Source organism: Lysinibacillus sp. DFXJR4, from assembly GCF_057196045.1.
In genome coordinates this window covers 57,672-173,014 of the sequence record NZ_JBXUNW010000002.1, presented here as the reverse complement: position 1 = coordinate 173,014, position 115,343 = coordinate 57,672, and the positions used below count along the sequence as shown (strand labels likewise).

Below are 115,343 nucleotides of genomic sequence, written 5' to 3'. Positions count from 1 at the left end.
AGCAATTTTTAATTTCTCTAAGCTACCTGCTGGGGCAAGTAGCTCAGGTTTTTTTGTAATGACACGTTTACCGTCGACAATTTCACGGATTTTGTCATTTTGTGCTAACGCTAATGCCATGTTCTTGCCCCCTCTTAGTAAACTGTTTCCTTGAAGATAAAGCCTGTGTCTAATGGTCTGATAGCTGGCTGAATTTCTTCAATTTTTGCAAATAAATCATCTTTTATCTCTTCATATGCTTCTTCTGATTCATCAAAATAAGCATCTATGGCTTTGCGGTATGCTTCTGTCACTGTCACCACATATTCTGGTGTTTGCAGAACACCCTCAATTTTCAGAGCATCAATGCCACCCTCAAATAATTCGCCAAGCTCATCAATAACACACATATCATTTGGACTGAAAATATGCGTGCCGTTTACATCTTCATAAATAGGATACTTATTATTACGCTCATCATCATGTAGGAACATATTACGATTTTCTTTACGATTTTCAATTTCCATTACTTTATCTTGATATAAGAAATAATGGCCGAGTAGTGGGCGCTTCGATTGGAACATACATGTCATGCCATGAACTTGTACTTCAATCTCTAATTCAGCATTCTCTTTTATTTCCAACACTTCATCTAACGAAAGTTCACGAGCAAGCACTGCACGAGTTGCACCGCGTTTCCCCCAATAGTTTGCTGTAAACCAGTTTGTAGCAGTTGTCTCAGGGTTCCAATGTAATGGAATCGTTACTCCTTGCTCACGACGAATAATTAATACGGCTGGGTCGCCAAAAATTAAACGATCCACACCAATTCGTTGCATTTCTTTTAAATAGTCAGCAAGTGCATCTATCTTTTCATTATGGAAAAGTGCATTGACTGCCACATAGACCTTTTTACCTGCTGCGTGAATAAGCTTTGTTGCTTCTTCCACTTCATCAACAGAGAATTCTCCTGCTAGACGTAGACCAAATTGTTGTTCACCAATTACAAAAGCATCTGCTCCAGCTTCTAAAAGTGCTTTTATATGCTCTAATGATTGTGGTGTCACAAGCAATTCCGGTTTTTTCATAGTAGTCACCTCTTCAAACATAGTAATAAACCATCACCGACTGGTAAAAAAGCACTTGTATAATCAGGATGCTGCATTATCCATTCCGTGAAGTTTTTTAAATTGCGAATCATCGTACGTTTACGACGTGGGACATCCTTCAAATCTAAATCAGATAAACCATGCATGTACATATTATCGATATACAAGACTCCACCTGATTTCACTAGTGGGGCATATTTTTCAAAAAAGCGCTGATATTGTCCCTTTGCAGCATCGATAAAAACTGCATCAAATATTGTTTGAATAGCCTCATCGTCTACCTCTAAAGCGTCTCCTTCAATGACTGTAATTCGATCAGATACGGTTGAACGTTTAATATAAGCTTTAGCTCTTGTCACACGCTCTGGATCACGCTCTATTGTCACGATATTCACATTTGGCAAAGCCTCTGCCATTCTTAGTGCAGAATAACCGATAGCAGTACCAATTTCTAAAATTTTTGACGGATTTTGAATACGTAGCAGTTGATTCAGTGCATCGATACCTGCAAGCTGCATAATCGGTACATGATTCTCCTCCGCAAATGCTTCCATTTCTAAAAGCAGTTCATTACGTGGTTGAATAAATGATTGTATATATGCATCTGATAATTCCATTGTTAAATCCACCCTCATTTAAAAGGCAACAAGCCCTCACTTGTTGTCTGTACTTCATCATTCATTTACAGCAAAAAGAAAAAGACCAAACGTGATGTCTTGGTACTTCGCCATACAAAAATGAGCAATTGTTTCTTTATGCTCAAAACAATTGCCACCACGTATATTATCCAGCATGAAAGTTCTGACCGTATGTGGATTTATCAAAAATCACAATTTATAATAGCACGAAAATAGAAGGAAAGCTATTTTTCTTTCCTTCTATCCATTGGAATACTATATCCTTTTTCTATTTTGAGTCATCACTCTGGCTTACGTAAATATTTTTCCACCTTTTGCAAATGTTCATCATAGGTTTTAGAGAAGTGATTTACACCCTCTTTATCAGCTAGGAAGTAGAGATAATCTGTGCTGCTTGGATTCAGTGCTGCTTCAATAGAAGACTTCCCTGCTCCTGCAATTGGACCAGGTGGTAGACCTTTATTTTTATAAGTATTGTAAGCATTTTCTACCTCTAAATCTTCATATAGCACTCGATTCTTATGAGAGCCAAGTGCATATAAAACAGTTGGATCTGTTTGAAGTGGCATTCCCTGATCTAGACGATTATAAAACACACTTGCAATAGTTTCTCGATCTGTTTGAGCAGTAGCTTCTTCCTCTAGCAATGAAGCAAATGTTACTAATTGATGTACAGACATCTGTTTTTCTGCAAGTAAATCACTGTAATTCTTCACAACCTTATCCATTGCCCCAATCATTTCTTCTACAATTGATTCCAATGATGGCTTTTCTTCAAAATAAGAATAAGTTGCAGGGAAAAGATAACCCTCTAAATCATAGCGAATATTATCAGCTAACACTGCATCTGTCACAAGCTCAGGATAGTTAGCCATCATCTTTTGAACAAATGCATCACTTGTTACTAAATCCATAAATTCCTTTTGTGTATATGGCGTTTTCTTCTCCACAATATTACCAATTTGTTCAAGCGTTAGGCCTTCAGGAATTGTCATCGTAAAGACTGGCTTCCGATATACCTTTCCTGTTTTTAAGCTTTCGATTAGCTCATCTAACGTCATGGCCTTTGTTAAATCATAATTTCCTGCCTGGAACTGAGATTCATTTTTAAACTTTGCGTAGTATTTAAATACACGAGCATCTTTAATAACGCCTTTTTTCTCTAATAAGGTAGAAATTGAGCTTAAACTTGAGCCAATTGGTACTTCAACAGCAATTGTTTTCGTTGAATCTGGATCTACTGGTTTGAGGGCACTCTTTACATAATTGTAGCCAAGGAAACCAACAATCACTAATAGTAGAACAAAAACAATAGCTATAATAGCAACGATTTTTCTCACGATTTTTACCTCAGATTTTCTTTCTTGCATTTTTGAAAACATTTCTTGTTTTTTTGAACCGTTATCCACGGGTTTCCCCCCTATCACTATCCAATATCATACTAGAAATCAACTTTCACGACAAACAGAAATCGATAATTCAGTAGAAATGGCACACACAAAAAAATCTGCCAACTATTTTTGCTGGCAGATAATTTCTATCTAAGTCTTTTACTGTTCATACTATAATTGAAAAGTTTCTCGCTTCTTATCGATCAATAACCCCATCGCAAGTTGAGTAATAACCACATCATCTGCTGGAGGATTAAAACGGCTACATTGAACATCTCTAAATAGGCGTTGGATTTTGTTTTCCTTCGATAAACTTCGTCCTCCTACAACCTGCATGGCTTTTGTTACAATATCGATAGCGTTATTACAAATAACATACTTGGCAATACTAACAGACTCCGATAGTTGCTCCTTAAGAGCTGGATTTTGTTCAACCTGCGCTGCAATACTATACAAAGTTCTTCGTGCAGTTTGATAAAGTACTTCTATTTCACCGATTTTTTGTTGCACATGACTAGCATGAGCGATTGTATTTTCTAAGCTATGTGAATACGTATTTTTCGCAAATTCAATCGCATAATCTCTTGCTGCACCTGCCACCCCTAAGTAAACGGCTGGAATTTCTAATGAATAAACACGACCATCAGCTAAGAAGCGATTAACTTCATTTGGGCGATGTCTGTATAGCAATGCTTCTTCTGGTACAAACGTATTATGAAAAATAATATCATGACTGCCGGTCGCCCTCATGCCCATCGCATCCCATGTTTCAACAATCTCTACTTGTTCATTTTTAGTAATGAGAAACTCTGCTGTTAAATTTTCTTCTTCTACATAGGCAATAATGGTGAATTGTTTTAAAATCGGTGCTAAGGAAGCAAATGCCTTTTCACCAGTAATGCGATATCCTCCTGGTACTTTTTTAGCAATCGTCCCAGGTAAACTTCCTCGAGAAATATTTCCCTTTCCACGTTCACTGTTAATAATATTTAATAGAGAGCCTTCTTCTACAGCTTTTCGGCTTAATTCTGCAAATACAGGCTCTGGCCATGTTTTCGCCTCACGAACATTCAAAAACGTTAATAAATGCCAGCCAACTGACAATGCAGTAGAAGCATCCCCTCTAGCTAATTGTTCCTGTACTAATAACATTTCGTAGAGAGAAATTTCTTCTCCACCATATTTTTTTGGCACTGTTAATCGAAAATAACCTGCCTCCTCTAAAATTTGAAAGTGCTCAAACGGAAATTCACCACTTTCATCATATCGAATTGCTGTCTTCTCAATTTGCTTGGCTAAATTTTGAGCATACTGAACGAGTTTTTGCTCTCGTTCATTTCGAATAAATATATCAATCATCCTTCTGTCACCTTACTTTTAGCAAAACGATTCAGCGGCTTTTTCAAACCTAAATGCTCTCTTAACGTTGTGCCTGTATAATCTTTACGATAAATGCCTCGTTCTTGTAGAATCGGTACTACCTTGTCAACAAAATCCTCTAAATCTCGTGGTAATAATGGAAACTGTAGCATAAAGCCATCTGCTGCTCGCTCTATAACCCAACGCTCCATCTCATCTGCAATTTGTGTCGGTGTTCCGACAAAAGCATCACGCTTTGCAGGTCCAAATAAGCGTGCATATAAATCGCCAACCTTTAAATTCTCTTTCTTAATTATCTCTAAGTGCTCATAAAAGTGACTTTGAATACTATTGACTTCTGGAAATTCCACTTCGATAGCAGGTGTATCGAGTGAGTACTTTGAAAAGTCAACATTCCCCATATACCCAGAAACAAATTTTAAGCTTTCGTAAGGGTCAATCAATGACTGTAACTCATTAAATTTACGAATTGCCTCCTCTTCTGTATCACCCACAATGGGGGAAATACCCTGTAAAACGAGAAGTTCCTCTTCTGTACGGCCAAATGGAGCAAGCTGTGCCTTTAATTGACGATAGTGTTCTTTCGATTTTTCAATATTATCCCAATGGACAAATACAACTTCTGCTGTACGTGCAGCTAATTGTTGGCCTGGTTTAGATGCACCAGCCTCCACAATTACAGGCTGCCCCTGAACAGAACGTGCAATATTTAACGGACCTTTGACAGATAAATAGTTGCCCTTAAATGATGTTTCATGCACTTTATGTCGATCATAAAAAATATTATTGTCTCGATCATAAAGAAAAGCATCGTCCTCCCATGAATCCCATAATGACTGAACAACATCGATAAATTCTTCTGCACGTTCATAGCGGTGATCGTGCTCCCAATGTTTATCACGGCTGAAATTTAAAGCCGTTTCCCCAGTAGCATCTGCTGTTGTCACTAAATTCCAAGCTACTCTTCCATTACTTATATGATCAATGGACATCAATTGTCTTGCTAGTACATATGGCTCACTGTATGTAGTTGAAGCTGTTGCACCAAGTCCAATTTTAGTGGTTGCTGCAGCTAAAGCCGTAATTTGAATGAGTGGATCGAAGCGATTTAAAATATGCGGATGGGATTCATGATTAATAGCTAAACTGTCTGCCACGAAAGCAATATCAAACTTTCCTTTTTCCGCAATCTGAGCTGTTTTTTGTAACGCTTTAATGTCGATGCTTGCATTTGCCTGTGCAGATGGGTGCTTCCATGCAGCAACATGCATACCCGCTCCAATTAAATATAGGGCGAGCTTTATTTTTCTTTTCTTAGTCATTATTAAACACCCTTTCTAATATGAATAGAAATCCTTCCATGTTGCTAATCCATTCAGTGGCATTTTCACAGGAATATAGTTTCCGTTTGATATTTCTTTAATAAACTTAGCTGTTTCATCACGCTGATAAATTTCCACTATTTTTTTCAATGTTTCATTATTTTTGTCTTCTGCCTTTGCCACGATAACATTAATAAATGGCTTAGCCGTTTCACTCTCATGAATGATGGCATCTTTCAATAAAAGACCAGCTTCTACAGCCACACCATTGTTAATAACGGCAAAATCAGCATCCTCCATTACCCTTGGCGTTGTCGCACCATCAACAGGTAAAATTGTTACTTTTTTTGGATTATCTTTAATTCGATCCTCCCCACCATTACCATCAAAATTGTCCGTTACTGTTAGTAGTCCATGCTCCTGAAGTAGTAGTAACGCTCTTCCCCAGTTGGAAGGATCATTTGGTACAGCGATTTTTGCACCTTCTTTTAGTTCATCTAGCGATTTAAATTTATTGGAATATAAGCCAATTGGAGCCATTATTGTTGTGCCAATGGCCTGTAAATCCGAGTTATTATTTGTATTAAATAAATTTAAATAGGCAACATGTTGAAAAGCATTGATATCTACTTCGCCTTCTGCCAGCGCTTGGTTTGGGTCATATTGCGCAGAAAATGTTACTAAATCGAGGTTAATATCTTCCTTGCTTGCCTGTTCCTTGATATATTCCCATGTTTTCAATTCTGAGCTACGAATACCAACCTTCACAGTATCCTTTTCATCTGCTGCAGAACATGCCACGAGTAAAAATAACAATATAAAAAGTCCTACTAAATAGTTAAGTTTTTTCATCTTCACAATCTCCCTTAAGACACCCTACGTATTTTTCGTTCAAGACTATTGCCCATACTTTGAATAATCTGTACAAGGACAACTAAAATTATCACTGTTACCAAAATCGTCGCATTATCAAAGCGTTGATAGCCGTAAGTAATGGCAACATCACCTAAACCACCGCCCCCCACAGCTCCTGCCATGGCTGTCGCACCAATAAGCCCTATCGTTGCAGTCGTGACACTTAGAATTAAAGATGGAAAAGCTTCCGGCAATAGAAACTTTCGTATAATTTGAAATGGGGAGGCTCCCATTGCTTTTGCTGCTTCAATAATGCCCTCATCCACCTCCAATAATGAATTTTCTATTAATCTTGATATATAAGGCCCTATATGCAAAACTAGCGGCACGATGGCAGCTGTCGTTCCAATTGCCGTTCCAACAAGAAACCGTGTAAACGGAATAATGGCAACAAGTAAAATAATGAACGGAATGGAGCGTAGTGTATTGACAATTGGATTAACAATCGAGAAAATTAATTTATTTTCAAGAATATGCCCTTTTCTCGTTACAACTAAGACTACTCCTAAAAGAAAGCCCAAAATGGCCCCAAAGAACAACGAAATGCTAACCATGTACAGCGTATCTAGAACCGCTTCGATAATAATTTGTGTGCTCACTTTCACGTGCAACTACCTCCTCTATTTGAATATTTTTAGCCTGAATAAATAGAAATGCTTTTTGTATTTCCTTATCAGAACCAACAAGCTCTACTATTAAATGACCGAATGGAATTCCTTGTAATTCTGTGATATTGCCAAATAATACATTGACATCTACAGCAAATTTTTTCGCTACCTGTGAGACAATTGGCTGTCCAACATCTACTCCAATGAATTTTAAATTGTAAATTTTTTTAGAGGTTTCTATGCTTTTTAATTGCTCATAAACAGAAGATGGTATTTCATCCCGAACAACCGACTGGACAAAATTTTTGGTTGTCTCCTCTCTTGGTGTAGAAAAAATTTCAAGCACATTACCTGTCTCAATAATTCTTCCGCTTTCCATGACAGCCACACGATGGCAAATATCCCGAATAACTTCCATTTCATGTGTAATCATCAAAATCGTAATACCATACTCAATATTGACCTTCTTTAGTAACGCTAAAATCGATTTGGTCGTTTGTGGATCAAGAGCAGATGTTGCTTCATCACATAAGAGAATCGTCGGTTTGGTAACAAGTGCTCTAGCGATGCCGACTCTTTGTTTTTGCCCGCCTGATAGCTCGTCAATATAGCGATCAGCTTTGTCAGTTAAACCAACAAATGCTAATACCTCCTTCACTTGATCCTCCAAGTTCGATTTTTTTACTCCACTTATAATTAAAGGCATTGCCACATTTTCGAATACAGTTTTAGAATGAAGAAGATTAAAATGTTGAAAAATCATGCCGATATTTTTCTTCTCCTCTCGAAGCTGCCTTCTAGTAAGCGTAGTTAACTCTTTCCCATTTACAAGCACTCGTCCAGATGTTGGCTCCTCCAGTAAATTTACTGTTCGAATTAAGGTACTTTTACCAGCACCACTAAAGCCAATAACACCAAAAATTTCGCCCTTCTGAATCGTTAAATTGATGTGATTTAGGGCCGTCACTGTTGATGCTCCTACCTGAAATTCCTTTGTTGTTTCAATAAATTCAATCATGCACGTCTACCTCCTTAACATGTATGTTGTTTACTAAGCTTTAAAATGCGGGAACAACAGCACCTTTGTACTGATCTTCAAAGAAAGAACGTGCCTTTTCACTTGTTAACCACTTAACGACAGTTTGGATAGCTGGATCATCCTTTTTTTCCTTTGTGGAGGCAATAATATTGACATAAGGCGAATCAGAACCTTCTATAATCAATGCATCCTCCATAGGATTATAGCCCCCTTCTAAAGCGTAATTCGTATTAATAGCAGATGCGTCTACATCATCTAATGACCGAACAAGTAATGGAGAATCTACACCGATAAATTGAATATTTTTCTGATTTTTCGTAATATCCTCAACTGTATAATCACCCGTCTTCGCTTTATCTAATTCAATCAGACCATTATTTTGAAATAGCAGTAATGCTCGAGAGAAATTAACAACATCATTTGGTACAGCCACCTTTGCATTTTGTGGCAAATCATTTATTTTCTTTAGTTTTTTCGAATACACACCAAATGGCTCAATATGAATCCCTTTTACACTGACTAAAGCTAAATGACTTTCTTTATTCGTTTGCTCTAAAAACGGCACATGTTGAAAAAAATTAAAATCCAACTCACCATCTGCTGTTTGTTGGTTCGTTTGCACAGCATCTTTTATAATGGAAATGTCTAGTTTCACTCCATCCTTTTCAATATCTTTTGCTAAATACTCCAATACTTCCGCATGAGGAACATTGGCTGCACCTACTTTTAATGTGACAATCTCCTCTTTACCTTCCTCTCCTTTGCTCGTGCAGCCAGCAAGCAAGCCTATAACCAATGCTCCAATTAGCAATTTCCAACCTTTTCTCACACTATTACCCCCTTAACTAATCAATTTACTTGGTTTAATGTAAAACAAATCTTATCCATTTACTAAGAATTGGTCAATACCTCATTCACTGTATTTTTTCAAAAATTCAGAAAATCAGTCTTTGAAAAAGCACTTTTTTCTCGTAAAATCACTAAATTCAATCGAAAGTACAAAATTTTCATTTGCAGATAGAAACCTTTTTAACTATAGATAGAAAATTTCTATTATTTAAATATCAATTTCGCCTTGGCGTAATTGTAGCTGCCGCTTTGCTTTCGCTACAGAAAACATTTGTTGCTGTCGCTTCGCTTTCGCACAGATAAAACCGTGTTGCTGTCGCTTCGCTTTCGCACAGATGAACAATGCGTCCGGATTTTGAATTGTGCAGTCATCTCACCACCTGTAGAGGTAGGAGTCTTCTGCTGAATGAAGATAAAAACCTCTGAGTGGCTCATAACCACTCAGAGGTTTTACAATTCATTCAATATATCTTCAACAAATGTCCATTCCTCATCAGTTTCAATTGGTAATAATTCCTCTATTGAACCATCATTACCAGATAAATATTGCGCCGCAAAAATATCTCGTTCCTCAATAGGTTCGTCGGTTACAGGTACATATAAAACATAGGACTTTCCAAATTGGTCGGATGAAAATGTATGAATAACCTCGCAGACTTGATCTATTCCATCCTCATCCGTAACGGTAATTAACTGTGGCTCCTCCTGGAATTCGTCCAGAAGTGTTAGCACGACCTCATTAATCATTTCCCATTCAGCCTCAGTTTCAACAGGCATTAAATTGGTCATTTCTCCATTGTTATCATCGTACTCAAATGTCATAGCAGAAATATCCCCTGGAATTTCATTACCCGCTTCGTCCATTAACGAAAATAGTACATATGATTTTTCCTCTGCATCAAAGGTAAAAACGACCCTGCATTTTTGTTCCTTACCATCCTTACCGATAATCATAAATTCTTGTGTTTCTTCATTCATTCAACTTCCTCCTTTATGTTTTTTTGAGAAATAGGGGTCATTCAGTTCTATGGTAAAGTTTCGCTTGTTGGTAATATTCCTTTCGATCACGTTCAAATCACTATTGAGTGACTCCTTACTCCTACATCCGATTTCACTTCTAACTCTCTTACTTTCACAGCTATATTGAACGTCCATATTTTTTGACCACTTTCACCAACTGTATTAGGCCGAATTCCCGCAATTTTTGATCACTGTCACTCCATATTGAGCATTCGCCTACATATCCCAATAAAAAAGGAACAAGGACTGCAAGTTGCGATCCTTGTTCCAAGCTTTAAGAAAGAAGATTAGTCTTCGTATTCATCCTCTAAAGCATTTAATACATCTTCTACCATATCCCACTCTGCTTCTGTTTCGATTGGTGTTAACTCGCCGTCTTCACCATTTTCAGAAGGAACGAATGAAGAAACGAAAATCTCTACAGAACCATCCTCATCTTCTTCTGCTCCTACCATTGAGTAAAATACGTAGGATTTGCCAAATTCAGGCGATTCATGAACATGAATCACTTCACAAAGCTGTTCATTCCCGTTCTCGTCAATCACTGTAATGTGTTGTACGTGTAATTCTTCTTCATGGTTGTGCTCGTGTGCCATGTGCTTGTCACCTCATCAATTAATTTTTGCTATCCAAATAGCCTTGCAAGATCATCACAGCAGCCATTTTATCAATGACTTGCTTCCGTTTTTTGCGACTTACATCTGCATCAATTAGCATACGCTCAGCAGCCATCGTCGTTAAACGTTCATCCCAAAGCTTTACTGGCAGTGAAAAGGTCTCCTCTAAAAGCTTTTTATAGTTTTCAGATGCCTCCCCACGTGGTCCCACCGTATTATTCATGTTTTTCGGATAACCTACAACAAATTCTGTTATAGCATACTCCTTTACTAGCTCGGCTATTCGTTCAACACCAAATTCACCGTTTGCTTCATCAATTTTTACGGTTTCAATACCTTGGGCCGTCCACCCTAATGCATCGCTTATTGCCACGCCCACAGTTTTTGACCCAACGTCTAATCCCATAATTCTCATTTCTAGTCCTCGTTATTCTTTTTAATATAAAATTTAACAAGCTCTTCTAGAATTTCGTCACGCTCAAGCTTGCGAATTAAATTACGAGCATCCTGATGGCGAGGAATATACGCCGGATCACCAGAAAGTAAATAACCGACAATCTGATTGATAGGATTATATCCCTTTTCCTCTAATGAAGAATGAACTTTCAACATTACCTGCTTGACTTCCTGTTCCATTGATTCTTCTGGAAAATTAAATTTCATCGTTTGATCAAATGAACTCATGACCAGCACCTCGCTTTCAGAATTAAGGAGATGTGCAAAAAAGCTCATCTCCAATTTCTCTTTATTATAACCGATTTGGCGTATTAATTAAATGGATTTAATATAATCATACACAGAAAGTAGCGCTTCATCAAGTTTTGATGCATCTTTTGCACCTGCCATCGCCATATCTGGACGACCGCCGCCTTTACCACCACATGCCTCTGCTACCATTTTTACGATATTTCCGGCATGATAACTGCCGCCCACTAAATCTTTTGTGACGCCAGCACATAGCATTACTTTTTCGCCATCAACAGCTCCTAAAACGACAATAGCTTTATTCATTTTCACTTTTAAATCATCCATCATTTGACGCAATTGATTATTATCTTTTGCTTCTACTCTAGTAGAAAGGACTGTTACATCACCAATTGTTTGAGCTGCATCTACAATTGCTCCTGCTTGTGCATTCGCAATTTTTTGTGATAGTGCTTCATTATCACGTTGTAATTCTTTGTAGTCTGCTTGAAGTGCCTGTACTTTTGTCACAATATCTTTCGGATTTGCTTTTAATAAGGCTGCAGCATCGTTTAATAAAGCTTCCTCTTCTTTAACTGTTTCATATGCCACTTTTCCTGTTACAGCCTCTATACGACGCGTACCTGCACCGATCCCACCTTCTGAGACAATTTTGAAGAAACCTATTTCAGAAGAGCGTTTTACATGTAGACCACCACAAAGCTCAATAGAGTAATCACCAATAGAAACTACACGGACAATATCGCCATACTTCTCACCGAATAATGCCATAGCCCCCATTGCCTTCGCTTCATCGATGCCTTTTTCTTCAATCACAACCTCTATATCATCCCACACTTTTTCATTTACAATACGTTCAATTTGCTGTAACTCCTCTTTTGTCACTTGACCAAAGTGTGAGAAGTCAAAGCGTAAGCGATCAGGACCTACATATGAACCAGCTTGGTTAACATGATCACCTAGCACATCTTTTAATGCACGCTGCATAATATGTGTAGCTGTATGATTTTTAATAATTAAATTTCGATCATCCCGATTAACAACTGCTTGCACAGTATCTTCTACATGCATTTCACCAGATTCAACTACCACTGTATGGAGCGGCTGACCATTTGGTGCTTTTTGAACATCTTTAACAACAGCAGTAAAGCTATCATTTGAAATGATACCACTATCCGCAATTTGTCCACCCATCTCAGCATAGAATGGTGTTTTTGCTAAAATTACTAGCGCTTCTTGACCTTCAGAGGCAACCTTCGCTACTTGTCCATTGACAATCATCGCTGCAATTTCTGTGTCTGCAGTTAATGTATCATAGCCTACAAATTCGCTGGCAACCGTTAAATTTGCGAGAACTTCATTTTGCACTTGCATGGAGTCTACATCTTGACGAGCTGCACGGGCACGCTCACGTTGCTCTTCCATTGCTATCTCGAAGCCTTCATGATCTACCTTCATGCCTACTTCTTCAGCATATTCTTCTGTTAATTCAATTGGGAAACCGTAAGTATCATATAATCGGAAGGCATCTGCACCTGGAATATAGTCATGTCCTGCTGCTTTTTGTGATTCAACGACCTCGTTAAAGATAGCTAAACCACCGTCTAATGTTTCATGGAAGCGAATTTCTTCATTTTTAATGACACGTTGGATAAATTCACTTTTTTCCGTTACCTCTGGATAGAAGTCCTCCATTATTTTACCTACAGTTGGTACCAATTCAAACATAAATGGTTTTTCAATACCGATTTGTTTTGCATAACGAACAGCACGACGTAATAAACGACGTAATACATAACCACGACCTTCATTTGAAGGAAGTGCGCCATCACCAATCGCAAAAGCTACTGTACGAATGTGGTCTGCAATTACTTTGAATGGTGTATTAATATCCTCTTCTGAGCCGAAGATTTCATTTAAATCTACTTCACTAGGACGCTTATACTTACGGTTAGCAAACTCCTCAATTTTTTCAATAATTGGCATGAATAAATCAGTATCAAAGTTAGTTGGAACATTCTGTACAACTGACACAATACGCTCAAGACCCATACCTGTATCAATATTTTGCTTTGGCAGCGGCGTATACGTACCATCTGGATTATGGTTGAATTGTGAGAACACTAAGTTCCAAATTTCAAGGTAGCGTTCGTTTTCTCCACCTGGATACATTTCTGGATCACTATCATTAGAGCCATATTCTTCTCCACGGTCATAAAAAATCTCTGAGTTTGGACCAGAAGGACCTTCTCCAATATCCCAGAAGTTCCCCTCTAATCGGATTAATCGTTCTTCAGGAATACCTATTTCTTTATGCCAAACATCATAGGCTTCTTGGTCTTCAGGATGAATAGTAATAGATAAAAGCTCTGGATCAAAGCCCATCCATTTTTTATCTGTTAAGAACTCCCAAGCATAATGAATCGCTTCTTTTTTGAAGTAATCTCCAATAGAGAAGTTACCAAGCATTTCGAAAAACGTATGGTGACGTGCTGTTTTACCTACGTTTTCAATGTCATTTGTACGAATCGACTTTTGCGCATTTGTGATACGTGGATTATCTGGAATAACACGACCATCAAAATATGGTTTAAGTGTAGCAACACCAGAGTTAATCCAAAGTAAGGATGGATCATTAATGGGTACTAGTGGTGCTGATGGCTCATGATGATGACCTTTCTCTTTAAAGAATTCCAAATACATACGGCGAATATCTGCTGCTTTCATAGGATAAATTCCTCCTCATAATTTTGTTAAGTTTACGACATGAATCCGCAAATAAGCATAAAAAAGCCCTCATCCCAATAAGGGACGAGGACTTGTTAGTTGTCTCGCGGTACCACCCTAGTTGTAAGTAAAAAATACTTACCTCTTTAGCACTTGTAACGTAAGTGAACGGCAGAGATTAACTGCACTCTGGAGTAGCTTTCGGTATCTGCAATGTGAGGATTTTTTCAGCCAAGAAATCCCTTTCTGAACACCCACAAATACGTACTTGTTCCATCATCGTTTTTACTATTTTCTATCGAGCATTATAAAAAAAATATTTTGTTCTGTCAATTGGCACTAGTAAGGCTAACCATCACTAGGCAATCATTTTTTTGAAGTATGCCCACATTCCCCAAGTAAATACAACTAAAAATACACTAATTGTAATCGTTGTAATTGGTGAATCTGGATATGGCAATGGAACATTCATGCCAAAAAAGCTTGTAATGACTGATAATGGCAGCATAATGGTTGATATTACAGTAAGCAAATTAAGCTTTTCAATTGATTTACCACTAATAATTGAAAAATAAGTATCTAAGGTACTGTTTACTAAATCTCTATAGGTTTCTGTCGATTCAACAATTCGTTCAAGATGGTCATTTAAATCTTTATAGAATGGAATATTTTCCTCACGAATTTCAAATTTCCACTGACCATTACTATTTGAAAAAATTCTTTTTTGTGGCAAAATTGCCTGTCGAATGAATATAATAGTTCGCTTAAGCGCAAGAAACTCCTCTGTAACTATTTTCGGCTGATAATCATATATTTCCTCTTCAAGTTCATCTATACGGGCTCTAATCCGTTCTAAAACTGGGAAATATTCATCAGTAATGCCATCAATAATTGTATGCAAAAGAAAATCAGTGCCTTTATCTAAATACTTCGTACTGTTTAAGCAAATATTTTCGATGTGACCTAGCCATTTAAGCTTTTGCTTATGAACCGTTACAACATAATTAGGACCCATAAAAATATTTAATTCTACTGTAGTTATTTCATTGCTACTTTTTTCATTATAGATCGGAGCATGAAAAACAAAAAATTTATAATCGCCATAATTGTCCATTTTAGGGCGAGAACCTTCGTTTAAGCAATCCTCTACCGCTAATGGATGGAAGCCAAAAATTTCCGCGATATCATTTAATTCATTGTAGCTATATGCATATAAGTCAACCCATAATAAATCCTCAGCATGGAGGCCATGTTTAAATTCTTTTAAATTAAAATCATGTTCTACTACGTTGCTTCTTTTTTCAAAATAATGGATTTTAATCATTGTTTTTCACCTCATGTTTTATTATTTAAGGAGAACAACAGGCATGACCTTATTGTTGTTTCGGCGATAAGAAATCGACGATCCTTAATTGTTTATTTCTTCCTAACATTTGCTTACCCGGCTCAGGACTACTATCCATTTCTCATCACCTTCCTTAAATAACAAAAACACGCCTTCGACGAATGAAGGCGTGTTGAATACACATATCAAAAAACAGTACAGTAAAGGACAGTACTTTGCTTTCTTACCTTCAAACGTTGAGTTTTAGCACTATGCGGCATAGGAAATTTACTCCAGCTACGTTAAAAAACACCTTATTTCGATGATTTCTGTTGACCCATTGGCGTCTCTCGACATTTTTGGGTAGTAGCGTATCTCCAGCATAGGAGCCTCACCTAACGAAGGGATTGTTATTTTTTTATTCTTGTAAATCATAATGCATAATGAAACAACTGTCAAACTGAAAAATTTTTGTAGTAGATTTAGGAACAATCATCTTTTAAAAATTTTTCCACCCTTCCAATATATTGTTCTCGATTATAGGTTTGATAAAGTACTGATGCTAAGCGAACTGGATCACCGAAGAAGAAACGCTCATAAAGTGTTTGCCTTGTGCCAAAGCTACTCATTGTTAAATCCCAAGCCAAACGGAATTTTTTAACCCGGTCTTTACCGCCATCTTTAAATGACTGTAAATAGTGTTCTAGGTCCCCATCATCCGCTACAAAGGCTTTTTCACTTGGAATGGACATTAATCCACTTGCACCAAGTAATTGGATGATTTCAGTAAAAGTCGGATACACTTTTGGGAAAACATGAATGGCAACTTGCAATGTAGGATGATCTGGCCTTATAAACCCAAAAGTATCCCTTGTCGCCTCAATTTCTGACTTTAACAATAAAGCCTTCATTGTTTCTAATGCTACAATAATATCTACAACCTTTTGCTGCACATGCTGATAGTCTCCTATATTTATCGTATCTACAATTGATTGCACAACGCCCAAAATAAATTCTGTTTTAGCTATTTGGCGTGACAGCACCTGATGTAAGCCATAGGCCTGAAAGCCACTGATATTCATAAAGGTATTGGCAACTTCTAAATTTTCATAATAAAAAACGCGCTCCCATGGCACAATCACATCATCAAATACAACAATTGCATCCATTTCCTCAAAGCGGCTGCTTAATGGATAATCAAACGTTGATTCACCGCCTACAAAGGACTGCCTACATAAAAACTTTAAGCCTTTAGTATTGCTAGGAATCGAAAATGCAAAGCCTTTTCCTTCGTCATAACCGTTTGTTGAAATCACAAGAAGTTCATCAGTAATTCCTCCCTGTGTAGCGAGTAATCTTGCCCCTTTAATGACTAACCCTTCACTTGTTTTAGCAACAATTTTAGCAGCAATAATGACTTCCTCATCCTCAAAATAAAATTTTTTGCGATTAACTTGGGGCTCTATAAAGGTATGAGTCATCGTTAAATCATTTTCGCGGGCATGCTCATAAAATTTCACTAAATGCTCAGGGAAACAATTTGGTTTATCTTTTAAATAATCAGCAGCTGACGCAAGTGCCATTAATGTCGTATTCATGTAATCTGGACTTCTTCCCATAAGACCATGAGTGGATAGTGCCCATTCTCTTGCGGCAATACGTCTTTTTACAAGATCTTCGCCTGTCAATACTTGTAGAAAAGACATCCCAACACGATGATTACTAGTCGGTGATACATAGGTCATCTTATCAAGCAATGCCTGCCCATTTTGTAAATCAAAGAGTCTTGCCTGACTCTGCATAACTCCCTTAAATGCTGGATGCTCCGACACCTTCCCTGCTACAACTTCACCATCAATAGAAATATACGTTTGCAACGCATCAATACGCTCAATATATTGCTGTCCTGTAATTGCTGGCATGCAGTCACCCCTAAACATTCCAATTATTTTATACTCATTTAGTATATGGAATTTCCCAGTTTTAGGTTCCAAGGTTCCCAACTGTATTATATCAATCCATCAATCCAGGGAAACTGTACCACTTTTTTTGAGACAAAAAGAAATTTGCTTATATTGCTGATTTTTCAGTTATTTTAGATAAAATCGATTACAATAAGCGATTATTAAACAAGTTCAATTTTATGTCACATTCATAAAAAAGTCTGTTTTAACTAGTACAGAGTTTCTAGATTTTTACTTCATGTAGGTGTAAGATAGCCTCGTAAACAAAACAAAAAACATCTTTTTCAAAGGAGAATATAGATGAACCATAAAATCATTGCATATGTCGAAGAATTAGAAGCTGCCTTAATGAATCAAATGGAGGATCATAACGAAGAAAATCTTTTATTTTCTATTGCTTCTAACTTAATTGCTCAAGACAGAGCTAATTATAAAAATGTTTGCCAGGCTTATGAAGTGGTAAAACATCATATCGTAGGTATTCATTAATCACTTTTAAAGCATAATGAAAAGCGCGAGCAATAATTGCTCGCGCTTTTTAGTGTTTTATGATGGGACAAGTTCTTTTATTTAGCATATGGTAGGACCATTTTTTGGAACTGTTCAAATGTAGTTTTCTGATCACTATATAGTCGTTTAATTTGATACACATCATCATACGGCTTATTATAGCCAGGCTGTGTTGAAAACGCCATGACAAATCCTGCTTCTTTTACTGCATAAATTGTATTCGACGTATATTGTCCAAATGGATATGCAAATGCTTTTGCTTCAGGGATAAGCGTTAAGCTTTGTTTTAAATCCTGCACTACTTCATGGTATGGAATTAGTAGCATTTTCCCTTTATTTCCTATTAAATCATGTAGGTTGTAAGTATGGGAGCCATAGGAAAAGACATCTTGCATATTTTCAATATCCTGACGGGAAAGTGCCTGCAGGTCGTCATAATTAAACATTTGCTCAGCTGATGAACTTTCATTGCGTGATGTAATTAAAAACTGGGTAGCTTTGAAGCCATTCTTTTGAAGAACTGAATAAGCATATTCACGTGTTGAAAGCAAGCCATCATCAAAGGTTAAGACAATGGAATAAGCCGGTAATGTAATTTCATTGCGCATAAAACGCAATAGTTCATCTGTAGTAATCGTTTCATAGTTTTTAGTTTTTAAATACTGCATTTCTCTTGTAAATTGTACATCCGTCATCGTGGTGCTGACATTTTTAAAGCGGCCCAGCTCATGTTCCTTTAAAAAATGATGATACATCATAACAGGAACACCACGATCAAGCGCTACTTTTGAGCTATGGATATACCCCTCACGTCCCCCAATAACTGTTACATACCAGCTGCCCTCTTTTCGTAAAATCGGGTAACGACGGTTTGTATCTAGCTTAGCAAAAGGGGTTAATGTTTTATTGGTACAGTCATAAATCTCACTGTTTGCAGAAATCGGGATGAAATACTCATTTTTTACAGCATGGTCCTTCCCAATATTTTTATAAGAAGGTGTATTCATTAATTTTAATTTATTTTTTTCTGCATAAAGATAGGTTTGCCCCCATCGAACCTTTACATATGTTTCGTCTGATGCATCGACAACCTCAAGCTGTTGCCCCTTCAGTAATAGGGCAATAGTCATTGGCTTGTCTCGACGTAGGTCATAGAGAGTGACATTTTCTAAAGCCTGCATATAACCATTTTGCTTACTAGGAGGTGGTGGAGTCGGGGTAGGCTTTTCAACAGGTTTTGTGTTATTTGGATTCGTAGTCTCCTGTCCTTGTTCTTCTTCAACAAAATTACTATGTACAAATCCTAACCGTCCATTCACTGCTATGCCATACCAATCCCCCATTTTATTATAAATAGGAAAACGAACTCCCTCTGAAAGGGTTGCAAATTGTACAAGCTTATTACCGCTATTATCAAAAATTGGAGCAACGCGGGTTGGAACAATATAATCCTTTATTGTTGCTACCATTGGGACTTTGTTTTTATAGGTTGTTGCTGGTACAACTGTTGTATAACGCTTATCAACATACCCATAGTAACCTGCCCAACGTATTTGCCACCAGTTAGCCCCATAATCTTTAGTTACTTCAAAGGTTTGTCCAGCTGATAATGTGCCCACCTGTACGAGTGAGCCTGAACGATTATCAAAGACAGTTGCTTCTTCATTCACTTGGATAATCATATTATTTGCATATACTTTTCCAGCAAAAGGTAGGATCATCATGAATAGAAGCAATAATACGATGCGTTTCACTTTCTTCACCTCAAATATTTTAATCCTCTTTAGTCATCTAAAAAATCGTACGGTGAAACCCCGTCCATTCCAATCATTGGATGGATCAACGGTTCTGTTTCAACCGTTAACTTTACATCTTTTTTCGGCTCTTCATCTATTTCCACTGCTACTGCTTCTTTTTCAGTTATTTCCTCTGCAATATCCATTGGATTAAGTCTTGCACGTAAAGAAGTAAAGCGCTGTAGATCATCTGTACGCTGTAAGCCATCTGCGAGCACTTCTGGCTCACCACATAAAATCAGAAAGTTTTTCGCACGGGTTATACCAGTATATAGCAGATTACGACGTAGCATTTTAGAATAGCCTCGAACTACTGGCATAATTACTGTCTGAAATTCCGAGCCTTGTGATTTATGAATGGAACAACAATAGGCGAGTGTCAATTGATTGAGGTCACTGCGCTGATAAGTTACTTCAATGCCGTCAAAAGAAACAACAAGTAAATCCTGTTTCTCGATAGTTTCCTTCGCCTTGATAATACTGATGACTTCACCCATATCTCCATTAAAAACATTGCTTTCTGGCTGATTGACAAGCTGTAATACTTTATCCTTGATACGATAGGTTACATCACCAAAGACAAGCTCTTTTCTAGAACCAGTATCGTTTGGATTTATGAGCTCTTGAATCATTTTATTCAGGTTATCAATGCCTGCTGGTCCCTTGTACATTGGTGCTAACACTTGAATATTGCGAATTTCTTGTCCTTTCGCAACTGCACTCTTTACAACCTGTGTAACAACACTTGCTACTTGATCTGAGGAGGCTTTAATAAAGGAGCGGTCAGACGTTTTTACCGATAAATCATTTGGGATTGTACCGCGTTTAATTTGATGGGCAAGTTCAATAATAGTTGAGCCCTCTGCCTGTCTATACACTTCAGTTAATTCAACAGTTGGAATTTGATGCGAGGCCAATAAATCCTTTAACACCTGTCCAGGTCCTACTGGAGGGAGCTGATCCTGATCACCCACAAATATAACTTGAACTTCCTCATGTAGAGCTTTCAATAATTGATGAGCAAGCCAAGTATCCACCATTGACATTTCATCAACAATGATGAGCTTTCCTGTAACCTCACGCTCTGTTTCCTCTTCCTTTTCTTGTCCAGTAAATCCTAATAATCGATGAATGGTCATTGCAGGAAGTTCTGTTGATTCTGATAAACGCTTAGCAGCACGACCTGTAGGAGCGCATAAAATAATGGGAAAGGGTTCTTCTTTTTGCGCATATTCCTTTGGATTTAATGATAAACCATGAAGCTTTGCATATACTTCCACTACTCCTCGTACAACCGTTGTTTTACCAGTACCTGGACCACCTGTTAAAATCATAACAGCCGAGTTTAAGGCCTGTTCAATAGCATTGGCCTGTGTTTCGGCATAGGTCACATGGAGTAAGTCCTCTGTTTCTCCAATCGCTTTCCGAATTTCGTCCCTACTAAAATGCTCAGCTTTCTTATTCCGTTCAATTAATGACACTATTTTAGAGGCGATTCCTACTTCTGAAAAATAGAGAGACGGTAAATACAGCCTTGTTTCTTCCCCACAAATTTTACTTTCCTCACGCAATTCAATACAGGCCTTGGATATTGCCTCAAATGGTATTTTCTCTCGTTGGCTTTGCTCTAGCATATCTTTGACTAAGGGCAAAACTTGCTCAGCATCTAAAAACACATGCCCCTCTGATAAAGCTGCTGTATTTAGAATATGTAAAATAGCGGCCTTAATACGGTCTGGATGATTACCAGTAATCCCTAATTTTGCACCTAGCTCATCTGCACGAACGAATCCCACACCTTCGACATCTTCAATTAGACGATATGGATTTTCTGTTAAAAGCTCAATGGCATCAGTGCGATATGTTTGGTAAATTTTCATACCGAGCTGAGGTCCAAATCCCCATTCATTTAACTGGATCATTACTCGCTCAAGACCTAAATTTTGTTCGATTGTACGGTGGATAACCTCTTTTTTTTCGGCTGATAGACGAGGGACACTATCAAGCACATTTGGGTCCTCCAAAATTAGACGTAGAGCATTGGCTCCAAGTTTCTCTACAATTGTTTCAGCCGTTTTTTTTCCAATACCAACAAATAAATCACTTGATAGGTAATGAATGATTCCTTGCTCTGTTGCTGGTACCTCTTTGGTAAACGTCTCAATTTGAAATTGTACACCGTATTTTGGATGCTGTCTCAATAAACCTGTAAAACGATATTGTTCATCCATTTGTAATGGCGGAAAATAGCCGACAACAATGATTTCTTTATCTTCATATTGTAAATTGGTCTCTTGAATTTTCACACGAACAATCGAATACATATTTTGAGCATTATGAAAGATAGAGACGATTGGACGTCCGAGTATAAAAAATTTATTTAGTTCAAATAAATCAAGATTCTCAGCCATTGTCAATTCGTCCTTTCATGTGCGATTCAATCTTTTTATTTTACCACAATATAGTGCTAATAATCGTTTAAAAAGAGAATTCACTCAATTCTTTTAACATTATTTTGACAATTGATATTTCGCATCTTTTATCAATCTTTCCATGCTATGATAAAGGTGAAATTTTGTTGCACGGAAGGATTGTGAAGCTATTGGAATTTAGACCTTGCATCGATTTACACGATGGCAAAGTAAAGCAAATTGTGGGGAGCACATTGGGACATGCAGATCAAAAAGTCATTGAAAATTTTATTTCCAATCATGACTCTAGTTATTATGCAAAAATGTTTGCTCAGGATCAATTAACAGGTGGTCACGTTATAATGCTCGGTGAAGGAAATGACGAGGCTGCATTTACAGCGCTTGCAGCTTATCCTCATGGTCTGCAAGTAGGTGGTGGAATCACTACAAAAAATGCCAAAAAGTATATTGATGCTGGCGCTTCGCATGTAATTGTGACTTCTTTTATTTTTCATGATGGCAAGCTTGATATGGATCGACTGATGGAACTCGTACAAAAAATTGGCAAACAGCATTTAGTCATTGATTTAAGCTGTCGAATGCGCAATGATAAATGGTATGTTGTTACTGATAAATGGACAAAATTTAGTGATTTCGAGGTCAATGCTGCGTCCATCGCTTATATTGAAAATTTCTGTGATGAGCTGCTCATTCATGCGGTTGATGTGGAAGGAAAAAAAGGTGGTATGCAGGAAAGCTTAGTACGTGATCTAACAGCATGGACTACTATCCCAACAACATATGCTGGAGGGATCCGTTCCATTGAGGACTTAGAGAAATTCAAGAAGTTAGCGAATGGTAAACTTCACGTGACAATTGGAAGTGCCCTTTCAATTTTTGGCGGAGAATTACCATATGTAGATGTAGTAAACTATTGTAAAAAGGACGGGATATTGTGAAATTAATTTATAAAGATATTATTTTTCCTTTTCAAGAAACAAATTTAGAGCGTATTATAGACGGCAAGTACTTTAAGGTAAATACTATGGATAATTCACGCTCCTTGCATGTACAGCTAGATAATGAGCAGATGCTACTAGAGTTTTCCAAATCCTTAAAGGCAACATGCGGCTTCCTACGCGATCAGGAAACAGAGCCTTATATAGGCACTTATATAGACTTACAAATTTTTGTTGATGAATTTAATAAACGCTACAATTTAAATGCAGAAATAGTGATTTAAACCTTTGACCAGGTTGTAAGTATATTTTAAACTTATCAAGTTTCACTTCAGTAAAGCGCTAGAAATTAAAGTTTGATTTCTAGCGCTTTTAAGGTTTAGACCAGATTATGTCTTTTCTCTCTAACATAAACTTTTCTTAAAACTCATAATCGGTCATATTTTTCCAAACACTTACAAATGTTAGTGTATTTTTATTTATCAGCGTACATATTTCTATTTTTTAGCTTTTTTTGATAAGCTTTAGATAATTGAGGTAATTAACAGTTTGGAAGAAAGGATTTAAGATAGCATGAAAAACGAACTTGAGGCAATAACTTTTAAAAACTTACAAATAGAGCTAACACGTTTCTTTTTAGCATATAAATTCGCTTTACAGGAAATCGAAACCAAAATTAATATTTTACAAGAAGAATTTAAGCTAATTCATGAATACAATCCAATAGAACATGTTTCAACCCGAATAAAATCACCAAAAAGTATATTAATGAAAATAAAGAAAAAGAGCATTGAACCATCCATTGAAGATATTCGCGAAAATATAAGGGATATTGCTGGGGTCAGAATTACATGCTCCTTTGTAGAGGATATTTATAAAGTAAGCGCTATGCTACAGGCACAACATGATATTGAAATTGTAGATGTAAAGGATTATATTGCCTATCCAAAGGACAATGGCTATCAAAGCTTACATCTCATTATCAAAATTCCTATCTTTATGTCTGATCATATGGAGAAGGTATATACAGAGATTCAAATCCGTACAATAGCAATGGATTTTTGGGCAAGCTTAGAGCATAAAATTTATTATAAGTATAACAAGGAAGTACCAGAGCATATTCGAATTGAATTAAAAGAAGCCGCTCTACAAGCAGCAGAGTTAGATCGAAAAATGGAGCGACTGAATAAAGAGATCAATATTTTAAAAGAAAATGAAACTGAGCCTTCATTGCTAGACAGTACGCCTATTTCACATTTAGCTAAATACCTGACAGAATTACCTAACAAATGACACTGGAATGTCATTGCATCCAATACTTAATCAATTGAAAAATCCACCTAATGTTTTGCGAGAAAAGCAAAAGACCTTATGCGTCCAATGTCCCTTCTCACAAAATGTGAAGTGGATTTTTATTATTTCAAGATTGCAAAAAAGCAAATTTACTATGCATGCTCTTTAGATTTTGTTGCTATAAAGAAGGAGAAAACAAGGGCTAAAATGGCAAAAACAAAGGCAGCTATATATACATAGCTTACTCCATTTGCAATCGTTTCCTTTAAAAAGCTTACCTCACCTACACTAAAGCCTCCTTTTGCAAATTCACCATTTAATTGTATTTCACCTTTTCCTAATGAAGCCATTTTTTCACTTGTTGTCAGGTTAAAAATCATTCCAAATAGTGCCGCACCAACCGCTTGACTAAATGTATTGGTAAAAGAGTTTAGACCAATGGATATACCGAGCTGTTTCGGGTTTGCCACCTTTTGAATGGAAATCATCAACATTGGCATGATAAAGCCCATCCCTAGTCCGATTAATGATGAAGCGAAATAAGCACTGAAATCGCTAGAACCTGAAGACAGTCTTGTTAGTAATAGTGTACCTATAACCAGTAAAATTGTACCCATTTGAATAATGCGTTTATTTGTTAAACGTCCGATTAAATAACCTGCCATAATAGAGTTCACTGTCCAGAAAATAGACATCGGTGTTAATAATAAACCTGCTTGCGTTGCATTTTTCCCTAGCACACTTTGTGCAAATATCGGAATATAAACTGTCACACCAATCACAATAGACATTCCGCTTAATGTTAATGCATTAATGACCATTAGGCGACCATTTTTAAACAACGTTAACGGAATGATTGGCTCTTCTGCGCGTAGCTCCACCCATATAAAAATACCTAAAAGTACAGCAGCAACTCCGTACATAAGAAGTGATTGGCTCGATAACCAAGCCTGTGTTTTGCTATTATCGATAATAACATATAATAGCGAAACCATTCCAATTGTAAATAGCGCAGCGCCTAAGTAGTCAATTTTACGCTTCACTGTCTCCAATTGTTCTTGATAATGTTTGACAATTAAATAAATAGAGGCTAAGCCAAATGGTACATTAATGAAAAAAATAAAATGCCAAGATACCTGATCAACAATAAATCCTCCAAATAATGGACCAACCACGCCAGATACTCCCCATACCATACTTAAATAGCTTTGTCCTTTAGCACGCGCCTTTTCGGTCTTAAATAACTCACCGACCATTGTTAATGTAATTGGTAAAATTGAACCTGCGCCAATACCTTGGATAGCACGAAAGACAATTAATTGCTCCATCGATTGCGCTAAACCACATAACATGGAACCTAGTAAAAAAATAATGATGCCTGTAATAATCATCCGTTTACGCCCAAATAAATCGGCTAACTTTCCAAAAATAATCGCAGCAATGGCCGAAGCTAATAAATAAGCGGAATAAATCCAGCTTATCAAGTCTACGCCTAATAAATCGGCTGTTATGCTTGGAATAGCAGTACTAACAATCGTACCCTCAATTGCAGCAAGTGCTGTTACAAGTAGTAGTGCAATAAATACTTTATTCATCTTGTCACCTTTTCCTTTCCTGCATGACATACATTACCAAGTTTGAGCTGAAAATAAAAGAAGAAAGGATAAATTTTATCAAAAATGCTTGTGAACTACTAGTAAAAATCTCCGCTTCAAGTATTTCCATTTATAACAAATAAAAAAGCAGCAAGTTTGGGAAGTGCCACTTGCTACTTCTTATTCTACTAGTTAAATCGTTGGGCAATCATATCATAAATATAACGTGCTTGGTCATAGTCAGGTTGTAGAGTAAATGCTTGTTTTAGATGATACATCGCCTCTTCTGTTTGTTCTGTAGACACTGCATAAAGTACACCTAAATTATAGTGTGCATCCGCATTATTCCAATCCAGCTCGATTAACTGATCCAGCTCCTTCTTCCCTTCTGCAAACATTTCTAGCGCACAAAGGACAATGGCATAGGCTAAACGAATTTGCGTATCATTTGGAGCAAGTTCTGCTGCACGTTGTAAATAAGGTAATGCCAATTTTTGGTTTTCCATACGCTCAAAGCATTTGCCCATCATATAATAGACATCTGCCCCTTCAATCTGATGTTTTAATGCTTGTTCGTACAACTTGACAGCTTCGGCATAGCGCTCTGCATTGAAATATAAATTGGCTAAACCGTAGTAAGCTGTAGCTGCAGTTTCATCCACAGTGATCGCCTTTTGGAAAAAACGTTCTGCACGTTCTGTATCCTCTAACACGGCTAGCAAATTACCGAAATTCACATAACCAATGGCATTTTCTGGTTCTTCTTCAATTGCTTTTGTAAATAGTTGGGCAGCATCCTCATAACGTTTTTCCTGAAAGGCCTGAATACCCTGTTCATTATAATTCATTTGTTCTTCACCTCTATGTAGCGAAAGACTGCTTCTAGAAGCCAAGAGGCAGTAAAAGCAGTCTTAACGCAAGTTATCCAACATATGTTAGTTTTTCATTACTTTTAAAGACTTCGTCAATTGTTCCGCCACCTAAACATTCTTCTCCACTGTATAGCACTACAGCTTGTCCTGGTGTGATAGCACGTACAGGCTCTGCAAATGTAATGTGTGCACAACCATTTGGTAAAATTTCAACGTCTACTGGTGTATCTGTTTGACGATAGCGGAATTTTGCTGTGCATGAAAATTTCCCAGGCAATTTTTTTGTCGAAGTATAGTTCATTTTTACAGCAGTTAATGATGTAGAGTATGAATACTCATTATCGAAGCCTTGTCCAACAAGTAATACATTGCGCTCTAAATCTTTTCCAAGCACAAACCAAGGCTCTCCGTCTCCACCAATCCCAAGACCATGTCGTTGGCCTAATGTATAGTACATTAATCCGTCATGTTGACCCATGACAACGCCATCCATTGTCTCCATCTTACCAGGTTGTGCCGGTAAATATTGACTTAAAAATTCTTTGAAATTGCGTTCTCCAATAAAACAGATTCCTGTTGAATCCTTTTTCTTAGCTGTCGCTAAACCAGCTTCTTCTGCAATTTTTCGAACCTCTTTTTTCTCAATATCACCAATCGGAAACATAACATGTGCTAATTGTTCCTGAGATAGTTGGTTTAGGAAATATGTTTGATCCTTATTATCATCTATTCCTCGAAGCATTTTTACTTCGCCATCATCGCTTCGATCGATTCTAGCATAATGTCCTGTTGCTAAATAATCAGCTCCTAAATCCATTGCATGCTCTAAAAAGGCTTTGAACTTTATTTCCTTATTACACATTACATCAGGATTTGGTGTGCGCCCTGCTTTATATTCTTCTAAAAAGTATGTGAAAACTTTATCCCAATATTGCTTTTCAAAGTTGACCGCATAGTACGGAATCCCAATTTGGTTACATACTTTAATAACATCATCATAATCCTCTGTAGCTGTACAAACCCCATTTTCGTCAGTGTCATCCCAGTTTTTCATAAATATTCCGATTACCTCATACCCCTGTTGTTTCAGCAAATATGCAGCAACCGAAGAATCTACCCCACCTGACATGCCGACAACAACACGAATTTGTGAGGGATCGCGTGTTTCTTTCATTGTGGTCACCTTTTCTTTTCTTCAATTTCCATCAATTTCGCCTTGGCGTAATTGTTGCTTTCGTACAGATAAACAATGCGTCCGAATTTTGAGTTGTCTGCACAATTCATTCCTTTGAAAATCCGTGACATCCGCCTGAGGCTTTATCTTCATTCAGTAGGTGTTTGGACACCCACTTAAAAGGAACCAATACCGCATTTCTCACCACCTGTAGAGGCTGGAGTTTTCTGCTGAATGAAGATAAAACAAGTTAAGCGCAATATACTTTATTTTTTTGCAAGTTTTTTCACGACTGCCGCTGTTTTTTCAGCGGCATATCGTATATCTTCTTCGGTTAAACCTTGTCCAAAGCTAAAACGAATTGAGTTACGTAATTCCTCTGCTCCTTGTCCAAACATTGCAACTAAAACATGAGATGGATCAATGGAACCTGCAGTGCAAGCAGAGCCACTCGATACACAAATACCTGCCATATCAAGATTTACAAGGAAGGACTCTACTTCCATTCCAGTAAAACTCACATTTAAAAGATGCGGAAGTGAATTATCTACATCTCCATTAACATGGTATGTTAGCTTTTCTTGCGTAAAAACATCAAGCATAATTTGCTTAAAGCGATTGTACAGTGCTCGCTTCTCTTCACGCAAGTCATTTGCAATTTGCACAGCAGTCGAAAAACCAATGATTGCAGGTACATTTTCAGTGCCTGCGCGACGTTTTTTCTCCTGTTGACCACCTAGAGCATAGCTAGCAAGCTGCGTCCCCGCTTTTTGGTAAAGGAAGCCAATCCCTTTAGGACCGTTAATTTTATGCGCAGAAACACTTAGTAAATCCACATGTAAATCAGCAACATTTATCGTCTCTAAACCGTATGCCTGAACTGCATCTGTATGGAAAGTGGCGTTATGTGCTAGTAATAGTTGCCCAATTTCAGCAATCGGTTGAATTGTTCCGACTTCATTATTCCCGTACATAACCGTCACTAAAATCGTATCTTCACGTAATGCATTCCGCACATCTTCTACAGAAACACGGCCCTTTTCATCAACTGGTAAATAGGTAACGTCAAAGCCATCTCGCTCAAGTTTTTCACATGTGTGTAGCACCGCATGATGTTCAATTTGTGTAGTAATAATGTGTTTCCCTTCACTAGCGCGAGCATAAACAGTTCCTAGTATTGCTGTATTATCCGCCTCAGTGCCACCGCTTGTTAGAATGATTTCACTAGGTTGAGCACCAATTGATTTGGCTAATACATCACGTGCATCATCTAAATATTTCCTTGCCTCTCGACCTGCTCCATGAATACTCGATGCATTCCCATAAACATCCTGCATTGCAACAGTCATAGCTTGGATAACCTTGTCATTCATAGGTGCTGTTGCCGCATGATCGAGATAAATATATGAATTCATGTTGAAAACTCCTTTGTACGAAAAGCGCTAAAGCATCCGTATCCCTACCAAAGAATAACGATGCTTTAGCCTAAACTTAATTAAATATAGAACATATAGCCTTCCACTACATTTTCCTCAGTATATTGTGCTAAATCTTCAATAGTAGTTGTATCCAACACATTTTTCACTGCATCGCGAATGCGAAGCCATAACTCACGCTGAGGTGCCTCCTCATTTTCAATTCCTTCAACTGGCTGAATAGGCCCCTCTAAGACACTAATGACATTTGCTGCAGAAATCTCACTCGGTGGATTCGCTAGCATATAACCGCCATAGGCACCACGTACACTCTTTACTAAGCCAGAATTACGTAATGGGGAAACTAATTGCTCTAAATATGCCTCAGATAAATCTTTTTCTGCCGCAATTTTACGTAATGGTATAGGACCTTCTCCATAATGCTTTGCTAATTCAATCATAATCGTTAGCCCATAACGGCCTTTAGTTGAAATTTTCATTTTATCACCCTCAATTAGTCTAGTCAAAAATACTACCAACAGTATATCATAATGTCCTCTTGAAGAACTCGGAAATACTCTTGAATGGTTATGATATACTAATAATTGTGCATTAGTTTGTATTAACAAAATACGTTGACGCTTCATTTCAGCTCATATACGTTACATTTAAAGGGGGTATTTTTTATGCATAACGAACCACTTGCTTACCGCATGCGACCGTTAAGTCTTGATGAAATTGTCGGGCATCAAGAGTTTATTGGTCCTACTACCGCTCTTTATAAAATGATTCAAAATGGGCATGTTCCATCTATGCTATTATACGGTGAGCCCGGTATTGGCAAAACGTCCATTGCAAATGCAATAGCCGGAAGCTCAAAGCTCCCCTTCTTTGCTCTGAATGCTACTCGTGCTGGTAAAAAGGACGTTGAGGATATTGTACAGGAAGCAAGAATCTCAGGGAAAGTATTACTTTTTTTAGATGAAATTCATCGCTTTAATAAATTACAGCAGGATACTTTGTTACCACATGTTGAAAATGGCTCAATTGTGCTTATTGGGGCAACTACTGAGAATCCGTATCACGATGTTAATCCAGCGATTCGCTCCCGCTGTGGGGAAATCTATCAACTACAACGGCTAACACAGGAAAATCTTATGGAGCTTGTAAAAAAGGCACTTGCTGATGAAAAACGAGGGTTAGGCAAACAGCATTTCATCTTAACAGATGAACAGATTGAACAAATTGCTGGCGCCGCTAACGGAGATGCACGCAAGGCACTAACTTTGCTTGAATCCATTTATTATGCAAGTGATGAGGTAGACGGTCATACCATTGCGGAAGATCATATTATCAAACATCTTATCGGAAGAATCGGTGTATATGGCGACAAAAAAGGGTCTCATTTTTACAATCTATTATCCGCACTACAAAAATCTGTACGCGGTAGTGATACCAATGCCGCACTTTATTATTTAGCACATTTACTAGAAACCGGTGATCTAGTCGCTGTCAGCAGACGTTTACTTGTTATGGCTTATGAAGATATAGGACTAGCACAGCCTGATGTCGGTGCACATGTGCTAGCTGCTGTTCAAGCAGCAGAGCGTTTAGGCTTACCAGAGGCCCGCATCCCCCTTGCTAGTGCTGTGATTGAAATGTGCCTAGCATCTAAATCTAATTCCGCTATTGTAGCTATTGATGCTGCCATTGCTAGCATCCACGAAGGTAAGACAGGGGATATTCCACATCATTTACGTGATGCTCATTATGAGGGAGCAAAAGATTTAGGACATGTAGGCTATCAATACCCGCACAACACCCCAATTGGTACATTTGGTGGCTGGGTGAATCAGCAGTATTTACCCAACGAACTAGTCGGAGTTGAATTTTATACGCCGGTTATCGCTGGTGAAGAAAAACGAATGGCAGGTATCTACGAAAAACTTAAATCTTTTCATAAGGAACAGAAATAAATTCATTGATTTCAAAACATATTTAAAAGGACAATATATGTTATATCACTAATATGTATTGTCCTTTTTACATCTCCAAATCAGTTCCTTTAAAAGTCCTCTTCCAAGGGTTCGATTCAAAAACATCTGTTAATTCGAGATAAAAAAACAGGACAGACTGCTTAAGCAATCATCCTGTAAAGCTGGGATTGTCTGTTGTGTAACGCTCACTGTAAAATAAGTTCAAACTATCTGCCACATTCCTCATTGATGGTAGCGAATTCGTCTCATTTCCCTCTTGTTCTTTTACTTTATCATGTAAATAGTTTAGAAAATTATAGGTTTGATAAAGTAAGCTAGCAAACTCTTGGGCGTTTTCCTTTACCTCATAACGAATTGCCTTCACTGCAATTGCTTGGGCAATTAAATGTTCCCTGGCTATAGGAACTTGCTCATCGTCTAAATCATCCTCAGTCACTCTGTATAATAATTTCATTGCCTCGTACACTTCCATGTTATTTTGAAATCGATCCTTGAGCCATTGCATGATAAATTGTAAGAGAACAACTGCATAGATAAGTGAGAGACATTCATCACCTAATGATTTTTTCGACAAACGTTTAAAATGTTCTGTCTTTGTCACTAGCTCATATAAAATTAGCCGAATTGGATATAACATTGCATGACCGCTGTTGATATATAATTGCTCTCGATCCTTGTACAAAGCCAACCAAAAGTCCCTTACTAGGGAAATCGATTTTCTTGTGGACAATGCTAATTGACATTGAATAAGCTCATATTGAAGTGTAGGCAACATCAATCGTTGAAATAAAATTTCTTCATCCTCATTTATTAATAACAATGGTTTTTCTAAATTTGCCAAATCTATTTCTGTACCATTGATTAACATTTATAGCCCCCCTTTCTATGAATTTTACATATAAATATTTCTTATTTCCAAACTATATTTCGACAAAAATTTATAAAAACCTTTTAAGAAAAAAGTCCTTTTTCACATAAAATTTTGATATTGTAACACTATTTTTTATAAAAAAATCCGCAAACCTTCATCGGAAAATACCACCTTACAACACAAGGGTTGTAAGAATTGTAGGCTTAACCACAGAAAGTAAGCAGATTCTAGTTACGTATTCTTTTTTCTGAAATGTAAAAGAAAAGATTATCTGTCAAACTATTCTCTTACTTCTTTATCAACAAATTGTTTAAAATGCTGCAGACATTGCTTCACTGAACCCTTTTGTTCAAGCACCTTATTTCTTAATGAATCCGCTTTCTCAGCATCATTGACAACTTCCTTATAAAGAGCAAACATGTCGGCTAATAATTGCGCATTCTCCTCTTGTTCGATACTAGGTAGTGAATAGGCAGCAATAGTTAATAATCGCTCGATTTTCTCTGGCGTTTTTTGTAGCGCGTTGGAAGAATAATAGGTTGATGCAGCTAAAAAATAGCATAATTTTGCACTACAATCTATAAACAAATGCCAGTATGTATTGGCATCTGGTATTTCACCTGCCCTTTTAGTAACATACTCTTTATAAAATGTAGTGACCTGTATATATAAAGGATTTAGTTCTCTCATAGCTTTTGGATAATTATTAGATGTATCCAAATAGTCAAATACAATAGCATCCATCTTTTGTTGTAGCTTTACAATATCTAAATGATCACGAATTACTTGAATTTCCATTTTACCACTCTCCCATGTTCTCATTTGTTTTCTAAACGTCATTCCTACTCCCCTAAGCAGTCCTGTACATTCCAAACAAATCGATCTATTATCAATTGGAATTATTCAAATTATAGCAATAAACCAATTCAAGAAGTGTGGTCATGAAGAAAATAAGACAATTTCGTGAATTAATAGCATTTTTGTGTACATAAGATAATCTATTTTGATAGAATTAAATCCTTTGTACATATTCCTCAAATAAAAATTGCTCCTTTGCACGATCAACAATTTCTATAATGCTTCCCTGGACATATTTTTTTATTCTTTGTTTTGGTACATAAAAATAAGCATTGTTTGTGATTAGCCATTTACTAAGCGTCCAATCGCTACCCTGCTGATAATTTGTCAATATACGTTTATGGCGAAGTATGTCTGCCATTTTGTAAAAACCCTCTGATAGTTCATAGGCAGAAACATCAAAATTAAAAATGGGACTCACAACCTGTCCAGTATCAAAAATATGTATTGTTTGCCCCTGTTCATCAATAGCAAGCTCTACTGTACTGATTTCATCGAACAAATTTAAGCCTCTGTATTCCATTTGGTAGATTTGTTCCACTATTAACCGCCTCCTTTTTTTACAACGTTCCTATTGTAACACAGAAAAAGTAGCTACCTCCAAAGTCAATTGAGACAGCTACTTCTATCAAATTGTTCAATTTTGCTCTTTATTGCTTACACCGCGTAAGAAGGGTTATTATAATTTACTAAAATATTATCCCTGCACACGAGTGATTTTTACATCTTTTAAGATTGTATTCACTACCCAGCTCGCTGCAATTAAACCTGCAACAGAAGGGACAAACGCATTTGAAGATGGTGGCATTTTCGCTTTGCGAATAGCTGCATCTGGCTTCCCAACATGCTCGACAACGTCTGGTCGAACTACAATAGGGCTTTCATCAGAGAATACCACTGTAACCCCTTTATGAATACCTTCCTTGCGTAATTTTGTACGGATAATTTTTGCTAATGGATCTGTGTGAGTTTTCGAAATATCTGCAATTTGGAAGCGAGTAGGATCCATTTTATTCGCTGCCCCCATACTTGAAATAATTGGAATATTACGCTTTAAGCATTCCTTCATAATATGAATTTTATACATCACAGTATCACTAGCATCAATCACATAATCAATGCCTTGTGCAAAAAATTCTTCATATGTTTCTTCTGTGTAAAACATATGCATATCAATCACTTCACATTGTGGATTAATATCTGCAATTCGCTCTTTCATAACACCTGACTTCGATTTACCTACTGTCGAAAGATAAGCGACTAATTGGCGATTTACATTCGTGATATCAACATTGTCCTTGTCCACTAAAATAATGCGCCCAATTCCACTTCGTGCACACGCCTCAGCTGCAAATGACCCAACACCACCTACTCCAAGTATGGCAACTGTTGTATTTTTTAATTTCTCGAGACCCTCTGTACCTATAGCGAGCTCGTTACGTGAAAATTGATGTAACATTCTTACACTCTCCGTCTATTATAATTTTTTTTTTATTTACATGTGCAGAAATATGCATTGTGAGAGATGCGGCCCTCACTTTATTAGTAAACCTAGTTAAATACTAAGATAAAATCAAACCTATCTTACATTTTATCATGTTATTCTTCAAGTGAAAATTATAACTAAAAAATATTCAACATTTAAACGGGCATTTGAAAGGTTCTCCCTTCAAATGCCCCTGTTTAAACTCGATTAACTGCTTAGTTGTTCATCTTTTTTTTGAAAGGATTCTATAAAACCTGGATAAGGCTGGATATTAAGTTCCTTCAAAGCTGCAATGACTGCACCTCCAATTGGTGGAAGCAACGGTGTCATAAATTGTAATGGAATGCCATTAGCATTTGCGAGTTGCTGTAACTTAGGTAGAAAATAACTTTCATTCTCAAATACTCCTCCTACTAAGACAACAGGGACATGCTCTGTTCCCCAAATCATTTGCTTGTAACAAGCTTTAATTGCTCTATATTGTTTTTGACAAGCATCCTCTAAAATTTTATTGGCAACCTCATCACCCTGAGCAGCCATCGCAGTAACATATTTGCTTAAAGGAGCAACAACTGTACGTGGATGCTCTTCTCCATAAATACATTCTATTAATTGTGGTACATTAGTTACAGCAAAATAATTTAGTATGGCATCTGTTAAAGCTGTTGCTCTTCCTCTGCCATCATAGCCTTGAAAAATTGCTTTCAACGCTTGTGCCCCCAAATCATATCCACTGCCCTCATCATCAAACAGATACCCCCAGCCTCCTACACGATGAAAAATTTGCTGTTGATCATAGCCCATTGTTATGGCACCAGTTCCTGCTATTTGTACAATACCTGCCAGACCAAGTGTTCCCGAATAAAGGGCAATTATTGCATCATTTTCGACGGAGATAATTGCTTTGCTTGGAACATATTGTCGTACTATTTCTTCTACAGTTCTCTCTGCATGAAGCTCCTTCACCCCAGCCATACCAGCATAACAACTATGTATAGCTGAAAATACTTGAGAGTTCTGTCGCTGTAAGTTTTGCATGATCGTATGAATTGTTGACTCAAAATAATGAAGATTCATTGCTGTCGGATTACTACGAGTTGTCACTACTTTAGCATAAATATTTCCATGTTCATCACAAAGGACCGCAGATGTTTTTGTGCCTCCACCATCTATCGCTAAAACATACATCATTTTCACCTCTTTCCTCATAAAGAAAAAAGGATTGATTTCTCAACCCCTTTCTCTATTTGCACTATCATCTCGTAAAGCCAAATGATTCCCATGGCTGAATAGATGCTAGTAAAAATTGTTCTTCCTCAACGACTCTAGCTACTATATTGGTTGAGCCAGCATTGGGCATTTCCTTCAACACAATTTGCAGTTCGCCCTTATAACGAATATCCAGATTATTATCAATGGTCACATCGCCCTGTTTTAATGGATTTGTATCATGTGCAGGGAAGTCACCATTTTTATATTTAACGCGTGACTGTGTACTTCGAATCATATATTCTGAAACGTCCCCACGGTTAAAATGAGGCTCCTTAAATAGAATCGCTTCTTCTAAAACAGATGTTTCAGCAGAGGGTACAATTTTAAGTTCAAGTTTTTGACGATTTAATTGACCTAAAGCATGGAGCTCTTCTTCAGAGGCATACATATTTCCAATAATACAATCATCGATTAATCCTGTATGCCATAAATCCTTAGCTTGCACAGTAATTGGTAGATAACGATGCTCTTCTAATGTTGGCAAGCCATGCTCGGTTTGCTCCCAAGGTCCATATTTGGCATGCTGCGATGAAATCATGGCAGCTGTGCGAATATGATTCGTTTTGAACAGCTTAGAGGTAGTTAAAAAGTGCTGACGAGAAAGACCAGTAAAACGCCTTGGATAAAAATTGTGACAGCCTATAATATTATCTTTATTAGGTTGGTAGGATAATATATTTTCTACATACTTAGTACCATTACTAATATTTAATTCTACTTTTATATTACTTGCATCAAGTGACATAAAAGCTTCTTCCTGACCAGAAAACCCCATATCTAAGCGCAAAGCCGCTAAATGATAATGTTCTTTAAAATAGCCGATATCTTTAAAGGGTAAGCCTAGGTCTTCGAAGACTGCTGGTGCAACATCAGCCGAGATATCAAACCCAAGTCGCTGCGCAAATTTATTGATTTGCTGTAATTTTTGCCGCTCCTCATTGTTATTTAACGACAGTAGACATGTAAATATTCGATCAAAGCCATTGTCATGAGCAAGCTGCACATAGTGTTTCATTTGGTCAAGTGTACTATGCTGAGGATATAGTGAAATTCCTAATCTTCTCAATTCAGATACCTCCGTTAATCAGCCATTACACTTCTACTTTTTGACTATTTGATTGTGTAACAGACTGTTTACTTTGAGCCTCCGCTTCAGCAGCTCGTTGCTCATTTTGCTTTGCCATACGGTTTGCCATCGATAAGAATGGTAAATAGATACAGATAGCAACAGCAATTAGAACAATACTAAGCACTGCACCGCGCCATGATTGTGTTACTAAAAAACCATTAATAATAGGAGGTGTCGTCCATGGTGCAGCTATTGTCGCTGCTGGTACTAAGCCCCATTTAGTTGCAAAGAAGGCAATTGTGACATTGATCATAGGCGTTAAAATAAACGGCACAAATAGAATTGGATTTAAAACAATTGGTAAACCGAATAGCAATGGCTCATTAATGTTAAACAATCCTGGTGCTGCCGAGAGCTTACCGACCGTGTTATACTGTTTGTTCTTCCGCGCAATGATGAAAATAGCAATGATTAAGGCAATTGTAGTACCTGAACCACCCATATTGATAAAAGCATCAAAGAATGGTTTGTTAATAATATACGGTGCTACTTTACCTGCTGAGATTGCTGCAACATTGGCATCAATTGCTTGTAGATTAATCGATTGCATAAATGGTTCAATAATATTTGCCCCATGAATACCAAATGACCATAAAAATGTTGGAATAAACGCTAAAATAAGACCTGCTACCCATGTATTTGTTAAGCCCATAAATGGCTCTTGAACGGTTGAATAAAATGTACCAATAATATCTGGAATATCAAAGCCAGCAGAAATAATTGTACGTACTAATGCTATTAAACCAATTATAATAATTGCTGGTAGTAATGCGGCAAACGACTTTGAAACTGCTGGCGGTACTCCCGCAGGCATTTTTATTAAAAGCTTTGGATTGCCCGATAAACGTGAGAATAATTCAGCAGAAATTAAGGCTGTAATGAGGGCTACAAATATGCCTCCAGTACCTGTCGTTAGCCCTGTTAAGCCGCCCTCCCCAAATGTCCCAAAGGTCATGTAACTAGCAAGCCCTATCACACCACCAGATAACGCATCTTTGTCATAACTTTTTGTTAGGTGGTATGCTACGACAAATGCTAATAATAGTGAGATTATTCCAAATGTCGCACCCCAGATGTTGCCGCCAAACTGAGTCCAGGTTTCGTGCTTCCAAATGGAATCGAGTGCATTTTGATATAGCTCAATAGGAAAAGTATTAATAAGCACAGCAAATGATCCAACAATTGTCAATGGCATGATTGTAATAAACCCATCACGAATGGCAACTAAATGACGTTGATTCCCTACTCTAGCAGCAACTGGCACAAATTTTTCTTCTAAAAAACGGAACATTTCACACACTCCCTTTATTTTTTATTTGGACATCAAAATTTGATGCTACTCCCCTTTGATTCGTTCATATAACTCAATCATTTCCACAGCTAAATCACGAAATGTTATAGCATTCATTAAATGATCCTGCGCATGGATTAGCAGCATGGAAACTTCTACTTTTTCGCCCCTCGCCTCTTGTGACAATAAAGCCGTTTGAGAATGATGTGCTTCAATTAAAGCATCATTAGCAAGCTTTATTTTGTCTTTTGCTTCAACAATATGCCCCTTTTTTGCTAGCTGAATGGCTTCCATGCACTCACTCTTTGTATTGCCACTATGCACAATCAAGCCCATTATGGATGCCATTAATGCAGTTTCTTCCATCGACTTTGCCGCCCCCTTAACCAATTAGCGTTAATGCCTGCTTCAAGACATTTTCACCATTCATCATGCCGTAATCAGCCATATTAATAACATCAATTGGAAAATTCATATCCTTAAATTTTTTTTCAAATGATCCCTTTAAGTACCGAACTTGGGGGCCTAGTAAAAGCACGTCAGGCATTTTCGTAGCTATTACTTTTTCAACCTCCCCCTCAGCAATTGCATAAATATCTGCCTCCATATTTTGATCCTGTGCCGCTTTTTGCATCTTTGACACTAGTAAACTAGTACTCATTCCTGCTACACATACAAGCATAATATTTTTCATTTTCAACACTCCTTTTAATTATTAATATGGTCTTTTTAACTAGCGAAAATTTGTTGTTTTCCAGCTTTGAAATCGCTTACTTAAGTTGAGAATAGCACCAATTGGTATATACCACAATATACTTTTTACACTATTTCCCTCGTTAGAAAATTGTTTCAAAAATTGGGCTATAACCTTCTTTCAGGCGAATAAAAGGTTTCACCAAACTGGTATAGTCCAGAAAAAAGTTTAAAAAAAATTTTATAATTCATCTGTATAACCCATTAAAAATACTCGTAAAAGGCGGGTTTCTCAGTAGGTATTGCAAGCTGCCATCGCTCAACAAGCTCTTTTGTTGGCTGTTTATGGGCATATTCAACTGCTTCACTTACAGAAAGGTAGCCTATCATCATAGCAGAAAAAAGATTGATTGGTAATGCTAACATATGCATCGCAGGGATTGAATTAGTCTCTACAATTGAAACATTTCCATCTTTATTTATTTTAAAGATATGCTCATTCCATGCACAAAAGGAATCTTCTATACGCACATACAAGGGCTCTTGCATTTCCTGCCATGAATATTGCTGCATAAAAGAGAGAACATCCACTATTCGAATCATGACATCTTGAACAACCTCTCTTTTAAACTGTGGTTCTTTAAAATGAAAGCCAAAGTGATGGTCGCTAGAGGTAATTCCCTTAATGTTAGTAACACTTGCAGCATGTGTTGAGACAAAGCGCCAAATTGCTTGTTCTGCTAGTAAATCCTCTGCTATAAAATCATGAATTTCAAATATTTCATTGTGTATCGTATAACGAATATAGCCTGCTACATTATCAGAATTAAAGTAGGCCGCCAAATGACTGTCTGGCATCCTTCTCTCTATCCTTTGCCACCACGCATTATTTCGTAGCATACCTCCATTACGAGTAAGTGCCTGTGCATTATGAAAATCCTTAATGTCACGATAAAGGCCATTATCTCGGCATTCAAAGCTCATGCGCTTAATAACATCTAATTGTTTTCCGAAATTAGGAAATAGCATTTGCGGAATGGAGTAATGTAGTTTTTCAAAAAATAGCTCCCAGCCAAAATAACGATAAAAGGAAACAGAAAAAGGGGCTAAGACAGATACGGATTGCCCGTTTTCCCTCATTTTCAATAGTGCTGCTGTCATTAGCTGTTTAATAATTCCCTGCTGCCGATATTCTGGATAGGTGGCTACAAAGCCAATTCCGCCCATAGCATAACTCTTACCATGTACAGTTATATTAAGAGGTAATATTAGTAGCTGACCAACTACCTTCTGTGCATCATATGCCCCGAGCGTTATGCTGTGCTCAATCCAGTATTGAAAATCCTCACGGCGTGCTCCTATATATTTATTAGGAAAACAATAATCTCTTAGTTGATGTACCTGACAATAATCTTCTGGTGGAATCATCTTTATATCCATAAAACAAATCACCCCTATTCAATACTGAATATTCTTGAAATTCACAAACTTATTAAGTGCGTTTTTACATACTCCTCCACTTCATCTGCTGTAGAGAGTAGTAAAATGCGCTCAATATGTAGCATTGATTGCTGCTTTGAAAGCTTAGCAATATGCGCTCTCGTTTTTAGAATAGAGGAGGCACTCATCGAGAATTCATTTAACCCCAATCCTAGTAAAATTGGTATGGCTATTTCATCTGCCGCCATTTCTCCACACATACCTACCCATTTACCTTGCTGATGGGCTGCAACAATAACATTTTTTATTAATCTTAAAACGGCTGGATGGTATGGCTGGTATAAATAAGATACATTTTCATTCATGCGGTCTGCCGCTAATGTGTATTGAATTAAATCATTTGTACCAATTGAAAAAAAATCTACTTCCTTAGCAAAAATGTCCGCAATAATAGCTGCTGATGGGATTTCAATCATTATTCCGATCTCTATGTTTTCAGCTACTAAATAGCCATTATTTTTTAAATATTGCTGTTCCTCAAGAAGAATGGCCTTTGCGCTTAGAAATTCATCCAAAGTTGCAATCATTGGGAACATTATCTTTAAATGACCATAGGCACCTGCCCTTAATAAGGCTCGAAGCTGTTCACGAAAAATATCGTGCTGTGTTAAGCTAATTCGAATTGCTCGATAGCCTAGAAAAGGGTTCATTTCTGCTGATAGTTTTAAATAAGGTAGATGCTTATCACCGCCGATATCTAAGGTCCGAACAATTGTTGGCTTTCCCTGCATTTTCTCAAGTACACTTTTATAGGCTTGAAACTGTTCCTCCTCAGAAGGTAGCTCCTGACGTCCCATATATAAAAATTCCGTTCGAAAAAGACCTACACCATCACCACCAGCATTTAGAACCATATCTACGTCCTCTGGTTTACCAATATTACCAGCTATTTCTATAGCACATCCATCAGCGCTAAAGCTTGCCATTGAACGGTACTGGAGAAGCTCTTCATACGCGGCTATGTGCTGTTTGTGTTGTTGCTTGTAAAAGTTTAATACTTCTGAGGTAGGATTCACAATAATTTTGCCATTTGTACCATCTAAAATAATCGGAGTCCCTTGTTGAATGACTTGTGTAGCGTTTTTAGTACCTACTACTGCCGGAATCTCTAATGTTCGTGCCAGTATAGCAGAATGAGACGTTTTACCACCAATATCCGTAATAAACCCCTTTACATACTTCGTATTTAGCATCGCTGTCATAGAGGGTGTTAAATCCGCTGCAACAATGACAACATCAGAGGTTAAACGATTCATATCTACCATTTCAATGCCTAGCAAATGCCCTAAAACTCGTTTAGAGACATCTCTGATATCTGCTACTCGCTCCTGCATATAAATATTGTCGATCCTCTCAAACATCTCGATATACATATTCGCTACTTCATCTAAGGCATACTCAGCATTTATCCCTGATACAATTTTCGACTCAGTTGCTGCAATCATTTCTGGGTCTTCTAACACTAATAAATGTGCGGCAAAAATCGCTGCCTTGTCTGCACCAAATTTGACCTGAGCAATTTCGTAAATCTCTTGAAGCTCCTTTTTTGCTTTGCCCCTAGCAGTCTTGAATCTTTCTAGTTCTTCTTGTACATCCAAAACAGTTACTTTTTCAAACGATAAATCTGGGTCCTTTAAACAATATGCCTTTGCAAAGCTGATGCCATCAGACACTGCTATTCCCTGTATTTCTAGCATTCCTCACCAATTCCTTTAGAAATGAGTACTTCTGTAACGGTTTGAAAAAGCTTCTCTGCATCAGGACCCTCTGCTGAAATTTCTACAATGCTTCCCGGAGTAACTCCCTGAGCCATAACACCCATAATTGATTTTAAATTTACTGACTTTTCCTTATATGTTAAGGCAACATCACATTCAAATGGTGTAACAGCAGTTACAAGTAATGCTGCAGGTCTAGCATGTAGTCCCTCTGGCGCTGTTATTTTATACATCTTTTTCATCGATATCCCCTCCGTTTTTTCAATTAAAATTAATCCGATGTTGATAATTAGCCATCAAAGCCTCATTATGAGACCGATTGGATTCAACATTATTGCTTTCAAAAACTGGTAATGCACAACCTTCTCTTGCCATATTCTTAATCACTTCACCAAATAATGCATTTAAAATAAATGACCCAATCACTGTGGAAGCGGGTGCAAACTGTATTTTATTGTAGCTTAGAACACCATCGCCTATTGGTGTATGCGTATTGATCATTATATCCACGATTTCCTCTAAACGTTTTCCACTTGGATGACGCGATGGCTGATTATGATAGTTAAGAGACTGTAGTGATATAACGACTACCCCTGATTGTTTCGCTAGAAGAGCTGCATCTATTGGGGCAGGATTTCGACCAGAAGTTGAGATAACGATACATACATCATTTTCATGAAAGTCAAATTGCTCCTTATATTGCTCAATAATCGTCGGGTCCTTTTCATTTTTAGATGATGTTAATGCACCTGCATGTAATGTTAAAGGTTCAATAATGATTGGGCGTACAGGCACAAGCCCCCCCGCACGATAAAATGCATCCTGCGCTAAAAGTTGAGAATGACCACAGCCAAATAATTGCACAATACCACCAAGTTGAAGCCGTTCCACAATTAACTGTGCAGCTTCAGCAATTTGAGCATGTTCTTGCTCTTGCACGGTTTGCATTAGCTTTTGTATTTCTAGAAAGTATGCATACATAGAATCACCTTTTAATTTCACTAATGAATTTGTAACGATCAGCTCGATAAGTACTACGCACAAGCTCAAACGGAACACCATCAGATAAATAACTTGTACGTTTAATAATTAAGACAGGTGCTGTATGATTAATTTGCAAAAATTTACTATCTTCTTTTGTAACAATAGCTGCCTCCATTTGTTGAATGGCATTGCCAATTTTTTGATGGAACTTTGCTTCAATCAAGGCATACAATGACCCCATAATTTTCTTTTCATCTAGCTCTGGATACACTTTTACTGGAATATATGTTCTTTCAATTGCCATTGGCTTAGAATCCGCATTACGAATTCGTACTACAAAAAATACCTCTTCGCCAGGCTCTAACATTAAATCACTTGCCACATCAACTGGGGGTACAATTTTTTCAAATCGAAGAACTCTACTGCTAGGTTCCATCCCTCTAGCTCTCATGTCCTCAGTGAAACTCGTTAATCCCTTTAATGGTTGCTCTAATTTTGGATTCGCTACATAGGTGCCTCTTCCTTTTTCTCGGTACAGTAAGCCACTATTCACTAAGTTTGTAATAGATTGACGAACAGTCATTCTACTGACATCAAATTGCGTTGAAAGCTCACGTTCAGAAGGAATGTTTTCTCCAATCTTGTATTCTTCTAAATAAATGCGTTGTTTAATAATCTCTTCTATTTGTATATAGATAGGTATATGAGAATTTTTATCTAACAAGTCTTGCACCATCCTTATCGCCTCTTTACTTTCATTTCTCAAATACAACTTTACCCTGACAAATAGTTTTTTGCACATTTAATTTTTCATCAAGTAATACAAAATCTGCATCAAAGCCTTCCATGATACGTCCCTTAGTTGTAAGCTTTAATTGCTCAGCAGCATTTGTAGAGGACATTGCAACAATTTCCTGCCATGAGCAATTTGTGATTGCTTTCATATTTTTTACTGCTTGTTCCATCGTTAACACGCTGCCAGCTAAAGCTCCATTAGACAAATGTGCCCCAGCCTTGGAAACATGAACAGTTTGACCCCCTAAATCAAAATCACCGTACTGTAAGCCTTTCGCCCGCATCGCATCGGTAATTAAAATTATTCCTTTAGCTCCCTTTGACCGATACGCTAGTTTGACAGCCTGAGGATGACTATGCACAAAATCTGCAATGATCTCGACCTTCACCGCATCCTCTACTAACACTCCTCCAACAACACCCGGATTACGGTGATGAAAAGGACGCATTTGATTATATAAATGTGTAGCCTGGCTTACACCCAGTTCAACTGCCCTCTCCACATCCTCAATGGTTGCATCAGAATGCCCTATAGAGGGAATTATCTGTGAGCCCCTTAATGATTCAAGAAAGGCAAAGCCTCCTTCTACCTCAGGGGCAATCGTAATTTGTTTGATACGTTGGTTACTTATTTTTTGCCATGCTGCAAATTGTTCGATGGAGGGTAATATAATGTATTCAACTGGCTGTGCACCTGCCCTTTTTTTTGAAACATATGGTCCCTCTACATGAACTCCTAGTAAGCATGCTTCATCTTCACTATTTTCAAAAAGTGCAATATTGGCTAAAGCGCTTTCAATTGCTTCTATTGATTGTGTCATTGTAGTAGCAAGAAAGCCTGTTACTCCCTCTTTTACTAAAGAACGGGCTATCTGATGTAAGGCAGATGGGGTGGCATCCATCGTATCGTGACCAGCAGAACCATGAATATGCATATCTATATAGCCAGGAAGCAAGAACCAATTTTTATCTTTGCCATCAATATAATGCTCAGCACGGTCAGATAATGCGTGACTTATTTTTCTAATTTTACCGTTGTTAATCAGCAAGTCGCCCTTATACGGTAGCTTATCGTGATGAACTATCGTAACATTTGAAATTAATAATGTCCCCTTCAATGAGTCACCCCCTTTATTCCCCTATGAAGGAGTATTGCTGAATCAAACAAGCTACCAATATTTATTTGGTATAGTTGTCTATACCAATTATATGATGCTTTCACAAAAATAAAAAGTAATTTTTTCATATTTTCTAAATTTTTCTTTAAATTTTAATTATTCACTAGCCTATCGATGAAATTATTTTTTTGGGCAATAAAAAAAGGAGCAATACATGCTCCTTTTGTTTCACTATGTATGGACGAATCCCGATTGTGCAGCAATGCCAAGAAACATTCGTTTTGAACCCGCAAGTCGCAGGGGGGTGCCCGCTTTGCAGTGTTAAACGTCCCGCTCCTTGTTAGGGCATGTTTGCGACTACAAAATGAAGGCTCCCAATTCTATAATGTTCGGTCAAAACTGTTAAGTAGAATCAGCAGATAAACAAACACATCAGGATTCGTATTACAGTTATCATAACACCATATTTCAGATAATTCAAACGATTTTTCGTTAAAAAATATAAATTCCTGCGAAAACACAAAAAATACCTAGATTCCCAACATTTTTTGCTAGAGAATCCAGGTATTTAGAAGTACTAATTATCTTTTAAATGCTTTAATTGCTAAATTTAACTCATCCAATTGCTCTGTAGAAACAGCACTTGGTGCACTAGTTAATAAGCAGCTAGCACTTGCTGTTTTCGGGAATGCAATTGTATCACGTAAATTGTTGCGGCCTGCTAGTAACATAACAAAGCGGTCAAGACCAAATGCTAGACCTGCATGTGGTGGTACACCGTATTCAAATGCTTCTAATAGATAGCCAAATTGTGCTTTTGCTTCCTCTTCTGAGAAACCAAGTAATGCAAACATTTTTTCCTGTAGCTCACGTTCATAAATACGTAGTGAGCCTCCACCAAGTTCATAGCCGTTTAGTACAATGTCGTATGCTTGTGCACGGACAGCAGAAGGATCCGTTTCCATTAAAGGAATATCTTCATCAAATGGACGTGTAAACGGATGATGTGCTGCTTTATAGCGACCGTCTTCCTCAGAGTATTCTAATAGCGGCCAATCTGTGATCCATAGGAAGGCAAATTGTGATTCATCAATTAAGTCTAAGTCATGGCCTAATTTCGTACGAAGTGCACCAAGAGAAGCTGCTACAACAGATGCTTGATCAGCAACAAATACTAGAATATCCCCAACCTCTGCTTTCATACGCTCCATTAATGCACTTGCTAATGCCTCGTCAAAGAATTTCGCAATCGGACCATTTAAGCCTTCCTCTGTTACCTTTAACCAAGCAAGACCTTTTGCTCCATAAATACCGACGAATTTTGTTAATTCATCCATATCTTTACGGGAGTATCTATCTGCAGCACCTTTAATATTAATACTTTTTACTTGTTTTCCTTGTGCTACTGTATCAGCGAATACTTTAAAACTACAGCCATCAAAAATATCATTTAAAGCAACAAGCTCTAAGCCAAAGCGCACGTCTGGCTTGTCTGAGCCGTAACGGTCCATTGCCTCTTGATATTTCATGCGTTGGAATGGAGCAGGTATATCAATCCCTTTAACTTCCTTCATAACAGCTTGGATTAAGCGTTCATTCATTTCTAAAACTTCTTCTTGTGTTAAAAAGCTTGTTTCAATATCGACCTGTGTAAATTCTGGCTGACGGTCTGCACGTAGGTCTTCATCACGGAAGCAGCGTGCGATTTGGAAGTATTTTTCAAAGCCTGCCACCATTAATAATTGCTTAAATAGCTGTGGTGATTGTGGTAATGCATAAAATTCACCTTCATGGACACGTGATGGTACTAAATAATCGCGAGCCCCCTCTGGAGAAGATTTCGTTAAAATTGGTGTCTCCACCTCTAGGAAGTCTTCGTTTTGTAAGAAATTGCGAATTGTACGTGTAACATCTGAACGTAGCTTGAATGTATCATACATAACTGGACGACGAAGGTCTAAATAACGGTATTTTAAACGTAAATCTTCTGAAACATCTGTGCGGTCCTCAATTTGGAATGGAGGTGTTTTTGCTGTATTAATAACAGTTAATTTTGATGCCTCTACCTCAATTTTTCCATTTGGCACATTTGGGTTAATTTGATCTTCTGCTCGAAGAATAACTGTCCCTTCCACTTCAATGACATATTCACTACGTACTTTATCTGCTAAAGCATGTGCCTCAGCAACATCAGGACTAAAAACAACCTGTGTGATGCCTGTACGATCACGTAAATCAATAAAAATTAAACCACCTAGGTCACGGCGGCGTTGTACCCAACCTTTTAATACAACTTTTTCGCCTTGTAACAGTTCTGATAATTCGTTACTAGCATGTGTTCTTGTAGCCATTTATTTAGTTCCTCCAAATAATTTTTATTTATGTAGCATTCATTCCTATAAACGATGAAATAATGCCTTTTGACTGTCCCAGTGATGGACGGTTTATTTTTAATAGCTGAATTATGATTGCTGTAATAGGTAATTCACTAATGCTGAAAATTCAACTTTTTGTTGTTCGCCTGACTGCATATGCTTAATAGTTGCAGCTTGCTCCTCCAGCTCTGTGTCACCTAAAACAATTGTATACTTAGCGCCTAAACGATCTGCGGATTTCATTTGTGCCTTCATTTTGCGATCCAAATAATCCATCTCCGTAGCAATGCCCTTCGCACGGAAGGTACTTGTTAATTCAACTGCCTTTAGCTTTGCTTCATCACCCATAGCAATCATATAGACATCAAGACCTGATGCTGTGTCTAATTCAACTCCCTCAGCTTCAAGAGCTAGTAAAAGACGCTCAATACTTAATGCAAAACCGATTCCCGGTACATCCGGTCCACCAATTTCTTCCACAAGCCCATTGTAGCGCCCTCCACCACAAAGAGTCGTAATGGCGCCAAAGCCAGAAGCTGTTGACATAATTTCAAATGTCGTATGGTTGTAATAATCAAGACCTCTTACAAGGTTTGGATCAACCTCATATGAAATACCTAGAATATCCAAATAAGTTTTAACTTGAGCGAAATAAGCTGCTGATTCCTCCGTTAGGAAATCCGTTAATGCTGGTGCTGATTTCATTAAAGGATGCTCGCGGTCTACCTTACAATCTAGGATGCGCAATGGGTTTTTTTGTAGTCGATTTTGACAATCTGTACAAAATTCATGAATATGTGGTTCAAAATGCTGGAGCAATGCCGTACGATGTGTATCACGTGTAACCTTATCTCCAAGTGAGTTGATGACTAATTTTAAATCCTTTAAGCCTGCTGATTCATAGACATCCATAGCTAGTGCAATCACTTCAGCATCAATTGCTGGATCAGCTGAACCAATTGCCTCCACGCCAAATTGTACAAATTGACGATAACGTCCAGCTTGTTGACGCTCATAACGGAACATTGGACCTAAATAGGATAACTTAACTGGCTGGTCTGGGGCACCGAACATTTTATGCTCAACATAAGCACGGACTACACCAGCTGTATTTTCAGGACGAAGCGTCAATGATCGCCCTCCACGATCCTCAAAGGTATACATTTCTTTTTGCACAACATCTGTTGTTTCACCAACACCACGTGCAAATAAATCTGTTTGCTCAAAAATAGGTGTACGGATTTCGTTGTACCGATAAACATGACAAATATCTCGAATAATCGCCTCGACTTTTTGCCATTTTTCTGATTGACCCGGCAATATATCCTGCGTCCCACGTGGTACTTTAAAACTCATGTAATTACCTCCTCTATTATTGCTTATGAAAATTTTGAGTGTCTGCTTGTTAACCTAACCGGTTTTTCATCTGGATTGTGCGAGCTCCACATCTTTTTAGAAACAAAAAAGCTCTCGCCACCTTGCATATTGCAAGGGACGAGAGCTATAGAAGCTTCCGCGGTTCCACCCTAGTTGACGCGCTTAATAACGAGCGTCCTCCTCATAATCGGATAACGGCCGATTCCGTTTTTTCCTACTAAGCATTACTTTTCAGAAAAAAGCCTCTCAAGTGTTGTTCACGTCATACATTTTTGTAGGAAAGATTGCAGCCTAGGTCTTTCCCTCTCTTTTCCAATAGAGGTACACGCTACTTGCTTGGTCATAAGCAGTAAATCAATTTTTGATTACCCTTTATGTTAGTCACAACGAATGACAATGTCAACTGTTTTTGTATTTTTCACGAAACAGTTATGAAAACAATAAATTCCATTACCATTTTCCCACGAATTCTATTACTAAAGCATGGTAAAATAGCACAAGGAATAGGAGGAATCTGATGAGAACAAAACTTTTACATATCATGATTATCTTCGTGCTAATATTAACGATTGCCATTCCAAGTAAAATTAATGGTCAAAGTGCGTTTGCTGACACCAGTGATTTAAAAGTGACGGGGTCGATTCTTCATTTACGTGAGGGACCAGGACTGTCCTACCCCATTATTACGACGTTAGAAGAAGGTGATTCTTTAACTTCTATTGCTCGAGAAGGAGACTGGATTCAAGTAAAAGCAGGCAATGACGAAGGTTGGGTAGCATCATGGCTGACTGCACCTATAAATGCTAAACAAACCATTGATAAAACTATCATTTCACAGGTTGATCGTCTTAATATTCGCACTGAACCCGATATTTCTTCGGCGGTTCTTGGGCAACTATCAACAGGGAACCAAGCGAATCTGATTGAAGAAAGTGGCGAATGGGCGAAAATCGATTGGAACGGGCTAGTTGGCTGGGTTTCGACCGATTATGTAACCATTAATAATATACCTGAAAAAAAAGCTGATTCTGATAAACCAGTCATTGAAGTATCTACAAAAAAGGTGAACAAGGATACAACATTTACGGTGTTAGTGGATACACTGAATGTTCGAAAAAAACCAGATTTAAATGCCAAAAAAGTAGGTTCTGTTAAAAAGGGACAAGCCTTTAAAGTATTAGCCCAAGAACACAATTGGGTACAAATTCAGTACAATAAGAAAATATCTGGCTGGGTCTATAGTTTTTATGGAACATTTTCAAATGTAGAAAAAACTAAATCCACATCTTCCTCATCTACAGAGCTGGAATCTGTGACAATTATCTATAATGGGACAAACTTACGGACAGATGCTACTACAACAGCTGAGGTCGTAGAACGTGTTGATGCCGGCCAAAGCTACCCTATTGTGGGTGCGAAAGATGATTTTTATGAAATACAATTAGGTGACAAAACAGCATTTGTAGCGAATTGGGTCGTGACTACTACCTCCAACAAAGCTGTGACGACTAAAGAGAATACCTCTGAGCCTCGTAAAAAAGGAACGTTAAATGGGCTTACAATTGTGGTCGATGCTGGACATGGTGGTAATGATCATGGTACCACGGGACAACGAGGAACGGATGAGAAGGATATCACATTAAAAACTGCTTCTCTGCTTGCTTCTAAGTTAAGGGCTGCTGGTGCCAATGTTGTGATGACTAGAGAATCGGATGAATATGTAGCACTCCGAAAACGTGTCTCTATAGGCCATCAGCATGAGGCAGATGCTTTTATTAGTATTCATTACGATGCAACGGGCGATAGCTCCATTAATGGCTTTACATCATACTATTTGAACAGTAACCAAAAGGGTCTTGCAGAGGCCATTCATAATGGGCTGTCCAGCAAAATAGATTTAAGAGATCGTGGAGCTCAGCAAGGGAATTTTTTAGTACTACGAGAAAATCGGCAAAAGGCTGTCCTTCTTGAATTAGGCTTCTTAAGTAATGCTAGTGAGGAACGTGTCGTGACAACAGCAAAATTCAGAGAACAAGCAAGTCTTGGGATTTATCAAGGCATCTTAAATTATTTTAATGAAGGCAATTAACATCAAAAAGCTGTGCAGATAGAAGATAACAATCTACTTTTCTGCACAGCCTTTTCTTTTAAGAGATTCCTAAAGCGACAGCCGCAATTAATGCAATACAGGCAATAACTGCCCAGCCAAGAATCATCTTCCAAATAAATTTTATCCATTTTTCATACGGAATACCTGCAACAGCCAAATATGCCATCAAGGCCGATGAAGTAGGAATAATTGAGTTTGTTAATGAATCTCCATATTGGAATGCTAAAACAGCAACTTGGCGCTCTAAACCTAATAAATCTGTAATCGGAATCATTATTGGCATTGTTGCTGCAGCTTGACCACTACCTGATGAAATAAACAGGTTTAAGAGAGCTTGAATAAATAACATTCCGATTGCACTAATAGAGTGTGGCAAATGACCAATCGTTTCCGATGCAGCATAAACAATTGTATCAATAATTTTCCCTTGCTCAAGTACAACTGTAATGGCACGTGCAAAACCAACTATAAGCGCACCAAAGGTAACAGCCTTAGCCCCATCAATAAAGGAATCAAAAATCGTTCCAGGCTTTAATCCCCCTAAAAGCCCTGCAATTAAGCCCATAATTAAAAAGGATGCCGTTAATTGAGTTAAAAACCAGCCCCAGTTAAAGACCCCATAAATATTAAAACCTATTCCACAAGCCATCGCAATGAACACTAATTTATGCTTTCCTGTTAAGGTTGGCATAGCAATTGTAGAAAGATTTGATTTTGCCTTCTGTTCAATATCATAGATAACACTTGCCTGGGGATTCTTTTTGACTTTAAAGGCATAGCGCGATACATAGAAAATCGCAAACCCTAATACAAACACATATACAACTGCACGGAAGCCAATCCCTGAAAATAAAGGTACATCAGCTAAAGATTGTGCAACCCCTACTGTAAATGGATTGAGCATTCCTCCAAAAAAACCACTAGCAGCACCAAGCGTAATCATAGCTGTTCCTGTTACTGCATCAAACCCCATTGCCCGGGCTATCGCTACCCCAATTGGCACAAAAATAATTGTTTCTTCTGCCATCCCCATCGTGAAACCACCAACAGAGAATAAAATCATCGATAATGGAATAAGTAGTTTCTCCCTGCCCTCTAATGCTTTTACACCCTTATAAACACCTGCTTCTATCGCACCAGTAGCACGAATAATTCCAAACACACCACTTACTAGAAAAATATAAAATATAATCTGTGCTCCCTTTTCTAGCCCCATTGGAATAGCTGTAAACATTTCAAAAAATGATACAGGTTCACTCTCAATATGATGGTAGCTTCCATCTACAACCAGCATTCGACCTTCCTTATCCTCTACACGGTCAAATTCCCCTGCTGGAATAATATAGCTTAAAATACCTGCAAGAAAAATAATAGCAAAAATGATCGTATATGTATGAGGTACCTTTAGCCAGCTTTTCTTTTTAGCCATTTGTTCATTTTCCATATATCCCACCCACTTATCTTCAATAATTCAGACATTAGCGTTTTTTCTATTTCATGGATACTCCTCCCTAAAAATTTTGTCGCTATATGTCGTTTAATTGAAAATAAATATACAATAGTTCAAATTTATTGTAAAGTATTAATTTTCTATCATTTCATATCTCTAATAGATTAGTTGCTTTATATAGCTTTCGTGGACGCCCCTGATGATATGGATGCTCTTCACCTGATAATTCGAGATAATTTTGCTCCATTAATCGATTAATCATTCGTTCTGCCGATCGACGAGAAAGATTTAAATACGTTGCTAATTCTGTTGCAGAAAAAGGTCGATTTTTATTTAACTTAATAAATTGCCTAATTAAATTTAAATTTTTAGCACTCATTTTTAATTTTTCAGCAACCTTTAATATCTGCTGATTATTATTCGATAATGCTATTTTTTTATTATTTTCAAATAATGGTCCATGAAGTCGGCTTTCTTCATCAACAAGGCACAAAACAGTGGAATGCTCGTCAAATTTTGTTGTAAAAAACAATGCTTGGGAGGAGTGTTTCTCAGCTTCATGTAATGAATATCCAAATCCTATTCCAATATGAAAAGTTGTTTCAAATTGCACTTCAAACTGTCTCATTAATGATGTTAAGTAGACCCTATCAATTGTTTCAATTACGCCTCTTGTAGAAAAAATTAAGTAGGGCTCTTGAAGGGATTGAGCTACCCTTGCGTGAAACATTTTAGATACTTTTTCTAAATTCTCCATCCACAATTGTTGATTAGAAATAGTAGCATTCTCTCTGCTGCGAATTGATACAACAGCAATTTGTGATGAAATTAATAGGGTGTTTTTATAAGCATTAAGGGCTTTATTTACAGTTGAGATAAATGTCTGTTTCCGTTCAACCATATAGCTTGCTGGGATTCTTGCTTGTTGTAACGCTTCATAAACAGCATGTAAGCTTGTAAGTGCTAGCTCCGTTTCCCCTGCTTTATACAACTCCTTATGGAACATGATATAGTCATCAATTTGGAAGTGATTTATTTTTTCGTTTTGAACATATACCCAGGCGTAATCTATTACATGCAGCTTGGGAGGTTGTATATCCGACTCTATTAAAACTTGATTTAGAATATCTTTTTTAGGTAAATCAATTGATAGTTTAGATAATTCTACTTTCTGGTTATGTTGTATGGATAGCAATGATAATGACAATGTTAATTCATCAAACGAAATATAGGTTGCTTGAATCTTTTTAGCTTTTATCTTATCTATGCAGTAATGATAGGAAATCGAGCCAGCAAATAATAAAATGTCTGACTGGGCTGCTGCCTCATCAATCAATTCAACACTTTGCTCAGGTACTGTGTAAGGGAAATGAATAAATTGCACTTGAGGAAATGCCGAAAAATGTTGTTTTATGTTATTCCAGAAAAATAATGAGCCAAGTACGGCTACCCTTTGCATTGTTTAACTTCCCCTTTCAAAATGACAAAACTTTTAGATAATTATATAGTAAAAATGACTCTACATCATAAAAAAAACCTCCAGTCACATAATGTGAATTGAAGGCCTCCACTTACTTACTTATTTTTTAACTGTTGCCAAGGTAACCCACACAATTTCCTCCATACGAATGAAGAAAGGCGTACGACTAATCTCTACAACGATATGGTCAGGTAATACTGAAGCTAATTCACCTTGCTGAATATTTTTCTCAGTTTGTACTACAATAGCCTGACCAATCATCATGTTAAGAGTTTCGTATAAATATGGATTTGATATGCTTCCCATTTTCGTCATCTTTAAGACACTTCCTTCCTACAAAACTAACCATACTTTATAGTGTATGAAGGAATCATAGGAAATGTACCATTATTTTGACTCAAGAAGTATAGTAACGGGACCATCATTTGTAAGTGCAACGTCCATCATTGCCCCAAATATACCTGTCTCCACTTGTAAACCGTATAAACGTAAGGCATCATTAAAAGCCTGCCATAACGGCTCCGCAACTTCTGGTCTTGCTGCATTTGTAAAACTTGGTCGATTCCCCTTTTTTGCATCCCCATACAATGTAAATTGTGAGACGGATAATATAGCCCCTCCATGCTCTAAAATAGAGTGGTTCATTTTTCCATCAGCATCTTCCCAAAGGCGAAGATTAGCTATTTTTTTGGCTAAATAGTCAACATCCTCTTGTGTATCCTCATGTGTTATTCCTACCAAAAGGACATAACCATTATCAATAGCGCCAGTTACTTTCCCGTCAACCGTAACAGTGGCTGCTTTACTACGTTGTAAAACTACTTTCATTCTTTAAAACCTCAATTCTATCGTTGTCCATAAATAAGAAAGTTAATCCACCAAGGACTCTTTTAATTAATCACTCGTTGCACTGAATAAATATCTGGTGTTTGTTTAATACGCTCTACAACCTTATGCAAATGCGAAATATTTGAAATCGATATTGTTAAATGAATAGTCGCCATTTTTTCACGATCAGCCCGACCACTGACAGCTAAAATATTTGTTTTCGTTTCACTAACAATTTGCATAATTTCATTTAATATGCCGGGTCGATCAAAGGCTGATACTTCAATATCAACTGGGTATTCTTTTTTCTCAGGAGTCAATCCATTTTCCCACTCAACCTCTATCAAACGTTCCTGCTCATCCTCTACTTGGATGTTTGGACAGTCTGCACGATGTACCGAAACACCTCTCCCTTTCGTAATAAAGCCGACAATATCATCACCAGGCACAGGTGTACAACAACGTGAAAGTCGAATAAGCATATTGTCAATACCTTTTACGATAACACCAGATTCTGTGCGTTTTTGTGGAACATGATTTTTCATTTTTTGTTCGATTTTCTCGAGTGCTTCTTCCTGTTCACGTTCCTTGCGGCGTTTTTCAGCTAGTCGATTAACAACTTGCTGTGCAGTTATACCATTCACACCAACAGCTGCATATAAATCATCTTCATTTGTGTAATTAAATTTGTCGCAAACACGCTTTAAATTTTCAGCAGACATGGTCTCCTTCATGTCATAATCCTGTGCACGGATTTCCTTTTCAATCATCTCTTTGCCTTTGAGAATATTTTCTTCACGAAGATGACGTTTGAAAAACTGTTTTATTTTATTTTTTGCCTGTGAGGATTGCGCTATTTTAAGCCAATCACGGCTTGGGCCAAAAGATTGCTTAGAGGTTAAAATTTCAATAATGTCTCCCGTTTTTAACGGTGTATCAAGCGGTACCATTTTACCATTAATTTTCGCGCCAATTGTACGATTTCCGACCTCTGAATGCACACGGTATGCGAAGTCGATAGGTACAGAACCTGCTGGTAATTCAATGACATCTCCTTCAGGTGTGAATACATAAACCATATCAGAAAATAAATCAAATTTTAAAGATTCCATAAATTCCTCAGCATTTGAGGATTCATTTTGAAATTCTAAAATTTCACGGAACCATGTTAATTTTTGATCAACATTTTGTTTTTCGGTATCAATCTTTTTACCTTCTTTATATGCCCAATGTGCAGCAATCCCGTACTCGGCAATCTTATGCATTTCCTTTGTACGAATTTGCACCTCTAATGGGTCACCATAAGGGCCAATTACTGTCGTATGCAGTGATTGATAAAGATTTTGCTTGGGCATTGCAATATAATCCTTAAAGCGTCCAGGCATCGGCTTCCATAGCGTATGCACGATTCCTAGCACAGCATAGCAATCTTTAATACTATCGACCAATACACGAATGGCTAATAAATCATAAATCTCATTAAATTGTTTTTTTTGCAACACCATTTTGCGATAGATGCTGTAGATATGTTTTGGACGACCATAAATATCTGCATCGATTTCGACCTCTGTAAGCTGTGATTTCATTTCAGCCATAACATTTTCTAAATAGGCCTCACGTTCATCGCGTTTTTTCTTCATCAGACTAACAATGCGGTAATATTGCTGTGGATTTAAATAACGAAGAGCTGTATCTTCTAGCTCCCATTTAACTGTCGAAATTCCAAGGCGATGCGCAAGTGGCGCAAAAATTTCAAGCGTTTCTTTAGAGATACGGCGTTGCTTTTCAGCAGGCAAATGCTTGAGCGTCCGCATATTGTGTAAACGGTCAGCCAGTTTAATTAAAATGACACGGATATCCTGTGCCATAGCAACAAACATTTTACGATGATTTTCTGCTTGTTGCGCTTCTTTTGATAAATATTTAATTTTCCCCAGCTTTGTCACGCCATCAACAAGCATTGCAACCTCTTCGCCGAATTCACGAACTAAATCGTCGCGCGTAAAATCTGTATCCTCGACAACATCATGTAAAAAACCAGCCGCAACTGTTTCAGGGTCCATTTGTAATTCAGCTAAAATACCAGCTACTTGTACTGGGTGAATAATATAGGGTTCACCTGAACTTCGGAATTGCTCGATATGGGCATTCCTTGCTAATTCATATGCTTTTTTCACGAATGCGACATTTTCATCATTCATGTAGGATTTGACTAACTCAAATACGTCCTCGGGAGTCAAAATTTGCTCTTTCGCCATAACATGTCCACCTTGCTCGTCAAATTTTTCAGATTAGATATAAATTTAATTGTATAAAATATTGTAGCCTATTGTAAAGCGACTATGTCATTTTGTTTAGTTAATCTCGTGAACAATGTGAAAAATGGAAGAATTTTTCTTCATAATGAATAAAAAGACCCTCTGCGAATGTAATATTTCGCAAAGAGTCTCTCTTTTCGTATAATTATTTAGCTTAATTTATTATACGCCACAGCAATTTTTGCGCCTACAACTGCATTATTTTTTACTAATGCAATGTTTGCATCAAGGCTTTTACCCTCTGTTAATTCTTTTACTTTTCCAAGTAAGAATGGCGTAACGTTTTTGCCTTGAATACCATTCTCCTCTGCTTCTATTAACGCTTTTTCAATGATTTCTGTAATGAATGCATGCTCAAGCGCCTCAGACTCCGGAATCGGATTTGCAATAACAGCTCCGCCTTTCAACCCTAATTGCCATTTTGCACGTAGCATCTCTGCTACTTCCTCTGGTGTTTCTAGTTTAAAGTTAACATCGAAACCACTTTGACGAGTATAGAACGCAGGCACTTCATCTGTGCCAAATCCAACGACAGGTACACCCTTTGTTTCAAGATATTCTAATGTTAAACCAATATCTAAAATTGATTTAGCACCGGCACAAATTACTGCCACATTTGTTTGTGCCAGTTCTTCTAAATCCGCTGAGATGTCCATTGTTGTTTCAGCGCCTCGATGAACACCACCGATACCACCTGTTACGAAAATTTCAATGCCCGCAAGTTCAGCACAAATCATTGTTGCCGCTACAGTTGTCGCACCTAATTTTTTTGTTGCCAATAAATAGCCTAAATCACGACGTGAAGTTTTTGCTACTCCTTGTGCATTACCGAACATTTCAAGTTCTTCATCTGATAAACCGATTTTAATTTTCCCGTCAATTAAAGCAATCGTTGCTGGAACTGCACCATTGTCACGGATAATTTGCTCAACTTCACGCGCAGTTTGTACGTTTTGAGGGTATGGCATACCGTGAGAGATAATTGTTGATTCTAATGCTACGATTGGTAAACCTTTTGCTTGTCCTGCTTTTACTTCCTCTGATAATACAATGAATTCTTTCATGTTGTTATTCCTCCATTTCACTTTTTAACAAATCTACGGATAATTCAGGTCTTACTGTGTATGGGGATGCCAGTGTGTTTTTAGCATTTGTCAAACCGGCATCAATGCATGTTGCGAAGGATTGTCCAGTAAGCCAGCTATGGATCACTGCACTGACAAAGGCGTCTCCTGCACCTGTTACATCTTCAATCTTATCTATAATCTTAGCCTTAAAATGACAAGGCTTAATCGAAGTTGATGCTGCAAAAACACCCTTGCTTCCTGCTGTAATAATGACATGCTCAGCACCTAATTGAAGTAGTTGCTGTAATGCTTTTTCATAATCGGCAGCGCTTTCAATTGCATGCCCAACAATTGTTTCCGCTTCGTCCGTGTTACAAATAAACCAAGTAACCCCTTGCAATGTATCAGGTAGTCGATTCATTTTAGGGGAAGATACAGGCACAATGACTAACGGAATTTCACGAGCAATTGCCATCTGTTGAATATAGGCTACTGTTTCCTTCGGGCAGTTTAAATCCAAAATATAGCATCCAGCATTAACAAGCATTGCCTCGTGCTTCTTTAACAAGCTCGGCAATAACAGATCATATACCTCCATGTTTGCAACAGCCAGTGCTAGCTCTCCCTGCTCATCCATGATTGCCGTATAAGAGCCAGTTGAAGCATCTGGTAATTGCTCAACATAACGTAAATTCATAAAGGACTCAGAAGCCTCATGGATTACTTGCCAATCAGCATCCTTGCCAGCCGTTGTTAGTAATGTTACCTGATGATTTAGCCTACCTAGGTTCTCAGCAATGTTTCGCCCAACACCACCTACACTAAAAGAAGAGCTTGCAGGATTGGAAGTACCAAACTGGACGTTCCCCTTCACATGAAATTTACGATCTAGATTTGCACCACCGATACAAATAATTTCATTTTCCTCGGGTAAAATATACGCACGTCCTACTATTTTTCCTTGCTTCGTTAAGCTCGACACTAAGTTGGCTAGCACTGGACGAGATAGATTCATCTTATCCGCCATCTCTTGCTGAGACATAAACGGATTTTGACGAATTAATGCCAGTACCGCCTGTTCTCTTTCATTCATAGCATCACCTTTTATTATATTTGTTTACATTATAAACTTTTGTTTGTTATAAGTCAAAAAAAAATGAAATCAATAAGATTATTGAGTTCATTTTCATAGTGTTGAAAAGCTAAATAGTCAAGGGACCTTTTGTGAACATTTAGTCAAAATGAAGGTGATTTCCGTTCCAGGCTACTCGCTTTGTTGCTGTCGCTTCGCTTTCGCACAGTTAAAACATTTGTTGCTGTTGCTTCGCTTTCGCACAGAGCAAAGCTTCCTGTGGGCGAGCGACGAGCCGCTTCCTGCGCTGGAGGAACGAAGGCTAAGTGCGTCACGTCCTGTGACAACGCCTTCGTGACCAACCTCGTGTTGGCCTCAGTTTCTCGTCTGTCTCGCTATCCCACGGGAGTCGAGTAGCCTTGCACTCCAATCAATAATAGTTAGAACTTTAAATATTTTCTTCCTTCAAAAGTAAAGTAAAAGCATATTACTCACCATCATTAAATGGATAGAATAGTAGTACAATTCTATAGCTGTCAACCTACATTTTGTGCATAAAACTACTTTATAAATAAACATAAAGCCACTTATTGCTGACATGTTGCTTTCGCATAGAAAATGTTATCAGCTTCATTTTTGCGAAAAATAGTGATGGCTAAGAATCCAATTTATCACTATACATTTATGTGAAATGCCAATGAAAAATACTATGAGCAATGGTTGATTGGAGTGTAGACTGAGTGACTCCTAGGGGATTCAGCGTCACAGAGGAGACCCTGGAGCGAGCACATTAGGGGAACAAAGGCTAAAATCGTCACGTCCTGTGACAACGCCTTCGTGACCAACCTCATGTTGCCCCAAGCGGCTCATCGGACGCCCCCAGGAAAGCACTCAGTCGGAACGGAGATCAACCCCTCGTTTTGAAAAAGGGCATACTTTTTAATTTGTCACCTTGATTTCATTGACATAATAGTATTTCAACAACATGAAAATGAAATCAATAAGATTATAGAGTTCATTTTTCAATATTATTCAGGATGAGCTTGCCTTTGTGGCTGTTTTTTTACCATAATAACAAATAAGCTTGCTAAAGCACAGAAAACACCTGCCAGGAAAAAAGCCCATGTATATGAATTGAAAAACTTATAAATGAGCCCTCCACCATAAGCAGCTAGAGCAGCACCTGCCTGGTGTGATGCAAAAATCCATCCATAAATAACACCACTTTTATTCGTCCCAAAAGTTTGTCTAGCAATACTAATGGTTGGAGGTACAGTGGCAATCCAATCTAATCCGTAAAAAATTGAAAAGATCGCTAGTAAGGGAAGTGAACCTTGAGATAATGCGTAAGGAAGCAATAGCAAGGACATCCCTCTTAAAAGATAGTACCAAAACAATAACCATCGATTATCAAAACGATCCGATAGCCACCCTGACAAAGTAGTACCAACGAGATTAAATATGCCCATAAAGGAAAGAAGCGATGCAGCAGTAACTAATGGTACACCAAAGCTAATACAATAGGATACAAAATGAGTGCCGACTAATCCACTTGTTGAAAGACCGCAAATAAAAAAACTTCCCGCTAATAGCCAAAATTCTTTAACCTTTATGGCCTCAAATAGTCCACTAAAAGCTATAGTAATTGGATTTTTTTTATGAGGCTCTTGAGATATTTCTAACTCTTCTTCCTGTCCATAAGGTAACATCCCAATATCTTGTGGTTTGTTTTTTATAAATAGCAAAATGATGATAAACATGAGCGTACTAAGTAGAAGAATTAAACCAATCGCATGTCTCCAAGAAAATTGCTCAATGATAATAGCCAGTACAGGCAGTAAAATTAATTGCCCGGTTGCTGTACTTGACGTTAAAATTCCCACCGCTAGCCCTCTTCTTTTTACAAACCAATGATTGGCGACATATGGACTTAACACTGTTAAAAAGAGGCTGGCTCCTAAGCCAATAACCCCTCCCCAAATAATGACTAATTGCCATGGTTGGCTCATAAAAAGTGTAAGAATCAAGCCTGTTACAAGGGTCGCCATTGCCCCAAGCATCATTTTCTTCAAACCTGCTACTTCAAGTAATGCTGCCATAAATGGTCCAGAAAACCCATATAAAAACAAACTAACCGCAAAGGCTAGTGCAATTAAGGATCTATCCCAATTAAATTCCTTTTCAAATGAATTGATAAAAACGCCTGATGATGACATTGTAATACCAGCAACGATGATTGAGAAAAATGCGATTATAAGAATAAACCAACTATAATGAACACGCTTCATCCTAACACCTTCATTTCCTGAAAGATTTTCAAGTTAAACATGTATATACATGTTTTTGTTTGTATTATATGTATATACATATATATAATGATAGTAAGAGCAATTCTTGCTGTCAAGCAGTATTTATCATCTAATAGGTGTATACTGAAGCTATCTGAATCCATAAAGGGGAACTGAACAATGGAGAATAATCTGAAGACAATAGATTATACGCAGATATGTGTTTGCGCAAACCTTAGAAAAAAAACAAGAGTAGTGACACAATTATATGATAGGTTGCTACAGCCAACAGGTCTAAAGGTCACACAATATTCAATGCTTGCCAATATCGCTCATCAACAAACCGTTTCAATAAGTCGATTAGGTGGAATTCTGCAACTTGACCAAACCACCGTAACACGGAATATAAATATATTAAAGCAAAGTGGCTATGTGGAATTAACAAGAAATCCACAAGATGCTCGTACAAAAAATATTTCATTAACAGCTAAGGGAAAGGAAAAACTAAATGAAGCCACCCCTATTTGGCAGACTATTCAAGAAAGAATTATTGCTGATATCGGCATTGATCAATATGCAAATTTCTATGACACATTAAGAACCATCCAAAAAATCATCCGCTCTTACGATGAAGCGTAGTTTTTAGGAGGGGTTATAACGTTATGGCATGAACCTGACCTAAGGAATTGGCTGGGAAACCGAGCAGTTTTTGCCCACCTGAGCGGAACATCTGGCGACCCGAGCAGTTTTCACGCACATCTGAGCGGAAATCCTGGCGACCCGAGCGATTTTCACCCACACCTGAGCGGAAATCCTGGCGACCCGAGCGATTTTCACCCACACCTGAGCGGATATGTTGGCGACCCGAGCGGTTTTCACGCACACCTGAGCGGACATGCTGGCAACTCGAGCGGTTTTCACGCTTCCCTGAGCGGATATGCTGACAATCCGAGCGATTTTCACCCACACCCGAGCGGATGTACTGACAATCCGAACGGTTTTCACGCTTACCTGAGCGGATATGCTGGCGACCTGAGCAGTTTTCACGCACACCTGAGCGAATCAGCTGGCGAACCGAGTAGCTTTTGGCCCACCTAAACAATTTTTATCAGTCGGTCAAAACTCCATACAAAAAAGCGCCATAATCATTTGGCGCTTTTCCTTTGTCTGTATTAATATTCAATAAGTGTTTTCACATTTAAATCGCCAAGTTTTGCACGGCCGTTTAGCTCTGTTAATTCGATTAGGAAGGCACAGCCAACAACCTGACCACCCAATTGTTCCACTAAACGAACTGTTGCTTCAACAGTACCGCCAGTTGCAAGTAAATCATCACAAATTAACACCTTTTGACCTGGTTTAATGGCATCTTTATGCATAGTTAATGTATCTTTTCCGTATTCAAGACCATAATCAGCACTTACCACTTCACGGGGTAATTTTCCTGGTTTACGAACAGGGGCAAAGCCAATTTCGAGGGCATAAGCAACTGGACACCCGATAATAAAACCACGAGCCTCTGGACCCACTATAATTTCTGCGCCTAACTCTTTCGCATACGTGACAATTTGATCTGTTGCATATTTGTATGCTGGACCATTGTCCATAATTGTTGTGATATCCTTGAAGCTAATGCCCTCTTTTGGCCAGTTCTCAACCGTTGTTACATATTGCTTTAAATCCATTTTATTGCTCCTCCTACGAACCTTTTTCGTCTATTAATGTAATCGTTCATCAAACCATTGTTTTAATTCTATATAAGGGGCATAAATCAGCTTTTGCTCCATTTCAATCTGTTCTGAACGTTGTTTGTAAGACGGTGCCTCCGTAAGCGCCTGTTTTGTGGCATTCACGTTGACAGTCGTCAGTCCACTCTCCATTTTAACAAAACCAAGCTCAAAAAACACCTGTGTCATAAATTTTAATGCATCTAACGGCCAACCTGTATGCTTTGCTAAATCAGCTAAATGCATATTAAGTGGAAAAGCTGGACGGTTTTTCAAAAATTTATAGTACCAAGCAAATTGCTCGCGAGTCGGCAATCCATTGAAATATTGCGAATCAGGCATATAGAAATGTGCATAAATACGAGATGGAGCTGTTTTTTGCAAGACATTTTCTAACAGTTGAACATTGTGTGGTAAATCTAAAAACACGATATAATTGCTTTGTTCCACATTTGAAAGTGAAGAATCTACTGCTAAAATAGGCTCACCAATAAGAGATTGGTAGTAAGTCACCGTCTCTTGACGGAAGGCAATAAAAGTTGCTTCTTCTTTCGGAATGGTATTTAACCAGCGAGCCGTTTGACGAATACCACGAATATCAAATAATTGCCATTCTGTCGTTTGAACATCCTCTATCATAAATTGTGCTTTTTTACGTCCTTGCCATTCGTTAATTTGTAAATCCCCAGTAAATGATACTTTTATTCCATAGGTTAACTCGTCGTGCAAATGTCCTTTATTGAAACCGACACTATCCAATTTTTCATAGCCATCCGTCAATTCCATTTTTATATGGTTTTCTGCTGCTCCAATTTTCCGCATAGAGGATATCTCTACATCTTCAAGCACATAAACAGGCTTTGGAAAATCTGTACCATATGGACCAAGCGTTGAAATTTCTTCAATGGCATCTGCTGAAATTTCATCCAGCTTCAGAGGTATGTCGATAGTCAATACAGGTGTCAGTTGCTCCTCTGATAAACAAGCTTTTGCTTGAGCATCTAAGCGTAATCGTAATTCGTCAACATGCTCGATTGCTAATGTCATGCCGGCTGCCATAGGGTGTCCACCAAAATGGGGCAGTATATCTCTATTTTTGGCTAGTTCATTGTACAAATGGAATCCTTCAATACTACGGGCAGAGCCTTTTGCTGTCCCTTTTTCATTGTCTAATGAAAGTACAATTGTTGGACGGTAATAAAGTTCGACAAGTCGAGATGCAACTATTCCCACGACACCTGCATTCCAGCCCTCTCCTGCTACAACTATAACAAGTGAATTGCGAATTTTTTCATCCGATTCAATAAGAGCAACTGCCTGATCTGTTATACTTTTCACAATATCTTTGCGTTCACTATTACATGCATTGAGCTGTTTTGCCAATGCTGTTGCCTTTGCATGATCCTCGGCCATTAATAGCTCTACACCTGGTGCTGCTTCGCCAAGGCGACCAACTGCATTTAAGCGAGGACCAAAATAAAAGCCGATTGTTTCTTCGTTGATTTTAGCTTGCTCGGCACTTGCTACTTCACACATTGCCAATACCCAAGGACTAAGAGAACGGCGCATTTCTTCAATTCCACGTTTAACAAGATAGCGATTTTCATCCACTAATGGTACTAAATCCGCAATAGTTCCGACAGCTACCAATTCTATTAAATGTGTAGGTAACTCCCCATATAGGGCATGCGCTAACTTAAAAGCGACACCTACACCTGCAAGCTCACCAAATGGATAATGCCCTTCTGGTATACGAGGATGTAAAATAATATCCGCTGGCGGTAATTCATCACCTGGTTCATGATGGTCTGTGACAATAACATCCATTCCAAGTTCCTTTGCAATACGAATCGGTTCAATGCCCGAAATTCCATTATCTACTGTAATAATTAGCTGGACACCCTCGTCACATGCTTCACGAAATAAATCCCCATGAGGTCCATAGCCATGAATAAAACGATTCGGAATTTTAAACGATACATCCGCTCCAAGATCGAGTAGCACATTAAGCATGACAGTTGTACTTGTTACACCATATAGTGATAGGTAAGCCTTTGAAGTTATCTCTAGCTTTTCCCCCACTTCACACCGTGCGTGAGACTTTCACCTCACACGGCGTTCCATCGAATAGATTCAAAACTTTGGTAATCTACATAACTTAACAGAATTCACTTTTCTTATATGTCTAATCGTCCAAATTAGATTGTTAATTGTTCTACTTCTAATTTCTCTCTTAGCGTATTTAACTTGTTTAAACTTTTCATGTTCGTAATTAGATGTTTATACTTTGAGATTGTTTCTTCATCTTTAGCATGTATTAAGATATGAATGTATTTATCAACGAGGCAGAGGTTTTTGTATTCGTCAGTACCACCTTGCAATCGTGGTACTTTGTGATGACAGTGAAGCGTCATCGGGTTTAGTTCTTGCCCTGTTACATGGCATTTACCTCTTTGTGCACAGTATAATGCAATTCGATTGTCGTTGTATTCGACACTTCGTTGTGAAATCGGATGTTCCATTAAGAAACGAAGTACACCAACATCGATAGTAGAGAGGCTTTTATGAATTTCTTCTCTACCTTCTTTTGTATATGCATTTACTACATTTCGTTTCATCATTGGACTTTTGTGTTTAATGTAGCCAATAGGTAGAAACGGTTCTCGTGATATAAATCTAAGTTGCTTGCTTTTTCCGTATTCTTTCTTGATGAAATCAGAAGTGATAACACCCGTTTTCTTGATTCGCCGTTTCATTCGATGGTCTTTCAAACACGCATTTACTTCATATGCGATGTTTCCCATATCCTCGGCTATCATTGTTGCTATACGGAAATATTGATGAAGTCCTATTACAGTTGAGTTATATAGTGCTATTTTTCTTGCTTGGTCATTTGAGCCACTATCATATCGAATACTATTAATAATTTCTTTAAGGTTATTCTTAGTGCGCTGTACTGCTTTATCACACATATGACTTTTAACTACCCATTTGTGACCTTTTGGAATTAACTTCATTTTGATTCCTAGAAATTCAGAATAGTCCTTTTTAAGATTCACGATTTTTGATTTTTCTTCGCTAATTTCTAAGCCAAGTCTATCTTTTAGCCATTTTTGGACTGCGATAAATAACTTCTTCGCATGATTAGGATTACTACAGAATATTTTAAAATCATCTGCATATCGAACAATGTAACATTCCTTTAATCGGGTTTTCTTTAGATGGTAATATTGATTTCCTTTATCTGTTGAATTCCCTCTATCTTTTCGAATAATTATTTTATCCTTACAAATCGGAGTGTTTTCCCACTGGCTTTCAATCCATCTATCCAATTCATTGAGAACAATATTAGATAGTAAAGGAGAGAGAATTCCTCCTTGTGGTGTACCTTTCTCATTCTCAATAATTTTTCCATCTGGCATTTTGATTTTGGCTTTAAGCATTTTAGAAATAATCGTGAGTAAGTTTTTATCTTGTATACCTAATATCCACATTTGTTTTAATAATTTTGCATGTGATACGTTATCAAAGAATCCTTTAATATCTATGTCAACTACGTAAGACATTTTAGAATTTTGCATTAACCGATAACTTTGTGCAATTGCATTTTCTACTGAACGGTTTGGTCTAAATCCATGACTTCTACCTGAGAATTTTGCCTCTGCTATAGGTTCAAGAACTTGTAAAATACATTGTTGGGCTATTCTATCCCAAATTGCAGGAATTCCTAGTGGTCTTGTTTTACCATTAGGCTTGGGTATTTCAACTCGTCTTACTGCTTTCGGTTTGTAATCTCTTAATTTGTTTCTGACAGAGAGGATGAATTGTTCCTCCGTAAGCTTCGATATATGTTCGATTGTTCGACCATCTACCCCTGCTGTTTTACTGCCAGTATTTTTCTTAATATTACGATACGCTAACTTAATGTTTTCAGACGAACTGATAATCCCCATTAAGTTTTTGAAGTTACTATTGTTTTTACTCTGGTCATATAGCATGTCAAATGTTGATTGCATACTATAATATTCAGCATTTCTTAACTTGGACTTTTTAACATGTTTTGCGATTCGTGAATTTGCCACAGACATCAGCCCCTTTCTCAAGTGGTGATTCTATTAGTCATACTCGAATCTGTGATTTGTTATGCATTTATAAGTCTTTGAAAGTTCCGACTGGAGCCTATCCCTCCACCGCTTATTATCACGGTTTCTTAGGTACTGTGGCTCCACTATCACGGAAAGTTAATCAGTTTTAGTAGGATATCCCTTTATATACTGAACTGCTTCAACGGTAGGTTAGTACCTCCACATCTTCCGCTTTCCACGTTCCAATTTCCTTATCCGTACATATATCCTTAGGTTTCTCCTATAGTCCTGTATGCTTGAACTTGCCTGTAACAAGCTATGGGCTTTCATAACTGCGGATTCTTACTTACCCACACATACGATGGCACTGCCACCCATTGCATTTCTACAATGTCTACGTCTAGACCTGTACATTCAGAGATTCGTCAGTGCTTTTATAACACATTCTAACCATAGATACTTTATGGACTCCCGGCATATAGGACACACCATCTACCTCTAGACAGCTTTCGTGTTTACTGTGAATATTTAGTTATCCACGTTGTAAAATTACGGTATCTCTCTGCCGACTTCACCGAGCTTCATACTTCACTATTTAACCTTAGTAAAAGCATGTCGGAGTATCAGAGTAGGCGTTTCAAGGCGTTACCCAATCATTCCACCTATCAAGAAATCAGTTCTCCCAGGGAATTTAAGCAGTTCCCTAGTGTCTAAGCTTTTCACTTAAAAACGTGTCGCACCGCAATCATAATCGCCATACACTAATATTTTTTCTCCATTTTCAAGTGCTCGCTCAATACGTGCCACAGCTTCTGCCATGTTATACATTAAAAATGGGTCATGAATATTTGCTTCTGTCATATTTAATAAACTCTCTGCATCAGTGGTTGTTGTGCAGCCTCGTGCCGCTAAAATCTTTGCTGCAATTGCAGATAGCTGTAGGTCATTTTGTAATGTTTGTACGAGTTTGGCATCTGGTCGCTCCACCCGCCATCTTTTTTTTGATAGAATCATCTTTTCACTTCCTTACGAAGGCTATTATACCGAAAATCTATCTGATTGACACTATCAGTTAGATTGTTAGTTTTAACTGCTAAATTCTTGTTTCTGTCCCCTTTCATAAAAAAAGCCTACTCATTAAAGAGTAGACTTCTCTAGCACACCTTTAGAAGCGAGCACTAATGATTCAATCTTATGCCAATTTTTTTCGTGTAGTGCCGTCACAATCGCACTACCAACAATAACACCATCACTAAGCGCACCCATACTAATTACCTGCTCAGGTGTTGAAATACCAAATCCCGCCATAACCGGAATTTCACTTACTTCACATAAGCGAGCAAAATGGCCATCTAAATCATCTGCAAAGCTTGAGCGAGCCCCAGTAATGCCATTGACTGTAACAGCGTAGATAAAACCCTGACTAGCAGCCGCGATACGTGCGATTCGTTCAGGTGGACTTGTTAACGATACTAGTTGAATGATGTCAATATTATGGGGATTTAATGCCTTCTGTAATATAGCACTTTCCTCTAATGGAACATCAGGAACGATTAACCCCTTTATCCCCCCTGCCACACATGCTTTCGCAAATTCCTCTAAGCCATAAGCTAAAATAGGATTAAAATAAGTCATAACCACTAATGGTACATGAATCTCTGCTCTAAAGGAGACCAGTTCTTCTAGCACCTTCCGTAATGTCACACCTGCCGCTAATGCTCGTTCACCTGCTCGTTCTATTGTTGGACCATCCGCAACAGGGTCTGTAAATGGGATACCGACCTCAATAGCCGTCACTTCCAATTGCTGAAGCTTTAAAATCGTTGGTCTTAACGTTTCTAGCCCACCATCTCCTGCCATAATATATGGTATAAATGCTTTATGACCAGCAATTTTTGTTTGTTCAATTGCCTGCTGTAATGTTGTCATGATACATCCCCTCCTAATGCTTTACGGACTGTATGAACATCTTTATCTCCTCGGCCTGATAAGCATATAACAATGATGTCATCTGAAGACATTGTTTTCGCCAGCTTTGCTGTATAAGCAATAGCATGAGAGCTCTCTAATGCAGGAAGTATGCCCTCTGTACGACTTAGTAACTGTAAGCCTTCAAGTGCTTCACTATCTGTAATCGCATCAAAATGAGCACGGCCAATATCATGTAAATAGCAATGTTCTGGGCCCTTCCCTGGATAATCTAGCCCAGCAGATATAGAGTGCGCCTCCTGTACAAAGCCATTATCATCCTGTAATAAATACATATATGCTCCATGTAAAACACCTAGCTGACCACCGGCAATAGCCGCTGCATGTTTTCCTGTTTCAATACCACTTCCAGCAGCCTCCACACCATATAACGCTACAGCTTCGTCATCGACAAAGGGATGAAACATACCAATTGCATTACTGCCACCACCGATACAGGCAACAACTGCATCTGGTAAACGACCTTCCTTTTCTAACATTTGCTGTCTCGTTTCAACACCAATGATACGCTGGAAGTCTCTGACGATTTTTGGGAATGGATGTGGCCCTAAAGCTGAGCCTAAAATATAATGCGTGTCCTCAACATTTGTCACCCAATAGCGAAGTGCAGCATTTACAGCATCTTTCAATGTTTTAGACCCTGTTTCAACAGACTCCACTTTTGTACCAAGTAGCTCCATGCGAAATACATTTAGCTGTTGACGTTTGATATCCTCAGCACCCATAAAGACAACACACTCAAGGTTTAATAGTGCACATGCTGTTGCCGTTGCTACGCCATGCTGCCCTGCTCCTGTTTCCGCTACAATTTTCTTTTTCCCCATACGTTTAGCCAGTAGTGCCTGACCTATGGCATTATTGATTTTATGGGCGCCAGTATGATTTAAATCTTCTCGCTTTAAGTAAATTTTCGCACCACCCAGCACCTGTGTTAAGTTTTCTGCGTAGTACAACGGTGTCTCACGCCCAACATATTGTTGTAAATAATAGGCTAGCTCATCCGTAAATTTCTGATCGCTCATTGCCTCATCATAAGCTAACTCTAATTCCTGCAAGGCTGTCATTAATGTTTCTGGAACAAATTGTCCTCCAAATTTTCCGTAACGTCCTTCCTTTGTTGGTACGCTATTTGCAATTGAATTTACCATTATGCTCTTCCTTTCTTTACAGCCTGGATAAATGCATTTATTTTTGCTTCATCCTTTATGCCATCTGTCTCCACACCGCTCGATACATCTACCATATAGGGCGATACTAGCGATACAGCCTCCGCAATATTTTCAGCTTTCAAACCACCCGCTAATATTAATTTATCTCGCGGAATCCCTGCCATCTCTAGAAGTGTCCAATCAAATGTATGGCCGCTTCCGCCTTTAAAATCAGTGCCTGGTGCATCGAATAAATAATAGTCAACATTATAATTAGCAGCCGCACGAACATCTTCTTTATCGCGTACTGATAGCGCCTTAATTGCTGGATAACCTTGCTGACGGATAAATTCAGGTGTCTCTTCACCATGGAACTGCACATAATCTAGTGGCACACCTTCTACAGCGGCTCGTAGTTCCTCCACACTTGGATTAACAAAGACTCCTATTTTCAAAACTTCTCTTGGTACATCTTTTGCTAATTGATGTGCCTGTTCAATAGTAATTTGGCGCTTGCTTGGGGCAAAGACAAAACCAATGGCATCTGCCCCTGCCTCAACCGCCGCTCGAACATGCTGCTGTTCCTTCAGTCCACAAATTTTAACCTTTGTCATACAGATGCCTCCATTTTACTTACCTGTAAATTTTTTAGTGCAGCTCCTGCATCACCGCTACGCATCAAGGACTCGCCAACAAGAACACCACTGGCTCCCATTGCTGCCACCGTTTTAGCATCTTCCTGGTTCCAAATACCACTTTCACTAATTAACACGCGCTCCTCTTCGAACAGGAAAGCTTGTGCAATTTCACGTGTTCGTTCTAAGCTCACCTCAAAGGAACGTAAATCACGGTTATTAACGCCAATCAGTTGAGCTCCTACTGCCAAAGCTCGTTCAAGCTCCTGAAGATCATGCACTTCAACCAATACCTCTAAATTTAAACTTGTTGCATAGCTATATAAATCTCGCAGTATCTCATCTGTTAATGCAGCGACAATTAATAAAATAATGGATGCACCTGATGCTTTGGCAAATCGAATTTGTACACGGTCAATCATAAAATCCTTACAAAGAAGAGGGATTTGAACAACATCGGCTACCGCGGCTAAATCCTTAAAGGAGCCTTTAAAAAATTCCTTATCTGTTAGTACAGAAATAGCCACTGCTCCTGCTTGTTCATATATTTTTGCTTGAGCAACTGGATCTGCTCCTTCTGCGATAAGCCCTTTAGAAGGCGATGCACGCTTCATCTCAGAAATCACCTGTAATGTGTCCGATGTTCGTAATTGCTCAAATAATGATGGGCGTGGCTTTTCTGTAAAATACGCAAGTGGGTCAGGCTGTTCAAGTAAAGCACAAACCTCTATTTTTTTCTGTTCAATAATTTTATTTAATATATTCATTGTCCAACCCCCACTTCTTTAATTTTAATTTTCTCGCTGAAAGCAACGACTGCTTCTAATTTCTGTAATGCACGCCCACTAAAAATGCTATCTCTCGCCATGTCTACGCCCTCTTTAACCGTTTCAGCTTTACCATCACTAAAAAGCCCAATACCAGCGTTTAATAATACTGTGTCAAAGTAAGTACTTTGTTCACCAGCTAATAATTTTCGCATAATAACGGCATTTTCATCTGCATTTCCCCCTCGGATTGACTCTAGTGGCGCATAGCTAAGCCCTGCATCCTCTGCAGTTAATGAAAAAGGAATTAAGTCTCCCTTATCCACCAAGACAAAGGTATTTTGCCCAGCTAATGACGCCTCGTCTAACCCCTGAGGTCCAGAAACAACTATCGCCCGCTCACGTCCAAGCATTTGTAAAACCGAAGCGTACTCCATGACAAAATTAGGTCGATTTATACCCGTAAATTGCGTTGATAATGAAACTGGGTTCGTAAGAGGGCCCACAAGATTAAAAATTGTTGGCTTACCTAGAGATCGACGCACCTCACCAATACGCTTTAATTTCGGATGCACATTTGGGGCATATAGAAATGCAATTCCCTCTGTCTCCAACAATTCAACAGTTTGCTCAATAGTAATGTTGGTATGGATACCGAGTGCTTCTAAAACATCCGCACTTCCTGATGCTGAGGAAATTTTGCGATTACCATGCTTAGCCATTTGCACACCTGCTCCAGCTAAAACGAAAGCAGAGGCAGTACTGATATTAAAGGTATTCAAACCATCACCACCTGTACCGCAATTATCCATATATACACTTCCATTTGTAGGTACATTAAGGGCAAATGAACGCATAACCGTTGCCAATGCCGCTACTTCATGCGCTGTTTCACCCTTCGTCGATAATGCTGTTAGAAAGCTAGCAATTTCCTCCTTCGGTGTATCATCATGGAACATCCAATTTGCTGCCTCCAGCATTTCTTCATAAATGAGATGCTCTCGCAGCTGAACCTTTTGCTGAATTGCTTCCATTAATGTTGACCTCCTTCTTTTTCAACTAGCTGTAAAAAACCCCGTTCTTCCTCTTCTACCTGTTGCGTAATTTCATTGGTATTTGTATATTTCGTGACCGTTATTGTTGTTTGCATATGCATCGATTCATTGGCTATCACCATTGATTTTCCTGTTAAGGCAAAATCAAGATGACCATTGAAGCCAATAAATCCAAGGGCACCCCCAAAAATACCAGCAGCCTGACTTGGAATTTCGGTTGGTGCAAAGGGTGGTAATGTCGCGGCTAAGACATCAAGTGCATGAAGCATCGGTAAAATTTGACCTTCTACTCTAGATGTCATGTGTAAAGCTTGCTTTGAACGCTCCATTTTCATCGCTTCAATCACCTGAATCGAATCTCGGAAGCAAACTGACTGCAGTTCTTGCTGAATAGCGGAAACAAGTACCTCATGAGATTTTCTCATTTTTGTGTTTTCCACTAGCTTTCGTTCTTGTTCCAAGTCTTCACCTTTCGTTTTACCTCTAGGAAGCGTTCCTTCAGTTGGCGATGCAATAACCCGCTCACCCTTAACTCGAATAAGACTTTCAGGAGAGGTACCTAAAACAACATGATCCTCAAATTCTATATAATACATATAGGCTGCAGGATTTTTCTTTCTTAGCTGACGATATAGAGCGAAAGTATCTCCTTTAAAATCAGCTACTAGGCGCTTCGATAGCACAATCCTTGTCGTCTCTTCATCCAAAATATCTTTAATAGCAGTAAGAGAGCTCTCAAAATGTTCATTTGCTGCTGATTGCTTTGGAGCATAATGACAATCTGAATCCTCAGCCTCTCTAGCATTTATCAGCTGTTGTGCTAGCTCTTCTAAATTGGGTTCCTTTTTTTCTGCATCTATATTTGTATGAATCAGTGTAACCTCGTCTGTTACATGGTCAAAAACAATAACTGTCTCATAAACATGAAAATGCACAGCGGGTAGCTCCACATTAACCTGTTCAGAGGGAATTGAAGTTGTCTCATGACCTACATAACCAACAGCACCACCTGAAAACGGGAACAGTGTAGTATTGGAAATCCGCGGCATTAATCTTTTCAATAACACAAATAAATCACCTTGATGTGTATATGTTTTTCCTGTTTTATAGGAGTACTCTTGAATTTCATCTCCTTGGCCTTTGTATGTTTTTCTAGGGTTAGCACCAATAAAAGAAAAACGTCCTGCTCCCTCATGCTGGGCTGAACTCTCTAGCAAAAATTTATGATTACCTTGTAAGCGTCTAAAAATTAAAATCGGTGTTAAAGAATCACCATTAATCGTTTTCATCTTTGTTCTTGAACTCGTAGATAGCATAAGTACCAAGCTCCTTTCTAAAATTCCATATGAAGGTAAAAATTGCAGAAAAATAAAAAAAGCCCTCTGCAAAAAGGAATTTCCTAATTGCAGAGGACGATCAAGACCGCGTTGCCACCTCTTATTAGAGCATATTGCTCTCCCTTATGTGCTCTGTCTACGCATGACAAATCCATTACGCAAAGATAGTCCGAAGACGTCTAACTTTTTAACCTTTACGTGGTCAATAAAGTAGTTAAAACACCCCCTATAACGTGGGGAAGCCGTTCGCTTTTCTTATAAAAGCGACTCTCATAAGTCCATTCACATAAGCTACAAATCAGTTCACACCATCCACTGACTCTCTAAATTGCACGCTTATGCTACTATTCTTATTCAACAATTTCTCAGCTATTCTTATCTAAACTCAGCTCATCTGTTCTATGGCTAGCCTCGCTCCCGAGACCTTCTACCATTACCGAACAAAAAGTTAGCCTTATTCTATGTCAAACCACTGGAATTGTCAATGAATTCTGAGAAAAAGAAAAAATATGTATGGAATGATGAAAAACTATATTAGTAAAAATCTCTTTCATCTATCCAACGAAAAGGAAGTAAAACTACCTAATTTAAAGCTTTTGCCAAGTATTGACCTTGCAAAAATATCAAGTTATAGTAATTTTAGAACATTGATTCTCTAATATTATGAAGGAAAGAAGGAACGTAGATGTCCGTTCGCAAAAAACTAAATATAGGATTTATAGCATTAATTTGTTTACTACTAATCTTAAGTATTCTCTCATTTCTTCAATTTAAAATGGCTAAAAAAGATATAGAAGAGGCATTAAATCACCGAATTGTCCAAATGCAATTAACAGAAAAAATACAGCAGCAAATTGCCTCTCAAGGTCTATTTTTACGTTCCTATATTTTAAATGGTAAAGATGAGACGGCGAAAGCTAATTTAGAAAGGTATGAAAAGTTATTGCCTCAGACGACTAAAGAATTGACTAGTATCGTACGTTCAGATTATACAAAAGATATTATGGAGCAAGTATCTGCATTACAAAACGATTTACTGGCTAGTTCCGAAAAGGCGATACAAGCATTTACTAATGGTAATACTGATTTAGCATTATCCTACATAAATAATGATGTGACAAAATATAATAAGGAAATCTATGCTTTGACAAAAGAGCTATTAGAATACCATGAGGAACAACTTCAAAAAGTTGAGCAAAATGTTAATCTAACTGTATCAAGAGCTATCATCATCTCCATTACATTGTTTATTATCAGTGTTATTGTAGGATTATACTTTATGAATTTTGTGAAAAACGCTATCGTTCAACCACTACGACAGGTGATTGAGGCAGCTGATGCATTATCACAAGGCGATTTAACAATTGCCCAACTTGACTATCGCTCAAAAGATGAAATTGGTATTCTTGCTGCAGCAGTTAATACATTAAAACAAAATTTATCTAAGCTAATAGGAAGTGTGCAAGACAGCTCTATGCATTTATCTGCTGCTTCTGAAGAGCTTTCTGCAAGCACTGAGGAAGTGACAGCGACTTCAAGCGAGATTGCACATCGTGTAAAAGAAACAACGAGTCACTTAACTTCTTCGGCTAATGCAGCCCAGCAAAATACAATCGCTATGGATGAAACCGCTGCTGGTGTACAACGCATCGCTGAGGCTACACAATATTTACATCACAACGCACTCAATATGACACAGCTTGCCCATACAGGAGGTACAACCATTTTAACTGCCAAAGAGCAGATGGATACAATATCTGGAACTACGACACGTATTGCTGATCTAACAAAAAAACTTAGTAAACAATCTGAAGCTATTGGACAAATTACAAAAGTAATTACAGCCATTACAGAGCAAACCAATTTATTAGCATTGAATGCTGCTATCGAAGCAGCAAGAGCTGGTGAACATGGCAAAGGCTTTGCAGTCGTCGCAGATGAAGTGCGAAAGCTTGCAGAGGAATCTAAACAATCTGCGAGTCAAATTGTGGCTATTACCAATGAGATTCAAATGGATACAAGAAATGTGGGGGATGCTGTCATGGAAGGCTTGGCATCTGTTCAAGACGGTGTAGCTAAAATTTACGAGGCAGGTGATGCCTTTGAAGCCATTTCATCATCTGTTCAAGACTTCACAGACCAGATTGAAAATATTTCAGCCACGTCGGAACAAATTTCAGCTGGCGCTCAAGAAGTAGCGGCCTCTATAACGGAAATCGCCTCTGGTGCAGATATCTCAGCTAATAACGCCCAAATTATAGCCCATGCAGTTGATGAGCAAGTAGCCACAATGCAGCAGGTCAATGCAGTAGCTGAGGAGCTAAGTGATAACGCCCAGCAACTACAGGCTTTACTACATCAATTTAGACTTTAATGGAAAAAACAAAAAGAATCTGCAACTTTCCAATGAAAGCATTGCAGATTCTTTTTTATCATAAACAGAGAAAGAAAATTTCCTTCCCTGCTCCTAATTTAAAGACATATATTAAACAGTAGGCTCGTCAGTACCCCATTGTTTTTTCTCTTTTTTGTGTATTTGACCATCTGATTTTTTCATTTCACGAATTTTTAATGAATACCAGATTTGTGCAGCAATACAGATAGATGAATACATACCTGTTATTAAACCAACTAATAACGCAATTGAGAAGTTTTGAATCGACGGTGCACCTAAAATAAGAAGTGCCACTGTCACGATAATAACTGTTAACACTGTGTTAACAGATCGACCCATTGTTTGACGAAGTGATTTGTTAACGATATCCGCTAACACTTCACGGTCTTTAATCGTATCGTATCGATCCAAGTTTTCACGCATTCGGTCAAACGTAACAATCGTGTCATTAATGGAGTAACCGACAATCGTCAATACCGCCGCTATAAATGTGATATCGACCTCTAAGCGCATAAAACTAAATACCGCAACAATTAAGAATACGTCATGTAGTAACGAGACAATTGCCCCAACACCCATGCGCCACTCGAAACGAACTGCTACATAGATAATGATACCAAGAGCTGCCAGTGATAGAGCTTTGATTGCGTTAATCACAAGCTCTTTACCAACTGTTGGTGACACTGTACTTACCCCAGGCTCATGACCATATTTTTCTCCTGCTTCTTTTTTGAATTTTAAAATTTCCGCTTGTGATAGGTCATGTTTATAACGAATAACCGCAGAGTTACTTTTTTCACCTGCCAAAATAATATCTTCAGATGAGAAGCCGATACTATCTAAGTATTTAGATACTTCTTCTTTTGTTAATGTCTGATCCGCTTCAATTTGGACACGCGTACCACTTAAGAAATCAATACCAAGGTTTAGACGGAATACACCAATGACCACTAAACCAGCCACTAAAATAGCTAATGAGAATGTATAGAACTTCTTACGATTGTGTACAAAGTCAAAGCGATCAAATTTTGTTGATAAATCTAATGTACCGATATTTTCATCTAAGCTATGCTGTTTCGATTTCGCAATACCAAACCAAGCTGGATTGTTGATATATCCGCTGTTGACAAGTAAACCTAATAGTACACGAGAACCCCAAACAGCTGTTAAGAAGCTTAGTAAAATACTAATAATTAATGTTGTTGCAAACCCTTTAACAGAGCTTGTCCCGAATTGGAATAATACAGCAGCTGCTAATAATGTAGTTAGCTGTGCATCGATAATTGCTGATAAAGACTGCTTCGAGCCAATTTGGAATGCTTGTTTTACTGAATGGCCTACACGTAGTTCCTCACGAATACGCTCAGCTGCTAAAATATTGGCATCAACAGCCATACCTATACCAAGAACAATCGCTGCAATACCCGGAAGTGTTAACACTGCATTTATCCAATCAAATACAACTAGTACTAAGAAAGTGAAAATGGCAAGTGTAATGATGGAAATAAAGCCAGGTAAACGGTAATAGAATAGCATAAATAAGAAAATTAATACTACACCCACAATACCTGCAAAAACAGTACTTTTTAGAGCTTGGTCACCAAATTGTGCACCAACTGACGTAGAATAGATTTCATCAAGCTTTACTGGAAGTGCCCCAGCCTCTAATATACCCGCTAAATTTTTCGTTTCTTCAACTGTGAAGTTACCACTAATCATAACATCTGTTGTATCTAATCGTTCCTTAACTGTTGCTGCAGATGCATAGCGAGGCTTCGCTTTTTGTGATTCAGCTTTATATGAATCCACACCCTCTTCAAAATCTAGCCATACAACGAGTAAATTTTCACCTGCTGGCTTAGCCGCAATTTTACTTGTTATATCAGCAAATTTTTTCGCATCCTTTAACGTTAATGATACGATAGGACGATTTTGCTGGTCAAAGGAATCCTTTGCTCCACCTGGCTTTAGGTCATCACCGTCTAATAGTAAATTGTCATCAACATCACGGAAAGTTAAATTTGCAGAAGTAGACAATAATTTACGTGCTGATTCTTGGTCTTCGACACCCGCTAATTGCACACGAATGCGGTTTTTGTCTTCAACTTGAATGCTTGGTTCACTTACCCCAATAGCATTTACACGTTTACTAAGAGCTGATGCTGTTGCAGACACTACTTCTGGTGTAATTTTTTGTCCCTCTTTTAATTCTTTCACCTCATAAAGAACTTCAAACCCGCCCTGTAAGTCAAGGCCTAGCTTAATGTCCTTTAAGACGCCGCCTACAGTCGTACCAATGGTTGCTACAAAAATAACCATTAATAGTACGAATGCAACTATACGACTTTTTAGTTTCATTTATAAATCCTCCTCGAATAGGTGTAAGGGCATTCCTTACACTACAAACAAGTATAATAGCAAGATCTTTTTGAAACGTCTATTCCTCCTTTTCCTGTAGAATAATGTAGCCTGTGCTTCAAAAAGATTGCTCTACTTATTTCAATCGTTCATAACGCGCAAATTTATCTTTTTAACCGCTACTTTTTTAAAGCTAGTAGAGGTATGACAGTAAAAATACTTATTTCAATAAAAAAAGCGCAACACACTCATTATGAAACACGTTGCGCTTGGTGTCAATTCAACACTTTTAGTATTCTTTTATTATTTGACAAAAATTCTACACAGTTCTTAAGCTTTAACTGGACCAAGCAGCATTTTTAACTCTTCCGCATTCAATTCTGCAAACCAATTATTACTTTGTAAAAATTCTACTTGATTAAAAGATACAATATCCGACGGAGATACAGAAAAAATAGTAGCGATAATCTCATGTAATCGTAATTGTTCGATATTTTTTTTGCGCCATTTTTTCTCTATACAATAGCGCCAAAGTTCTTCTGCTGTAATCGCATCATATTGATAATGCTGAAACTCTCCTATCTTACTATCAATTGCCGGACGAATTTTTTCAAATAGCTGCTCATGCTGCACACTCATTTTGAATCATCTCCAATCAAAGTTGTATCGTAAGACATGTTTGCATACAAATAGTGTAAATGAATTTTTGCGGCTTGAGAAGGGACGGATGGCATGAGTTCTTTTGTACGAGGTACACTATTTTTGATGTTTGTGATTTTTTTATCTAAACTTTTTGGCTTCTTTTATAGAATGCAGTTTATGCGTATTGCTGGTGAAGAAGCAGTCGGTATTTATATGACCGTCTATCCTGCTTTTATTTTCTTTATCTCACTCATTCAACTTGGACTACCTATCGCTGTGGCAAAAATTGTAGCAGAGTTACTAGCAAAAAACAAACGCGAAAGCATCTTCGGTGTTATGCGAACGGCTATACTTTGGTCGTTTATTGGCATGATCATTTTTATGCCAGCTGTTGCACTAGCAATACCATATATCTCGACTACATTATTACATAATGAACAGACAACCTTTACGCTCTGGATTGCGCTCTTTGCTGTGCCGGTATCAGTAGGCTCTGGGCTATTGCGCGCTTATTTACAGGGTATCGCGAAAATCACACCAACAGCTTGGTCTCAAATGATTGAACAACTTGTACGTATTTGCTTTATCACATTTATGCTTCCATATGTAGCAAACTATAATAACGCTTCTGTTACAGCAGCCTCTGCCATGGGGATTACGCTTCTAGCTGAAGTCATTGCTTTCTTATATTTGTGGATGCATTATATTATCTCAAAGAAAAAATTATTGACGAGAAAAAACAAAATCGAGGCATATCCTTCCTCCCCCATGTTGCGAGTAGCCCTTCCTTCTGCTGGAAGCAAGCTATTTGGTTCCTTTACATGGTTTTTAGAGCCGATTATCTTTTTAAAGGCCCTAACAATGGCTGGATTGACAGCCTCCGCAGCAACGATTCTTTATGGTGTCATTTCGGGCGTACTAGTGCCACTTTTATTATTTCCGGCTTTTGTATCCACTGCGCTTTCAATCGTCCTTATTCCGGCTGTTAGCGATGCTGTAGCGCGTCAGCATACACCACTTTTACAGGAGCGTATCTCCGTATCATTGCGTTTATCGTCTCTAGTGGGATGTTTTGCTGCCACGTACTTTTTTGTTCATGGTGATGAGCTTGCGATGAAGCTCTTTCATTTACAGGAAAATCGCGGCTATGTGAAAATATTAGCCCCTATTTTCTATTTTTACTATATTCAAAGTCCATTACATTCGATATTACAGGCAATTGGCGAGGCCCGTGCTGCCATGATGAACTCCATTTACGGTGGTCTAGGAAAGCTATTTGTTATGTTCGTGCTTGCTTCCCAGCCAGGTATACAGGAAAAAGGGGCGGTAGTGGCAATTGGATTTGGTGTATTACTGACTTCATTTTTGCATATCGCAACAGTCAGACAACGCAAAAATTTACGCGCAGGCTTTAGAATGTTTGTAGTGCCTTATAGCTGCTTTATTGCGGTTTGTGTCACTCAGTATTTTTTAATACCAATCATGTCTTTACCTTTTATTTTAAGTAGTTGTGTAACGTTATTTTTACTATTTAGTTTTTTAATTTTTTCAAATCAGCTACGTTTTACGGATGTCCGATACCTACGGAAATTAGTGAAAAAGGTTTAAGACTCTTTCAGTTGAATATGAAGCCGGTTCTCTTCCCAAATACAAAAAAACACCGTTTTACTATCCGGAATATTATTCTTGGTTAACTCAGACATTAACCATTCAGCATCCTTATGCAAGAGTTTCAAATGTCTTTCCTGAATATCACCGTCGATAATAAGTGGGTATACAAATGCTTTTTCATCTTTCTCATAAACAGAAAGATTGCCAGAGGGCTCCAAATAAGCATAAGCAACTTCTGTTACAGAGGCAGTACCATTTTCACGTAATTGCTGACATAAATCATCTAAATTATAGCGTTGCTTGCGCATTTCTTTTTCTAAAATGACACCATCCTTTATTAGTAAAACAGGATCACCATCCACTAAATCACGAAACTTTTTATTTTTTAATGAAAAATAAGCACTGCCTATTTGAATAAAAAACAACATGATAATTGGTAGAATGGCATTTATTAAAGGTGTTTCAACGTCATCAAGTGCAAATGCTGCAACCTCTGCTATTAAAATAGATACCACTAAATCGATGACGGATAATTCACCAACCTCACGTTTGCCCATTAAACGGAATATAATTAAAATAAACACATAGATAAAGCATGTTCTAAAAATAATAATTAAATATTCTTCCATACAGTCACCCCCATACTAACAAGGTGACCGTGTATGTTGCATTTTATACAGTGATATGGGGATTAAAGTATAGAAGGCGTTGTCCAAATTTTTGTTGGACAACGCCTTTAAATTGAAGTTTAGTTATTTTTCATTGACAACACGTCCAATTGCTTGACGGTCAAATTTTACGCGGACATTTTCTGAGATTTTCAATGTTACTGCTGTATCCTCAATCGAATCTATCACACCATGTAAGCCACCAATTGTAATTACTTTATCTCCACGTTGCAAATTGCTCTGCATATTTTGTGTTTCCTGCTGTCTCTTTTTAGCAGGGCGGATTAAGATAAACCACATTGCAACGAACATTAACACTATAGGTATAAATTGTACATACGAATTCATAATTCTTGCCCCCTTTCCATTATCACTTTTTTTAGTATAGACTATTCCACCCTTAAAAAGCGATGGACAAGCCCAAAAATTTTCTATAATTACTAATATTTTTTCTATCATAGACAATATTTTGCTAGAAATATTCACATTTCACACAAATTCATAATTTTTTTACTAAATATTAGAAGTTCTTCGCGTCTGGTCCATTAAAGCCATATTTCTCAAAAAACTCTTCTCGGAAATCTCCTAGACGATCTTCACGGATTGCCTCACGTACTTGTTCCATTAATTTTAATAGGAAATGTAAGTTATGATATGACGTTAAACGAATACCAAATGTCTCCTCAGTACGAATAAGATGTCGGATATAAGCACGTGAATAATTTTTACAAGTATAGCAATCACAATTCGGATCAATCGGGCCAAAATCACGAGCATACTTTGCATTCTTTACTACTAAGCGCCCTTCAGAAGTCATTAGTGTACCATTACGCGCAATACGTGTTGGCAATACACAGTCAAACATATCAATACCACGAATTGCTCCGTCGATTAATGAATCAGGTGACCCAACACCCATTAAATAACGTGGTTTATTTGCTGGCATTAATGGTGTAGTGAACTCTAAAACTCTATTCATAACATCTTTTGGTTCGCCAACGGACAGCCCTCCAATAGCGTATCCTGGAAAATCTAACTCAACTAACGCTTCTGCTGAACGACGGCGTAATTCCTCATATTCTCCGCCTTGAATAATACCAAAAAGACCTTGCTCTTCTGGACGTTGATGTGCCTCCTTACAACGTTTCGCCCAACGAGTTGTACGATCAACAGATTGCAGCATATAGTCATAAGTTGCAGGGTATGGTGGACATTCATCAAAGGCCATCATAATATCTGAACCAAGATCATTTTGAATTTCCATTGCCTTTTCCGGACTTAAAAACAATTTATCTCCATTCAAATGATTACGGAAGTGAACTCCTTCTTCTTCAATTTTTCGGAATTGACTAAGTGAGAACACTTGGAAGCCACCTGAATCTGTTAAAATTGGGCGATCCCAATTCATAAATTTATGCAAACCACCTGCTTCCTTGACAATATCATTGCCTGGACGAAGCCATAAATGATACGTATTGGACAGGATGATACCGGCATTCATTTCCTTTAGTTCCTCTGGCGACATTGTTTTAACGGTTGCCTGCGTACCTACTGGCATGAAGGCTGGCGTTTCAAAGGAGCCATGTGGTGTGTGCACGATACCAAGACGTGCTCCTGTTTGCTTACAAGTATGAAGTAGTTCATAGCGAATTGCTGGTTGTGTCATAAATAAATATTCCTCTCTTATCTGAAGTAAAAACAGTACTCCGATTCTTATCCTTAATTATCTCTTTGGACGAATAAACATAGCATCACCAAAGCTAAAGAAACGATATTTTTCCGCTACAGCTTGATGATAGGCACTTAAAATTGTTTCTCTTGTTGCAAGCGTACTAACAAGCATGACAAGGGTAGATTTCGGTAAATGGAAGTTTGTGATTAAGCCAGCTACCACTGAAAATTCATAGCCTGGGTAAATAAAAATAGATGTCCAGCCTTGTTCTGCTCGCACTTCCCCATTATATTTTGAGCCAATAGTTTCTAATGTTCGTGTAGAAGTTGTCCCAACTGCAATCACTTTACCACCATTACGTTTTATACGATTAATCGTTGAAGCGGCTTCTTCTGTAACACTATAAAATTCAGCATGCATTTCGTGATTTTCAATGGAATCTACACTGACAGGTCGAAATGTTCCTAGTCCAACATGTAACGTGATAAAGACAACCTCTACACCTTTTGCCTTCACTTGTTCTAGTAAGCCTTCCGTAAAATGCAGACCTGCCGTTGGAGCCGCCGCTGAACCGCGTTCTTTGGCATAGACGGTTTGGTATCGGTCCTTATCCTCTAATTTTTCACGAATATATGGAGGTAATGGCATCTCACCAAGCTGCTCTAAAATCTCGTAAAAAATCCCATTATAGTTAAATTCAAATGTACGTCCACCGTGATCAAGCTCTCCTGTACAAGTGGCTGTTAGTAAGCCAGCTCCAAATGAGACAACTGTACCGACTTTTACACGCTTTGCAGGCTTCACAAGTGTTTCCCATTCATCCGTACCAGCTATTTGCTTTAATAACAATACTTCTATATGGGCACCTGTTTCCTCTTTTACACCCATTAAACGCGCTGGCAGTACCCTTGTATCATTTAACACAAGGCAATCCCCAGCATGTAACTCATCTAAAATATGAGCAAAATGATGATGCTCCACTTCATTTGAACCAGGCGTTACAACCATTAATCGGCTAGCTGTTCGATCGACAAGTGGCGTCTGGGCTATAAGCTCCTCTGGTAATTCAAAATCAAAATCTTCTACACGCATGAAAAAAACTTCCTTCTTCTATGTTTGTTTAGGATAATCATATCCAAAATGTTCGTAGGCTAAATGACTAGCGACTCTTCCACGTGGTGTACGCTGGATAAAGCCAATTTGCATTAAATACGGCTCATAGACATCTTCTATTGTAACCCGCTCCTCACCAATAGATGCTGCTATGGTATCTAGGCCTACAGGACCACCCTGAAAGCGCTCAATCATATTGGTCACTAATTTATGGTCAATATGATCAAGTCCTCTAGGATCGACTTGTAATAACTCAAGTGCTTGCTTTGCAAGATTCTCTGTTATCATACCATCTCCAAGCACCTGTGCATAATCTCGCACTCGTTTCAATAGGCGATTAGCTATACGAGGTGTACCGCGAGAACGCCTCGCCATTTCCATTGCTGCTATTTGCTCAATTCCTACCTCAAATAAATGTGCACTTCGAGCAACAATTTCAGCAAGGGAAATATCGTCATAGTACTCTAAGCGTAATAAAACACCAAAACGATCCCTTAATGGGGCTGATAATGCGCCAGCTCTTGTTGTAGCACCTACAAGGGTAAAGGGAGGTAAATCAAGGCGTACAGAACGTGCTTCTGGACCTTTTCCAACCACAATATCTAAACAGAAGTCCTCCATTGCTGGATATAACACTTCTTCAATGGCACGAGGTAGGCGATGAATCTCATCAATGAATAAGACGTCCCCAGGCTCTAGTGAACTTAAAATCGCTGCTAGATCTCCTGGACGCTCAATCGCAGGGCCACTTGTCATGCGAACATTGACATTCATCTCATTGGCAATAACAGCAGCTAATGTCGTTTTCCCAAGTCCTGGTGGTCCATATAACAGCACATGATCCAAACTTTCCTGACGAAGCTTTGCTGCTTCAATGAAAATTTGTAAATTCTCTTTTACTTTATGCTGTCCAATATATTGAGCCAATCGCTGGGGCCTTAAAGATAATTCAAATTGCTCATCATAGCTGCCTGCCTCACTAGCCATCATACGTTCAGACATGTACTTTTCCCCCTTTCACTATTTCAACTTAAGTAGCAATTGTAACGCTTGTTTCATAAAGGCATCTGTCGTTTGAAGTTTTTCATTTTCCTCAAGCTGCGGTCGCACTTTTTCTAGCTCCTTTTCAGAATAACCAAGTGCCATTAAAGCAAGAATGGCTTCCTCTAACTCATGTTTGTACGGATTCACACCGAACAGTGGTAACTCATCCTCAGTACTTGGCAATTCAATTGTATCCAATAAGGTTCCCAGCTTGCCTTTTAAATCTAAAATCATCTGGCGTGCTGTTTTTTTCCCTACACCAGGGAATTTTACTAAAAATGTTTCATCTTCTCGTTCAATAGCGCTAATTACTTGCTGCGGGTTTCCTGTAGCTAGAATAGCCAATGCCCCCTTTGGCCCTATTCCTGAAACTAAAATGAGTTTACGAAATAATTCTCGTTGGTCCAAATTAGGAAAACCATATAATACTTGTGCATCTTCACGTACGTGTAAGTGTACAAAAATTTGTTGTTCAAGTGCTGATGTTCTAAATGCAAATGGATTGGGTGTGTTTAGCTGCCAGCCAATTCCTTGCTGCTCGAGCACAATATACTCAGGGGTAATACGTGTTATTTGTCCTTTTAAATAATCATACATCTATAATCCCTCACAATCATCGTCTTCGATTATAGCATATAGCGAACGAATGCTCGACTATAAGAAATAGTATAGTAGTTACATCCACACAAAAATGACCGCCAAAAGACGGTCATTTTTTCATCATTCTATCAATATCGTACCACAATTTTGGCCAGTATGTGAGGGCACGTTTAGTAAACGGTACTAAATAATCTAAAAATACTAGTTGCTGATCTAATGGTAAATCTACTGCAAAAAGCCATTCACGTAATAGCTCATTAGGATATTTTAAACGATGTAACTTTCTTTTATCTAATCGCTTCAGCTCTGGTAACTCTGAAAATATTTTAGTAAGGTCATAATCTACTGCTGGCAATACCCGATGTAGCCATAAAATATATTCATCATCTGCTTCTCCTAGATGTGCCAAATCAAAATCAATTAACTTTAGTTCACCATTAGAGCACCGTAAAAAATTATGATGGACAACATCTCCATGTAAAAGTGTAATATCTTTTTCGGGCACGTTCTCCATAGAGATTAACTGTAAGGATTTATCACTATAGTGTAAAATCTGATCTATTTCTTCTTTTGTTAAAAAAGTGCGAAATTCATTGCGTCTGCTTTTAAAACGTAGATGACGCATTTGCCATTTTAGAAGCTGTGAATAGGTGTGCAAGCCCGGTACTTTTTGCCAGGCTATTTTTTTATGAGTATCATGTAAAGCAAATAAGAGCTTAAGAGATTCTATTCTGTCCTTTTTATAAGTAAAATTAGCACTATGACTACCCTCTTGCCACACATGCACAATTAAATGCTCGTCATCACTATTCACTATAGGTAAAACTAATGAAGGTTCGAGCCGTCCAAGCTGTCGATGAATTGCCTTTACCTTCTCTGCTATCTCTAATTGCTTTGCACGCTTGACAAAATAGTTTTTGGAACGATATTTATATTTCCAAATATTAGGTTTTAATTCCTCAATAATGTATGCTTTTTCACCATCGATAAGGCGTCATCCCGCCTGGGAATAAGTGCGGTGACACCCATGGCTCACATGACGGACACGGCGGTGGGCAGGCCGATGGGCATGGTGGCGGTGGTGGGCAGACAGGTTGACAGTGACATGGGTCCATTTGCCAATTCGGCATCATTGGCTGAGTATTGCACCCACAGGACTGCCCCATATTCATCTCAGGCATAGGCTGGAATTGAGGCTGCGTAAATGGTTCAGGTTTTTGGAAGAATGGCGATGTGCTTGATTCTAAGAAATTCTGCATTCCAGCTACATTACTTTCCTTCATTTCACAAGATGTTGGTTGTGGTGGCATTGTATAGGCCTCTACTTGTGGTTCCATCGGCATCTGCATCGGCATATGCATTGGCATTGGCATGTGCATCGGCATGTGCATCGGCATGTGCATTGGCCACCACATATGATGATGAACTGGCTGATGGCAGCTAGAACAATGTGGTACTGCAGGCATTGGCGGTGGCATGATAAAAATCGGTTGTGGTAATGGTGGTTGCGGTGCTGGTTGTACGACAGGTGGTGGTTGAATTTGTACTGGAGGTGGTGCAACGTTTTGTGTTTGCTCTACCTGTGGCATAACTACTTGCTGGTTCCAGCTTAGCTCTACAGGCTGTGGTACAAACATTGGCTGCTGTGGCATTGGCATTGGCATTGGATAAGGAATCGGTATCATCTGTGGCTCTGGCATTGGTGGTGGCGGCACAACAACAGGTGGTGGCATTGGCCTTTGTACCTCTTTTTTTACGTTTTCTTTAACTGGCTTTGTAGGTGATTCTTTGTGCATTTGAGTTTCTTTATGTCCCTCTTTATGTGATTCCCAATTCCTCTCTCTTTGTCCTTCACTTTGCCCTTCTCGATGTGTTCCCCAGTTTGTTTCCCTATGCCCCTCTCTGTTTCCATCTCGATGCCCTTCTCTATGCGGATCTTTGTTTATTTTTTCAGGCAAAATAATTTCCATGCCCGGAACAATATAGTCAGGATTGGCAAGGTGGGCATTCAGTCTCTTTAAATCTTCAAACGAAACGCCGTATTCTTTGGCAATCTTCCACAACGTATCTCCCTTTTGAACAATATGAATACGCAATGTTTTCCTCCCTTCCTCTCTACGTATCATATGTTCAATGTTTCATTTGGATACAAAAAATTCACGCATGTTGGAAATGCTTCATGGTACACTAGGCTTTAAGGAAAACTGCTTCCTTTATTACAGGCAGAGGTGATCTCTTATGAAAAAAATGTTAGGCGAGGAACGCAGACTGCATCTTCTAGCACAATTAAAAAATAGTACAACACCTATAACAGGCACAGATCTAGCTAAATTCGCCAATGTATCAAGACAAGTCATTGTCAACGATATGACATTATTAAAGGCTAGAAATGAGCCTATTATTGCAACTAGTCAAGGCTATCTCTATATGCACCAGGAGCACTTACAGCACACAGTAGAGCGGACAATACCCTGTTTCCATACATCACAGGATGCTGAAGATGAGCTGTTGACCATAGTTGACTGCGGTGGAACAGTGAAAAATGTTATCGTGGAGCATCCAATTTATGGTGAAATTACTGCGTCTCTTATGGTTTCTAATCGGCATGAGGTTAAACAATTTATTGAACGCGTTAATGAAACACAAGCAAGCTACTTATCCGAGCTCACTGGAGGTACACATCTACATGTCATTTCTGCACCTTCAACTGAAATATTAAATTTGATTGAGCGTACATTAGAAAATAAAGGCTATTTAATTGCCGACCAATAGCATTTTCTTAGCTGCTAGCCTTCTTTAAAAAAGACTAGCAGCTATTACGTTTTGGTAAGGTAATCTCAAGTGTATCCCCTTCAGATAACCGATTAAATAAATAATCCGTTAGACGATCGTTAGCACTTCGATTAATAATCATTACATATCCTTTATGGCCTGTCTTTTCAATTACTCGGTAACTTTTCTGAAGAGAAGGCGCTTCATTTAGCATTGTTAAACGCACTGAAACAAAGTTATCTGTTCCATGTATGGGTGCTATATTACCATCTATAGGTACAATATAAATTAACACGACTAAATCGCTTTCCTGTACTTTTTTCACAACTCTAAATGATTTAAAAAACCATGTTTGCATACCTATCTTTACTTTTTTGTAGTCGCTTTTTTCTAATCGCGTTGCAATTTCTGCTAATCGATAAAATATTAATTGAAATGCAATAATTTCTTCATGTGTTACACTTTCCTCCAATGCTTCGCGAATAGAAATTATTAAATATTTACCTAAGTTTTTATAGTGATCTGGTAAAAGGCCTAAGCTTTGGTACTGATGTACCATTGGTTTTATGGATGGGATAAATTGCTTTAAAGATTCTTGCATCACAGCTCCAAAAACCATATCAATTAAAGTCATTGTGAATCCTTCTATTTTGTTGACATCATCTTGAAACATATGTAGGAAATCTGGTTCATTGTTCTGTAATTTTTCCACAAAAAGTATCTTTATTTTTTCTTTATTTAGTTGTATTGCTGGTGCAATTTTTTTAATCTCCTTTTGAATATCCACCAAAAACATACTTTACCCTCCTTTTTTACCAAATAAATACCATTAATACTAGTGTAACATGTTTAAGGAAAAAAGCGGCTCCGCAATTTTAGTCATTTTTTGACAAAAAAAGCTATCCAATATAAATTGGATAGCTTTCATAGTGTTGAAAAACTAAATGGTCAAGGGACTCTTTGTGAATATTTATTCAAAATGAAGGTGATTTCCGTTCCAGGCTACTCGCTTTCCTGTGGGCGAGCGACGAGCCGCTTCCTGCGCTGACGCTCCGTGCAGGGTCTCGTCTGTCTCGCTATCCCACGGGAGTCGAGTAGCCTTGCACTCCAATCTGCAATAGTGTAGAACTTTAAATATTTTCTTCCCTCAAAAGTAAAGTAAAAGCATGTTACTTACCATCATTAAATGGAAAGAATAGTGGTACAATTCTATAACTGGCAACCTACATTTTATTTTTATGCATAAAACAAATTTCTACCTTTACATAAAGCCACTTATGGCTGTCGCGCTGCTTTCGCATAGAAAAATGTTATCAAAGCTCCATTTTGCGCAAAATAGTGATGGTTAAGACTTCAATTTATCACTATACATTTATGTGAAATACCAATGAATGAGCAATGGTTGATTGGAGTGTAGACTGAGTAACTCCTCGGGGATTCAGCGTCACAGATGAGACCCTGGAGCGCGAGTGAAGCGGCTCATCGGACGCACCCAGGAAAGCACTCAGTCAGAACGGAAATCAACCCCTCGTCTTGAAAAAGGGTTATACTTTTTAATTTGTCACCTTGATTTCATTGACATAATAGTATTTCAACAACATTTTATTGCTTGAGAAATCTTTTTTGCTGAGAAGGTGTAGGCAAAAGGCACATTTTTTTTTGACCGAAAAGACGATATCTATTTTTTGCCACTACTCGGTACACACTATTTCGTAAAAATGGTGGTACAAGAGTGAAAAGATAGCAGATTGGCCAAAAACCATCTAATTTACGGCTGATTCTTAGAGCAGCAGTTGATTCAGCATAGGCCTTTCCATGCTCAATTAATATAACACTGTCAACATTCTCTGACACATTATATTTAGCAAGGAGTGCTTGCCCTATATCACTTTGGATGGATGCAAATTGAAAATATGCTGCCTGATCATGCTTAATAACAAATTGCACACTGCTATCACAAAAATTACAGACCCCATCAAACAAAATAATACCGCCCATACTATACCTCCTTACTGGCTTCTATGATTCGTCCGACGTCAAATACGTAAAATAAGTACCAAGTGACTTTACCTTGCAACCAAGTGCAGCTAGTTCTTCCATTGCCCCACGCATCATAGGTTCTTTTTCATCTGCTAAGACATCAATCATAAAGAAATAATCACCTAAGCCCGTTTTTAATGGACGTGATTCAATTTTACTTAAATTTAACTGTCGCCACGCAAATACTGATAGAACTTGATGTAATGCTCCTGATCGGTCAGTAGGTAACGTAATCATAAAAGTTGTTTTTGCCTGTCCGTCTGATAGTTCTTGTGGTAACCGTATATTTTGCTTTGATAATACGAAGAAGCGTGTATGATTAAAATGGAAATCATGAATATTTGGTTGAACGATTTCCAAATCATATTTTTCTGCTGCTGCAGCATTACCAACTGCTGCAATGCACTCATTTGGATTTTCGGATACAAATTTTGCAGCAGCGGCAGTTGAAGTTGTTTGCTGTAATGGTACATGGCTGAAGCGATAGAATAAGTATTTATGACATTGTGCTAGGGCGTGTGGATGTGAATAAACCCCTTTAATTGATTCCCAATGATCCTTTTGGGCTTTATTAACCATTAAATGCTGCTGGATTTTTAGTTGAAGCTCTCCTGTAACGTATAAAATTGCCTCATGAAATAAATAATCAAGTGTCAGTGTTACAGAGCCCTCAAGTGCATTCTCCATAGGGACAACTGCTAAATCTACCTTCCCATCTGCCACCGCTTCAATGCATTCTGGAATTGTTGCACATGGGACGAGCCACTCAGTTGGAAAGATTGCTTTTGTGGCTAAGTATGTAAAAGATGCTTCTGGTCCTAAATATGCGATTCGTTTTTCCCAATGCTGCTCTGTCATTGCAATTTCCTCCTTCACTACAATTGTAGTTTTAAAAATATTATATATGTTTTTGACAACTTCACTAACATCCTAATCGTTTTGAAATGATAAGAATAAGGAGCTGTCCCATCAGATACTATTTCTAATGAGACTGCTCCTCTTAAAGCCTTATTTGCCGTCCTATAGCAGTAAGTCAAAACAGCTATTACAATGCACCGGAACTAATAACTTCCGCTGATTCTACAAAATCTAAACGTTTTAGTTGTTGTATTAATTCATCAAGCTCACAGGTCATGCTCGTTACATCTAAGGACAAAGTTACATTAGCACGTCCTTGAATAGGTATAGTTTGATGAATAGTTAGCACATTGCAATGTGTGTTTGTCACTGTTTCTAAAAGCTTGGCAAGTGTTCCTTTACGGTCTTGAAGCTGTAAAAAGACTGTTAAAATGCGTTCCTGCACAATTGAGTGGAAAGGAAATACAGCATCACGATATTTGTAAAACGCACTTCGCGATAAATCCACCTGCTTTACCGCATCCCAAATGGATGAAACTGAGCCACTTGAAAGTAAGTGCTTCGCCTCCAAAGTTTTTTGCATAGCATCTGTTAAAACATCTTCACGAACTAAATAATATCGCTGATTCGCAACATTCTTCATACGCTTCCCCCTAAAACTCTTGTCTTAATCGACAAATTCAAATTCAAACTCTTGCAGACGAACTGTATCGCCATCTTGCGCACCACGTTCACGTAAAGCTTCATCTACGCCCATTGCACGCAATTGACGAGCAAAACGACGAATTCCATCTTCACGGCTAAAGTCAGTCATTTTGAATAGGCGTTCAATGGCATAACCACTAATAATAAATGCACCATCATCATCACGAGTGATTTCAAAATCTTCGCCTTTTGCTTCATGTTTATACATAACTGTTGTCTCTGATTGCTCCTCTAAATCATCATATAGAGGGAATTCAGGTGTTACCTCTAGTAAATCTGCAATGGCAAATAATAATTCTTTCAAACCTTGACGCGAAATCGCAGAAATGGGGAAGATTTGAATATCCTCTCCTACTTTTTGGCGGAACTCCGCTAAGTTATTTTCTGCTTCTGGCATATCCATTTTATTGGCTACAATAATTTGAGGACGTTCTGTTAAACGAAGATTATATTGTTTTAATTCCTCATTAATTGTTAAATAATCCTCATATGGATCGCGACCTTCCATCCCTGACATATCGATCACATGAACAATAACACGTGTACGCTCGATATGACGTAAAAACTGATGACCTAAGCCCACCCCTTCATGCGCTCCTTCAATTAGACCAGGTAAATCTGCCATCGCAAAGCTACGATGATCCTCTGTCTCAATCATACCTAAATTCGGAACGATTGTTGTAAAATGATAAGCACCTATTTTTGGCTTAGCAGCAGAAACAACTGATAGAAGTGTAGATTTACCAACACTTGGGAATCCTACTAGTCCTACATCTGCTAAAACTTTTAACTCTAATATAACATTTAATTCTTGTCCTGGCTCACCTTTTTCAGAAAGTTCTGGAGCTGGATTTGCTGGTGTTGCAAAGCGGGAATTTCCACGGCCACCTCGACCAGCTTTCGCAATGATAGCTCTTTGACCATGCTCTACTAAATCAGCAATAACTGCTTCATTTTCTTCATTGATAACTACTGTTCCTGGTGGTACTTTAATAATTAAATCATCAGCATTTTTACCATGCATTCCTTTACTCATACCATGCTCACCACGAGGCGCCTTGAAATGGCGTTTATAGCGGAAATCCATTAATGTACGTAAACCCTCATCAACTTCAAATACTACATTCCCGCCATGTCCACCATCACCGCCAGCTGGACCACCATTTGGAACATATTTTTCTCGGCGAAAGGCAACCATTCCGTCACCACCGTCGCCACCTTTTACATAAATCTTCACGTGATCGACAAACATTTAGTTCACTCCCTATTTGCACTCAATACATATCGCCAGCTTGTTTTTGTCTGTTCAATTGTTTGAATGTCTAATTGTTTCAAACCTTTTTCGGTGAATGCATCAGCACTCCATAGCCCATTTAGCGTGAATGTCACGACAAATGTATGATCGTCAACACGTACATCAAGCGCTAGTTTCTGTTCTGTAAATGGATCTAATGTATCATAAACATGCATAACTGTTTTGTTTAAGGTATCTACAACTTCCCTATCAATATTATTGGTAACAGGCTTATTTATCTCTCCACTAAGCTCTAATGATAAGGAAGGATAGCGCCAGCCAGCCGTTTGTAGCCACTCAATTGTTTGTGGTAATTGTAAACGATTAAGGATAGAAATTTTTCGTAATTGCTCTGAATAATTTTGAATAAGTTCTTTCGATTCGTCAATTCTACCTAAATCTAAATTCATGCGAATCAGTTGAAGTTGATTCACATAATCATGATTTGCAAAACGTAATACTTCACTAATGGTTAGTGATTGATTGTTCATCCCATTCACTCCAATAAAGTTATCCTTACTAGTATAACAAGTTTTACTGTATTTTTCCCTTAATTCTTCATCGAATTTTATGATGCATAACCAATCAATTTCGCCTTGGCGTAATTGTAGCTGCTGCTTTGCTTTCGCTACAGATAAACAATGCGTCTGGATTTTGAATTGCACCTGTACAATCCATTCCCTTGAATCCGTGACAACTGTCTCGGGATACTCATAAAAATCATTGTGTTTGGCTTACAAAACTTATTTCATTGACTGTACACTAGCTTCCACAAATTTAGCCTATCAAACAGAATCTATTTCCCCTATACATTACGTATATCATTGTCGTTGCTTTGAAATAAAGTTAAATTAAATAAAAAGAATCCATTTTGAAAAAAAGATTGATCAAAATAGATTCTTAGCTATTATATCGGTTTTTTATAAAGTTTTGGCTATTTTCTATCTGTGTCCTTCACATTTGAGCCCATATGCTGAATAAGTCGAAATTATTACTTTTCTTTATCGGCCCATATAACTTTGTATAAAAATGTGAGTTCAGCTTCTTCAAGACCCGAGGGTAGTTCCCCATTATTACCTCCACCAAAACTCAGCTCGTTTTTAGTAGTGCCTAGCCACGCTGCTAAATAAACAGGTTTATTTTTTTCTAAAGTAACTTTGCCGCCGACTAGCTTACCGAAAGAAGAAGATGTCATGTTATTTGAATAAACAGTTGTAGCAATGCCAGTTGGTGTACCTGTGATTAGTTTCAAAGAATGACCTTCATTTTCAATGTCACTTATTCCAAAGGAAATAAAGCTGTCTTGATATTTTGTTTCAGGTCCATCCCAAGTCTTTAGCAATTCCTCTTTAAACTTACCGTTTTTAAATACCTCCACTGAGAAGTACAATTGATCCTCGTCTTTCGGAGTGCCATTCAGCTTGAAAAATTCAATGTGCCCCACACCTGTCTTGCTAATAAGTAGGTTTTCTTTCTCGCTCATGTTATAGGGCTCAATGGTTATTTGCGTAGTTAATGGCGATTTTTCCTTTTCTAAAGATTTTTCTTTTTCTACGTTTACACAACCTGTTAACAACAAAGCAAAAATTATAAACAAGTATCGGCTTTTAAAGCGTCGCATTTTTTGCCCCCCAATTAATCAATATTTCATTATATCATTTCAAATTAGTTTCAATTTCACAATAAGAATTACTCCGTTAAATGGCCCGATTGCTGAAAGAGAAAAAATTATGCATCCTCACATCAGGATTAATGATTAACCTTTATTGCAAATTATCAATCGTATTCGCCTACGATCAATTTTTTCGCTTATAGGAGTTATTTCATTAACTCTATTTAGTGAAGAGTCATAGTATGTATCAAATTATAAGAATAGCACAATAAATATATGGTAGCAGTAAAAAAAGGACTGCTTCTATAGCAGTCCTTTAATAATTAAGCTTCTTGTGATGCTGGGTATACAGATACTTGTTTGCGATCGCGACCTAAGCGTTCGAATTTAACAACGCCATCAACTTTAGCAAATAGTGTATCGTCACCACCGCGACCTACGTTAGTACCTGGGTAAATTTTTGTACCGCGTTGACGGTAAAGAATTGAACCACCAGTTACGAATTGGCCATCAGCACGTTTAGCACCAAGGCGTTTAGACTCAGAGTCACGTCCGTTTTTAGTAGAACCTACCCCTTTTTTCGATGCGAAAAGTTGAAGGTCTAATGCTAATAATAATTTCATCGTGTTCCACCTCCTACTTGGTTGTAGTTGATTTGGATGTATTGTCCATAGTTTTGCACCATTGAATACACTTGGGCAGTCATAACTTGGACAATTAACTGTAGTTTTGCATCAATCTCAGGCTCTAAATCTGATGGTAAATCTACCTTAAGATAGCCTCCACCTTCAGCAGCTTGTTCGACTTCTGGCTGGATTTGTAATAGTGCATAAATAGCATTTACTGTACCAATGGCAATGGTAGATGCCCCTGCACATACTAAATCCTTACCAGATTCATCGTATTCAGCATGTCCTGAAAATTCAAATGCTGACACATGTCTATTTTCATTGTGATGAATCGTAACTTGTATCATTCGTTACACCTCACAATTAAGCGTTGATTGTTTCAACAACTAATTTTGTATAAGGTTGACGGTGACCTTGTTTACGACGGTAGTTCTTTTTAGCTTTCATTTTGAAAACAACGATTTTTTTCGCACGGCCTTCTTTCACAGCTTTAGCTGTTACAGTAGCGCCTTCTACGAATGGAGCGCCAACTTTAACGTTTTCGCCACCAACGAATAATACTTTATCAAAAGTTACAACCTCGTCAGCTTCTACACCTAATTTTTCAACATAGATTTCTTGACCAGCTTCTACTTTGATTTGTTTACCACCAGTTTCAATAATTGCGTACATTTTACTGCACCTCCTCTTAGACTCAGACTCGCCTGTATATAAAGGTGATCAAAGATACTTAAACCTTTCCAGAGCGGTTGTAGTAGCACAGGTGCTACAAACAATAACATTAAAATATTACCACATGCTTTTTTTTAAGTCAATCTATTCATCACATATTTCTCAAATGCTAAGCTATATTTTCGATAGTTCCATTCTTTAATTGCTTGAAGCCAAATAAATAAACAAAGAATTGCTATAAAAATAGAATTCGGTAGATTAATTAACGTTAAAATAAATATGATAGATGTTATTATGAGAGAAAGCCAATAGTAATATTCAAGCGTACGAACACTTGGATAAAATAAAAACAAACATGCCATAAGAATTCGACCACCATCAAGCGGAATAATCGGTAATAAATTAATAGCTAAAAGGACAAGCTGAACATTGATAAGCTTATTGGCAAGAAGCTCGGGCATAAAAAAAGCGAGGCCAATCCCTATTATTGTAGCGATTGGTCCCCCTAGGGCAATCCATAGGAGTGACGATGCTGGCACAACCGCTGGATTCTCAAATTTGATTTCCCCTCCATATGGTGTAATAACGCATGATTTTACCTTAACGCCACAAAGCGTTGCGGCTAGTAGATGTCCAGCCTCATGCCAAAGTAAGGAAGTTAAAATAATAGCATAGTAGGCAATTTGGCCACTAAAAATCATTAACAATACGAGAGGGATACAGAGAAGATGTAATTTAATTCTCATCTGTTGTTGTTGATTCCAGCCACTGCACAATCTGCTCTAAATTATAATGTGTTTTATCTTTTTCAATTGATAGATAGAGTTGTCCAGCCTCTTTCATCCCGATTAAATCATTTGCCTGCACCGTTGTATATGGTAGCTGTGCTAAACTATCCAGCATACCATAGGAAACTGTTGTGCCATCATCGTAGGTAATCGTCATCGTTTTACCTGTGTATTTTGTATGACCTGTAAAAACAACTAAACCATTCTGTCCAGCATAGATAGGTAAACCTATATCATACTGCAATAAAAAGCCTTCCTTAAAAACTTGAGCATTTGCAAACGCTAAAAGTTCAGCTTGCCCAACATCACTCGATACTAAAATGGCTTCATCCTCTTTGTTTAACCAGCTTTGTCCAAGCTCGCTTAAATAAGTTAAATCCTCAGATGTTGTCACAAGCTTTCGCACAGGTGTATCCAACACTCCTTGATCTTCTAGACGAATCACTAGCATAATTCCTGCCACAAGTAAGATTGTGACCAACCATTTCCATTTTTTAAACAAGCCCTCATCCTTTTTTCACACTATATGTGATTGCATGTCCATTCATGCAAAAAAATTTTTGAACAATTCAAATATCCCGATAGTGAGGGTTCTATCATTTCAGTGTTTCTATCCATCGCTTTGGCACTTCTCTCCATCAAACCAACAAAAAAAGCCTTCTCGTACAAATGCACGAAAAGACTCGAAGGTTTATCTCGAAAATAACGCTTTCAGTTTTGAAAATACACCCCTATTTTCATTTTCAATCGCCATAAGCGGTACGGATTCACCAAGTATTCGGCGAGCAATATTACGATAGCCTAAGGATGCCTTATTGGCAGGGTCCATGACAATTGGCTCACCTTTATTTGATGATGAAATAACATCTTCATTATCTACAATTATACCTAATAAGTCGATAGACAAATGTGTTGTTATCTCATTTACATCAAGTGTATCTCCGTTTTTCATCATATGCTGCCGAATACGATTAATAATGAGCTTAGGTGCTGTAATTTCTTCCTGCTCAAGCAAGCCAATAATGCGATCCGCATCACGCACGGCAGAGATTTCTGGTGTCGTTACTACGATTGCATGCTCTGCACCAGCAACAGCATTACGGTAACCTTGCTCAATACCAGCAGGACAATCTATTAATACATAATCATAATCTCTTTTTAACTCTTCTATTAAGCTCTTCATTTGCTCAGGATTAACGGAATTTTTATCTGTCGTTTGAGCAGCAGGTAATAAAAATAGTTTCTCATCTACCCGTTTATCTTTTATGAGTGCTTGATGAATTTTACAACGTCCTTCAACAACATCAACTAAATCATAAATAATCCGATTCTCAAGACCTAATATTACATCCAAATTACGTAGGCCAATATCAGTATCTACCAAACATACTTTTTTACCTTGTAGAGCCAATGCAGTCCCAAGGTTAGCCGTTGTCGTTGTTTTTCCGACACCGCCTTTACCTGAAGTTATGACGATCGCTTCTCCCACACTAGCTTCCTCCCTTAGACACATTTAACAATGGTCGAATATTTTTTAACACATGGATTTGATCGTACGTAATACGCCCATCGTAGCCGATAAATGCACATGTCATCTCTGCCTGATTAATCGCTTTTACATGTTCGTCTGACATTGCTTGAACCTGATCAGCAATCATGATATGTGTTGCCTCAAAGCGGGATGCTGCAATAATTGCTTCCTTATTACCATGAAGACCAGCATGTACAATGCCTTTAAGTCTACCTAGAACATACACATTACCACCAGCTTCCACACGTCCATTTGGGTTGACATTTCCAACGACGATAATATCACCAGCCGAACGCACAATTTGTCCCGATCTGACCACGCCTATATATGTATCTTGTTGACTTTCAATCATTTTCTGGTTGCTTTCTTGGATAGTCAGTACTTCACTTTGCACTTTTGAAACGATAAGTTGCTCTGTTTCCTGCACAATTTTAATTAGCTCATTCATTTGTTCTTCTGAACAGTATCGATAGCCTAAATCTAATTGGACATTCACTTTGCCATCGATACCGCTTTCTGAAACCTTTTTCTTTAATTCTTCTACTAAATCGACATATGCACATTGATCATCTAAACGAAGAACAAAACCATCCTTTGTTCCCTTCATATTCACTAACTGTTTTTTCATGAATGCCTCACCTCACGTTGCTCTTTGTTAAGAAACTTCACGTGCTCTCTGTAAGACACGCGCATTTATTAAATATTTGAAAGCCCAACCAAGCATCATTAAAAATAAAGCATTTGCAATGATTGTTGGAAGTAGTCGTGAACGTAAGAATTCTGATAATGGGATTGCTGTAAAGTCGATAAGATAGAAAAATTGATAGAGTATAAATTCTAAAATAGCTACTAAAATAACTGAGATGGATGTTGTCACAACTAAGTGCTGATGAATCACTTTCACGATAGACCCTGCTAAAAAACAAATAAGTGGATATAGTACTGAATATAATCCAATAATATCAATGTAAAACACATCATACAAGACACCAAAAAAAAGTCCATACATTACCGCACGCTGACGGCTGTAATAGATGGATATAAAAATTAAATATAAGATTAAAAATCGTGGAACTAAATAATAGATATGCCCTTTCACTTCAATTGGTGAAAGCATCGCAAACTCTGGTTCTAGTAAAAATAGTAAAACCGCTACAGAGGGGATGAGAAATCGAACCATTATTTTTCCTCCTCTTCATTCACCTCTGGTGGGTTTGTTAAATCCTTATTGGTTGCATTGCCATCCAACCCATCAATAACTGTCGATGTGCGTTTTGCAATCACAACATGGTCTAAAATTGAAAAATCTGCAGATGGTTTTACATAGGCCATTTTTGTTAAGCCAAAATCATCTGTACTTACTTCCGTAATTTCTCCGATTGGCACTCCTTTTGGGAAAATACCGCCAAGACCTGAAGAAACCACTTGCTGGCCTTTCTTAACTGTTAAGCTAGAATCGATTCGCTTCAAAATGAGTTCATTACGTTCTTTATCAAAGCCCTCGATTAAACCGTATGCTTCTTTATCTCCTAATACCATCGCCGAAACACGATAGTTTGGATTATTTGTATATAAAAGCTCTACCTCAGATGTGAAAGGAGTCACTAAAATGATTTTACCGACTAAACCTTTCGCCGTCATAACTGCCATATTTTTTTCTACACCATGTGAAGATCCTTTATTTAAAATAATTTTTTCTTCCCATTGGTCTGGATTTCTAGCAATAACTGTTGCATGAATTGGATTATAATCTTTTAAGCTCTCTGATTTATCAATAAGCTCTTGTAACTTTTTGTTATCTAATTTTAAATCCGCTGCTTCAGCTTGTACAACCGCAAAATCTTCTAAGCGTGCTTTTAAACGTTTATTTTCTTCGTACGTGTTTAAGAGGGAGTCAATTTTATTAAAAATACCTGAAATATAGTTCGCCGGCTTCGCAACAATAGATTGTGCGACGCCGACAGTATCTTTAATAATTTGCTCTGGTAGAGTTGCGTTCGTCCGATCACGTAATGAGAAGCTAATCAATGCCACAAGAAAAACCATGCCCACAAGCAGCAAAATTACTTTCTTATTGAAAAAAAAATGTGGCATTGCCTAAACCTCCTTACCCTTTCACTTGTTGTTGACGAATTAAATCAATATGGTCTAGCGCCTTACCTGTACCAATAGCTACACAGTCAAGCGGATCTTCCGCAATAAAGACTGGCATATTTGTTTCTTGGCTAATCACTTTGTCTAAATTCGTTAAAAGCGCACCCCCGCCTGTCAGCACTATGCCGCGTTCCATTACGTCTGCGGATAATTCAGGAGGTGTTTGCTCTAATGTTTTTCGAACACCATCAATAATTGATGATACTGCTTCACGTAAAGACTCAGAAATTTCCTTAGATGAAATTTCAATTGTTTTTGGTAAACCGGTTAGCAAATCTCGTCCTCGAATATCCATTTTTTCTTCTGAACCTTCTGCTAATGCTGTGCCAATTTCCATCTTTACAGCTTCCGCAGTACGCTCACCAATTGTTAGGTTATAGGATTTACGAATATACGAAATAATAGATTGATCCATCGCATCCCCACCAACACGGACAGATTCACTTGTTACAATACCACCTAATGAAATAACCGCAACTTCTGTTGTACCACCACCGATATCTACAACCATTGACCCTGTAGGATCCCAAACTGGTAAGTTCGAACCGATAGCTGCTGCAAATGGCTCTTCAATTGTAAAAGCTTCCTTAGCACCTGCTTGACGAGCAGCATCGATAACGGCACGTTGCTCAACAGATGTAATCCCATAAGGCACACATATCATGACATTTGGCTTCTTCCAATTGCCACCAGAATTTTTCGACGCTTCTTTTAAATAGTATTCAATCATTGCTGTAGTTATATCAAAATCAGCAATAACGCCGTCTTTCATTGGACGGATTGCTACGATTGAGCCAGGTGTACGACCAATCATATTTTTCGCATCATTACCAACCGCAACGATGTCTCCTGTTTTTGTATTTTTTGCTACGACTGAAGGCTCTCGTAAAACGATGCCCTTTCCTTTAATAAACACTAATGTATTCGCTGTGCCGAGGTCAATCCCGACATCTTTGCTTCCTAGTCCAAACAAATTGTGTACTCCCTTTCTATTTAAGCCATACTTTCGTTGACATCCATTATACCTCTGTCTGTATTTGCATTCAGAGGCTTTACCTTCATCCAGCTAGTGTTTAACACGCACTGAAAAAATGACATGCTTATTGTTCTCACCAACTAAAGAGGTGAGAGTCTTCTACTGAATGAAGATAAAATCATACCTTTCATTATAACGGAAAAACGCAAGAATTTGTAGTGCCACATGCCTCTTCTTGCGGAAAAGATACTATTTTAATTCCCTCGTAAACTTAAAATAGTACGTATAGATTAGAATATAATTTTTATGGTTATAAGACAACGTGTATTTGGCTACCAATTTTTGTGAATATGATAGATATTTCTACGAATACAATAACGTATTATCTAAAAAAAGGTTCGCTTGCTTTTGCAAGTATATCGCAAAAAAATACAAATTATTTATTTTTAATACAAAAGACTCATCATCCATGGGTATCATTTTATGTAAACTAATAAATACATTAAAAACTCTGCAATAAATGCAGAGTTAAAAATAACCTTTTTCTTTTAAACTTATAAACTGATGATCGCCTATAATGACATGATCAATTAATTCAATGCCCATAATATAACCGGCTTCTATTAATCTTTTTGTCACTTCAATATCCTCTGTACTAGGTGTTGGTACTCCGCTGGGATGATTATGTGCACAAATAATAGAAGCTGCTGATCTTTTTACAGCCTCGCGAAAAATTTCTCTTGGATGGACAATTGAAGCATTTAAGCTGCCTATAAAAATCGTTTGCTTATGAATAATTTGATTTTTTACATTTAAGAAAAGAGTAACGAAATGTTCCTGGCTTAGGGAGGTCATATCGGGCATTAAATAGGCAGCAGCATCCTGCGGGGATCGAATCGTATACTTTTCTTCACTTTGTTTCTGGGCAAGACGCCTACCGAGCTCAATGGCTGCTAATAATTGAATAGCTTTTACTTCGCCTATTCCTTTAATCGCAACCATTTCTTCAATAGTTGCATGCTTTAAATGGTGTAAACGCTCAAATACACTTAATACACGATTTGCTAGAACAAGAACAGACTCCTCTTTAGTGCCTGTCCGAAGTAAAATAGCTAGTAGTTCCTGATTCGATAAACTCATCGCACCTTGCCGCAATAATCTCTCACGTGGACGATCTTCAATATTCACGTCTCGTATCATCATACTAAGTAAAACATCATTCGGCAATAAAGCCTCACTCCTTCGCAAATTGGATTATATCGAGTGCTACCATTTGCGTAAACAACGATGCAAGTGGTAAGCCGACAACATTGTTATAATCTCCTTCAATTCTCTTCACTAAAAGGGTTCCAGCCGTTTGAATCCCATAACCACCTGCTTTGTCAAATGGATCTCCCGAATCTACATATACTTCGATTAGCTCCTGTGATAAATGATGAAAGACAACGGTAGTTTCTTCAACAAACACGGTTTCATTACCATTAGGCTCGATTATGGCAACAGCTGTCATGACCGCATGATGTTTGCCTGATAAACGAATTAAATGGGAAATTGCTTCCTCACGGGTTTTTGGTTTATGCAGTAGCTCTTCATCAAAAACAACAATCGTATCTGCACCAATGATAGTTGCACTTGGAACCTTTTTTGCGACATCCCGTGCTTTCAATAGAGCTACACCTTTCACATAATCGCGCATCGTTGTTGCCTGAACACTTGTCTCTTCTACTTCACTCGTAATTATGTCAAAAGGAAGTGATAACATAGCTAGTAATTCTTTTCGTCTTGGTGAAGCAGAAGCAAGTACAAGGTTATGATTTGTTTTAAACATGACTTAACCATTCCTCCTTATTAGCTATCATAACGGAGAAATTTGTATTTGAAAATTTTCTAATAATCAAGATAATGCCGATTTCATACTAAAATTTTACTTGAAGACAGGCATTTTTCGATTTGTAATGGGCAAAAACCTGTAGGCGAATAATGCTGACATCATTAGAAATAGAAGAGGCTGCAGCTCCAATCGATTGCCAATCAGCAGGAAGTGTAGAATCCTTTGAATTTTCCTTAAAATTTAATTTTGTTGCATTTTTATCAGCTAGCACGGATGGAAGCTCTGCAATAGTTGCCTCCTTACAGCTATCACTGCTTACGTTAAATGCTTTTTTAAAAGTGGCAGGATCTTCCAAAAATGTTAACTGACTTTCATCTGTTACCATGCTCGTCCAAACATAAAATTTCCCATCCACTTCAACAATAGCACTTTCTTTTAATGAAGGGTGCTCGGAGACAAAGGAGCTGGCACTTTCATAATTTGAATAAACCCCTGCTTGACTCGCAAAAAACATGGATGACTTTGTGGCACCTCCCGCTGTCGGAATCGTTTCAGTGTCTGTATCTTTATTATTGCTGCTTGCTACCTCGTTACTATCATTTTTTAAAGATAATTGAGTACTTGCCTGAAGAATACCTAGAAAAATTGCTACACCAAAAAGCCCGACTATTCCTCCAATTAGCATTGCTCTAAATATTTGTTTTTTCATCACCTGACTGACAATTTTCATGCATCCATCACCTCTTCCTCTAACTTCTCGGTCTGCTTTCAACGACAATTTGATATAAGTATATGTAAAAAAGTAGCTGTAAATGCTAATTTACTACATTTTGATGTAGTAGTTTTAAAGAAGATACGCCTTAAAAACCAACTATTTTCGTCCTCAAAAACACTCTATTTTACTAAATAGAAAAGGAAATCATGACGGAGAAATTGAATAACAATTTATAGACAAAATAAACACTATTGGAGTGAAATTAGGATGACTAACGATAGAATTATTGGGCAAACAAAAGCAGTTGGCTTTCAAGTTGGTGTAAGAAGATCATTTTCTATCTCTCAGGAGGATGCTTGGAGCCTTCTCACTTCATCAGATGGATTAAATCTATGGCTGGGGGAAAGCACTGGTATTTCTCTTATTCCAGGTCAGACTTACACGACCACTTTGGGGTCAGGAGAAATTCGGATTGTTAAACCGCTACAGCAGCTTCGTCTGACATGGCAAAAGGAAGGATGGGGGCGCCCATCAACAGTTCAAATTCGCATTCTATCAAAAGCAGACAATAAAACAACGATTAGCTTTCATCAAGAAAAGCTATCAGATCAGTATGTTAGAGAAGAAATGAAAATATACTGGGAAACTATCCTAGAAAAAATAGGTGAGCGAGCGATGAAGAATAAATCTAGCTAAAAATATTTGCTTGGAATTTTATACTACTTAAGTCTGAAATCAATTTTTGTAATGTTGATTTCTGGTGCTTTTCTAACATTATTTCATCATCTTCTAATCCATAAAGTGAAATCAGTACCCATAAAAAATGGGTACTGAAACTACTAAATACTTTTTAATCTATTCCGTACTTCTGTTAATAAATATAAAGATCCTGTTACAATCGTCCTTAGCTTTCTTTCAGACTGATGTTGTAAAAATGAGGCATAGTCCACTAAAACTTCTTTATAGGGTGCGCCAGATAGTTCTAGCATCTTCTGAGCACCCATTGCACGAGAGTTATTAAAATCAACAAAATAAAAATGATCACTTATCTGCTCAAAAAGCTGCAATATTTGTGGAACATCTTTATCTGCAAGTATGCCAATTACCAAAGCAATTTGTTCATCGGGAAATTCACTTTTTATCGTTTCAATTAATTTTTCAACACTCGCTGGATTATGGGCACCGTCTAAAATTACATGAGGCAAAATTTCTTCAAAGCGCCCTAAAATGGTTGCCTCTTTCACTCCCTTTTTAAATGCGCTTTTAATTACCTTTATATTAAGTGCAGTTGCCACTTCAAGAAAGGCTGTTATAGCTAAAGCCATATTATTTGCCTGATGTGCTCCCTTCATCGTCCGAGTTAGCTTTGATAGATGGAAGCTCTGTTTATCATATTCATATGTCTCTCCATCCTTTTCTTGTCCAACAGAAAATTGCTGGTTAAGTTCGAGGACAGCTGACTGTTTTTCTCGAGCCTCCTTATAGATAATATCCTTTGCCTCCTGTGGTAAATCACCGATAATGACAGGTTTATATGGTTTTATGATGCCAGCTTTATGATGGGTGATGCTTTCAATGGTATTACCTAAAAATTTTGTATGTTCTAAAGCAATACTTGGAATAATTGATACAATCGGTGTCACTACATTTGTGCTATCAAGTAAGCCTCCCATCCCTGCTTCAATGAGAGCGATATCGACATCACTAGCAGCAAAATGTAAAAATGCTGCAACTGTCAAGAGTTCAAAGTCCGTTAATTTTTCACTAAGTCCAGCTGCCTGCATTTGTTGGAATAATTGGTCCATCTCTGCTCCAGTAATTGCTTGACCCTCCACTTGAATTTGGTCATGGACATCGACAATGCAGGGGGACATAAATTTACCTACACGTAGGCCATGCTCCTTCGCTAACGACTCAAGAAATGTAAGCGTTGAGCCTTTACCATTCGTCCCTGCTAAATGGACAACTTGCAATCCGTTTTCTGGATGACCAACTCGCACTAATGCTTCCTCAATGGCAGCAAGACCAGGTTTAATAATATCATCACTCTTAACGTTCCATTTTTCTTTATACCGATTCAAATTAGGAATCATCGTTCTCCCTCCTGAAGCCATTGTCGTACTTCAGCAATAAAATACAGTGAACCTGTAATAATTACAATGTCCTTCTCATCTCTTTGATGTAACACTTTTCGCACCATTTCCTTCCAATCACTATGAAACTCCTTCACCCTATTCGTAGAGAGCCTTGCTAATTTTTCAGCAGGCATGGCATTGGGTAAATCTATTTGTGTAAAGGATATTGATGCAGCTATTTGATCCATCAGGGCAATGCTGTTCGCATGATCTTTATCTGATAAGGCGGCATAAATAAAGCGATAGTTTTGATTTGGATAAACCTCTTTAAGGGTTTGAATAAGCGCAGCTGTGCCTTCAGAATTATGGGCACCGTCTAATACAATATTGCTTTGCAATTGCTCAAAACGACCTGCCCACTGAGCATTTGCCAAGGCCTGACGTATTGACTCGTCAGAAATGTTAAATACTTGCTTCTCTCTTAATGTTAAGATAGCAGTGATGGCAAGGCTCGCATTATTGACCTGATGAGATCCTGCCATCTTTAACGGAACATCTTTCATCTCAGTATTTGCTTTTTTGTAGTGAAAATGCTGCAAATTAGTACCTTGCATTTTTTTTGCAACATTAAAATCCTTCCCTAACACAAAGCATGGTGCATGACGTTCTTCTGCAACTTGCTGAATAACTGAAAGAGCCTCTTCATTTTTAACGCCCACTATAACCGGTATACCCTCTTTAATGATCCCTGCCTTTTCAAATGCTACTTTCGATAAGGTATCGCCTAAAAAAGCAGTGTGCTCTAATGAAATGGTAGTAATAATTGAAAGCTCAGGTGTAATGACATTTGTAGCATCTAAGCGTCCTCCAAGTCCTGTTTCAACAAGGGCAATGTCTACAGCCTGATCTGCAAAATATAGGAACATTATTAATGTGATAACTTCAAAAAAGCTTGGAAACTCACCTTTATAATGTAAATGAATCTGCTCGGCTATTCTATTCATATAAAGTAAAAAATCCTTATCCGCAATCGGAATGCCATTAATCGTCATGCGTTCATTCACTCGCTCTAAATGTGGTGAAGTAAAAGCACCCACCTTATAGCCAGCATGTTGCAAAATTTCTCTTAACGCATTTACAGTGGAGCCCTTCCCATTTGAGCCTGCCAAATGAATAGCGCGAAATCTGTCCTGAGGATTCTCTAAAAGTGTAAGCACCTCTCGCATCAGGACAAGCGGAGCACGTTTATGGTCAACTGCTTTTAATGTAAAAATAAAATCTGTACACTCTTTCATTGTTTTAAACAAAAGAAACACTCCCTCTTACTACAATATCTCTATTTTAGTACAAGTACTGCCTAATGCGCATACATTTCGTAAAAAATGCTCCTCCCAGCTAACCACTCTTTTATCAACATTAAAAACACACAGAAAGGCACTTGAATAAGTGAGGTTCTGTGTGTTTTTAAGCAATTTCGTATCGAGTTATTGATGCTGGTGTACATCAAGTAGGGCTCCCATATTATCTAATATAATTTTAGCATCATTGTTTAACAATGGAAGGATATCATCTCTTTGCACTAAATCAAAGGAGCTTTTTAAAGTCCTTTTTAGCATAGAAATATCAAAATTCGAGCAATACTCATTAATTTTTTTTATAGTTAATAAGTCGTTTCTTGTTAATTTATTTTCTGATGTCGCTTCCTTACTATTTGCTAGTACATGTTTTATAAGTACGCGACCATTTGAATTCAATAAACGATACTGTTTTGCCTCTGATAATTTCAGAAGATTTGTCTCAATCAATACTCTTGCACTAACAAAATCTAAATCATCACAAGCCTTATTGATTTTTGTAATAATTGTAGTAATATTTCCTGCCATACTTTGCCTCCATTCAATTTACCACCCTAAAAAAGACCATTCCAATGAACAGTCATATATTAAATAACATTTGCATAACTTACTAGTTTTTTATACCCATAAAATTATAATAGATACTTCACCTATTATACTAATTATTTAAAATATTACTATACATTTTTCCCTAATACAATACATATCTTTAGCTCCATAAAAAGAAAAACAGTGAATGACTTTATTGCCATCCACTGTTTCTTTCTTACATATTTTTCAACTCTTCTAAACGTTTTAATACAGCCGCATGTTTACTCTCATAGTCAGCTAATTTTTCACGTTCTGCATTCACTAATGCTTCAGGAGCCTTTGACACGAACTTCTCATTCGATAATTTACCAGATACAAGCTTCACTTCTTTTGCCCATTTTTCTAATTCTTTTTCAAGGCGAGCAACCTCTTCTTCTATATTAATAAGCCCAACAAGTGGTAGGAATAGCTCTGCACCAGTTACCACAGCTGTCATTGATTGACCTGGAGCCTCTAAGCCTTCACCAATCGTTAATGATTCTGGATTACAGAATTTTTCTAAATACGCTTTATTTGCATCAAGGACAGCTACAGTTGCTGCATCTTTTGTTGAGATGAATAAAGGTACTTTTTTGCTCATTGGTGTATTAACTTCCGCACGAATATTACGAACTGAACGTATAATATCCATTAGGAGCTTCATGTTATCTGCTTCTTCAGCAAATTGAAGATCCATACGTACAGTTGGCCATGCTGCCACAGTAATAGATTCACCTTCATGTGGTAGGTGTTGCCAAATTTCTTCTGTAATGAATGGCATGAATGGGTGTAATAAACGCATTGTTTGATCTAATACGTAAGCTAAAATAGAACGAGTTGTTTTCTTAGCTGTTTCATCATCACCATATAAAGGTAATTTAGCCATTTCAATATACCATGAACAGAAATCATCCCAAATGAAATTATAAAGCTCACGACCCACTTCACCAAATTCGTAGCGTTCTGCCAAGGATGTTACACGCTCAATTGTTTCATTTAAGCGAGTTAGAATCCATTTATCGGCAACTGACTTTTCACCAGTTAAGTCGATTTCTTCATATGTCATACCATCCATATTCATAAGCGCAAAACGAGAGGCATTCCAAATCTTATTCGCAAAGTTCCAAACCGCTTCAACCTTTTCTGTAGTATAACGTAAATCCTGACCAGGAGATGATCCAGTTGCTAAGAAGTAACGTAAAGAATCAGCACCGTATTTCTCAATAACATCCATCGGATCAACACCATTGCCAAGCGATTTACTCATTTTACGTCCTTCACCATCACGTACTAAGCCGTGAATTAACACATCTTTGAATGGACGCTGATCTGTAAACTCAAGACCTTGGAAAATCATGCGAGATACCCAGAAGAAAATAATATCATAGCCAGTTACTAATGTACTTGTTGGGTAGTAACGTTTATATTCTTCATTTGTCTCGTCTGGCCAGCCCATTGTTGAGAATGGCCAAAGCGCAGAAGAAAACCATGTATCTAAAACATCTTCATCTTGAGTCCAATTTTCTACATCAGTTGGTGCTTCTTTACCTACGTATATTTCACCTGTTTCATTATGATACCAAGCTGGAATTTGATGGCCCCACCATAATTGACGAGAGATACACCAATCACGAATATTTTCCATCCAGCGAGAGTATGTGTTTTCAAAACGAGCTGGTACAAAGTTTACTTTACCTTCTTCATCCTTTTGAAGCTCTAGTGAAGCATCAGCAAGTGTTTGCATTTTAACGAACCATTGCGCTGATAGGTACGGCTCTACAACGGCACCAGAACGTTCAGAATGTCCCACTGAATGCATATGCTCTTCGATTCGAATTAACACACCTGCTTCTTGTAAATCAGCAACAATTTGCTTACGGCATTCAAAACGATCCATACCGTTATATTTACCAGCAAGCTCATTCATTGTGCCATCTTCATTCATTACAAGAATGCGCTCTAAATTGTGACGATTTCCAACCTCAAAGTCGTTCGGATCATGGGCTGGTGTCATTTTTACTACCCCAGTACCAAATTCCATATCTACGTAATCATCGGCTACAATAGGAATTTCACGACCAACGATTGGTAAAATAACGGTTTTACCGATTAGATGCTTATAACGCTCATCATTTGGATGAACAGCTACTCCTGAGTCACCAAGCATCGTTTCAGGACGTGTCGTGGCAACTTCCACATGCCCTGAGCCATCTGCTAGTGGATATTTCATATGGTAGAACGCACCTTGAACATCTTGATAGATAACTTCAATATCTGATAAAGCTGTTTTCGCTGCAGGGTCCCAGTTAATAATACGTTCACCACGATAGATTAAGCCCTTTTCATATAATTCAACAAAAACCGTTTTAACAGCATCTGAAAGACCTTTATCAAGAGTGAAGCGCTCACGCGAGTAGTCTAATCCAAGACCAAGCTTTGCCCATTGATCACGAATATGATTAGCATATTCTTCTTTCCACTCCCATGTTTTTTCGAGGAATTTTTCACGGCCTAAATCATAACGTGTAATATTATCCTCTCGTAGTTTTGCTTCAACTTTTGCTTGTGTTGCGATACCTGCATGGTCCATACCAGGTAACCAAAGCGCATCGTATCCTTGCATACGTTTCATACGCGTTAAAATATCTTGTAATGTCGTATCCCAAGCATGACCTAAGTGTAATTTACCTGTTACGTTCGGTGGTGGAATAACGATTGAATAGGGTTTTTTCCCACTTTCTGGCTGTGCCTCGAAAAACTTCCCTTGTAACCACCATTCATAGCGACCAGCTTCAATGGACTGTGGATCATATTTAGTTGGCATTGAAATGTTTTCTGTCATTTTGAATCCTCCTGTTGTGTGTTATCTTGTGCAAACATCGAAAAGCTTCAACTATTCCATGACGCATGTTCAAAAGACATTCATCTGAAGATTAATTGAAAATAAAAAAACTCCTAACGTCAAAAAGGACGAAGGAGTTTTAGTTCGCGGTACCACCTTTAATTCCAGCAGAGGAAAGTAAGTGTTATGAATAGAAATAGCACTACTTAAGCCTTTTTACTACTGGCTCTTAATTCGGTAACGGTGTTTAACCGGCTTTAACTACTGTTAGTTCACTAAAGCTGCTCGAGGGCTACGTTCAATTAGGTACAAATAGAAACTTTTCAGCTACCGTTTCCTCTCTGAAAATGTATGAATAATTTACTCTTCCCTGTCATAGCATCTATATCAATATTTTTACACATTGTACCGCAAAATCGTGCAATCTTTCAAGTGATTTAGTCATTTTTAGTGTTCACAATAAAGTAAATAGAAAAGGAAGTGATATTTAAATGCGACGACGTAAATATAATCCCTGTTTTTTACCACCTTGGCTTAGACAATTCCGCTTTTATTGTAGAACAATAATTGTGCCAATTTGTGCATTTCAATTTATACGAGTAATCATTGTACCAACATCTGGAGACTTCATCTTTTTATTGCTCCTAATACTTCTATGCTATTTACTCTTAAATGATATCATTTGAAACACGAACTTTTAGCGGTGTATAGCCTTCTTCTAAATCCCAGATCATCGAAGGTACTTCCTGCCATGAACTGGACTCACGAACCACAATATGACTTGAAGATTCTCTTAATACAGTTTTTTGTTCACTCGCTTCAAGTTTATCAAGCTTTGCTGAAGCAACATTCACTACAGCCTGCTCTTCTATTGGGGCTAAAACAGTTGCATGTTGCTTTAGCGGTGCTGTTTCTTCTACAAACATTGCTTTTTCAGCTTTGACAGTAGTCGATTGTTGGTCGAAAGCAGAAGCATTTTCTAAGACCAGTTCTTGCTCATTAAAAATACTTGTAACAGTCCATTCAAGCTGACACATTTGGTTAGTAAGTGTTGGTCGAACATCTTTTACCATTAAGTCCTCAAGAGCTGAATCTTTAGGTAAATCTACATGTAATGGGACTGCATATTCAAAATAACCAGTATCTCCTTGAATATCGAGCGCATCAATTTTTATTAATTCTTCTTTATCATTAAAAGCCTGCATATCTTGGAAATCAAAGCGAACATGTGCTGTAATGTGATAAATACCCATTAATCGCAATGAATCTTCTAATTGCATTGTCTGCCACTGTGGCTTAATTTGCACAGCTGCTATTTCTGTTGGGCAGCCGTATCCAGGAAAACAGAAAGTTTCACGCATATTCCAAGTTTTGTGTTCGATAATAATCCCTCCCCTTGCATCATATGAAGCAAGAGAGTTCGGTATGCTATTGAAAAATTGAGACAGAAAGAAAAATGATTCTTGCTTTTCCCCAAAAATGGCATACTAGGAAAAAATCCTAGTATGCCATTTTACTAATAAATGAAATTATACATGTACCAATTTAATTTTATTTGCTACACGATCTGTTAGCATTTGTGTTGCTTTTGGTACAATTGGCTTAAAGATTGGATTTAACACTGGACCTGCTAATCCACCCGCTACCACTTCTAAAAAGCCTGTCATTTTTGTATTTTCTGCATCGATGCTTTCAGCAAGGAAATATCCGTTTCCTGTAAAATTATCAGAAAGACCTTTTAATTCAAATGTTACTTTACTAGGGGCTACCCATTCTAAAATAGTAATTTCAACTTGAACTGTTTTTTTCAGAACCCCAACATTTCCTTTAAAAGTCCATGTTGAATGTTTGTCATCAATCATTTCATGTGCGCTATAACCTGGGACAAGTTTTGCCCATTTTTCCATATCGCTGACGAAATCCCATACGTGATCAATTCCTACGGGTACTTCGACTATATGTGTGCCTGTTGCCATATTAATTCACTACTTTCTTTTATGAATAGCTATATTATAAACGATTTCGCGTAAAATTGACTATGCTGAAAGATATAATTTTTATAAAATCAGGTCCTTCACCCAACAAAAATTTTTTAGGTAAAATCCCTAAATCATTACATTTCGATGATTCAAGTCATTCTGTATTTTATCTAATTAAGAATGCAGAAACTTCAACTTATTTAAAAATGTCTATTCTTCTTAATTGAGTATAAATCTTCGCCGTGTTATAATTCAAAGTGAAGATGTGTATAAAATAAATAAGACGAATCGCTTCAAAGGCGATTTGCAATGAGAAGAAGTAAACCTACTCACAGCTTGCGAGGCAGAGGCGGTTTACTTTTTTTGTGAAAAAATAAATGACAATGCAAGTATAGAAACTATAAGCGTAGAAAAGCTTATAGCGACCATTTTATATAGCCTATAATTACGAGCAGTAGTTAACGTTTTCTACGTTAGCTTACTGTTCTTTTTTTATGGTTAAATACTATATGTGGATGTGATTTTTATAGTTCTTTTAGTTTTTAATGAAACGGAGGAAGAAAATGAAGGTAATAGAAATTGGCTAAGACGAGGGCAAAAGATATATGCTACTAAATCGAGAGGGAGAACCCGTTATTCCAGCCATGAAATATCTTTTCAATATAGGAAGAGCAGAAAAACCATTAAATCTTACACATATCATCTGAAGCTATATTTTGAGTTTTTAGAAGTTGAAAAATTTGATTATCAACAAATTAATTTACATACTTTTTCTTCCTTTATTAGGTGGTTATGAAGTCTTTTTTGAAGATGACATAAATAGCCTCTTGTAAATCAACTTCTTGTGCTTGTCGTTCATCGTCTTCGCGTATTTTTAAGTGGTAGTAATATGAACTTCTTGGAATTTGCAGGACGTCGTACATTGTTGCTGTCGCTTCGCTTTCGCACAAAAAACATCTGCTGATACCTAATATTTGTGAGCGTTGTGACGAATCACATCTATTTTCGTCCCATGATCAGCACTGCTTGCTTTAAGATATCGTTCTCCATTCGCAGTCGTTGTACCTCTTTACGTAGCTCTACTAGTTCATTTTCTTCCTGTGAACGGTTATCTTCTGCCTTAAATGAACCAGTCTCTTGATGGTTTTTTATCCAACGATCCAGTGCAGATGGTGTAATATCATACTCTCTCACAATATCTGCACGAGATTTACCATTTTCATATAGCTTCACTATTTGAAGTTTAAAATCGGCTGTAAAAGCTCGACGTTAACGTGACATGAAAACACGCTCCTTTAGGTTAGTAATTATAGTGTACAGCCCTTATAGAAACTGTCTAACTTAGTGTAGCCTATCCAGAAGGTTAAATATGGCCAAAATAAAGAAGATGGTGTTAAATACCATCTTCTT

The 115,343-nt window shown here is 37.9% G+C and carries 108 protein-coding genes, 1 other RNA gene, 1 pseudogene, 1 riboswitch and 5 other annotated features (1 of these 116 only partly in view); of the genes and pseudogenes, 11 read left to right on the top strand and 99 right to left on the bottom strand.

Annotated elements, in window-relative coordinates; all coding sequences use genetic code 11:
- The 18 genes from AC2CGN_RS08885 to hpaB form a co-directional block, all read right to left on the bottom strand.
- A protein-coding gene (locus AC2CGN_RS08885) for a peptidase U32 family protein (protein WP_484513385.1) crosses the window boundary here: on the bottom strand, positions 1-120 show its start. The gene continues 1,161 nt to the left of window position 1, outside the view; the window shows 120 of its 1,281 coding nt (coding positions 1-120); its start codon is at positions 118-120; its stop codon lies beyond the left edge, outside the window.
- A 14-nt stretch (positions 121-134) separates the two neighbouring features.
- Positions 135-1,067 carry a peptidase U32 family protein gene (locus tag AC2CGN_RS08880; protein ID WP_286927441.1) on the bottom strand — a complete coding sequence of 311 codons (933 nt, stop codon included), beginning with the start codon at positions 1,065-1,067 and terminating at the stop codon, positions 135-137.
- Between the two features lie 5 nt (positions 1,068-1,072).
- The gene (locus tag AC2CGN_RS08875; protein ID WP_429982530.1) at positions 1,073-1,705 is read right to left on the bottom strand and encodes an O-methyltransferase; all 633 of its coding nucleotides are present in this window, start codon (positions 1,703-1,705) and stop codon (positions 1,073-1,075) included.
- Between the two features lie 302 nt (positions 1,706-2,007).
- On the bottom strand, positions 2,008-3,135 hold the full coding sequence (mltG, locus tag AC2CGN_RS08870; protein ID WP_429982532.1) for an endolytic transglycosylase MltG: 1,128 nt from the start codon (positions 3,133-3,135) through the stop codon (positions 2,008-2,010).
- A gap of 153 nt (positions 3,136-3,288) precedes the next feature.
- Positions 3,289-4,476, bottom strand: coding sequence for an acyl-CoA dehydrogenase family protein (locus AC2CGN_RS08865; protein ID WP_429989870.1), 1,188 nt, complete (start codon positions 4,474-4,476; stop codon positions 3,289-3,291).
- Positions 4,473-5,819 carry an LLM class flavin-dependent oxidoreductase gene (locus AC2CGN_RS08860; RefSeq protein WP_484513381.1) on the bottom strand — a complete coding sequence of 449 codons (1,347 nt, stop codon included), beginning with the start codon at positions 5,817-5,819 and terminating at the stop codon, positions 4,473-4,475. The genes AC2CGN_RS08865 and AC2CGN_RS08860 overlap by 4 nt, the downstream gene beginning before the upstream one ends.
- A 15-nt stretch (positions 5,820-5,834) precedes the next feature.
- A complete protein-coding gene (locus tag AC2CGN_RS08855) occupies positions 5,835-6,671 on the bottom strand; it encodes a MetQ/NlpA family ABC transporter substrate-binding protein (RefSeq protein WP_484513379.1) in 837 nt (278 codons plus the stop codon).
- 14 nt (positions 6,672-6,685) lie between these two features.
- On the bottom strand, positions 6,686-7,288 hold the full coding sequence (locus AC2CGN_RS08850; protein WP_484513677.1) for a methionine ABC transporter permease: 603 nt from the start codon (positions 7,286-7,288) through the stop codon (positions 6,686-6,688).
- Complete coding sequence (locus AC2CGN_RS08845; protein ID WP_429982538.1) at positions 7,281-8,360, bottom strand: methionine ABC transporter ATP-binding protein; 1,080 nt, start codon at positions 8,358-8,360, stop codon at positions 7,281-7,283. Before AC2CGN_RS08845 ends, AC2CGN_RS08850 begins: the two co-directional genes overlap by 8 nt.
- A gap of 40 nt (positions 8,361-8,400) precedes the next feature.
- Positions 8,401-9,210 (bottom strand): MetQ/NlpA family ABC transporter substrate-binding protein, encoded by an 810-nt coding sequence (locus tag AC2CGN_RS08840; RefSeq protein WP_429985748.1) that lies wholly within the window; start codon positions 9,208-9,210, stop codon positions 8,401-8,403.
- Between the two features lie 228 nt (positions 9,211-9,438).
- Positions 9,439-9,573 carry a hypothetical protein gene (locus AC2CGN_RS08835; protein ID WP_484513377.1) on the bottom strand — a complete coding sequence of 45 codons (135 nt, stop codon included), beginning with the start codon at positions 9,571-9,573 and terminating at the stop codon, positions 9,439-9,441.
- 107 nt (positions 9,574-9,680) lie between these two features.
- Positions 9,681-10,208, bottom strand: a complete 528-nt coding sequence (locus AC2CGN_RS08830) for a DUF1292 domain-containing protein (protein WP_429985749.1) — start codon at positions 10,206-10,208, stop codon at positions 9,681-9,683.
- 329 nt (positions 10,209-10,537) lie between these two features.
- Complete coding sequence (locus AC2CGN_RS08825; RefSeq protein WP_016994165.1) at positions 10,538-10,846, bottom strand: DUF1292 domain-containing protein; 309 nt, start codon at positions 10,844-10,846, stop codon at positions 10,538-10,540.
- Between the two features lie 19 nt (positions 10,847-10,865).
- A complete protein-coding gene (gene ruvX / locus AC2CGN_RS08820) occupies positions 10,866-11,282 on the bottom strand; it encodes a Holliday junction resolvase RuvX (protein WP_283868854.1) in 417 nt (138 codons plus the stop codon).
- A gap of 2 nt (positions 11,283-11,284) precedes the next feature.
- Positions 11,285-11,551: an IreB family regulatory phosphoprotein gene (locus AC2CGN_RS08815; RefSeq protein ID WP_004226839.1), complete on the bottom strand. Its 267-nt coding sequence runs from the start codon at positions 11,549-11,551 to the stop codon at positions 11,285-11,287.
- Positions 11,552-11,638: 87 nt separating this feature from the next.
- Positions 11,639-14,299, bottom strand: coding sequence for an alanine--tRNA ligase (alaS, locus tag AC2CGN_RS08810; RefSeq protein ID WP_484513373.1), 2,661 nt, complete (start codon positions 14,297-14,299; stop codon positions 11,639-11,641).
- 77 nt (positions 14,300-14,376) lie between these two features.
- Positions 14,377-14,588: a binding site (T-box leader), on the bottom strand.
- 69 nt (positions 14,589-14,657) lie between these two features.
- Positions 14,658-15,623, bottom strand: a complete 966-nt coding sequence (locus tag AC2CGN_RS08805) for a magnesium transporter CorA family protein (protein WP_429982547.1) — start codon at positions 15,621-15,623, stop codon at positions 14,658-14,660.
- Positions 15,624-15,865: 242 nt separating this feature from the next.
- Positions 15,866-16,033, bottom strand: a riboswitch (M-box (ykoK) riboswitch).
- A gap of 72 nt (positions 16,034-16,105) precedes the next feature.
- Positions 16,106-17,545, bottom strand: coding sequence for a 4-hydroxyphenylacetate 3-monooxygenase, oxygenase component (gene hpaB, locus AC2CGN_RS08800; RefSeq protein ID WP_484513371.1), 1,440 nt, complete (start codon positions 17,543-17,545; stop codon positions 16,106-16,108).
- Positions 17,546-17,887: 342 nt separating this feature from the next.
- On the opposite strand from hpaB, the gene AC2CGN_RS08795 reads away from it, so the two are divergent.
- Complete coding sequence (locus tag AC2CGN_RS08795; RefSeq protein WP_286927457.1) at positions 17,888-18,076, top strand: hypothetical protein; 189 nt, start codon at positions 17,888-17,890, stop codon at positions 18,074-18,076.
- 77 nt (positions 18,077-18,153) lie between these two features.
- Here AC2CGN_RS08795 and AC2CGN_RS08790 read toward each other — a convergent pair whose 3' ends face one another.
- Complete coding sequence (locus tag AC2CGN_RS08790) at positions 18,154-19,851, bottom strand: polysaccharide deacetylase family protein (RefSeq protein WP_429985752.1); 1,698 nt, start codon at positions 19,849-19,851, stop codon at positions 18,154-18,156.
- Positions 19,852-19,880: 29 nt separating this feature from the next.
- Positions 19,881-22,304, bottom strand: a complete 2,424-nt coding sequence (gene recD2, locus AC2CGN_RS08785; RefSeq protein WP_429982553.1) for an SF1B family DNA helicase RecD2 — start codon at positions 22,302-22,304, stop codon at positions 19,881-19,883.
- 191 nt (positions 22,305-22,495) lie between these two features.
- On the opposite strand from recD2, the gene hisA reads away from it, so the two are divergent.
- The 3 genes from hisA (at position 22,496) to AC2CGN_RS08770 (ending at position 24,556) form a co-directional block, all read left to right on the top strand.
- Positions 22,496-23,263 (top strand): phosphoribosylformimino-5-aminoimidazole carboxamide ribotide isomerase, encoded by a 768-nt coding sequence (hisA, locus tag AC2CGN_RS08780; protein WP_429989002.1) that lies wholly within the window; start codon positions 22,496-22,498, stop codon positions 23,261-23,263.
- Complete coding sequence (locus AC2CGN_RS08775; RefSeq protein ID WP_054771073.1) at positions 23,260-23,547, top strand: hypothetical protein; 288 nt, start codon at positions 23,260-23,262, stop codon at positions 23,545-23,547. Before hisA ends, AC2CGN_RS08775 begins: the two co-directional genes overlap by 4 nt.
- A 289-nt stretch (positions 23,548-23,836) precedes the next feature.
- Positions 23,837-24,556 carry a GTP pyrophosphokinase gene (locus AC2CGN_RS08770; RefSeq protein WP_286925967.1) on the top strand — a complete coding sequence of 240 codons (720 nt, stop codon included), beginning with the start codon at positions 23,837-23,839 and terminating at the stop codon, positions 24,554-24,556.
- 152 nt (positions 24,557-24,708) lie between these two features.
- Here the strand turns inward: AC2CGN_RS08770 and AC2CGN_RS08765 are convergent, their stop codons facing one another.
- The 5 genes from AC2CGN_RS08765 to cymR form a co-directional block, all read right to left on the bottom strand.
- A complete protein-coding gene (locus AC2CGN_RS08765; protein WP_429982555.1) occupies positions 24,709-26,151 on the bottom strand; it encodes an MDR family MFS transporter in 1,443 nt (480 codons plus the stop codon).
- A gap of 188 nt (positions 26,152-26,339) precedes the next feature.
- Complete coding sequence (locus AC2CGN_RS08760) at positions 26,340-26,999, bottom strand: tetratricopeptide repeat protein (protein WP_429982557.1); 660 nt, start codon at positions 26,997-26,999, stop codon at positions 26,340-26,342.
- Positions 27,000-27,072: 73 nt separating this feature from the next.
- A complete protein-coding gene (mnmA, locus tag AC2CGN_RS08755) occupies positions 27,073-28,197 on the bottom strand; it encodes a tRNA 2-thiouridine(34) synthase MnmA (protein ID WP_429982559.1) in 1,125 nt (374 codons plus the stop codon).
- A 266-nt stretch (positions 28,198-28,463) separates the two neighbouring features.
- A complete protein-coding gene (locus AC2CGN_RS08750; RefSeq protein WP_429985756.1) occupies positions 28,464-29,612 on the bottom strand; it encodes a cysteine desulfurase family protein in 1,149 nt (382 codons plus the stop codon).
- An 80-nt stretch (positions 29,613-29,692) separates the two neighbouring features.
- Positions 29,693-30,112 carry a cysteine metabolism transcriptional regulator CymR gene (gene cymR / locus AC2CGN_RS08745; protein ID WP_054771150.1) on the bottom strand — a complete coding sequence of 140 codons (420 nt, stop codon included), beginning with the start codon at positions 30,110-30,112 and terminating at the stop codon, positions 29,693-29,695.
- A 186-nt stretch (positions 30,113-30,298) separates the two neighbouring features.
- Here cymR and AC2CGN_RS08740 point away from each other — a divergent pair, with 186 nt between their 5' ends.
- Entirely contained in the window at positions 30,299-31,588 is a 1,290-nt protein-coding gene (locus AC2CGN_RS08740) for a replication-associated recombination protein A (RefSeq protein ID WP_484513365.1), read from the top strand.
- Positions 31,589-31,757: 169 nt separating this feature from the next.
- On the opposite strand, the gene AC2CGN_RS08735 is transcribed toward AC2CGN_RS08740, so the two are convergent.
- The 18 genes from AC2CGN_RS08735 to hisS form a co-directional block, all read right to left on the bottom strand.
- Positions 31,758-32,477 (bottom strand): hypothetical protein, encoded by a 720-nt coding sequence (locus AC2CGN_RS08735; RefSeq protein WP_429989862.1) that lies wholly within the window; start codon positions 32,475-32,477, stop codon positions 31,758-31,760.
- A 282-nt stretch (positions 32,478-32,759) separates the two neighbouring features.
- Positions 32,760-33,278 (bottom strand): hypothetical protein, encoded by a 519-nt coding sequence (locus tag AC2CGN_RS08730; RefSeq protein WP_286925955.1) that lies wholly within the window; start codon positions 33,276-33,278, stop codon positions 32,760-32,762.
- A 214-nt stretch (positions 33,279-33,492) separates the two neighbouring features.
- Positions 33,493-33,879, bottom strand: a complete 387-nt coding sequence (locus AC2CGN_RS08725; protein ID WP_429985759.1) for a hypothetical protein — start codon at positions 33,877-33,879, stop codon at positions 33,493-33,495.
- Positions 33,880-34,035: 156 nt separating this feature from the next.
- Positions 34,036-34,797, bottom strand: coding sequence for a tRNA threonylcarbamoyladenosine dehydratase (locus tag AC2CGN_RS08720; protein WP_429985760.1), 762 nt, complete (start codon positions 34,795-34,797; stop codon positions 34,036-34,038).
- A gap of 234 nt (positions 34,798-35,031) precedes the next feature.
- The gene (locus AC2CGN_RS08715; RefSeq protein ID WP_484513362.1) at positions 35,032-36,033 is read right to left on the bottom strand and encodes an N-acetylglucosamine kinase; all 1,002 of its coding nucleotides are present in this window, start codon (positions 36,031-36,033) and stop codon (positions 35,032-35,034) included.
- Between the two features lie 46 nt (positions 36,034-36,079).
- Positions 36,080-37,162, bottom strand: a complete 1,083-nt coding sequence (locus tag AC2CGN_RS08710) for a DUF871 domain-containing protein (RefSeq protein WP_484513360.1) — start codon at positions 37,160-37,162, stop codon at positions 36,080-36,082.
- Between the two features lie 25 nt (positions 37,163-37,187).
- Positions 37,188-38,516: a PTS sugar transporter subunit IIC gene (locus AC2CGN_RS08705; protein ID WP_286925951.1), complete on the bottom strand. Its 1,329-nt coding sequence runs from the start codon at positions 38,514-38,516 to the stop codon at positions 37,188-37,190.
- A 45-nt stretch (positions 38,517-38,561) separates the two neighbouring features.
- Entirely contained in the window at positions 38,562-38,882 is a 321-nt protein-coding gene (locus tag AC2CGN_RS08700) for a PTS lactose/cellobiose transporter subunit IIA (RefSeq protein WP_283868873.1), read from the bottom strand.
- A 16-nt stretch (positions 38,883-38,898) separates the two neighbouring features.
- A complete protein-coding gene (locus AC2CGN_RS08695; protein ID WP_054771320.1) occupies positions 38,899-39,210 on the bottom strand; it encodes a PTS sugar transporter subunit IIB in 312 nt (103 codons plus the stop codon).
- Positions 39,211-39,473: 263 nt separating this feature from the next.
- Entirely contained in the window at positions 39,474-40,649 is a 1,176-nt protein-coding gene (locus AC2CGN_RS08690) for a GNAT family N-acetyltransferase (protein ID WP_484513357.1), read from the bottom strand.
- A 41-nt stretch (positions 40,650-40,690) separates the two neighbouring features.
- Positions 40,691-42,406 carry a phosphoenolpyruvate--protein phosphotransferase gene (gene ptsP / locus AC2CGN_RS08685; protein ID WP_484513355.1) on the bottom strand — a complete coding sequence of 572 codons (1,716 nt, stop codon included), beginning with the start codon at positions 42,404-42,406 and terminating at the stop codon, positions 40,691-40,693.
- Positions 42,400-42,669, bottom strand: coding sequence for an HPr family phosphocarrier protein (locus AC2CGN_RS08680; RefSeq protein ID WP_054771321.1), 270 nt, complete (start codon positions 42,667-42,669; stop codon positions 42,400-42,402). The genes ptsP and AC2CGN_RS08680 overlap by 7 nt, the downstream gene beginning before the upstream one ends.
- Positions 42,670-42,688: 19 nt before the next feature.
- A complete protein-coding gene (locus AC2CGN_RS08675) occupies positions 42,689-43,408 on the bottom strand; it encodes a sugar isomerase domain-containing protein (RefSeq protein ID WP_429982577.1) in 720 nt (239 codons plus the stop codon).
- A gap of 4 nt (positions 43,409-43,412) precedes the next feature.
- Positions 43,413-44,135: a GntR family transcriptional regulator gene (locus AC2CGN_RS08670; RefSeq protein WP_429984004.1), complete on the bottom strand. Its 723-nt coding sequence runs from the start codon at positions 44,133-44,135 to the stop codon at positions 43,413-43,415.
- Between the two features lie 31 nt (positions 44,136-44,166).
- The gene (gene nagA / locus AC2CGN_RS08665) at positions 44,167-45,324 is read right to left on the bottom strand and encodes an N-acetylglucosamine-6-phosphate deacetylase (RefSeq protein WP_429982579.1); all 1,158 of its coding nucleotides are present in this window, start codon (positions 45,322-45,324) and stop codon (positions 44,167-44,169) included.
- 241 nt (positions 45,325-45,565) lie between these two features.
- Positions 45,566-45,766: non-coding RNA, 6S RNA (ssrS, locus tag AC2CGN_RS08660), on the bottom strand.
- 139 nt (positions 45,767-45,905) lie between these two features.
- Complete coding sequence (gene aspS, locus AC2CGN_RS08655; RefSeq protein WP_429982581.1) at positions 45,906-47,675, bottom strand: aspartate--tRNA ligase; 1,770 nt, start codon at positions 47,673-47,675, stop codon at positions 45,906-45,908.
- 111 nt (positions 47,676-47,786) lie between these two features.
- Positions 47,787-49,055, bottom strand: coding sequence for a histidine--tRNA ligase (hisS, locus tag AC2CGN_RS08650; RefSeq protein ID WP_429982583.1), 1,269 nt, complete (start codon positions 49,053-49,055; stop codon positions 47,787-47,789).
- Between the two features lie 131 nt (positions 49,056-49,186).
- Positions 49,187-49,429 (bottom strand) — a binding site (T-box leader).
- A gap of 164 nt (positions 49,430-49,593) precedes the next feature.
- On the opposite strand from hisS, the gene AC2CGN_RS08645 reads away from it, so the two are divergent.
- Positions 49,594-51,165 carry an N-acetylmuramoyl-L-alanine amidase family protein gene (locus tag AC2CGN_RS08645; RefSeq protein ID WP_484513351.1) on the top strand — a complete coding sequence of 524 codons (1,572 nt, stop codon included), beginning with the start codon at positions 49,594-49,596 and terminating at the stop codon, positions 51,163-51,165.
- Positions 51,166-51,223: 58 nt separating this feature from the next.
- On the opposite strand, the gene AC2CGN_RS08640 is transcribed toward AC2CGN_RS08645, so the two are convergent.
- The 8 genes from AC2CGN_RS08640 to AC2CGN_RS08605 form a co-directional block, all read right to left on the bottom strand.
- On the bottom strand, positions 51,224-52,630 hold the full coding sequence (locus tag AC2CGN_RS08640; protein WP_286925936.1) for a YfcC family protein: 1,407 nt from the start codon (positions 52,628-52,630) through the stop codon (positions 51,224-51,226).
- A gap of 154 nt (positions 52,631-52,784) precedes the next feature.
- On the bottom strand, positions 52,785-54,095 hold the full coding sequence (locus AC2CGN_RS08635) for a MarR family transcriptional regulator (protein ID WP_484513350.1): 1,311 nt from the start codon (positions 54,093-54,095) through the stop codon (positions 52,785-52,787).
- A 120-nt stretch (positions 54,096-54,215) separates the two neighbouring features.
- The gene (locus tag AC2CGN_RS08630; RefSeq protein ID WP_286925934.1) at positions 54,216-54,431 is read right to left on the bottom strand and encodes a DUF2642 domain-containing protein; all 216 of its coding nucleotides are present in this window, start codon (positions 54,429-54,431) and stop codon (positions 54,216-54,218) included.
- Positions 54,432-54,503: 72 nt separating this feature from the next.
- Positions 54,504-54,944 carry a D-aminoacyl-tRNA deacylase gene (gene dtd, locus AC2CGN_RS08625; protein WP_484513348.1) on the bottom strand — a complete coding sequence of 147 codons (441 nt, stop codon included), beginning with the start codon at positions 54,942-54,944 and terminating at the stop codon, positions 54,504-54,506.
- A gap of 62 nt (positions 54,945-55,006) precedes the next feature.
- Positions 55,007-57,202: a RelA/SpoT family protein gene (locus tag AC2CGN_RS08620; protein WP_429989855.1), complete on the bottom strand. Its 2,196-nt coding sequence runs from the start codon at positions 57,200-57,202 to the stop codon at positions 55,007-55,009.
- Between the two features lie 209 nt (positions 57,203-57,411).
- Entirely contained in the window at positions 57,412-58,326 is a 915-nt protein-coding gene (locus AC2CGN_RS08615; protein ID WP_283868887.1) for a pseudouridine-5'-phosphate glycosidase, read from the bottom strand.
- A gap of 4 nt (positions 58,327-58,330) precedes the next feature.
- Positions 58,331-59,422 (bottom strand): carbohydrate kinase, encoded by a 1,092-nt coding sequence (locus tag AC2CGN_RS08610; RefSeq protein ID WP_484513345.1) that lies wholly within the window; start codon positions 59,420-59,422, stop codon positions 58,331-58,333.
- 1,007 nt (positions 59,423-60,429) lie between these two features.
- On the bottom strand, positions 60,430-61,689 hold the full coding sequence (locus AC2CGN_RS08605; protein ID WP_429987757.1) for an MFS transporter: 1,260 nt from the start codon (positions 61,687-61,689) through the stop codon (positions 60,430-60,432).
- A gap of 180 nt (positions 61,690-61,869) precedes the next feature.
- Between AC2CGN_RS08605 and AC2CGN_RS08600 the strand changes: the two genes are divergently transcribed.
- Positions 61,870-62,328: a MarR family winged helix-turn-helix transcriptional regulator gene (locus tag AC2CGN_RS08600; protein ID WP_484513342.1), complete on the top strand. Its 459-nt coding sequence runs from the start codon at positions 61,870-61,872 to the stop codon at positions 62,326-62,328.
- Between the two features lie 13 nt (positions 62,329-62,341).
- On the opposite strand, the gene AC2CGN_RS08595 is transcribed toward AC2CGN_RS08600, so the two are convergent.
- From AC2CGN_RS08595 to AC2CGN_RS08545, 11 genes are all read right to left on the bottom strand, one after another.
- The gene (locus AC2CGN_RS08595; protein ID WP_484513340.1) at positions 62,342-62,791 is read right to left on the bottom strand and encodes a hypothetical protein; all 450 of its coding nucleotides are present in this window, start codon (positions 62,789-62,791) and stop codon (positions 62,342-62,344) included.
- 70 nt (positions 62,792-62,861) lie between these two features.
- On the bottom strand, positions 62,862-63,374 hold the full coding sequence (locus tag AC2CGN_RS08590) for an adenine phosphoribosyltransferase (protein WP_283868891.1): 513 nt from the start codon (positions 63,372-63,374) through the stop codon (positions 62,862-62,864).
- A 33-nt stretch (positions 63,375-63,407) separates the two neighbouring features.
- Positions 63,408-65,498 (bottom strand): single-stranded-DNA-specific exonuclease RecJ, encoded by a 2,091-nt coding sequence (gene recJ / locus AC2CGN_RS08585; protein WP_484513338.1) that lies wholly within the window; start codon positions 65,496-65,498, stop codon positions 63,408-63,410.
- Positions 65,499-65,614: 116 nt separating this feature from the next.
- Positions 65,615-67,504 (bottom strand): group II intron reverse transcriptase/maturase, encoded by a 1,890-nt coding sequence (gene ltrA / locus AC2CGN_RS08580; protein WP_484513336.1) that lies wholly within the window; start codon positions 67,502-67,504, stop codon positions 65,615-65,617.
- 720 nt (positions 67,505-68,224) lie between these two features.
- Positions 68,225-68,515 carry a single-stranded DNA-binding protein gene (locus tag AC2CGN_RS08575; protein ID WP_484513334.1) on the bottom strand — a complete coding sequence of 97 codons (291 nt, stop codon included), beginning with the start codon at positions 68,513-68,515 and terminating at the stop codon, positions 68,225-68,227.
- Positions 68,516-68,638: 123 nt separating this feature from the next.
- Positions 68,639-69,430: a tryptophan synthase subunit alpha gene (gene trpA, locus AC2CGN_RS08570; RefSeq protein ID WP_484513332.1), complete on the bottom strand. Its 792-nt coding sequence runs from the start codon at positions 69,428-69,430 to the stop codon at positions 68,639-68,641.
- On the bottom strand, positions 69,427-70,638 hold the full coding sequence (trpB, locus tag AC2CGN_RS08565) for a tryptophan synthase subunit beta (RefSeq protein WP_429985769.1): 1,212 nt from the start codon (positions 70,636-70,638) through the stop codon (positions 69,427-69,429). The genes trpA and trpB overlap by 4 nt, the downstream gene beginning before the upstream one ends.
- The gene (locus tag AC2CGN_RS08560) at positions 70,638-71,252 is read right to left on the bottom strand and encodes a phosphoribosylanthranilate isomerase (protein ID WP_484513330.1); all 615 of its coding nucleotides are present in this window, start codon (positions 71,250-71,252) and stop codon (positions 70,638-70,640) included. Before AC2CGN_RS08560 ends, trpB begins: the two co-directional genes overlap by 1 nt.
- Positions 71,249-72,040, bottom strand: coding sequence for an indole-3-glycerol phosphate synthase TrpC (gene trpC, locus AC2CGN_RS08555; RefSeq protein ID WP_484513328.1), 792 nt, complete (start codon positions 72,038-72,040; stop codon positions 71,249-71,251). The genes AC2CGN_RS08560 and trpC overlap by 4 nt, the downstream gene beginning before the upstream one ends.
- On the bottom strand, positions 72,037-73,074 hold the full coding sequence (gene trpD, locus AC2CGN_RS08550; protein ID WP_484513327.1) for an anthranilate phosphoribosyltransferase: 1,038 nt from the start codon (positions 73,072-73,074) through the stop codon (positions 72,037-72,039). The genes trpC and trpD overlap by 4 nt, the downstream gene beginning before the upstream one ends.
- A complete protein-coding gene (locus tag AC2CGN_RS08545) occupies positions 73,074-74,411 on the bottom strand; it encodes a chorismate-binding protein (protein WP_484513325.1) in 1,338 nt (445 codons plus the stop codon). The genes trpD and AC2CGN_RS08545 overlap by 1 nt, the downstream gene beginning before the upstream one ends.
- An 89-nt stretch (positions 74,412-74,500) precedes the next feature.
- Positions 74,501-74,799 (bottom strand) — a binding site (T-box leader).
- Positions 74,800-75,117: 318 nt separating this feature from the next.
- Here AC2CGN_RS08545 and AC2CGN_RS08540 point away from each other — a divergent pair.
- Positions 75,118-76,806, top strand: coding sequence for a methyl-accepting chemotaxis protein (locus AC2CGN_RS08540; RefSeq protein WP_484513323.1), 1,689 nt, complete (start codon positions 75,118-75,120; stop codon positions 76,804-76,806).
- A 111-nt stretch (positions 76,807-76,917) separates the two neighbouring features.
- Here the strand turns inward: AC2CGN_RS08540 and secDF are convergent, their stop codons facing one another.
- Positions 76,918-79,185 carry a protein translocase subunit SecDF gene (gene secDF, locus AC2CGN_RS08535; protein WP_484513321.1) on the bottom strand — a complete coding sequence of 756 codons (2,268 nt, stop codon included), beginning with the start codon at positions 79,183-79,185 and terminating at the stop codon, positions 76,918-76,920.
- A 330-nt stretch (positions 79,186-79,515) separates the two neighbouring features.
- Positions 79,516-79,824 carry a post-transcriptional regulator gene (locus tag AC2CGN_RS08530; protein WP_283868901.1) on the bottom strand — a complete coding sequence of 103 codons (309 nt, stop codon included), beginning with the start codon at positions 79,822-79,824 and terminating at the stop codon, positions 79,516-79,518.
- Positions 79,825-79,917: 93 nt separating this feature from the next.
- On the opposite strand from AC2CGN_RS08530, the gene AC2CGN_RS08525 reads away from it, so the two are divergent.
- Complete coding sequence (locus AC2CGN_RS08525; RefSeq protein ID WP_484513318.1) at positions 79,918-81,435, top strand: putative polysaccharide biosynthesis protein; 1,518 nt, start codon at positions 79,918-79,920, stop codon at positions 81,433-81,435.
- Here the strand turns inward: AC2CGN_RS08525 and AC2CGN_RS08520 are convergent.
- From AC2CGN_RS08520 to AC2CGN_RS08485, 8 genes are all read right to left on the bottom strand, one after another.
- The gene (locus tag AC2CGN_RS08520) at positions 81,432-82,067 is read right to left on the bottom strand and encodes a DUF421 domain-containing protein (protein WP_484513316.1); all 636 of its coding nucleotides are present in this window, start codon (positions 82,065-82,067) and stop codon (positions 81,432-81,434) included. The genes AC2CGN_RS08525 and AC2CGN_RS08520 overlap by 4 nt on opposite strands.
- A 123-nt stretch (positions 82,068-82,190) precedes the next feature.
- Positions 82,191-82,454, bottom strand: a complete 264-nt coding sequence (gene yajC / locus AC2CGN_RS08515; protein ID WP_286924339.1) for a preprotein translocase subunit YajC — start codon at positions 82,452-82,454, stop codon at positions 82,191-82,193.
- A gap of 172 nt (positions 82,455-82,626) precedes the next feature.
- On the bottom strand, positions 82,627-83,772 hold the full coding sequence (gene tgt, locus AC2CGN_RS08510) for a tRNA guanosine(34) transglycosylase Tgt (protein ID WP_313373070.1): 1,146 nt from the start codon (positions 83,770-83,772) through the stop codon (positions 82,627-82,629).
- Between the two features lie 57 nt (positions 83,773-83,829).
- Positions 83,830-84,870 (bottom strand): tRNA preQ1(34) S-adenosylmethionine ribosyltransferase-isomerase QueA, encoded by a 1,041-nt coding sequence (queA, locus tag AC2CGN_RS08505; RefSeq protein ID WP_484513313.1) that lies wholly within the window; start codon positions 84,868-84,870, stop codon positions 83,830-83,832.
- Positions 84,871-84,888: 18 nt separating this feature from the next.
- Positions 84,889-85,893 carry a Holliday junction branch migration DNA helicase RuvB gene (gene ruvB, locus AC2CGN_RS08500; RefSeq protein WP_429982612.1) on the bottom strand — a complete coding sequence of 335 codons (1,005 nt, stop codon included), beginning with the start codon at positions 85,891-85,893 and terminating at the stop codon, positions 84,889-84,891.
- A gap of 18 nt (positions 85,894-85,911) precedes the next feature.
- Positions 85,912-86,532: a Holliday junction branch migration protein RuvA gene (ruvA, locus tag AC2CGN_RS08495; RefSeq protein ID WP_283868908.1), complete on the bottom strand. Its 621-nt coding sequence runs from the start codon at positions 86,530-86,532 to the stop codon at positions 85,912-85,914.
- A gap of 112 nt (positions 86,533-86,644) precedes the next feature.
- A complete protein-coding gene (locus AC2CGN_RS08490; protein ID WP_484513674.1) occupies positions 86,645-87,478 on the bottom strand; it encodes a phosphotransferase in 834 nt (277 codons plus the stop codon).
- Positions 87,479-87,512: 34 nt separating this feature from the next.
- On the bottom strand, positions 87,513-88,631 hold the full coding sequence (locus AC2CGN_RS08485; protein WP_484513310.1) for a LysM peptidoglycan-binding domain-containing protein: 1,119 nt from the start codon (positions 88,629-88,631) through the stop codon (positions 87,513-87,515).
- A 142-nt stretch (positions 88,632-88,773) separates the two neighbouring features.
- Here AC2CGN_RS08485 and AC2CGN_RS08480 point away from each other — a divergent pair, with 142 nt between their 5' ends.
- On the top strand, positions 88,774-89,307 hold the full coding sequence (locus AC2CGN_RS08480) for a transcription repressor NadR (protein ID WP_313373074.1): 534 nt from the start codon (positions 88,774-88,776) through the stop codon (positions 89,305-89,307).
- A gap of 34 nt (positions 89,308-89,341) precedes the next feature.
- Here AC2CGN_RS08480 and AC2CGN_RS08475 read toward each other — a convergent pair whose 3' ends face one another.
- From AC2CGN_RS08475 to AC2CGN_RS08380, 20 genes are all read right to left on the bottom strand, one after another.
- Positions 89,342-90,103 carry an NO-inducible flavohemoprotein gene (locus AC2CGN_RS08475; RefSeq protein WP_484513307.1) on the bottom strand — a complete coding sequence of 254 codons (762 nt, stop codon included), beginning with the start codon at positions 90,101-90,103 and terminating at the stop codon, positions 89,342-89,344.
- 806 nt (positions 90,104-90,909) lie between these two features.
- A complete protein-coding gene (locus AC2CGN_RS08470; RefSeq protein WP_429985778.1) occupies positions 90,910-91,305 on the bottom strand; it encodes a thiol-disulfide oxidoreductase DCC family protein in 396 nt (131 codons plus the stop codon).
- Positions 91,306-91,326: 21 nt separating this feature from the next.
- A complete protein-coding gene (gene pheA, locus AC2CGN_RS08465) occupies positions 91,327-92,205 on the bottom strand; it encodes a prephenate dehydratase (protein WP_313373077.1) in 879 nt (292 codons plus the stop codon).
- A 187-nt stretch (positions 92,206-92,392) separates the two neighbouring features.
- Complete coding sequence (locus AC2CGN_RS08460) at positions 92,393-92,848, bottom strand: ACT domain-containing protein (protein ID WP_283868916.1); 456 nt, start codon at positions 92,846-92,848, stop codon at positions 92,393-92,395.
- A 24-nt stretch (positions 92,849-92,872) separates the two neighbouring features.
- Positions 92,873-94,162 carry a GTPase ObgE gene (obgE, locus tag AC2CGN_RS08455; RefSeq protein ID WP_484513304.1) on the bottom strand — a complete coding sequence of 430 codons (1,290 nt, stop codon included), beginning with the start codon at positions 94,160-94,162 and terminating at the stop codon, positions 92,873-92,875.
- 5 nt (positions 94,163-94,167) lie between these two features.
- On the bottom strand, positions 94,168-94,869 hold the full coding sequence (locus AC2CGN_RS08450) for a Spo0B domain-containing protein (RefSeq protein WP_313373079.1): 702 nt from the start codon (positions 94,867-94,869) through the stop codon (positions 94,168-94,170).
- A gap of 326 nt (positions 94,870-95,195) precedes the next feature.
- Positions 95,196-95,801: a hypothetical protein gene (locus tag AC2CGN_RS08445; protein WP_484513302.1), complete on the bottom strand. Its 606-nt coding sequence runs from the start codon at positions 95,799-95,801 to the stop codon at positions 95,196-95,198.
- A gap of 338 nt (positions 95,802-96,139) precedes the next feature.
- Positions 96,140-96,439 (bottom strand): 50S ribosomal protein L27, encoded by a 300-nt coding sequence (gene rpmA / locus AC2CGN_RS08440; protein WP_053484817.1) that lies wholly within the window; start codon positions 96,437-96,439, stop codon positions 96,140-96,142.
- The gene (locus AC2CGN_RS08435) at positions 96,436-96,792 is read right to left on the bottom strand and encodes a ribosomal-processing cysteine protease Prp (protein WP_429985781.1); all 357 of its coding nucleotides are present in this window, start codon (positions 96,790-96,792) and stop codon (positions 96,436-96,438) included. The genes rpmA and AC2CGN_RS08435 overlap by 4 nt, the downstream gene beginning before the upstream one ends.
- A gap of 16 nt (positions 96,793-96,808) precedes the next feature.
- Complete coding sequence (gene rplU, locus AC2CGN_RS08430; protein ID WP_313373082.1) at positions 96,809-97,117, bottom strand: 50S ribosomal protein L21; 309 nt, start codon at positions 97,115-97,117, stop codon at positions 96,809-96,811.
- Positions 97,118-97,131: 14 nt separating this feature from the next.
- Positions 97,132-97,206, bottom strand: a sequence feature (ribosomal protein L21 leader region).
- 45 nt (positions 97,207-97,251) lie between these two features.
- On the bottom strand, positions 97,252-97,863 hold the full coding sequence (locus AC2CGN_RS08425) for a site-2 protease family protein (protein ID WP_429982618.1): 612 nt from the start codon (positions 97,861-97,863) through the stop codon (positions 97,252-97,254).
- Positions 97,853-98,407: a peptidoglycan DD-metalloendopeptidase family protein gene (locus AC2CGN_RS08420; RefSeq protein WP_313373084.1), complete on the bottom strand. Its 555-nt coding sequence runs from the start codon at positions 98,405-98,407 to the stop codon at positions 97,853-97,855. The genes AC2CGN_RS08425 and AC2CGN_RS08420 overlap by 11 nt, the downstream gene beginning before the upstream one ends.
- A 189-nt stretch (positions 98,408-98,596) precedes the next feature.
- Positions 98,597-99,394 carry a septum site-determining protein MinD gene (gene minD / locus AC2CGN_RS08415; RefSeq protein ID WP_429987772.1) on the bottom strand — a complete coding sequence of 266 codons (798 nt, stop codon included), beginning with the start codon at positions 99,392-99,394 and terminating at the stop codon, positions 98,597-98,599.
- 1 nt (position 99,395) lies between these two features.
- Positions 99,396-100,064, bottom strand: coding sequence for a septum site-determining protein MinC (gene minC, locus AC2CGN_RS08410; RefSeq protein WP_429982621.1), 669 nt, complete (start codon positions 100,062-100,064; stop codon positions 99,396-99,398).
- 27 nt (positions 100,065-100,091) lie between these two features.
- Positions 100,092-100,616 carry a rod shape-determining protein MreD gene (gene mreD, locus AC2CGN_RS08405; RefSeq protein WP_283868924.1) on the bottom strand — a complete coding sequence of 175 codons (525 nt, stop codon included), beginning with the start codon at positions 100,614-100,616 and terminating at the stop codon, positions 100,092-100,094.
- A complete protein-coding gene (gene mreC, locus AC2CGN_RS08400; RefSeq protein WP_313373087.1) occupies positions 100,616-101,530 on the bottom strand; it encodes a rod shape-determining protein MreC in 915 nt (304 codons plus the stop codon). The genes mreD and mreC overlap by 1 nt, the downstream gene beginning before the upstream one ends.
- A gap of 13 nt (positions 101,531-101,543) precedes the next feature.
- On the bottom strand, positions 101,544-102,563 hold the full coding sequence (locus AC2CGN_RS08395) for a rod shape-determining protein (RefSeq protein ID WP_283868926.1): 1,020 nt from the start codon (positions 102,561-102,563) through the stop codon (positions 101,544-101,546).
- A 531-nt stretch (positions 102,564-103,094) separates the two neighbouring features.
- On the bottom strand, positions 103,095-103,766 hold the full coding sequence (gene radC / locus AC2CGN_RS08390) for a RadC family protein (protein WP_313373152.1): 672 nt from the start codon (positions 103,764-103,766) through the stop codon (positions 103,095-103,097).
- A gap of 34 nt (positions 103,767-103,800) precedes the next feature.
- A complete protein-coding gene (locus AC2CGN_RS08385) occupies positions 103,801-104,394 on the bottom strand; it encodes a Maf family protein (RefSeq protein ID WP_484513297.1) in 594 nt (197 codons plus the stop codon).
- An 88-nt stretch (positions 104,395-104,482) separates the two neighbouring features.
- Positions 104,483-105,127 (bottom strand): hypothetical protein, encoded by a 645-nt coding sequence (locus AC2CGN_RS08380; protein ID WP_313373089.1) that lies wholly within the window; start codon positions 105,125-105,127, stop codon positions 104,483-104,485.
- A 252-nt stretch (positions 105,128-105,379) separates the two neighbouring features.
- Here AC2CGN_RS08380 and AC2CGN_RS08375 point away from each other — a divergent pair, with 252 nt between their 5' ends.
- Positions 105,380-105,808, top strand: a complete 429-nt coding sequence (locus AC2CGN_RS08375; protein WP_484513295.1) for an SRPBCC domain-containing protein — start codon at positions 105,380-105,382, stop codon at positions 105,806-105,808.
- 143 nt (positions 105,809-105,951) lie between these two features.
- Here the strand turns inward: AC2CGN_RS08375 and AC2CGN_RS08370 are convergent, their stop codons facing one another.
- The 7 genes and pseudogenes from AC2CGN_RS08370 to AC2CGN_RS08340 all read right to left on the bottom strand — a co-directional run.
- Positions 105,952-107,205: a bifunctional folylpolyglutamate synthase/dihydrofolate synthase gene (locus AC2CGN_RS08370; RefSeq protein WP_484513293.1), complete on the bottom strand. Its 1,254-nt coding sequence runs from the start codon at positions 107,203-107,205 to the stop codon at positions 105,952-105,954.
- Positions 107,202-108,494 carry a bifunctional folylpolyglutamate synthase/dihydrofolate synthase gene (locus tag AC2CGN_RS08365; RefSeq protein WP_484513291.1) on the bottom strand — a complete coding sequence of 431 codons (1,293 nt, stop codon included), beginning with the start codon at positions 108,492-108,494 and terminating at the stop codon, positions 107,202-107,204. Before AC2CGN_RS08365 ends, AC2CGN_RS08370 begins: the two co-directional genes overlap by 4 nt.
- Before the next feature lie 177 nt (positions 108,495-108,671).
- On the bottom strand, positions 108,672-109,070 hold the full coding sequence (locus tag AC2CGN_RS08360; protein ID WP_429985784.1) for a hypothetical protein: 399 nt from the start codon (positions 109,068-109,070) through the stop codon (positions 108,672-108,674).
- A 238-nt stretch (positions 109,071-109,308) separates the two neighbouring features.
- Positions 109,309-111,954, bottom strand: coding sequence for a valine--tRNA ligase (locus tag AC2CGN_RS08355; RefSeq protein WP_484513289.1), 2,646 nt, complete (start codon positions 111,952-111,954; stop codon positions 109,309-109,311).
- 121 nt (positions 111,955-112,075) lie between these two features.
- Positions 112,076-112,340 (bottom strand) — a binding site (T-box leader).
- A 282-nt stretch (positions 112,341-112,622) separates the two neighbouring features.
- Entirely contained in the window at positions 112,623-113,315 is a 693-nt protein-coding gene (locus AC2CGN_RS08350) for a valyl-tRNA synthetase (RefSeq protein ID WP_313373095.1), read from the bottom strand.
- Between the two features lie 168 nt (positions 113,316-113,483).
- Positions 113,484-113,930, bottom strand: coding sequence for an SRPBCC family protein (locus AC2CGN_RS08345; RefSeq protein WP_313373096.1), 447 nt, complete (start codon positions 113,928-113,930; stop codon positions 113,484-113,486).
- Positions 113,931-114,903: 973 nt separating this feature from the next.
- Positions 114,904-115,169, bottom strand: a pseudogene (locus AC2CGN_RS08340) (transposase); the annotation flags it as partial.
- Positions 115,170-115,343 lie beyond the last annotated feature (174 nt).

Bases quoted from the DNA above. Each gene is read 5' to 3' on its own strand.
- AC2CGN_RS08855 (WP_484513379.1), bottom strand. From the start codon at position 6,671: ATGAAAAAACTTAACTATTTAGTAGGACTTTTTATATTGTTATTTTTA.
- AC2CGN_RS08350 (WP_313373095.1), bottom strand. From the start codon at position 113,315: ATGCGTGAAACTTTCTGTTTTCCTGGATACGGCTGCCCAACAGAAATA.
- AC2CGN_RS08630 (WP_286925934.1), bottom strand. From the start codon at position 54,431: ATGACGAAAATGGGAAGCATATCAAATCCATATTTATACGAAACTCTT.
- AC2CGN_RS08460 (WP_283868916.1), bottom strand. From the start codon at position 92,848: ATGAAGAATGTTGCGAATCAGCGATATTATTTAGTTCGTGAAGATGTT.
- ltrA (WP_484513336.1), bottom strand. From the start codon at position 67,504: ATGTCTGTGGCAAATTCACGAATCGCAAAACATGTTAAAAAGTCCAAG.
- AC2CGN_RS08355 (WP_484513289.1), bottom strand. From the start codon at position 111,954: ATGACAGAAAACATTTCAATGCCAACTAAATATGATCCACAGTCCATT.
- AC2CGN_RS08680 (WP_054771321.1), bottom strand. From the start codon at position 42,669: ATGAAAAAGATGTATAAAATAACAGCGCCAGAGGGACTACATGCTAGA.
- AC2CGN_RS08475 (WP_484513307.1), bottom strand. From the start codon at position 90,103: ATGTTTTTGGTGGATATTCAAAAGGAGATTAAAAAAATTGCACCAGCA.
- AC2CGN_RS08720 (WP_429985760.1), bottom strand. From the start codon at position 34,797: ATGTTACATCAATTTTCACGTAACGAGCTCGCTATAGGTACAGAGGGT.
- trpB (WP_429985769.1), bottom strand. From the start codon at position 70,638: ATGGTAAATTCAATTGCAAATAGCGTACCAACAAAGGAAGGACGTTAC.
- ruvB (WP_429982612.1), bottom strand. From the start codon at position 85,893: ATGTCTGAACGTATGATGGCTAGTGAGGCAGGCAGCTATGATGAGCAA.
- AC2CGN_RS08640 (WP_286925936.1), bottom strand. From the start codon at position 52,630: ATGGAAAATGAACAAATGGCTAAAAAGAAAAGCTGGCTAAAGGTACCT.
- radC (WP_313373152.1), bottom strand. From the start codon at position 103,766: ATGATACGAGACGTGAATATTGAAGATCGTCCACGTGAGAGATTATTG.
- AC2CGN_RS08645 (WP_484513351.1), top strand. From the start codon at position 49,594: ATGAGAACAAAACTTTTACATATCATGATTATCTTCGTGCTAATATTA.
- AC2CGN_RS08530 (WP_283868901.1), bottom strand. From the start codon at position 79,824: ATGAGTGTGCAGCATGAGCAGCTATTTGAAAAAATTCGTCCGGCAATT.
- rpmA (WP_053484817.1), bottom strand. From the start codon at position 96,439: ATGAAATTATTATTAGCATTAGACCTTCAACTTTTCGCATCGAAAAAA.
- AC2CGN_RS08795 (WP_286927457.1), top strand. From the start codon at position 17,888: ATGAACCATAAAATCATTGCATATGTCGAAGAATTAGAAGCTGCCTTA.
- AC2CGN_RS08815 (WP_004226839.1), bottom strand. From the start codon at position 11,551: ATGAGTTCATTTGATCAAACGATGAAATTTAATTTTCCAGAAGAATCA.
- AC2CGN_RS08380 (WP_313373089.1), bottom strand. From the start codon at position 105,127: ATGAAAATTGTCAGTCAGGTGATGAAAAAACAAATATTTAGAGCAATG.
- ptsP (WP_484513355.1), bottom strand. From the start codon at position 42,406: ATGCTAGAAATACAGGGAATAGCAGTGTCTGATGGCATCAGCTTTGCA.
- ruvX (WP_283868854.1), bottom strand. From the start codon at position 11,282: ATGAGAATTATGGGATTAGACGTTGGGTCAAAAACTGTGGGCGTGGCA.
- AC2CGN_RS08860 (WP_484513381.1), bottom strand. From the start codon at position 5,819: ATGACTAAGAAAAGAAAAATAAAGCTCGCCCTATATTTAATTGGAGCG.
- AC2CGN_RS08470 (WP_429985778.1), bottom strand. From the start codon at position 91,305: ATGGGCGGTATTATTTTGTTTGATGGGGTCTGTAATTTTTGTGATAGC.
- AC2CGN_RS08620 (WP_429989855.1), bottom strand. From the start codon at position 57,202: ATGGCGAAAGAGCAAATTTTGACTCCCGAGGACGTATTTGAGTTAGTC.
- AC2CGN_RS08730 (WP_286925955.1), bottom strand. From the start codon at position 33,278: ATGGAAATTCAAGTAATTCGTGATCATTTAGATATTGTAAAGCTACAA.
- AC2CGN_RS08695 (WP_054771320.1), bottom strand. From the start codon at position 39,210: ATGAAAAATATTATGCTTGTATGTGTAGCAGGAATGAGTACTAGTTTA.
- AC2CGN_RS08740 (WP_484513365.1), top strand. From the start codon at position 30,299: ATGCATAACGAACCACTTGCTTACCGCATGCGACCGTTAAGTCTTGAT.
- hisS (WP_429982583.1), bottom strand. From the start codon at position 49,055: ATGAGTTTTAAAGTACCACGTGGGACGCAGGATATATTGCCGGGTCAA.
- AC2CGN_RS08765 (WP_429982555.1), bottom strand. From the start codon at position 26,151: ATGAATAAAGTATTTATTGCACTACTACTTGTAACAGCACTTGCTGCA.
- dtd (WP_484513348.1), bottom strand. From the start codon at position 54,944: ATGAAAGTAGTTTTACAACGTAGTAAAGCAGCCACTGTTACGGTTGAC.
- rplU (WP_313373082.1), bottom strand. From the start codon at position 97,117: ATGTACGCAATTATTGAAACTGGTGGTAAACAAATCAAAGTAGAAGCT.
- AC2CGN_RS08845 (WP_429982538.1), bottom strand. From the start codon at position 8,360: ATGATTGAATTTATTGAAACAACAAAGGAATTTCAGGTAGGAGCATCA.
- AC2CGN_RS08735 (WP_429989862.1), bottom strand. From the start codon at position 32,477: ATGTTAATCAATGGTACAGAAATAGATTTGGCAAATTTAGAAAAACCA.
- AC2CGN_RS08375 (WP_484513295.1), top strand. From the start codon at position 105,380: ATGACTAACGATAGAATTATTGGGCAAACAAAAGCAGTTGGCTTTCAA.
- trpD (WP_484513327.1), bottom strand. From the start codon at position 73,074: ATGGAAGCAATTCAGCAAAAGGTTCAGCTGCGAGAGCATCTCATTTAT.
- AC2CGN_RS08385 (WP_484513297.1), bottom strand. From the start codon at position 104,394: ATGTTTAAAACAAATCATAACCTTGTACTTGCTTCTGCTTCACCAAGA.
- AC2CGN_RS08750 (WP_429985756.1), bottom strand. From the start codon at position 29,612: ATGAATTCATATATTTATCTCGATCATGCGGCAACAGCACCTATGAAT.
- trpA (WP_484513332.1), bottom strand. From the start codon at position 69,430: ATGACAACATTACAGCAGGCAATTGAACAAACAAAAATTGCTGGTCAT.
- obgE (WP_484513304.1), bottom strand. From the start codon at position 94,162: ATGTTTGTCGATCACGTGAAGATTTATGTAAAAGGTGGCGACGGTGGT.
- mreD (WP_283868924.1), bottom strand. From the start codon at position 100,616: ATGGTTCGATTTCTCATCCCCTCTGTAGCGGTTTTACTATTTTTACTA.
- AC2CGN_RS08610 (WP_484513345.1), bottom strand. From the start codon at position 59,422: ATGAATGAAAGAGAACAGGCGGTACTGGCATTAATTCGTCAAAATCCG.
- AC2CGN_RS08435 (WP_429985781.1), bottom strand. From the start codon at position 96,792: ATGATACAAGTTACGATTCATCACAATGAAAATAGACATGTGTCAGCA.
- AC2CGN_RS08865 (WP_429989870.1), bottom strand. From the start codon at position 4,476: ATGATTGATATATTTATTCGAAATGAACGAGAGCAAAAACTCGTTCAG.
- AC2CGN_RS08830 (WP_429985749.1), bottom strand. From the start codon at position 10,208: ATGAATGAAGAAACACAAGAATTTATGATTATCGGTAAGGATGGTAAG.
- AC2CGN_RS08700 (WP_283868873.1), bottom strand. From the start codon at position 38,882: ATGGAAGAAACTGCATTAATGGCATCCATAATGGGCTTGATTGTGCAT.
- AC2CGN_RS08770 (WP_286925967.1), top strand. From the start codon at position 23,837: ATGAAAAACGAACTTGAGGCAATAACTTTTAAAAACTTACAAATAGAG.
- AC2CGN_RS08880 (WP_286927441.1), bottom strand. From the start codon at position 1,067: ATGAAAAAACCGGAATTGCTTGTGACACCACAATCATTAGAGCATATA.
- AC2CGN_RS08540 (WP_484513323.1), top strand. From the start codon at position 75,118: ATGTCCGTTCGCAAAAAACTAAATATAGGATTTATAGCATTAATTTGT.
- mreC (WP_313373087.1), bottom strand. From the start codon at position 101,530: ATGCCACATTTTTTTTTCAATAAGAAAGTAATTTTGCTGCTTGTGGGC.
- tgt (WP_313373070.1), bottom strand. From the start codon at position 83,772: ATGACACAACCAGCAATTCGCTATGAACTACTTCATACTTGTAAGCAA.
- ruvA (WP_283868908.1), bottom strand. From the start codon at position 86,532: ATGTATGATTATTTAAAAGGACAAATAACACGTATTACCCCTGAGTAT.
- AC2CGN_RS08690 (WP_484513357.1), bottom strand. From the start codon at position 40,649: ATGGATATAAAGATGATTCCACCAGAAGATTATTGTCAGGTACATCAA.
- AC2CGN_RS08480 (WP_313373074.1), top strand. From the start codon at position 88,774: ATGAAAAAAATGTTAGGCGAGGAACGCAGACTGCATCTTCTAGCACAA.
- mnmA (WP_429982559.1), bottom strand. From the start codon at position 28,197: ATGAAAGAAACACGCGATCCCTCACAAATTCGTGTTGTTGTCGGCATG.
- minC (WP_429982621.1), bottom strand. From the start codon at position 100,064: ATGAAAAAACAGTTAGTGAATATGAAGGGAACAAAGGATGGTTTTGTT.
- queA (WP_484513313.1), bottom strand. From the start codon at position 84,870: ATGCGTGTAGAAGATTTTGATTTTGAATTACCAGAGGAGCTTATAGCC.
- AC2CGN_RS08850 (WP_484513677.1), bottom strand. From the start codon at position 7,288: ATGGTTAGCATTTCGTTGTTCTTTGGGGCCATTTTGGGCTTTCTTTTA.
- AC2CGN_RS08875 (WP_429982530.1), bottom strand. From the start codon at position 1,705: ATGGAATTATCAGATGCATATATACAATCATTTATTCAACCACGTAAT.
- AC2CGN_RS08425 (WP_429982618.1), bottom strand. From the start codon at position 97,863: ATGAGAATTAAATTACATCTTCTCTGTATCCCTCTCGTATTGTTAATG.
- AC2CGN_RS08560 (WP_484513330.1), bottom strand. From the start codon at position 71,252: ATGACAAAGGTTAAAATTTGTGGACTGAAGGAACAGCAGCATGTTCGA.
- secDF (WP_484513321.1), bottom strand. From the start codon at position 79,185: ATGAAACTAAAAAGTCGTATAGTTGCATTCGTACTATTAATGGTTATT.
- AC2CGN_RS08360 (WP_429985784.1), bottom strand. From the start codon at position 109,070: ATGGCAGGAAATATTACTACAATTATTACAAAAATCAATAAGGCTTGT.
- cymR (WP_054771150.1), bottom strand. From the start codon at position 30,112: ATGAAAATTTCAACTAAAGGCCGTTATGGGCTAACGATTATGATTGAA.
- AC2CGN_RS08705 (WP_286925951.1), bottom strand. From the start codon at position 38,516: ATGTTCCGTTTTTTAGAAGAAAAATTTGTGCCAGTTGCTGCTAGAGTA.
- AC2CGN_RS08605 (WP_429987757.1), bottom strand. From the start codon at position 61,689: ATGAAGCGTGTTCATTATAGTTGGTTTATTCTTATAATCGCATTTTTC.
- AC2CGN_RS08545 (WP_484513325.1), bottom strand. From the start codon at position 74,411: ATGCTATCTACGAGTTCAAGAACAAAGATGAAAACGATTAATGGTGAT.
- AC2CGN_RS08635 (WP_484513350.1), bottom strand. From the start codon at position 54,095: ATGCAAAGGGTAGCCGTACTTGGCTCATTATTTTTCTGGAATAACATA.
- AC2CGN_RS08615 (WP_283868887.1), bottom strand. From the start codon at position 58,326: ATGAAAGAATTCATTGTATTATCAGAGGAAGTAAAAGCAGGACAAGCA.
- yajC (WP_286924339.1), bottom strand. From the start codon at position 82,454: ATGAATTCGTATGTACAATTTATACCTATAGTGTTAATGTTCGTTGCA.
- AC2CGN_RS08345 (WP_313373096.1), bottom strand. From the start codon at position 113,930: ATGGCAACAGGCACACATATAGTCGAAGTACCCGTAGGAATTGATCAC.
- AC2CGN_RS08520 (WP_484513316.1), bottom strand. From the start codon at position 82,067: ATGGAAGAATATTTAATTATTATTTTTAGAACATGCTTTATCTATGTG.
- aspS (WP_429982581.1), bottom strand. From the start codon at position 47,675: ATGGCTACAAGAACACATGCTAGTAACGAATTATCAGAACTGTTACAA.
- pheA (WP_313373077.1), bottom strand. From the start codon at position 92,205: ATGACAGAGCAGCATTGGGAAAAACGAATCGCATATTTAGGACCAGAA.
- recD2 (WP_429982553.1), bottom strand. From the start codon at position 22,304: ATGGCTGAGAATCTTGATTTATTTGAACTAAATAAATTTTTTATACTC.
- AC2CGN_RS08675 (WP_429982577.1), bottom strand. From the start codon at position 43,408: ATGTATGCATACTTTCTAGAAATACAAAAGCTAATGCAAACCGTGCAA.
- AC2CGN_RS08600 (WP_484513342.1), top strand. From the start codon at position 61,870: ATGGAGAATAATCTGAAGACAATAGATTATACGCAGATATGTGTTTGC.
- AC2CGN_RS08805 (WP_429982547.1), bottom strand. From the start codon at position 15,623: ATGATTAAAATCCATTATTTTGAAAAAAGAAGCAACGTAGTAGAACAT.
- AC2CGN_RS08525 (WP_484513318.1), top strand. From the start codon at position 79,918: ATGAGTTCTTTTGTACGAGGTACACTATTTTTGATGTTTGTGATTTTT.
- AC2CGN_RS08575 (WP_484513334.1), bottom strand. From the start codon at position 68,515: ATGATTCTATCAAAAAAAAGATGGCGGGTGGAGCGACCAGATGCCAAA.
- AC2CGN_RS08715 (WP_484513362.1), bottom strand. From the start codon at position 36,033: ATGAGGAAAGAGGTGAAAATGATGTATGTTTTAGCGATAGATGGTGGA.
- AC2CGN_RS08590 (WP_283868891.1), bottom strand. From the start codon at position 63,374: ATGGATTTAAAGCAATATGTAACAACGGTTGAGAACTGGCCAAAAGAG.
- alaS (WP_484513373.1), bottom strand. From the start codon at position 14,299: ATGAAAGCAGCAGATATTCGCCGTATGTATTTGGAATTCTTTAAAGAG.
- hpaB (WP_484513371.1), bottom strand. From the start codon at position 17,545: ATGCCAGCAATTACAGGACAGCAATATATTGAGCGTATTGATGCGTTG.
- trpC (WP_484513328.1), bottom strand. From the start codon at position 72,040: ATGAATATATTAAATAAAATTATTGAACAGAAAAAAATAGAGGTTTGT.
- AC2CGN_RS08370 (WP_484513293.1), bottom strand. From the start codon at position 107,205: ATGATTCCTAATTTGAATCGGTATAAAGAAAAATGGAACGTTAAGAGT.
- AC2CGN_RS08760 (WP_429982557.1), bottom strand. From the start codon at position 26,999: ATGAATTATAATGAACAGGGTATTCAGGCCTTTCAGGAAAAACGTTAT.
- AC2CGN_RS08825 (WP_016994165.1), bottom strand. From the start codon at position 10,846: ATGGCACACGAGCACAACCATGAAGAAGAATTACACGTACAACACATT.